Annotated in this window: 98 protein-coding genes, 2 tRNA genes, 3 rRNA genes, 1 other RNA gene and 7 pseudogenes (1 of these 111 only partly in view); 38 read left to right on the forward strand and 73 right to left on the reverse strand. The window is 31.2% G+C overall.

The window, feature by feature from the left end:
• A partial coding sequence (locus tag AJN60_RS01940; RefSeq protein WP_192843919.1) for a cache domain-containing protein occupies positions 1-964 on the reverse strand: 964 nt, incomplete at its 3' end.
• 236 nt (positions 965-1200) lie between these two features.
• On the opposite strand from AJN60_RS01940, the gene AJN60_RS01945 reads away from it, so the two are divergent.
• Genes AJN60_RS01945 through AJN60_RS01955 form a run of 3 tightly spaced genes read left to right on the forward strand, consistent with a single transcriptional unit; the run spans position 1201 to position 3739 of the window.
• Positions 1201-2076: a metal ABC transporter solute-binding protein, Zn/Mn family gene (locus tag AJN60_RS01945; protein ID WP_070285776.1), complete on the forward strand. Its 876-nt coding sequence runs from the start codon at positions 1201-1203 to the stop codon at positions 2074-2076.
• A gap of 12 nt (positions 2077-2088) precedes the next feature.
• Positions 2089-2943 carry an ABC transporter ATP-binding protein gene (locus AJN60_RS01950; protein WP_052858952.1) on the forward strand — a complete coding sequence of 285 codons (855 nt, stop codon included), beginning with the start codon at positions 2089-2091 and terminating at the stop codon, positions 2941-2943.
• Positions 2936-3739 carry a metal ABC transporter permease gene (locus AJN60_RS01955; protein ID WP_052858950.1) on the forward strand — a complete coding sequence of 268 codons (804 nt, stop codon included), beginning with the start codon at positions 2936-2938 and terminating at the stop codon, positions 3737-3739. Before AJN60_RS01950 ends, AJN60_RS01955 begins: the two co-directional genes overlap by 8 nt.
• Here AJN60_RS01955 and AJN60_RS01960 read toward each other — a convergent pair.
• From AJN60_RS01960 to AJN60_RS02010, 12 genes and pseudogenes are all read right to left on the reverse strand, one after another.
• Positions 3728-5061: pseudogene (locus tag AJN60_RS01960) on the reverse strand (McrC family protein). The gene AJN60_RS01955 and the pseudogene AJN60_RS01960 overlap by 12 nt on opposite strands.
• Positions 5061-6348 (reverse strand): annotated as a pseudogene (locus tag AJN60_RS01965) (McrB family protein); the annotation flags it as partial. The pseudogenes AJN60_RS01965 and AJN60_RS01960, both read right to left, overlap by 1 nt.
• Positions 6349-6440: 92 nt before the next feature.
• On the reverse strand, positions 6441-6695 hold the full coding sequence (locus AJN60_RS09920) for a hypothetical protein (RefSeq protein WP_237766510.1): 255 nt from the start codon (positions 6693-6695) through the stop codon (positions 6441-6443).
• A gap of 320 nt (positions 6696-7015) precedes the next feature.
• Positions 7016-7438 carry a ribosome maturation factor RimP gene (gene rimP / locus AJN60_RS01970; RefSeq protein WP_070285777.1) on the reverse strand — a complete coding sequence of 141 codons (423 nt, stop codon included), beginning with the start codon at positions 7436-7438 and terminating at the stop codon, positions 7016-7018.
• Positions 7428-7790, reverse strand: coding sequence for a 30S ribosome-binding factor RbfA (gene rbfA / locus AJN60_RS01975; RefSeq protein ID WP_002778650.1), 363 nt, complete (start codon positions 7788-7790; stop codon positions 7428-7430). Before rbfA ends, rimP begins: the two co-directional genes overlap by 11 nt.
• On the reverse strand, positions 7787-10402 hold the full coding sequence (gene infB / locus AJN60_RS01980; RefSeq protein ID WP_070285778.1) for a translation initiation factor IF-2: 2616 nt from the start codon (positions 10400-10402) through the stop codon (positions 7787-7789). Before infB ends, rbfA begins: the two co-directional genes overlap by 4 nt.
• Positions 10389-10646 (reverse strand): DUF448 domain-containing protein, encoded by a 258-nt coding sequence (locus tag AJN60_RS01985; protein WP_002870410.1) that lies wholly within the window; start codon positions 10644-10646, stop codon positions 10389-10391. The genes infB and AJN60_RS01985 overlap by 14 nt, the downstream gene beginning before the upstream one ends.
• Before the next feature lie 24 nt (positions 10647-10670).
• Positions 10671-11549, reverse strand: a complete 879-nt coding sequence (gene thrB, locus AJN60_RS01990) for a homoserine kinase (RefSeq protein ID WP_002857455.1) — start codon at positions 11547-11549, stop codon at positions 10671-10673.
• Positions 11550-11557: 8 nt separating this feature from the next.
• Positions 11558-11959 (reverse strand): tRNA threonylcarbamoyladenosine biosynthesis protein TsaB, encoded by a 402-nt coding sequence (locus AJN60_RS01995; protein ID WP_002851789.1) that lies wholly within the window; start codon positions 11957-11959, stop codon positions 11558-11560.
• A 38-nt stretch (positions 11960-11997) separates the two neighbouring features.
• Positions 11998-12882 carry a UDP-3-O-acyl-N-acetylglucosamine deacetylase gene (gene lpxC, locus AJN60_RS02000; RefSeq protein WP_070210199.1) on the reverse strand — a complete coding sequence of 295 codons (885 nt, stop codon included), beginning with the start codon at positions 12880-12882 and terminating at the stop codon, positions 11998-12000.
• Positions 12882-14255 (reverse strand): M23 family metallopeptidase, encoded by a 1374-nt coding sequence (locus tag AJN60_RS02005; RefSeq protein WP_070285779.1) that lies wholly within the window; start codon positions 14253-14255, stop codon positions 12882-12884. Before AJN60_RS02005 ends, lpxC begins: the two co-directional genes overlap by 1 nt.
• A gap of 79 nt (positions 14256-14334) precedes the next feature.
• Complete coding sequence (locus AJN60_RS02010; RefSeq protein ID WP_002864662.1) at positions 14335-15162, reverse strand: prephenate dehydrogenase; 828 nt, start codon at positions 15160-15162, stop codon at positions 14335-14337.
• 76 nt (positions 15163-15238) lie between these two features.
• Here AJN60_RS02010 and bamA point away from each other — a divergent pair, with 76 nt between their 5' ends.
• The 7 genes from bamA to AJN60_RS02045 are packed head-to-tail and all read left to right on the forward strand — an operon-like array spanning position 15239 to position 21746.
• Positions 15239-17458 (forward strand): outer membrane protein assembly factor BamA, encoded by a 2220-nt coding sequence (bamA, locus tag AJN60_RS02015; protein WP_070285780.1) that lies wholly within the window; start codon positions 15239-15241, stop codon positions 17456-17458.
• Complete coding sequence (locus AJN60_RS02020; RefSeq protein ID WP_070285781.1) at positions 17458-18180, forward strand: inositol monophosphatase family protein; 723 nt, start codon at positions 17458-17460, stop codon at positions 18178-18180. Before bamA ends, AJN60_RS02020 begins: the two co-directional genes overlap by 1 nt.
• An 8-nt stretch (positions 18181-18188) precedes the next feature.
• The gene (gene accD / locus AJN60_RS02025) at positions 18189-19031 is read left to right on the forward strand and encodes an acetyl-CoA carboxylase, carboxyltransferase subunit beta (protein WP_070285782.1); all 843 of its coding nucleotides are present in this window, start codon (positions 18189-18191) and stop codon (positions 19029-19031) included.
• 1 nt (position 19032) lies between these two features.
• On the forward strand, positions 19033-19482 hold the full coding sequence (locus AJN60_RS02030; RefSeq protein WP_002870404.1) for a 23S rRNA (pseudouridine(1915)-N(3))-methyltransferase RlmH: 450 nt from the start codon (positions 19033-19035) through the stop codon (positions 19480-19482).
• An 11-nt stretch (positions 19483-19493) separates the two neighbouring features.
• Entirely contained in the window at positions 19494-19856 is a 363-nt protein-coding gene (dksA, locus tag AJN60_RS02035; RefSeq protein WP_002870403.1) for a molecular chaperone DnaK suppressor DksA, read from the forward strand.
• Complete coding sequence (locus AJN60_RS02040; RefSeq protein WP_002877207.1) at positions 19846-20832, forward strand: hypothetical protein; 987 nt, start codon at positions 19846-19848, stop codon at positions 20830-20832. The genes dksA and AJN60_RS02040 overlap by 11 nt, the downstream gene beginning before the upstream one ends.
• Entirely contained in the window at positions 20829-21746 is a 918-nt protein-coding gene (locus tag AJN60_RS02045; protein WP_070285783.1) for a tRNA dihydrouridine synthase, read from the forward strand. The genes AJN60_RS02040 and AJN60_RS02045 overlap by 4 nt, the downstream gene beginning before the upstream one ends.
• Here AJN60_RS02045 and AJN60_RS02050 read toward each other — a convergent pair.
• The 36 genes from AJN60_RS02050 to aspA form a co-directional block, all read right to left on the reverse strand.
• Entirely contained in the window at positions 21743-23104 is a 1362-nt protein-coding gene (locus AJN60_RS02050) for a Cj0814 family flagellar-dependent secreted protein (protein WP_070285784.1), read from the reverse strand. The two genes, AJN60_RS02045 and AJN60_RS02050, sit on opposite strands and share 4 nt — an antisense overlap.
• Positions 23105-23190: 86 nt before the next feature.
• Positions 23191-23595, reverse strand: a complete 405-nt coding sequence (gene ybeY, locus AJN60_RS02055; protein WP_002857275.1) for an rRNA maturation RNase YbeY — start codon at positions 23593-23595, stop codon at positions 23191-23193.
• Entirely contained in the window at positions 23592-24206 is a 615-nt protein-coding gene (gene recO / locus AJN60_RS02060) for a recombination protein RecO (protein WP_070285785.1), read from the reverse strand. Before recO ends, ybeY begins: the two co-directional genes overlap by 4 nt.
• Positions 24206-24727 (reverse strand): isochorismatase family cysteine hydrolase, encoded by a 522-nt coding sequence (locus AJN60_RS02065; protein WP_070285786.1) that lies wholly within the window; start codon positions 24725-24727, stop codon positions 24206-24208. Before AJN60_RS02065 ends, recO begins: the two co-directional genes overlap by 1 nt.
• A gap of 4 nt (positions 24728-24731) precedes the next feature.
• Positions 24732-25487, reverse strand: a complete 756-nt coding sequence (locus AJN60_RS02070) for an ATP-binding protein (RefSeq protein WP_070285787.1) — start codon at positions 25485-25487, stop codon at positions 24732-24734.
• On the reverse strand, positions 25484-26173 hold the full coding sequence (gene pfs / locus AJN60_RS02075; protein WP_079861546.1) for an aminodeoxyfutalosine nucleosidase: 690 nt from the start codon (positions 26171-26173) through the stop codon (positions 25484-25486). Before pfs ends, AJN60_RS02070 begins: the two co-directional genes overlap by 4 nt.
• Positions 26170-27042, reverse strand: a complete 873-nt coding sequence (locus tag AJN60_RS02080; protein ID WP_234740478.1) for an ACP S-malonyltransferase — start codon at positions 27040-27042, stop codon at positions 26170-26172. The genes pfs and AJN60_RS02080 overlap by 4 nt, the downstream gene beginning before the upstream one ends.
• Before the next feature lie 47 nt (positions 27043-27089).
• A complete protein-coding gene (locus AJN60_RS02085) occupies positions 27090-27659 on the reverse strand; it encodes an FKBP-type peptidyl-prolyl cis-trans isomerase (RefSeq protein ID WP_002851661.1) in 570 nt (189 codons plus the stop codon).
• A 14-nt stretch (positions 27660-27673) separates the two neighbouring features.
• Positions 27674-28621, reverse strand: a complete 948-nt coding sequence (locus tag AJN60_RS02090; RefSeq protein ID WP_002851738.1) for a tetratricopeptide repeat protein — start codon at positions 28619-28621, stop codon at positions 27674-27676.
• A 3-nt stretch (positions 28622-28624) separates the two neighbouring features.
• The gene (gene pal, locus AJN60_RS02095; protein WP_002851617.1) at positions 28625-29122 is read right to left on the reverse strand and encodes a peptidoglycan-associated lipoprotein Pal; all 498 of its coding nucleotides are present in this window, start codon (positions 29120-29122) and stop codon (positions 28625-28627) included.
• A gap of 76 nt (positions 29123-29198) precedes the next feature.
• Positions 29199-30407 (reverse strand): Tol-Pal system protein TolB, encoded by a 1209-nt coding sequence (tolB, locus tag AJN60_RS02100; protein WP_002860943.1) that lies wholly within the window; start codon positions 30405-30407, stop codon positions 29199-29201.
• 9 nt (positions 30408-30416) lie between these two features.
• Positions 30417-31196 (reverse strand): TonB C-terminal domain-containing protein, encoded by a 780-nt coding sequence (locus tag AJN60_RS02105; protein ID WP_070285789.1) that lies wholly within the window; start codon positions 31194-31196, stop codon positions 30417-30419.
• A gap of 2 nt (positions 31197-31198) precedes the next feature.
• The gene (locus tag AJN60_RS02110; RefSeq protein ID WP_002866730.1) at positions 31199-31588 is read right to left on the reverse strand and encodes an ExbD/TolR family protein; all 390 of its coding nucleotides are present in this window, start codon (positions 31586-31588) and stop codon (positions 31199-31201) included.
• A gap of 8 nt (positions 31589-31596) precedes the next feature.
• A complete protein-coding gene (locus AJN60_RS02115) occupies positions 31597-32151 on the reverse strand; it encodes a MotA/TolQ/ExbB proton channel family protein (protein WP_002854361.1) in 555 nt (184 codons plus the stop codon).
• Positions 32151-32540 (reverse strand): ATP synthase F1 subunit epsilon, encoded by a 390-nt coding sequence (gene atpC, locus AJN60_RS02120; RefSeq protein WP_002851752.1) that lies wholly within the window; start codon positions 32538-32540, stop codon positions 32151-32153. Before atpC ends, AJN60_RS02115 begins: the two co-directional genes overlap by 1 nt.
• Before the next feature lie 3 nt (positions 32541-32543).
• A complete protein-coding gene (gene atpD, locus AJN60_RS02125; RefSeq protein ID WP_002852005.1) occupies positions 32544-33941 on the reverse strand; it encodes a F0F1 ATP synthase subunit beta in 1398 nt (465 codons plus the stop codon).
• A 24-nt stretch (positions 33942-33965) separates the two neighbouring features.
• Positions 33966-34850 carry an ATP synthase F1 subunit gamma gene (gene atpG / locus AJN60_RS02130; RefSeq protein ID WP_002860587.1) on the reverse strand — a complete coding sequence of 295 codons (885 nt, stop codon included), beginning with the start codon at positions 34848-34850 and terminating at the stop codon, positions 33966-33968.
• Positions 34851-34858: 8 nt separating this feature from the next.
• Positions 34859-36364: a F0F1 ATP synthase subunit alpha gene (atpA, locus tag AJN60_RS02135; protein ID WP_002860939.1), complete on the reverse strand. Its 1506-nt coding sequence runs from the start codon at positions 36362-36364 to the stop codon at positions 34859-34861.
• A 13-nt stretch (positions 36365-36377) separates the two neighbouring features.
• Entirely contained in the window at positions 36378-36899 is a 522-nt protein-coding gene (locus tag AJN60_RS02140) for a F0F1 ATP synthase subunit delta (protein WP_070285790.1), read from the reverse strand.
• Positions 36900-36901: 2 nt separating this feature from the next.
• Positions 36902-37414 carry a F0F1 ATP synthase subunit B gene (locus AJN60_RS02145; protein ID WP_002860937.1) on the reverse strand — a complete coding sequence of 171 codons (513 nt, stop codon included), beginning with the start codon at positions 37412-37414 and terminating at the stop codon, positions 36902-36904.
• A gap of 10 nt (positions 37415-37424) precedes the next feature.
• Complete coding sequence (locus AJN60_RS02150) at positions 37425-37850, reverse strand: FoF1 ATP synthase subunit B' (protein WP_070285791.1); 426 nt, start codon at positions 37848-37850, stop codon at positions 37425-37427.
• Between the two features lie 60 nt (positions 37851-37910).
• Positions 37911-38747 carry a ParB/RepB/Spo0J family partition protein gene (locus AJN60_RS02155; protein WP_002871098.1) on the reverse strand — a complete coding sequence of 279 codons (837 nt, stop codon included), beginning with the start codon at positions 38745-38747 and terminating at the stop codon, positions 37911-37913.
• 5 nt (positions 38748-38752) lie between these two features.
• Complete coding sequence (locus AJN60_RS02160; protein WP_002851697.1) at positions 38753-39538, reverse strand: ParA family protein; 786 nt, start codon at positions 39536-39538, stop codon at positions 38753-38755.
• On the reverse strand, positions 39535-40188 hold the full coding sequence (locus AJN60_RS02165; RefSeq protein WP_070285792.1) for a biotin--[acetyl-CoA-carboxylase] ligase: 654 nt from the start codon (positions 40186-40188) through the stop codon (positions 39535-39537). Before AJN60_RS02165 ends, AJN60_RS02160 begins: the two co-directional genes overlap by 4 nt.
• Positions 40151-41068, reverse strand: coding sequence for a methionyl-tRNA formyltransferase (fmt, locus tag AJN60_RS02170; RefSeq protein WP_002860586.1), 918 nt, complete (start codon positions 41066-41068; stop codon positions 40151-40153). The genes AJN60_RS02165 and fmt overlap by 38 nt, the downstream gene beginning before the upstream one ends.
• Before the next feature lie 74 nt (positions 41069-41142).
• Complete coding sequence (proB, locus tag AJN60_RS02175) at positions 41143-41898, reverse strand: glutamate 5-kinase (RefSeq protein WP_002871097.1); 756 nt, start codon at positions 41896-41898, stop codon at positions 41143-41145.
• Between the two features lie 121 nt (positions 41899-42019).
• A complete protein-coding gene (obgE, locus tag AJN60_RS02180; RefSeq protein ID WP_002860931.1) occupies positions 42020-43057 on the reverse strand; it encodes a GTPase ObgE in 1038 nt (345 codons plus the stop codon).
• A 106-nt stretch (positions 43058-43163) separates the two neighbouring features.
• A complete protein-coding gene (rpmA, locus tag AJN60_RS02185) occupies positions 43164-43418 on the reverse strand; it encodes a 50S ribosomal protein L27 (protein ID WP_002800974.1) in 255 nt (84 codons plus the stop codon).
• A gap of 10 nt (positions 43419-43428) precedes the next feature.
• Positions 43429-43737 (reverse strand): 50S ribosomal protein L21, encoded by a 309-nt coding sequence (gene rplU, locus AJN60_RS02190; RefSeq protein ID WP_002778820.1) that lies wholly within the window; start codon positions 43735-43737, stop codon positions 43429-43431.
• A gap of 158 nt (positions 43738-43895) precedes the next feature.
• Positions 43896-45098, reverse strand: coding sequence for a CsgG/HfaB family protein (locus AJN60_RS02195; RefSeq protein ID WP_002860930.1), 1203 nt, complete (start codon positions 45096-45098; stop codon positions 43896-43898).
• Between the two features lie 9 nt (positions 45099-45107).
• Positions 45108-46445: a DUF6844 domain-containing protein gene (locus AJN60_RS02200; protein WP_070285793.1), complete on the reverse strand. Its 1338-nt coding sequence runs from the start codon at positions 46443-46445 to the stop codon at positions 45108-45110.
• An 81-nt stretch (positions 46446-46526) separates the two neighbouring features.
• Positions 46527-47150 (reverse strand): penicillin-binding protein activator LpoB, encoded by a 624-nt coding sequence (lpoB, locus tag AJN60_RS02205; RefSeq protein WP_002851945.1) that lies wholly within the window; start codon positions 47148-47150, stop codon positions 46527-46529.
• A gap of 23 nt (positions 47151-47173) precedes the next feature.
• Positions 47174-47542 carry a DUF1425 domain-containing protein gene (locus AJN60_RS02210; RefSeq protein ID WP_070285794.1) on the reverse strand — a complete coding sequence of 123 codons (369 nt, stop codon included), beginning with the start codon at positions 47540-47542 and terminating at the stop codon, positions 47174-47176.
• 9 nt (positions 47543-47551) lie between these two features.
• Entirely contained in the window at positions 47552-48913 is a 1362-nt protein-coding gene (locus tag AJN60_RS02215; RefSeq protein ID WP_070285795.1) for a COG3014 family protein, read from the reverse strand.
• A gap of 107 nt (positions 48914-49020) precedes the next feature.
• A complete protein-coding gene (locus tag AJN60_RS02220; protein ID WP_044794035.1) occupies positions 49021-50358 on the reverse strand; it encodes an anaerobic C4-dicarboxylate transporter in 1338 nt (445 codons plus the stop codon).
• 16 nt (positions 50359-50374) lie between these two features.
• Positions 50375-51781 (reverse strand): aspartate ammonia-lyase, encoded by a 1407-nt coding sequence (gene aspA, locus AJN60_RS02225; RefSeq protein ID WP_002854440.1) that lies wholly within the window; start codon positions 51779-51781, stop codon positions 50375-50377.
• Positions 51782-52056: 275 nt separating this feature from the next.
• Between aspA and ung the strand changes: the two genes are divergently transcribed.
• Both ung and AJN60_RS02235 read left to right on the forward strand, forming a co-directional pair.
• Positions 52057-52752: a uracil-DNA glycosylase gene (gene ung / locus AJN60_RS02230; RefSeq protein ID WP_070285796.1), complete on the forward strand. Its 696-nt coding sequence runs from the start codon at positions 52057-52059 to the stop codon at positions 52750-52752.
• Between the two features lie 119 nt (positions 52753-52871).
• Positions 52872-53567, forward strand: a complete 696-nt coding sequence (locus AJN60_RS02235) for an aspartate/glutamate racemase family protein (protein ID WP_070285797.1) — start codon at positions 52872-52874, stop codon at positions 53565-53567.
• Positions 53568-53760: 193 nt separating this feature from the next.
• Here the strand turns inward: AJN60_RS02235 and cydB are convergent, their stop codons facing one another.
• Genes cydB through AJN60_RS02255 form a run of 3 tightly spaced genes read right to left on the reverse strand, consistent with a single transcriptional unit; the run spans position 53761 to position 56681 of the window.
• Complete coding sequence (gene cydB, locus AJN60_RS02245) at positions 53761-54885, reverse strand: cytochrome d ubiquinol oxidase subunit II (protein ID WP_002860923.1); 1125 nt, start codon at positions 54883-54885, stop codon at positions 53761-53763.
• Positions 54885-56447, reverse strand: coding sequence for a cytochrome ubiquinol oxidase subunit I (locus AJN60_RS02250; RefSeq protein WP_070210683.1), 1563 nt, complete (start codon positions 56445-56447; stop codon positions 54885-54887). Before AJN60_RS02250 ends, cydB begins: the two co-directional genes overlap by 1 nt.
• On the reverse strand, positions 56448-56681 hold the full coding sequence (locus tag AJN60_RS02255; RefSeq protein WP_002851632.1) for a DUF4492 domain-containing protein: 234 nt from the start codon (positions 56679-56681) through the stop codon (positions 56448-56450). It abuts the gene before it with no gap.
• 159 nt (positions 56682-56840) lie between these two features.
• On the opposite strand from AJN60_RS02255, the gene AJN60_RS02260 reads away from it, so the two are divergent.
• From AJN60_RS02260 to AJN60_RS09925, 8 genes and pseudogenes are all read left to right on the forward strand, one after another.
• A complete protein-coding gene (locus AJN60_RS02260; protein WP_070285061.1) occupies positions 56841-57023 on the forward strand; it encodes a toxin in 183 nt (60 codons plus the stop codon).
• 16 nt (positions 57024-57039) lie between these two features.
• Positions 57040-57646, forward strand: a pseudogene (locus AJN60_RS09845) (cytolethal distending toxin subunit B family protein); the annotation flags it as partial.
• Between the two features lie 36 nt (positions 57647-57682).
• A pseudogene (locus tag AJN60_RS02270) lies at positions 57683-58223 on the forward strand (cytolethal distending toxin subunit A/C).
• Positions 58224-58394: 171 nt separating this feature from the next.
• Complete coding sequence (locus AJN60_RS02275) at positions 58395-60077, forward strand: L-lactate permease (protein ID WP_070285798.1); 1683 nt, start codon at positions 58395-58397, stop codon at positions 60075-60077.
• A 120-nt stretch (positions 60078-60197) separates the two neighbouring features.
• The gene (locus AJN60_RS02280; RefSeq protein ID WP_079396804.1) at positions 60198-60938 is read left to right on the forward strand and encodes a (Fe-S)-binding protein; all 741 of its coding nucleotides are present in this window, start codon (positions 60198-60200) and stop codon (positions 60936-60938) included.
• Positions 60935-62374 carry a LutB/LldF family L-lactate oxidation iron-sulfur protein gene (locus tag AJN60_RS02285; protein ID WP_070285799.1) on the forward strand — a complete coding sequence of 480 codons (1440 nt, stop codon included), beginning with the start codon at positions 60935-60937 and terminating at the stop codon, positions 62372-62374. The genes AJN60_RS02280 and AJN60_RS02285 overlap by 4 nt, the downstream gene beginning before the upstream one ends.
• Positions 62367-63023 (forward strand): LutC/YkgG family protein, encoded by a 657-nt coding sequence (locus AJN60_RS02290; RefSeq protein WP_002932947.1) that lies wholly within the window; start codon positions 62367-62369, stop codon positions 63021-63023. Before AJN60_RS02285 ends, AJN60_RS02290 begins: the two co-directional genes overlap by 8 nt.
• A 175-nt stretch (positions 63024-63198) precedes the next feature.
• Positions 63199-63816 (forward strand): annotated as a pseudogene (locus AJN60_RS09925) (bacteriohemerythrin).
• A gap of 241 nt (positions 63817-64057) precedes the next feature.
• On the opposite strand, the gene AJN60_RS02305 reads toward AJN60_RS09925, so the two are convergent.
• From AJN60_RS02305 to mqnF, 3 genes are all read right to left on the reverse strand, one after another.
• Positions 64058-65089: a Cj0069 family protein gene (locus AJN60_RS02305; RefSeq protein ID WP_002933934.1), complete on the reverse strand. Its 1032-nt coding sequence runs from the start codon at positions 65087-65089 to the stop codon at positions 64058-64060.
• Between the two features lie 78 nt (positions 65090-65167).
• Positions 65168-66064 carry a signal peptide peptidase SppA gene (gene sppA, locus AJN60_RS02310; RefSeq protein ID WP_044779857.1) on the reverse strand — a complete coding sequence of 299 codons (897 nt, stop codon included), beginning with the start codon at positions 66062-66064 and terminating at the stop codon, positions 65168-65170.
• Positions 66052-67281, reverse strand: coding sequence for an aminofutalosine deaminase family hydrolase (gene mqnF / locus AJN60_RS02315; RefSeq protein ID WP_044779858.1), 1230 nt, complete (start codon positions 67279-67281; stop codon positions 66052-66054). Before mqnF ends, sppA begins: the two co-directional genes overlap by 13 nt.
• A gap of 90 nt (positions 67282-67371) precedes the next feature.
• Here mqnF and aroQ point away from each other — a divergent pair, with 90 nt between their 5' ends.
• From aroQ to mnmA, 10 genes are all read left to right on the forward strand, one after another.
• Positions 67372-67851 (forward strand): type II 3-dehydroquinate dehydratase, encoded by a 480-nt coding sequence (gene aroQ, locus AJN60_RS02320; RefSeq protein WP_002860905.1) that lies wholly within the window; start codon positions 67372-67374, stop codon positions 67849-67851.
• A gap of 6 nt (positions 67852-67857) precedes the next feature.
• Positions 67858-68331 carry a 2-amino-4-hydroxy-6-hydroxymethyldihydropteridine diphosphokinase gene (gene folK / locus AJN60_RS02325; RefSeq protein ID WP_002859755.1) on the forward strand — a complete coding sequence of 158 codons (474 nt, stop codon included), beginning with the start codon at positions 67858-67860 and terminating at the stop codon, positions 68329-68331.
• 10 nt (positions 68332-68341) lie between these two features.
• A complete protein-coding gene (gene flhF / locus AJN60_RS02330) occupies positions 68342-69796 on the forward strand; it encodes a flagellar biosynthesis protein FlhF (RefSeq protein ID WP_070285801.1) in 1455 nt (484 codons plus the stop codon).
• Positions 69789-70655, forward strand: a complete 867-nt coding sequence (gene flhG, locus AJN60_RS02335; RefSeq protein WP_002854691.1) for a flagella biosynthesis ATPase FlhG — start codon at positions 69789-69791, stop codon at positions 70653-70655. Before flhF ends, flhG begins: the two co-directional genes overlap by 8 nt.
• An 18-nt stretch (positions 70656-70673) precedes the next feature.
• Positions 70674-71030 carry a hypothetical protein gene (locus AJN60_RS02340; protein ID WP_002854547.1) on the forward strand — a complete coding sequence of 119 codons (357 nt, stop codon included), beginning with the start codon at positions 70674-70676 and terminating at the stop codon, positions 71028-71030.
• Positions 71011-71703, forward strand: coding sequence for an RNA polymerase sigma factor FliA (locus tag AJN60_RS02345; RefSeq protein ID WP_070210402.1), 693 nt, complete (start codon positions 71011-71013; stop codon positions 71701-71703). Before AJN60_RS02340 ends, AJN60_RS02345 begins: the two co-directional genes overlap by 20 nt.
• Positions 71703-72782 carry a flagellar motor switch protein FliM gene (fliM, locus tag AJN60_RS02350; RefSeq protein WP_002851710.1) on the forward strand — a complete coding sequence of 360 codons (1080 nt, stop codon included), beginning with the start codon at positions 71703-71705 and terminating at the stop codon, positions 72780-72782. The genes AJN60_RS02345 and fliM overlap by 1 nt, the downstream gene beginning before the upstream one ends.
• Positions 72779-73621 carry a flagellar motor switch protein FliY gene (fliY, locus tag AJN60_RS02355; protein ID WP_070285802.1) on the forward strand — a complete coding sequence of 281 codons (843 nt, stop codon included), beginning with the start codon at positions 72779-72781 and terminating at the stop codon, positions 73619-73621. The genes fliM and fliY overlap by 4 nt, the downstream gene beginning before the upstream one ends.
• A 69-nt stretch (positions 73622-73690) precedes the next feature.
• Complete coding sequence (locus AJN60_RS02360) at positions 73691-74296, forward strand: TIGR00730 family Rossman fold protein (protein WP_070210675.1); 606 nt, start codon at positions 73691-73693, stop codon at positions 74294-74296.
• The gene (mnmA, locus tag AJN60_RS02365; protein WP_002870919.1) at positions 74296-75312 is read left to right on the forward strand and encodes a tRNA 2-thiouridine(34) synthase MnmA; all 1017 of its coding nucleotides are present in this window, start codon (positions 74296-74298) and stop codon (positions 75310-75312) included. Before AJN60_RS02360 ends, mnmA begins: the two co-directional genes overlap by 1 nt.
• A gap of 27 nt (positions 75313-75339) precedes the next feature.
• On the opposite strand, the gene AJN60_RS02370 is transcribed toward mnmA, so the two are convergent.
• Together AJN60_RS02370 and ffs are read right to left on the reverse strand one after the other, a co-directional pair.
• Positions 75340-77148 carry a DASS family sodium-coupled anion symporter gene (locus tag AJN60_RS02370; protein ID WP_002881186.1) on the reverse strand — a complete coding sequence of 603 codons (1809 nt, stop codon included), beginning with the start codon at positions 77146-77148 and terminating at the stop codon, positions 75340-75342.
• 190 nt (positions 77149-77338) lie between these two features.
• Positions 77339-77436, reverse strand: an RNA gene (gene ffs, locus AJN60_RS02375) — signal recognition particle sRNA small type.
• Positions 77437-77627: 191 nt separating this feature from the next.
• Here ffs and AJN60_RS02380 point away from each other — a divergent pair.
• Both AJN60_RS02380 and AJN60_RS02385 read left to right on the forward strand, forming a co-directional pair.
• On the forward strand, positions 77628-78305 hold the full coding sequence (locus AJN60_RS02380; protein WP_070285803.1) for a hemerythrin family protein: 678 nt from the start codon (positions 77628-77630) through the stop codon (positions 78303-78305).
• A gap of 2 nt (positions 78306-78307) precedes the next feature.
• The gene (locus AJN60_RS02385) at positions 78308-80179 is read left to right on the forward strand and encodes a flagellar assembly protein A (RefSeq protein ID WP_070285804.1); all 1872 of its coding nucleotides are present in this window, start codon (positions 78308-78310) and stop codon (positions 80177-80179) included.
• Between the two features lie 3 nt (positions 80180-80182).
• Here AJN60_RS02385 and AJN60_RS02390 read toward each other — a convergent pair whose 3' ends face one another.
• The 4 genes from AJN60_RS02390 to AJN60_RS02405 are packed head-to-tail and all read right to left on the reverse strand — an operon-like array spanning position 80183 to position 84996.
• Positions 80183-81820, reverse strand: coding sequence for a flagellar hook-basal body complex protein (locus AJN60_RS02390; protein WP_070285805.1), 1638 nt, complete (start codon positions 81818-81820; stop codon positions 80183-80185).
• Positions 81821-81823: 3 nt separating this feature from the next.
• Entirely contained in the window at positions 81824-82702 is an 879-nt protein-coding gene (locus tag AJN60_RS02395; protein WP_096738025.1) for a flagellar basal body rod modification protein, read from the reverse strand.
• A 58-nt stretch (positions 82703-82760) separates the two neighbouring features.
• Entirely contained in the window at positions 82761-84656 is a 1896-nt protein-coding gene (gene fliK, locus AJN60_RS02400) for a flagellar hook-length control protein FliK (protein ID WP_079861545.1), read from the reverse strand.
• Between the two features lie 16 nt (positions 84657-84672).
• Positions 84673-84996 (reverse strand): hypothetical protein, encoded by a 324-nt coding sequence (locus tag AJN60_RS02405; RefSeq protein WP_002782892.1) that lies wholly within the window; start codon positions 84994-84996, stop codon positions 84673-84675.
• Between the two features lie 134 nt (positions 84997-85130).
• Between AJN60_RS02405 and typA the strand changes: the two genes are divergently transcribed.
• The 3 genes from typA (at position 85131) to AJN60_RS02420 (ending at position 88809) form a co-directional block, all read left to right on the forward strand.
• Positions 85131-86939, forward strand: coding sequence for a translational GTPase TypA (gene typA / locus AJN60_RS02410; protein ID WP_002799607.1), 1809 nt, complete (start codon positions 85131-85133; stop codon positions 86937-86939).
• Positions 86939-87586 (forward strand): poly(A) polymerase, encoded by a 648-nt coding sequence (locus AJN60_RS02415; RefSeq protein WP_070285806.1) that lies wholly within the window; start codon positions 86939-86941, stop codon positions 87584-87586. The genes typA and AJN60_RS02415 overlap by 1 nt, the downstream gene beginning before the upstream one ends.
• Before the next feature lie 179 nt (positions 87587-87765).
• Positions 87766-88809 carry a c-type cytochrome gene (locus tag AJN60_RS02420; protein WP_070285807.1) on the forward strand — a complete coding sequence of 348 codons (1044 nt, stop codon included), beginning with the start codon at positions 87766-87768 and terminating at the stop codon, positions 88807-88809.
• Between the two features lie 23 nt (positions 88810-88832).
• On the opposite strand, the gene AJN60_RS02425 is transcribed toward AJN60_RS02420, so the two are convergent.
• On the reverse strand, positions 88833-90182 hold the full coding sequence (locus AJN60_RS02425; RefSeq protein ID WP_070285808.1) for a DUF2130 domain-containing protein: 1350 nt from the start codon (positions 90180-90182) through the stop codon (positions 88833-88835).
• A 103-nt stretch (positions 90183-90285) separates the two neighbouring features.
• Here AJN60_RS02425 and AJN60_RS02430 point away from each other — a divergent pair, with 103 nt between their 5' ends.
• Together AJN60_RS02430 and AJN60_RS02435 are read left to right on the forward strand one after the other, a co-directional pair.
• Complete coding sequence (locus AJN60_RS02430) at positions 90286-91488, forward strand: multidrug effflux MFS transporter (protein WP_070285809.1); 1203 nt, start codon at positions 90286-90288, stop codon at positions 91486-91488.
• Positions 91485-92186 carry an SIMPL domain-containing protein gene (locus AJN60_RS02435; RefSeq protein WP_002879193.1) on the forward strand — a complete coding sequence of 234 codons (702 nt, stop codon included), beginning with the start codon at positions 91485-91487 and terminating at the stop codon, positions 92184-92186. The genes AJN60_RS02430 and AJN60_RS02435 overlap by 4 nt, the downstream gene beginning before the upstream one ends.
• A 126-nt stretch (positions 92187-92312) precedes the next feature.
• Here AJN60_RS02435 and AJN60_RS02440 read toward each other — a convergent pair whose 3' ends face one another.
• Positions 92313-94073: an ATP-dependent nuclease gene (locus AJN60_RS02440; protein ID WP_070285810.1), complete on the reverse strand. Its 1761-nt coding sequence runs from the start codon at positions 94071-94073 to the stop codon at positions 92313-92315.
• A pseudogene (locus AJN60_RS02445) lies at positions 94073-97828 on the reverse strand (type IIG restriction enzyme/methyltransferase). Before AJN60_RS02445 ends, AJN60_RS02440 begins: the two are co-directional and overlap by 1 nt.
• Before the next feature lie 229 nt (positions 97829-98057).
• Between AJN60_RS02445 and ggt the strand changes: the two are divergent.
• Positions 98058-99730, forward strand: a pseudogene (ggt, locus tag AJN60_RS02450) (gamma-glutamyltransferase).
• A 34-nt stretch (positions 99731-99764) separates the two neighbouring features.
• On the opposite strand, the gene ccsA reads toward ggt, so the two are convergent.
• The 9 genes from ccsA to AJN60_RS02495 form a co-directional block, all read right to left on the reverse strand.
• On the reverse strand, positions 99765-102470 hold the full coding sequence (gene ccsA, locus AJN60_RS02455) for a cytochrome c biogenesis protein CcsA (protein ID WP_070285811.1): 2706 nt from the start codon (positions 102468-102470) through the stop codon (positions 99765-99767).
• On the reverse strand, positions 102463-103047 hold the full coding sequence (locus AJN60_RS02460) for a SoxW family protein (RefSeq protein WP_070240505.1): 585 nt from the start codon (positions 103045-103047) through the stop codon (positions 102463-102465). Before AJN60_RS02460 ends, ccsA begins: the two co-directional genes overlap by 8 nt.
• Positions 103048-103090: 43 nt before the next feature.
• The gene (locus AJN60_RS02465; protein ID WP_079861544.1) at positions 103091-105160 is read right to left on the reverse strand and encodes a rhodanese-like domain-containing protein; all 2070 of its coding nucleotides are present in this window, start codon (positions 105158-105160) and stop codon (positions 103091-103093) included.
• 41 nt (positions 105161-105201) lie between these two features.
• A complete protein-coding gene (locus tag AJN60_RS02470; RefSeq protein ID WP_070285813.1) occupies positions 105202-107172 on the reverse strand; it encodes a cytochrome c3 family protein in 1971 nt (656 codons plus the stop codon).
• Between the two features lie 422 nt (positions 107173-107594).
• Positions 107595-107711: ribosomal RNA gene (rrf, locus tag AJN60_RS02475) — 5S ribosomal RNA — on the reverse strand.
• 256 nt (positions 107712-107967) lie between these two features.
• Positions 107968-111026 (reverse strand): 23S ribosomal RNA (locus tag AJN60_RS02480).
• A 726-nt stretch (positions 111027-111752) separates the two neighbouring features.
• Positions 111753-111829, reverse strand: a tRNA-Ile gene (locus AJN60_RS02485).
• A gap of 8 nt (positions 111830-111837) precedes the next feature.
• Positions 111838-111913 (reverse strand) — tRNA-Ala (locus tag AJN60_RS02490).
• A 102-nt stretch (positions 111914-112015) separates the two neighbouring features.
• Positions 112016-112500: ribosomal RNA gene (locus AJN60_RS02495) — 16S ribosomal RNA — on the reverse strand (it continues 1027 nt past the right edge of the window).
• The 16S, 23S and 5S rRNA genes sit together here with 2 tRNA genes alongside, the layout of an rRNA operon.

Raw genomic sequence — 112500 nt, forward strand, 5'->3', positions numbered from 1 at the left:
TTTGGATAGCTGCAAGCGGAGAGAGATATTTTGATACGATGAAATAAAGGAGAATGACGCTAATAATACTTGTAAAAATAACAATCGCGGTTTGTATAAATGCAATTTTATATATTGGAGATTCTATTTGTTCTATTGACTCCCCAATACAAGCAGTATAAACTCCAGAAACTTTTGCACATACAGCAAATCTTTCACTACCATCTTTTGGTCTAGTATACTCAAAAGGTTCAAAATCTTTCTTGGTTTTTGCAAGATTTGTAATTGCACTAATATCATAACCTTGTTGTAAAAGAGCTTTGTCTGTAGAAACAAATACTTTATTTTCTTCATCAAATACAAAAGTTCTACCTGGTAAATTTTCAAATTCAGCTTGCAAATCTGCTGCAAGAACATCTACGGCCAAAACTCCTATAAATTTACCATCTTTATAAAGTGGAATAGAATATGTAAAGCAAGGTAAATTTGTAGTTACATCAATATAAGATGGGGTAATATAAAGTTTATTTGTTTTAACTGCTTCTATATAATATTCTCTTGTTCTAGCATCATAATTATCAGCTTTTCCATAAGTTCCAAAATCTAAATTTTTAGCATCAGAGTCTGGATCGCTTACAACAAGTTCGCCATTTGGTTGAGCAATATAAACTGCTAAGAATCTTCCAGCATCTCTAAAATTCTTTAATTCTTTTCCAACATAATGCATTAAAGCATCTTGACTATCTAACTGTTCTACAGGATGCTTTAAAATACTTTTAGCCAAACTTTCAAGAGTTAAAGAATTTCTTGCCTTAAAAGACTCCATAGAATTTTTAGCCGTTTTAACATAATTTATTTCAGCATTCACAACTTCATGAAAAATTGCTTGCTTTACAAATATAAATGTTACAACACCTAAAATTATCAAACACACTACTGCGATTAAATTTGCAATCAGTGAAACCTTCAATTTTACGCTTTTCATAATTTAAGCGCTCCTTTCTAATATTATTTTATAGGGATATCTACATAAAGTTTTATAATTATAAATTAAAAAATTTAAATTTTTACTTAAATTTAAAAGTTATAAAAAATTAATTTAATATTTATTAAATTAATTTATATTTATTATTTTTATTTAAAGTAATATCGCTTCGAAAATTCTATGTATTAAGCTTAATATCGTTATAATTTAGAAAAATTTATATCGAAGGAAATATTTTGAAAAAAATTATATTATTTATCTTATCTTTAGGGATATTTTATACTTTCACACAAGCTAAAAACTTCGAACAAGATCAAAATAATAACAGCAATTTAGTTAGTGTCAGTATAGCACCTCAAGCATTTTTTGTTAAAAAAATAGCTGCAAATACTCTAGATGTCAATGTTATCTTACCTCCAAATAGCAATGAGCATAATTTTGAATTTAAACCAAGTGCTATGAAAAAACTTGAAAAAAGTGATATTTATTTCACCATGGGCTTAGAATTTGAAAAAGTTTTTACGGATAAATTTAAACAAAATTTTCCAAAACTTCAAGTTGTAAATATGCAAAAAAACATAGCTTTAATTCAAACTCGTGACACTCACGAACACTCTCATGAACATGAGCATTTTGATCCTCATACTTGGTTAGATCCTATTTTAGTCCAAACTATGGCTTTAAATATTTATGACACCTTAATTCAAAAATATCCACAAAATAAAAATTTATATAAACAAAATTTAGATAAATTTTTAGCAGAATTAGATAGTTTAAATTTACAAATTGCCCCAAAATTAGAAAAATTAAAAAATAGAGAATTTGTAGTTTATCATCCTTCTTGGACATACTTTGCAAAACGCTACAATCTTACGCAAATTCCTGTAGAAATTTTAGGCAAAGAACCAAAAAGCAAAGATTTGCAAAAACTTATCACTCTAATGAAAGATAAAAATTTAAAAGTCATTTTTGTTCAAAATGGTTTCCCTGAAAATGCAGCAAAAACACTTGCTAAAGAATGTGATGCAAAAATTTACAAAATGGATCATTTATCTTATGATTGGGAAAATGAACTTTTAAAAACTGCTGATGCCTTTTCTCATAATTTATAATCAGGCTTTTTGATGCTTTTTTTTGAAATTTCTAATCTAAACTACGCTTATGATAATGAAATCATCTTAAAAAACATCAATCTTAGCTACGACAATAAAGATTTTCTCTCTATCATAGGTCCAAATGGTGCAGGAAAATCAACACTCGTAAAACTTATCTTAGGACTTTTAAAATCCAAAAATAAAATCCATTTCAAAGCTCTTCAAAGAAAAGAAATAGGCTATGTTCCTCAACACACTCTAGCCAATCCTAATTTTTGTCCAAGAGTACTTGAAATCGTTCTTATGGGACTTGTAAGTAAAAAAATTTTTGGTTTTTATGGGAAAAAAGATAAAGAAAAAGCTATGCAAGCTTTAAAAAGTGTAGGAATGGAAAAATTTTGGAACAAAACAATTGATTCTCTAAGCGGGGGACAAAGACAACGTGTTTTTATCGCAAGAGCCTTAGCTAGTGAATGCAAAATGCTTATTTTAGATGAACCTACCGCAAGCGTTGATAACAAGTCTGCTATACAAATTTTTGAACTTCTAAGCTCTTTACACCAAAAAGGTATGGGAATTTTACTCATTTGTCACGATATCAATCTTGTATTAGCTTATAGCGATAAAATTGCACATTTAAACAAAGAACTTTTCTTGCATACCAACACTAAAGAAAAAGAAAAAAGTTCATTTTTAAAACATTTATACGAAAACCACTCTCATTTTTGTGATGTAGAAATGAGTTTAAATACTTGTTTTTGCGATGAAGAAAATTGCGATAGTAAAAAACTATGCGAACAAGAATTTACAAGAAGAAATTTGAAAAAAACAGAATTTAAAAAAGAAAATTTTTGTTTAAAATTTTTAAAGGAAAATAATGCTTGAAATTTTAAATTTCACCTTTTTTCAAAACGCTTTACTAGGAGCGATTTTAGTCAGTATAGCCTGTGGAATCATAGGTACTTTGGTGATGATAAATCGCCTTTTTTCTATGGCTGGAGGTATAACACATGGAGCTTTTGGTGGTATAGGCATAGCTTTTTATTTTTCTTTACCTATTTTATTAAGCACGGGAATATTTACTTTATTTTTGGCTTTTTTAGTAGCTTTTTTAGCTAAACGCTATGAACACAGAAGTGATAGTATTATCGCTGTAATCTGGGCTTTTGGAATGGCTGTTGGGATTATTTTAATCGATTTAAGCCCTAGTTATAACACAGATTTAATGGCTTATCTTTTTGGAAGTATTTTAGCTGTAGGAACACAAGATTTATGGCTTATGGCTTTGGTTGATAGCGTGGTGGTTCTTTTGATCTTTTTATTTTATAGACAATTTGAAGCATTAAGCTTTGATGCGGAATTTGCAAAAGTTCGTGGTATCAATACAAGTTTTTTTCATTATCTTTTAATCGCCCTTATGGCTTTTTGTATAGTTATTTCTATACGCCTTGTAGGGCTTATTTTGGTTATGGCTTTGCTTAGTATCCCAAGCTTTATTGCTGAAAATTTCACTAAAAGACTTGGCTTTATCATGATTTTGGCAAGTTTTTTAAGTATGATTTTTTGTGTTTTAGGACTTATACTTAGCTATTATCTTAATCTCTCAAGCGGTGCTTGCATCATAGCTGTAGCTTGTTTTAGTTTTTTAGTGCATTTGATAGGCAAATTTTTAAAAAGGTAAAGGTGCAAAACACACTTGCACTTTTATATCTTTTTGCCCTTGTTCTTTAAAATACAAATGTTCGCTTGCTTTAAAAACAAAAAATTTTTCTGCGATTTTTCTTTGTAAATCTTGAGTTTTTTCACATAAAGGATACACAAGTTTAATATCATAAATTTTAAATTTGCAAGCATAAGCAAACATTTGATATAAATCGCTTTGTTCTATGCCCTGCTTTTTATCTTCATCACTATCTGGAATTTTCCACTTGGTATCTAAAATCATTTTATTTTCTATATATAAATCAGGCTTTAACATGAAACATTTTTCAACATTTTTTGAAATTAGGTATTTTCCACTGCTTTGAGTTTTAATATTTTTAGTTGGATTTGCTTTTTTTAGCATATACGCCACATAATCTTCAAAAAGCTTTTCCATAGGAAAAAGCAAAGCAAAAGCTTCATTTTTACCATGATAAGGCATAAAACTTTCATTTTTTAAGAAAATTTTACACCACAAAAGCAAGTTTTCATAATAATCAAAATGTCTTGAAATTTTATAACTAAAATCTTTTTCATAATTTTTAGAAAATTCTACCTCATCGAGCATTTGCATAGATTTTATAAGTCTAAATTTATTCAAACTTGTTTTGGATTTTAAAAAATTTAGCGTTGATTTTATCAAACGATTGGGTGCTATATCTAAAACAAACTCATCATTGCTTGTAAAAAATCTTTCTTTGTGTATCAAATTTGCTTGATATGCTTGTTAAATAGTAATTTTCCCTTTAAAAAAGCCCTATTTTCTTCGCAACTTAGATAAGATCTCATCAAGCCTTTTTTATACACGCTATCAAATTCATCTAAAAACATCGTGATAAAAATTTCAAACAATGGCATTTTAGAACTTTGCAAAGATGAAATTTGTGACTTTTTAAAAGGAGAATTTTTTAAAGTTTTTAGCATATTTATCAAAAGATTTTTAGGATTAAATTTAAAATCTTTTTCATAAAAATCATTATTTTTAGAAATATTGTCTAATTCATAGTATCTTTTTAATTTTTCTTTATCGTGATTTGAAGAACTATCTTCTTTTTTATAACTATCTAAATTCGTGCATTTTGGAAAGATCTCCAAAACCCCGCTTTTAGTCTGTATAATGCCGACATAGTTTTTAGCTTTTAAGGTATTTTTGTTTTTAAAGCCTAAAAGATTTTCATTATTTTTTGCAAAGTCTTCTAGCTCTTTATAAAACCCTTCGGCCTTTTCTTTGAAAATTTCTTTTAAATCTTCTTTAGAAAAAGCTTGGTGTTCAATGATAGAAAAAGTGTTATTTGTTTTCATTATTCATATATTTTTATAAAAGTATCTTTACTCCAATTATTACTATCACTAAATTTATAAACAATCTTATCGCTTTCTATAAATTCTGTCATATTTTTTAAATAATCTTTATTTTCAACACTAATTTCCAACATACCATTTTTATTTAAAACTGCGTCAATCAAAGCATAGTCATTGTAAAAATACTCTTGCAAAAGTGGGATGATTTTATTTTGAAAAACTTTTTTTAAATCTTCTAAATTTTCAACACTTACAAAAAATGCATGACCTATGGTTTTTTCTCTATCTAGTAAATATTCTATACGAGTGTTTATAGCTTTTAATAATTCTTGTAAATTAATACCTTCGCAATCCATAGATAATTTGCTCACATCAGGCATCATCTCTACAAATTCAAAGCGTCTTCGCAAAGCTGTATCAAGAGAAGTTATGCCTCTATCGGCTGTATTCATAGTGCCTATGATATAAACATTTTTAGGCACTCCAAATTTTTCACCGCTATAAGGCAAAGTCACTTTTAACTCTTCTTTTTCACCTATCCTTTTGCTAGGTTCTATCAAGGTTATAAGCTCACCAAAAATCTTACTTACATTACCACGATTGATTTCATCGATGATGATTATGTAAGGTGAATTTGTTTTTTCATCTTTTTCTTTATAATCTTCTAAACCTTGTGATTTTAAATAATTTAATATAGCTTTAACATACGCTGAATTATATATTTCATCTGCAATAGAAGTTTTATATAATTTTTCTATATTATCTATACTTACTGGATAATCTTTATGATTTTTACTCATGTCGTCAAATTTAATTCTAAATGTTCTTCCATTTCTATATTGAATAAAATATTTAGTATTTGGTAATTCAAAATATTTTTCTGGACTATTATCATCTATTTTTACTTTTTCTTTTAATTTATCTATATAAAAATTAAAATTTTTTATACTATCCCTATTTTCTAAAGCTTTTTAGCAAAGTTCTTTAAAAATTCCATCTTTTATTTCATATTTTATTTCATATTTTATTTCATATTTTATTTCTTTAGAATTTTCTTCACTATCTATGCGAGGCTTTATACCTTCTACAAATTCTTCATATCCATAGCTTTGATGAAAAGTAGTAAAAACTATTTGTCCATTTTTTACATACTCATCAAATTTGGCTTTTTTATCATCTCTACTTTCTAAATTTTCGCCCAAAATTTCCAAAGCCTTATCTATAAGTATGATAAGTTTTTCCTGTCCCTGGAGTCCCATAAAGAATTTGATTTAAAGGCATATTTTTATTTTCCATTTTACTTGATATTTGTTGCACATTATTTTCCACTTCTAAGCTTTTACTTTCAAGCGTATTAATATTTATATCTTGAATCTCATTTAGAGGTAATTCTTTAAACCATTGCATTTTAAAATAATTTTATCTACAATTAAATTAATATCATTACTTAAATTTGAATAATTATAAACTTGATGATTAAATTGTGTATTATACTCATCGACTTTATTTCTTGCTAAATAATTGACTGTCTTATCTTCACTTTCTCCAATACAAACAACAATTTTTCTATTTTCTCTTTTTATACCACAATACACATAAACACCATAAGAAGCTTTATATTCTTGAGTATCCATTCTTATAAATATAATCCATGGGATTTTAACTACATTTCCTTTTTCATAACTTAAATCAACGTAAAATCATATTTTTTAAAAAAATTAAAATTAACCACCTCATCTTTAGATGACAATTTGTTCCCATTGTAAGCATTGTGAAAAAAATCTACTAAATACTTTTTAAACCTCTTTTTATCATCAGATGACAATACAATCATAATATATCCTTTATTTTTGATAATTTAAAATTATTATCCAAATATTATAAAATAAACCTGACTATTATATATATTACTTTATATTAGACTTTAATTCAAAAAGATAAGTAAAACTAAATTTTACCATATAATGAAAGTTCTAGCTTTTTTTATATCATTAAAATTTATAGTAGTTTTTTCTTGAGTTTCTAAATTTTCTAAAGTGATACTTTCATCATCTACAGCGATGATTTTTGCCTCGATTTTTTCTTTTTCATTGGTTGTGATTTTTACAAGCTCGTTAATGCTTTTTGCAAAATGCTCGATTTTGCTAAGTTTTCTCTCAAGCCCACAGCTTGATACTTCTAAAAAATACTCCCCACTCACAGGTGGCTCTACATCAAAAATAGGCGATAAAATTTCACTAAGTCTTGCACAATCATCAAGATTTACCCCGCCTTCTTTTTGCACATAAATTCTATAAATTTTTCTGCCATTTTCACTTACTAGCTCATCATCATAAAAACTAAGTCCTGCTTCTTTGCAAAGGGCTTCAAGATTCATTTTTATCCTTTTTTATTTTTTCAAAAAGTGCGTCCATGTGGTTTTGATACTCAAGTCTATCATCAAATTTAAAGTGAAAATTCGGACACCTATACCAGCCCTGCTCACTCATACAGTAATTTTGCAAAGCTCTACTTGCCTTTTTTAAAGAAGATAAAATTTTTTCTTGCTCATGAACATTAAAAAACATCTTATCAAGATACACAAAAGCATCATATCTGCCTTTTTTACACTCTACATCCACTACACACAAATTTTTCAAATTTTCATCATCTAAATTTGCTAAAGCTTCAGGGATCAGCTCTTTTAAGATACTTTCGGTGCGTAGTTTTTTAATCTCACTTGGGTTCATAGACTTGCTTGTTCCTCTACTTCTTTATAGCTTTCTATATAATCACCCACTCTCATATCATCACACCCTTCTATACCTACGCCACACTCATAGCCTTTTGCCACTTCTTTAGCATCATCTTTAAAGCGTTTAAGCGAGCTTACATTTCCTTCATAAACCACAACTCCATCACGGATAAGGCGAATTTTGGCTCCACGGTTAATCACCCCTTCAGTTACCATACAACCTGCGATTTGTCCGATTTTTGGCACATTGATCACTTGTCTAATCTCTGCTTGTCCTAATTGCTCTTCAGAAATAATCGGACTCATCATACCACCAAGTAAGGCTTTTACATCATCTAAAAGATTATAAATTACATTATAAGTTTTAATTTCTACGCCTTTATCCTTAGCACGCTCTTTAACTTCCCCTGTTGGGCGTATGTTAAAACCTAGTACTATAGAGTTTTCACTCGCACTTGCAAGCTCTATATCACTTTGCGTGATTCCTCCTACCCCACTATGAATGATATTCACTTTAATCTCATCATTTCTAAGTTTTTCTAAACTTGCTTTTAAGGCTTCTAAAGATCCTTGTACATCAGCTTTTAAAATAACAGGCAAGGCTTTTAGATTGCCTTCTTTAATCTTAGCTCCAAGCTCATCAATGCTAACTTTAGTAGATTTGCTAAGTTCTTTTTGGCGATTGTATTCGTGGCGTTTATTAGCGTATTCTCTTGCTTCTTTATCGGTTTTTACTGCAATTAAAATTTCACCTGCATCTGCTACTTCACTAAGTCCTACGATAACCCCACATTCACCTGGTTTGATTTCTTTTAAAGCTTTACCTTGATCATCGCTCATCGCACGCACTTTTCCATAAGCCTCGCCTGCAACCACAGTACTTCCTACAGTAAGTGTTCCATTTTGCACGATGATAGTAGCCACAGCACCACGCCCTTTTTGCACAGAACTTTCTATAATGCTTGCTTTAGCAAAACTTTTTGGATTGGCTTTAAGTTCTAAAATATCAGCTTGTAAAAGCACAATTTCAAGTAAATCTTCAATCCCCATTCCTGTCTTAGCCGAAACCCCTACAAATTCATAAGATCCGCCCCATTCTACTGGCATGATTTCCATTTCTGCGAGTTGAGTTTTTACCATATCAGGATTTGCTGCTTCTTTATCCATTTTGTTAATAGCAATAATAATAGGCACACCTGCTGCCTTAGCATGATTTATCGCTTCTTTAGTTTGTGGTTTTACCCCATCATCTGCAGCTACAACGATGATTACAATATCAGTGATACTTGCACCCCTTGCACGCATAGCAGTAAAAGCTTCGTGACCTGGAGTATCGATAAAAGTAATTTTACGCCCATTTTTTTCTACCATATAAGCACCCACGTGCTGAGTAATACCCCCTGCTTCACCACTTGCAACGCGTGATTTTCTAATATAATCTAACAAAGAAGTTTTACCATGATCAACATGCCCCATGATGGTAATCACAGGTGCTCTAGTCACTAAATCTTTTTCATCAATCTCTTCTTCATAGTCTTTTACATAATCAAACTCATCAGCCTCGTTAATGATATTGATCTCTATACCAAATTCAGCAGCCAAAATTTCAATCGCATCTTCATCTAAGAAATCATTTTTTGTTGTCATCATTCCAAGCATGAAAAGTTTTGAAATCACTTCACTAGTGCTTTTTCCTATCTTATCAGCGAATTCATACACACGAATTTCTTTAGAAATAGCAACGCTACTTACTTCTTCTACTTCCTTTTTTTCAATCTTTTTAGGTGGTTTTTTACGACTTCTTCTTTGAATTCCACCTTCAAGTCCAAAACCCGCAGAATTTCCAACAGCTTGTCTTATAAAATTAGGTTGTTTTTTATTGATATTTTGTGGTTTTTCTTGTTCTTTTACACTAAAATCAGGTAACACTACCTCATCTTCATCATCTAAAGAAATATCACCAAAATCATGTTCATCTAAAAAATTCATTTTTTCAGTACTTTCTTTTTTACTCGCAGCAATAGATTTTTTTTCTTTTTTCTTTTTCTTTAAACTCTCATCAGCATTTGAAAACATAGTTTTTAAACTTAAGCGCTCTTCATTATTGATAGATATATCATTTGAATTTTTTACTTCTTCTTTTTTAACTTGAATTTCTTCTTCGTCTTTTTTCTTTTTAACAATAACAAGTCCGCGTCTTTTGGCTAAAGTTGCACTAGCAAGGCTTTGTGGCTTATGAGCATCAATAATTTCTTGTTTTTCTTCCTCTTTTGCATTTTCTTTTTCAACTTTTAATTCTTCTTTTTTAACTTCTTGTTTAAGCTTTTCTTCTTTTTTAGGTTCTTTTTTTTCAGATTCATTTAGCTTTTCTTGTTCTTTTATATTTTCTTTTTTAGGCTTTTTTGCCGTAGGAGTTTTGATATTTTTCCTAAAAGCTTCTGGAATTTCTCTTGTTTGTATATACTCATAAATAGCTGCCGCAATCTCAGGTTCTACAGCATTTGATGCTGTTTTAATTCCAAGTCCTAATTCATTTGCCTTTTCAATAATTTCCTTACTATCATAACCTAATTCTTTTGCGATTTCATGAATTCTAATCTTTGCCATTTAAAAATATCTCCTTAAGTCCTTGCTGAGTAATTTTAGTATTTAAATTTTTACATATTTTAGAAAATGCTTTTTGTAAGATTTTATCTTCTTTCTCAATACAATTTTGACATAAATATCCACTTCTTCCATGTTCTGCTTTAGGCACAATATCTCCTAAAACAACTTTAAATCTGAATAACATATTTTGCTCAAAGCGGTTTTTACACACTATGCACATTCTAATTGGTATATGTTTTTTCAAAATTATATCTTTTTTTTATATTTTTTAGCAAATTTCAAAGCCATTATCATCAAATTCTAAATATTGCACACGAAAATCTTTAAATTTTGTTTGCATTTTCTTTGCCAAAGCTAAAGCATCATCTTTGAAAGCTAAAGAAAAAAAGCTCGATCCCGAACCTGAAAGTGTGCTCATTAAAGCTTTATTTTCCAAAGCAAATTTTTGTACTTCAAAAAGCTCAGGTAAGTTTTTCATACGATTGATTTCATGAAGCTTATCTTGACTTGCAAATTTTAAAAATTCATATTTTTTCTCCAAAAAACAAGCGGTTAAAAATGAAGCATGAGAAAGGTTGAAAACCGCATCATTAAAACTTAAATTTTTAGCCAAAGCTTGGCGTGATTGTTCCGTGCTCATTGCCAAATTTGGGATCACAACCACAGCAGCTAAATCTTTATCAATCTCTTTTTTGATACTATAAACTTTATTTTTTTCAACCAAAGAACACACAAAACCACCAAGAGTAGCTGGAGCGATATTATCTGGATGGTTTTCATAAATTAAAGCTTCATCTAAAATACGTTCTTTTTCTACCTTAAATCCACTCATATAATAAGCACTGGCAATAGCTCCAACAATCACAGCTGAAGAGCTTCCTAACCCTCTTGAAAGAGGAATGTTATTTTGAAAAATAAAACGAAAATTATCTTTTTTTCCGCTTAGTTTTTCATAAATTTCATAAAAAATATTTACAAATATATTGTTTTTTTTAAGAAAAATATTATCACTGCCCTCACCTCCAATACTAATGCTAAAAACACCTGATTTTTGGATTTGAGTTTCATTAAAAAGCTTTAAACTAAGTCCTAAACAATCAAAACCTGGCCCTAAATTCGCACTCGTAGCGGGAACTAAAATTTTCAAATTTCATCCTAAATTGCATCTAAAAAATAAAAGGGAAGATTATCATTATTTAGTTTAAGCTCTTGTAAATTTTTTGGTAAAAAAAACTCTGCTGGGATATTTTGCTCTAAACAAATTTCACCTTCCTTATATACAAAACAAAAATTTTTATTTGCACTTATGGGTTTATAGCCATTTAATTCAAAAGCACTCACCGCAAATAAAGGAATATTTTTTACTATACTTAAAGTACTCAAACTTACATAAGAAATTTTAATCCCCATATAAGAACCTGGACCATTAGCATAGATTAAACTTGTAAAATCATATTCTTTAAGCAATTCATCTAAAATTTTTGGTAAAAATTCGCTTGCTTTTTCTTCACTTTTATAAGTTTTTATAAGTTTATCATCTTGATAAATTCCAATCATTAAAGGCTTAGATAAAGCATTAAGCAAAAGAGAAGTTTTTATGCAAATACCTTTTCATAAGCTTTTTGGGTTGTTTTTTCAAGGCTTACAATTTCATAAGCATCTTTATCTTTTAAAACTTCTTTAGTGAGCAAATGATTTAAATGATGACTCCCAGCATATGAAGTATAATCCCCAAAAACACGATATCCAAGTAAGGTTAAATCTCCAATTGCATCTAAAATTTTATGTCTTACAAACTCATCTTTGAAACGCAAACCCTCAGGATTTAAAATACGATTTTCATCTACCACTATAGTATTTTCTAAACTTCCACCTAGTGCTAAATTCATACTCCTAAGGGCTTGAACATCTTTTAAAAAACCAAAAGTTCTAGCTCTTGCTATGTTTTCTATATAATTTTTTTTGCTGAATTCAAAATTGTAACTTTGTTCACCTATAACAGCATTGTCAAATTTAATCGTATAGTTAATACGGGGTTCTTTAGTAGGAGTTAAACGCACAAATTTATTACCATCTCTTACTTCTATAGGCTTTTTAATTACCATAATTTTTTTAGGCGCATCAAGTTCTTTTACCCCTGCTTCATCAAGCATCATACAAAAACTAATACTTGATCCATCCATAACAGGAGCTTCATTTGCATTTAAAACTATGCGTACATTATCGATTCCATAAGCATTAATCGCACTCATTAAATGCTCTATTGTAGAAATAAACCCCCTTTCATCTCCTAAAACAGTTGCCATTTGAGTATTGATCACATTTTCAGGACTTGCCTTATAGCTTGCATTAAGATCGCTTCTAAAAAATACTATACCACTATTTGCTTCTAAAGGCTCTAAAATAATTTCTATGGGTTCACCCTTATGAAGTCCTATACCTACGCCTTTGACAGTTTTTGCTAAAGTTAATTGTTTCATTAATTTTTTCCTAAAATTATCTTTTTACCATCATTTAAAACATTGTAAATATTATTTTCTATCCATTTTTTATCTTGCCATTGTTCAGGACGCGTTTCAACTCCTTGAACCAAAACTCCAAAATGCAAATGATCACCTAAGGCTAAACCACTTGTTCCTGTTTTACCTATAATGCTTTGTTTATTAATCATTTCATCTAAATCAACATTTTTAGAAGAACAGTGCCCATAAAGACTATATACTCCAAAACCATGATAAACAATTAAATTTAAACCATAAATTCCATTTTCAGCAGCAAAAACAACCTTGCCTGCGTTATTACTTATGATAGGAGCTTGTGCTACGCTTGCTAGATCAAGCCCCATATGATAAGAATCACTCACAAATTGCCCATTATAAGAATAATACCTATGATCAGCAAAATCCGCTACTTTCATACCATTTTTAAGAGGTAAAAATAAACTCAAATCAAAATTATCAATTTTTTCCTCAGGTACTTTTGAAGCGATTTCATGGATAAGTTCTTCATTGCTATTTCTTAAAATTTCATTGACAAACTTAAATTTTTCATAACGATTGAGATTATTATCTTTTGGAGCGTATTGATTTGCTAAATTCTCAATCTTTCCTTCTAAAAATTTATCCGTTAGATTGATATTTGAAACACGATATTTACGATTAACAAAATAATACCTTATACGTTCTTTTGAAATATTGCCCGCTTTATCCGTAGCGATAACAAATGCGCGAAATTCCTCATCTCTTGCATCCCAAGCAATCAAAGCCGCATAATATCCTTCTTTTACATAAGGTGTGGCTTTAAAGATTTTACCTTTATTTGTTTCTATATACACCTTATCTAAATTAGCATCATCGGCCTTAAAAACAACTGCCCCTGCACCGCCTTGCTCGATTTGGTAAGAATTGCTTATGATATTGATTTTTGGAGCCGTATTATCTACTAATACCGCAATTTGTTTTCTTGCTTCATTACCACTAAAAAAATTCCAAAAACTAGAATCTTTAGCTATCACCTCCAAAACAAAAGATTTTACATTTTCTTTGTAACCAAATTTTGGCAAAGCAACTTGTAAGGTAATATCTTTTAAATTAGAAATCTTTTCATCTGCTATAACCATTGCACTAGTATTGTCGTCTTTATGCAATATAATTTGCACGTTTTTGATAGAACTTTCATCATCTTTAACATGCACTAAAATAGGTTTTTTAAGATCAGTATATACAACATCTGACATTAAAATTTGAGGAGAATTTTTTTCAAAAATACTTAATCTTGAAATAAAAAAAATCAAAATTGCTATTAAAACTAAAATTAAAACAGATAAATAAGTTTTGCCTTTTCTTTTTGCCATAACCTTCCTTAAAAATTTTCAATGTTTTTGTTGTTTTTAGTATAAATTCTATTATATCTTCAGTAAATATCTAGCAAATTTATAAAATTTCTCTTAGAGTATTAGCCTGTTTCATCCATTCTCTTAATTCATCGTTTTTATCTAATTGTATCATTTGTTTACATCTCTCTAATTCTTGTTGAAAAAAATCAATAGAACTTAATAAGTTATCTTTATTTTGTAAAAAAATACTTTCCCACATTTGTGGTGATGATTTGGCAATTCTGCTCATACCTTTAAAAGATCCTCCAGCTAAATGAACAATATTTCTTTTATCCTCTTCTTTCATTACAAAATTAGCCAAAGAAAAACTTATAACATGAGGCAAATGAGAAATAATAGCAGCATGATGATCATGGGCTTTACTATCCATAAAAACAATTTTCATCCCTAAATGAGAAAAAATTTCTACCGCTCTTTTTTGATGCAAGTCATCAGCTATTTCACTATCACAAAGAACACAAACTGCATCTTTATAAAGCTCTTTAAAAGCCGCTTTTGGACCTGAATTTTCAGTTCCTGTCATAGGATGAGCAAAAAGAGTTTGTTTGATTAAATTCTTAGGCAAACTTTCTATAATTTTTCTTTTTGTACTTCCAAGCTCTATAATTGTTACATTAGAAGGCAAATCAACTAACTTTTGCAAAATTTCTATAATAGCATTAACAGGAGTTGCGACAAAAATCATATCACATAAAGCTAAATCTTTAAATTCTATAAGCTCATGAATAAGACCTAATTGCAGGGCATCTTTTTCATTTTCTTTGCTTAAATCCATACCATAAACACAAGAAATAAGCTTATTTTCTTTCAAACAAAGCCCTAAAGATCCACCCATAAGCCCAAGCCCTATAATTGCTATTTTCATACTTTCTACCTTAGTTTTTTTGTTAAATTTTTTTTGCTATTATACAGCTTTTAATAAAGCTTTAGGTAAAAAATCAATGAAAAAACATCTTATTAGTATTTGTGCTTTAGTTGCTATAGCCAATGCAGCAACCATTAAGGATATTAAATTTATCGGATTAAACCACTTATCAAATACAAGTGCCATAAATATTACAGGGCTTAAAATAGGAGAAGAAATAGATCCTGCAAAAATCAACACTGCTATTCTTAATCTTTATAAACAAAATTATTTCGAAAATATTTCAGTTGAAAACAACAATGGAATTTTGGAAATTATAGTTACTGAAAAGCCAACTATAGCAAAGGTTAGTATAACAGGTATAGCTTCAAATGATAGAAAACAAGTTGAAAGTATTTTAGGGATTAAAAGAGGTACGCTACTTGATGAAGGAAGTATAAAAGAAGCTATTGAACGCATTAAAGCTTATTATGAAGCAAAAAGTTATTTTGATACTATTGTAGAATACAAAAAAAAGACTTTAGAAAATACCGATGGATTAGAGCTTGAATTTATAGTAAATCGTGGTGAAAATATCATTATTGATAATGTTCATTTAAGTGGAGCCAAGAAATTTTCATATTCTGATATAGAACCTTCAATTGTCAATAAAGAAAAAGAATTTATGGGTTGGATGTGGGGACGCAATGATGGAAAATTAAAAGTTTTTGAGCTTAGTAATGATAGTTCAAGAATTACTGATGAGTACATGAAAAAAGGATATTTAGATGTTCAAGTATCTCCTCCTTATCTTAAGACCTACACAGATACTTATCAAGCAAATTTGACTTATTTTATCAAAGAAGGAAAGCCTTATAAAATTAAAAGTATAAACATTGAAAATCCTTTATTTGATGATAAACAAAATGCACAAACCGTAAAAGATTTAAGATCAAGCGCTGGCAAAACTATCAATATTGAAGACATTAGAAAAGATGTTAAAACCATAGAAACACAAAGTGCTGATTTAGGTTATGCGTTTGTAGAAGTCTATCCTGATATTCAAAAAAATGATCAAACTCAAGAAGCCACCGTTGTATTTAAAGTAATCCCTCATGATAAAGTTTATATAAGAAATGTTATTATTTCAGGAAATTCACGCACTGTAGATCGCGTCATACGCCGAGAATTATATATAACAGAAGGTAATTTATACAATAGAACAGACTTAAGCGAGTCAAAAAATGCTTTAAAAAGAACTTCTTATTTTGATGATGTAAATATCAAAGAAGAAAAAGTTGATGATACACATATTGATTTGATTGTTGATGTTAAAGAAGCTTCTACAGGAGCTATTTCTGGAGGCATTGGCTATGGATCAAGCGATGGTATTTTACTTAATGCTTCTTTATCAGATACAAATATCTTTGGTTCAGGGATAAAAAGCTCTGTAAGCGTAGATAAAAGCGATGATACCTTATCAGGAAGGATTAGTCTCATAAATCCACGCGTTCTTGATAGTCAATATAGCCTAGGTGGAACACTTTATTCAAATGACTATGAATGGGATAATTATTCAGAAAAAAATTACGGCTTTGATATAACAGTTGGACGCCAATTTGCAAGATACTATAATGTAAGCTTAACTTATAATCTTGAACAAAGCGATATTTATCACTTAAGTCCAACTCTTTTAAGAACAGGATATGAACTTGGCAAAAGTATTAAAAGCTCTATAACTCCAGCAATCACCTTTAACAATACAGATGATTATTATCTGCCACGATCTGGTATCATTGCTTCAACTAGTTTAGAATACGCTGGACTTGGTGGAGATCAAGAATTTATTTCCTCAAGCTCTAAATTTAACTTTTATCAAGGTTTACAAGACTATATAGGATATGATCTTATTTATCGCTATAAAGCAAACTTTTATAAAGTATGGAATGAAGGTTATTTACCGATTAACCAAAGAATTTATTTAGGTGGTATAAGTTCAATACGCGGTTTTGAAAGCAGAACAGTAAGCCCTAAAAACCAATGGGGAGATGAAGTAGGTGGAACCATAGCTTTTACCAATTCCGTAGAACTTAGCTTCCCTTTGATTGATAGAATCAAACTTCGTGGTAGTGTATTTTTTGATTATGGTATGATAGGGCGTAAAAATTTAGACGAAATAAAAAGAATGAGTACAGGTATAGGCATTGAATGGATTACACCAATTGGACCTTTACAACTTGTATTTGCTAAACCTCTTAATGATAAAAAAGGCGATGATACTAACAGTTTTGAATTTAATCTTGGAACACGCTTTTAATGAAAGAATTTTTAGATGCTTGCTTGAATGCAAATTTGCAAATACGCAAGTATCTAAACAATATCCCACAAAACGATCTTAAACTTTGCTCTAAATTAGGCTATGATGAAAATCAAGGCTATGAGCTTGACTTAAAATGTGAACAAATTTTCATAAAATATCTTAGTTGTTTTGGACAAATTTTTTCTGAAGAAAGTGGCTTGATCGGAAAAGCTAACCCAAAACAAATGATTCTTGATCCTTTGGATGGAAGTTCAAATTTTGTTTCTAAAATACCATTTTATGGAACTTCTGTAGCTCTCATGGAAAAAGATCAGACAAAAAGCGCTTTTGTTTGCAATCTTGTTAGTCAAGAAATTTTTGCTTTTAGTAACAATCAAGCTTTTAAATCTAATCTTTCCGATCCAAAATACTCACCTTTAACACCTAATCTATTTCCTAAAATAGGTATAGTTGAAAAAATTTCACTTCATCCAGAACTTCTCGATTTTTTAACAAAAAATCAATTAAAATTTCGCTCTTTGGGTGCAACAGCCTTAAGCCTTGCTTATGCTTCGTATTTTAGTTTTGTATTAATTCTTGGAAAAACACGAATTTTTGATACAGCAGCTGCTTTAGCAATTCATCAAAATTTATATATAGAAAAAAATGAAAATTTCCTTCTCCTAAGCCAAGACAAGAAAATTTTTGATATAATCTTGGAATTTTTAAAAAATAATTAGGTGAATATATGAATTTTGCAGATATTTTTTCAAAGATCAGAAGACAACAACCTAGTATTAAAGAAGCTCCAAATCACTGGGTAAAATGCCAAAGTTGTCATGCTTTGATGTATTATAAAGAAATAGAATCTTGTTTTAATGTTTGTCCTAAATGCAATTATCACATGAGAATTTCAGCTGATGAACGTATTAAACTTTTAAGCGATGAAGGCAGTTTTATTGAGTATGATGCAAATTTAGAAGCTATAGATCCTTTAAAATTTGTTGATAGCAAATCCTATAAAAAACGCCTTAGCGAAGGTGAAAGTAAAACAGGTAGAAAAAGTTCTGTCATCAGCGGAGAATGTGAAATCAACGGTTTAAAAACCCAACTTGTTATATTTGATTTTTCTTTTATGGGTGGATCTTTAGGTTCTGTTGAAGGAGAAAAAATCGTTAGAGCTATACAAAGAGCTATCACAAGCAAAACCCCTCTTGTCATCGTAAGTGCAAGCGGTGGAGCTAGAATGCAAGAAAGCACTTATTCTTTAATGCAAATGAGCAAAACTAGCGCCGCACTTAAACTTCTTAGCAAAGAAAAACTTCCTTATATTAGCATTTTAACTGATCCTACTATGGGTGGGGTAAGTGCTTCTTTTGCTTGGCTTGGAGATTTAATCATCGCTGAACCTGAAGCTTTAGTAGGTTTTGCTGGTGCAAGAGTTATTAAACAAACTATAGGAACAGATTTACCTGAAGGTTTTCAAAAAGCAGAGTTCTTGTTAGAACATGGACTTATAGATGCCATAGTTGAAAGAGGAGAACAAAAACAATATCTTAGCGATGTACTAAAATTTTTTAGTGGAAAATAATTTGCAAGTTAATATCTTTTGTATTCAAAAAAGTGATGAATTTAAAACTTGGAGTGAGAAATACTCTAAACTTATTTCTAAATACGCTACTTTAAAAGAAATAAATGTTTTTAATAAAAAAATAGCCTTAGCTCAAAATTTAAATGCCATAGAAGCAAAAAAAAGCTATGAAGAAGCTTTTATGCCTTATAAAAAAGGCTATTGTATCGCTCTTGATGAAAAAGGGAAAGAACTTACAAGTATAGAATTTGCAAAACTCATCCAAGATAAAAATGAATTAAGTTTTTTTATAGGTGGTGCTTATGGTTTAAGAGAAGAATTTAATCAAAGTTTGGATTTTAGACTATCATTAAGCAAACTTACTTTAGCACATCAATTTGTTAAAACCTTACTTTTAGAACAAATTTATCGTGCATTTTGCATCAACAACAATCACCCTTATCACAAATAGAAAGTTTTAAAATGAAAAAAAATGAAATACAAAATTTCAAAAATATTTTAGAAGAAAGAAAAAAAACCATCTTAGAAAATTTGCAAAGCAATTCAAATGAAATCGAAGCTCTTCACAATAGCGTCCCAAGCGATAGTGTAGATTTTTCTATCATAGAAACAGGCTCTCAAATTGACTTTACTATCAGCACCAATCTCAAAGAAGAACTTATAGAAATCGAAAATTCTTTAGATAAAATCAAAAACGGTACTTATGGAATTTGCGAATCTTGCGATGATGAAATCGACTCTCAAAGACTAAAAGTCAAACCTCACGCAAGATATTGTATCACTTGCCGTCAAATTGCAGAACAAGGAAAAAAACATGAAAATTAAACTCTTTTTACTTGCAAGTTTTATTTATATAGCACTTATTTTTGCCTTTGCTTGGCATCTAGAACTAGGAAGCTATACTCTAAATATCAGCACTTATACCTTTGAGCTACCTATTATGATATGGCTTGTTATTCCTTTATTTGTTTATATGATTTTAGCCGTTTTGCACATAGCATTTTATGGATTTTTGCGTTATTTAAAATTTAAGCATTTTTTTAAAGATGCAGCTAAATTTGAAGCTTATACTCAAGATTTACTCCTTGAAAAAGATCTTAAAACCACTTTTCAAACAAAAGAATTTAGAGCTGTGGCACAGCTTTTTAAAACCCTAAAAACACATGAAAAAATTCCACACTCAAATAAAATCAATGAAATTTTAGATCTTATTGATGGTTTAAATAAAAACGAATTTTTTAACCTTAGTAAATTTAAACTCGAAAATAACAATGTTTTATATTTGCAAAATGAAAAAAATCATCTCAAAAACGATGCAAATTATGCCTATAGCAAACTTAAAAACCTTAATGAAATCAAAGATGAATTTGAAGAAATTGCTTTTAATACTCTTATAGAAAAAGCTAGTTATGAACAAATTAAAAATGTAAAAATCCCTAAAAAGCCTTCTGAAGTTCTCACACTTATCAAGCGTTTTAAAGAAGGAAATTTAGAACTTAGTGCAGCAGAATACGAAGTTTTACTTTCACACAATATACTAAGCGAAAAAGACTATCTTAACGCAGCAAAACTAAGTACTAAACTTTTAAATCCTGATGCTATTTTAGGAATTTTTAACAAAATTAAAAATGAAAAAAGCGAAGCTTTAAGAGCACATTTATATCTTTTAGCTGAATTTGGACTTTTAGATGAGTTAAGAGAGCAAATTCACAATGATGATAAGAAATTTAATGATTTTAAGGCCTTTTTAGCCTTGCGTGAAAAAAATATCAAAATCAATCTAAACCAACTCATACAATGATAGATTTTAGCAAAAAACCTTTATTTTTAGCTCCTATGGCAGGTTTTTCAGATCTGCCTTTTCGTAATGTAGTAAAAAAATTTGGTGCTGATATTACCATAAGCGAAATGATAAGTTCTAATGCTTTAGTTTATGAAAGTTCTAAAACTCTACATATGCTAGAAAGAGCTGAATTAGAAAATCCTTATATAGTCCAAATTGCAGGTGGAGATAAAGAAGTGCTAAAAAAAGCAGTGCAAATGCTAAATGAAATGGATTTTGTAGATGGGATTGATTTTAATTGCGGTTGCCCTGTAAATAAAGTTGTTAAACAATGTGCTGGCAGTGCTTTGCTAGAAAATTTAGAGCTTTTTAAAAATCTTGTAGGAGTAATTAAAGAAAACAATAAAAAAAACCTTACAAGTGTAAAATTTCGACTAGGATTTAATGAAAAATATCCTGAAAAAATGGCTAAAATTTGTGAAAGCATGGGTGTGGATTTTGTAAGTATTCATGGACGCACAAGAAAACAGCTTTATAGCGGAAAAGCCGATTATGAATCCATTGCCAATGCTAAAGCGAGCGTGAAAATTCCTGTGATTGCAAATGGCGATATTAACGCACAAAACGCTAAAGAAGTTTATAAAATCACAAAATGTGATGGACTCATGATAGGGCGTGCAAGCGTAGGAAATCCTTGGATATTTTATGAAATCAAAAGCGGTAAAAGTGTAGATGAAAAACTCAAAAAAGAAATCATACTCACTCATTTTGATGAAATGATAAAACACTACAAAGATCAAGGTGTAAGTATATTTCGCAAGCATTTACACGAGTATTCTAAAGGGCATAAAGACGCTTCAGCCTTTAGAGATGAAGTCAATCGTATCAATGATGCTAAGATAATGCAAGAAAAAATCGAAAATTTTTTCTAAACCCTAGTTTGTCCTATAAGATTATTGAGTCTATCCATTATAGAATCAGCGTAGGAGTTAATGGTGCTAGGTTTTGCTTTCCAGCCATTGGCAATGGCTTGTTTAATTTCAGCATCTAAAGCCCAATTACCCATAGCAGATTCTTTAGGAATGTTATTTTCATACATATATAAATCACCTTCTGCTATGCCACGCTCTGCCCAGTATCTAAAAAAGCTTTTAAAGTCACTTTTACCTGTCATAATACTATCTAAGTGTATGGCTGGACCACTAAAACTCTCTTTAGCCATAGCCCTATTATAAGCTTCTATTGTGGGATTAAGTGTGGTTTTTGGACTCTCAATAGGTTGACCACCTTGAGATTTTAAAAAACTCATAAACAAAGCTTCTTTAGAATAGCTTCCATCTTCATTTTGTGGATAAACTGACATATCAGGATTAAATTGCCAATCTTCACCTTTAGAAACATTTTTGATTTCTTCTAAGGATAGACCTAAAGTCTCAGATGATAATCCCTTGATCATACATCCTGAATCAAACCAAATTTCATTAGCTTCTTTTGCTTGTTCAGGGGTTTGATAAACATTTGAAATTAAAGAATTTGAGAAATCTCTTAAGTGGGTGATATTCATTCTATTGCTTGGATCATTAAAGTTCATTGATTGCGTTCCACTTACACCATAACCACTAGGCATAGAATTTATATCTGCTTCACTAAAACTTGTTTTATCATTTGGAAAACTTTGACCTAAAGCATTGGAAAAAAGATTATAATATTGTTTTATGGTTTCAGCCATATCGATATTAGTATAATACTCACTTACACCAAAATATTGTTTCATATCTGCAATATAAGGTTCATTTTCAGCAGCTTTTTTAATCTCATCCAAAGTAGATTTATGTATCTTAAAATCTTCAGGTAATCCTGCGGCTTTGTTAAAATCACTTCCCATATAACCATTAGCATCTACTCCATAACCATAAGCTAAAGATACAATATTGCTTGTATCTGCTTGTTTATATTTTAGAGTATAAATAGAGTTTTTAAATTCACTTGATATATCATAATTAGGAGAACTTGTTTTAGTAGTATTATTAATACTAAGGTTAGTATTACTACTATTTGATATATTAGTAGAATTTGAATTATTGCTTAATGCATTGTTATTGCTTAATATTTCACTTCTTGCTAGAGTTTGTGAATTTTTACTTTCTATATCACTTAACTTGCTGGCATTTTGTTTTAAAAAAGCATTAGCAAAACTTATTTTAGAATTTTCTTTACTTTCTTTATTAGCTTTTGCTTGTGAAAGTATAGAATTATAGTTTGAGTTATCATTGATGCTAAAGATACTCATATTAATTCCTTAATTTAGATTTTTTTGCCTTCAACCTAAATATATTAAAATAACATAAGCAAGATCTGTTCCGTTTTGGGGTGGAGTTATCCCAAAGTCCTTACAATCAAACTTTTAGGCAAATTGAAATACTCTATAAGTTCTTTCTCTTTTTCTCTCATTTCTCCATTATCATTTTCATGATCAAAACCTAACAAATGAAGCATAGCGTGGATAAAAAGCAAGCTTATTTCTTCTTCATAGCTATGCCCTAACTCTTTAGCCTTTTCTTTTGCCAAATCCACATTAATCACAACAGAACCCAAAGGCAAACTTTCATCGATATTTTCAAGCGGAAAAGAAAGTACATCAGTGGTTTTATCTTGTTTTCTTTGCTCTAAGTTAATTTCTTGCATTTCTTTACTATCCACAAAGACAAGCTCCACATCTTTAGGGCTTAAAAAACTTGCTATAGATTCTAAAAAATCACATTTTTCATCACTTAATATCATAAACCTTCCTTAACCAAATGGTATAAATTTTCTATTTCTTCATCATCAAAAATCGCACAATTTTTACTGCTATAAAATTGTTTTAGTTTTTTCTCTTCAAACTCAAATCCTAAAGCACATTGAGAATGCGAAGGTAAAAAAGCCCTTAGCAGTGTAATGGAAATTTGAATTTTCTCATCACAGGCAAAACAAAAAAAATCTTTATGCAATCTTCCTTCAAATTCCAAAATTTTTAAATAAGCATCAATAATAACACGCTTTGGATTTTGTTTTTCAAACCTTTTCACACACTCATCAAGTAAATCAAAATAAAAACTATCAAGCTCTTCCACATCTTTTAAGTGTCTATATAAAAGACGGATAAATTCTTGCCAAATAAGCATTTTATCCCTTTGTATAATCCATAAAAATCCCAAATGCAATACATCTTTAAGTCTTGGTAAAAAACTAGGATTTTCTTCTAAAGCAAAGTCGATTTTATAGCCGCTTAAAATACTAGAATGTCTAAGTCCATAAAAACGATAAGCCTTAATAAGCATTTTAGGACTTAAAATATAAACGATCAAATCCTCATCTTTAACTTTTTGAGTATGAAGTATAAAGCCTTGCATTAAACAATTTCAATACCATAAGCCCTAAGTATATCAAAAGCGGATTTTTCTAAATTTTCATCAAAACTTGCACTTAAATTTTGGTGTAAAATTATCCTTGCATTAGGCTTAGCACCAAAAGCTAAAATGATATTACAAAACACACAAATATGAGAAACAAGCCCTGCAAAATGAAGTTCTTCATAATCGCTTTTTTGTATGAAATTAGCTAGTTCTAAGCTACCAAAAGTATTTTTATAAAAAATTTTATGAGCTTTTTGTAAAAAAAGTTCAAATTCCTTTGGCATTTGCCAACCCAAACTCTCTTTAATACAATGTTTTATAGGTAAATTTAAACCTTCTTTACTTTGTAGATAATGCTCATCATGCGTATCATAGGTTAAAAGTAAATGCGTGTTATTAAAATCGATTTGATTTAAGGCTTTAAGAATATTTTCTTTGATTTTTAAAGCCTTATCAAAACCTAAACTTCCATCAATAAAATCATTTTGATAATCCACTAAAACAAAAGCTTTTTTCATGCTTTTATGCCTTTTGAAGCCAAAAACTCTCCGTGTGTAAATTGGCAAAAGCGGTTTTTAAACTTGTAAAAAGCTTAGGATGATCTTTTTCTAAATTTGCTAAAAGCTGTTTAGCTTCTTCTCTAGCGTGGGGGAATTTTACATTTTTTTCGCTGAGTTTCATACCAGGACAAAATTCATTTCCTATCACGCTAAGTTCATTTTGTATAGCATTATCCCTAAGCTGTCTTTCTCGCACAAAAATCAAAGGGCGTATCACAATTACACCGCGTTTGCTTTGATAAATAGGCGCTAAGGTTCTTAAAGCTCCATTATGAATAAAATTCATAAAAAAGCTTTCTGCTGCATCATCTAAATGATGGGCTATAGCAAGCTTGTTAAAACCTTTTTCAAGAGCGTAAGTATATAAAGCTCCACGACGCATTCTCGAAAAATAACTACAAAAACTTGAATTTTCTCTTATGGTATCACCTGAAACTTCATAAATATTTGAATCAAGCACGCTATGTTTAATGCCGTATTCTTCACAATGTGCATGAAGATGAGAATAATCCTCGCCCATGCCATAACTCAAAGTTACCGCTTCAAGTTCAAATTTAAAAGGAGCATGAGCTTGCATACGATTTAAAAGATGGGCTAAAGCCAAAGAATCTTTCCCGCCACTAAGCCCTAAAAGAACCCTATCTCCATCTTTAATAAGTCCAAATTTAGCATTAGCTTGTGCAACTTGGCGTATAAGTTTTTTGCTAAGATTTATCATAATTTCTCGCACATTTTAAGCACAAAATTGGCTGAAATTTTAGCTGAATTGATCACAAATTCATCAAAATCAAATTCAGCCTTTTCCCCTGCTTTATCACTCATAGCTCTTAAGATAAAACAAGGCACCTTTAAGGCATCACAAACCAAAGCCACACTTGCGCCTTCCATTTCACAAGCATCAGCATTGAAAATTTCTCTGATTTTTGCTTTTTTTGCTTCATCGCAAATAAACTCATCACCCGTTGCAATAATACCTGCACGAAGTTTGATATTTAATTCCTTAGCAACTTCTAAAGCAAGATTGTTTAATTTCTCATCGGTTTTGATAAAAATTTCATTACCTGGAACAAAACCCAAAGGATGCCCAAAAGCGGTAATATCAAGATCGTATTGAGCTAATTTTGTTGCATAAAGCAAATCACCAATTTCAAGATCTGGATTAAAAGCACCTGCAACACCCGTAAAAAGCAACACTTGTGCGCCAAATTTTTCTATCATCACACTAGCACTAAGAGTAGAATTTACCTTGCCGATTTTAGAATACGCTAAAACAAGTTCATGATTTTTATACTTTGCAAAATAATAAGTATTATTAGCGTGTTCTATTTTTGTATAATCTTTAAGTGTTTCAAGCAAAGGAGTGATTTCTTCACTCATGGCTCCTAAAATTGCTATTTTCATCATATAACCTTTAAAAATTCATCAATATCATTCATATTTGTTAAAGCATAAGTTTCTTTTGAAGTGATTTTTTTATTCAAACCCTTAAGCACGCTTGCACCAAATTCTATGAAATAATCTACTTCATTTTCACATGCCTTAATGCTTTGTTTATAAAGCACAGGTGAGATAAGTTGTGCTTTTAAAAGTTCAAGGGCTTCTTCTTTACATGTATAAATTTTAGCATTTGCATTAGAAAGCACGGCTTTAAAATTTGGTTTTAATACCTTTTCAAGCTCCACACAAAGCTTAGCTGAAGCATTTTCCAAAAGAGGACAATGACTTGCCACGCTCATATTTAAAAGCATAGCTCTTTTAGCTCCTGCTTCTTTAAATACACTTTCATAACTTGCTAAATCAGGTTTTAAACCTGCTACAACGATTTGTCCATCGCAGTTATAATTTGCAGCGAAAATTTGCTTGTTTTCTTTTTGTGCTTTTTGACAAAGCTCTTCAACCTTTTCATCATCAAGCCCTAAAACAACCATCATACCTGCTTCAACTTTTGCACAATCTTCTTGCATAAAAAGTCCTCTTTTATTGACCAAAGAAAGAGCCTCTAAAAAATCAAAAGCACTATTAACAGCTAAGGCTGAAAATTCTCCCAAAGAATGCCCTAAAGCAAATTTCGAACTTAAATCAGGTTTTTTTTCAAGTAAAACACTATAAGCCATTAAGGAATTTAAAACGATGGCGGGTTGAGTAAATTCACTTTGATTGAGTTTTTCGTTTTCTTCAAAAAGCAAATGTTTAAAATCAATCTTACAAAAATCACTTGCGTTTTGAAGGAGTTCTTTGGCTTTTATAGAGTTTTCATAAAAATCTTTTCCCATGCCAAGACTTTGTGAGCCTTGACCTGGAAATATAAACGCAGTCTTCATTAATGACAACCGCAACCACCGCCGCCACAGCAACCGCCGCCACCGTGTCCGTGTCCGTGATGATGATCGTGCCCATGTCCGCTTCCACAACCACAACTATGACTTCCTGCGATAATACCTGTAAGAATTTCATCTTCACTTGCAGCTCTAGCATCTACGATATTTAAAGAAAAAAGCAAATCACGACCTGCATAAGGGTGATTATAATCAATTGTCACATCATTTTCACCAATTTCTTTTACAGTTACACGAACGGTTTCGCCATTTTCACCTTCGCCAAAAAGTTCCATACCTACTTTTAAATCAATACCTGCAAATTGCTCTTTTGGTAAAGTTTGAACCGCATTTTCATCGTATTCGCCTAAACCTTTTTCTTTTTTAATTACCACATCAGCATTGCTAGGGCAATCAAGCTTCATCACTTCTTCTTCTAAGCTTTCTAAAATCTGACCTTTGCCTAAAATAAAAGAAATAGGTTGAGAATATAAATTTGATTCTAAAACTTCATTTGTATTTGCATCTTTTAACTCATAAAACATTGAAACTACACTATTTTTTTCTATAGCCATTTTATCTCCTTAATTTATTTTCTATTAGGCGAAGCTTTTGCTTCGGGTGAATTTGGATAATTAGTTTTTAAAGCTTTATAAAAACCATTTGCTGTTTTTGTATCACCTGTTTTATCCAATGAAATGGCAGTATGATATAAAAGTTTTGGGAAATAATCTCCTTTTGTACTCAAAGAAGAACTTTTTTTATAATAAACAATAGCATTGTTATAATTTTTTTGTTTATACTCGATCTCCCCTAACCAAAAATTTGCTCTTGCAGGTTTATACTGCTTTGTTATGAGAAAATTTAATTTTGCTTTGGAATCTTCAAAAGCATTTTTATCAACATCTTTTATCGCTAATTCTAAAATTTCATTATTTTTTTTCTTTTTCCAAGATTCATCAATTTGTTTTGCTTTATCATCTTGGGTATTTTGAGTATTATTGTTTTCAATGGTACTATTTGAATCTGTAGTTGAAACAACAACACTAGGTGTAATAGTTTTAACGCTTAAATTTGCATCATTTAATTCGTTTTTAGAAACATAATTTGCATTAATAGCATCTACTAAAGAACTAAGTTCGGCTAAAACTTTTTTTACTTGCTTATTATTAGCTTCTTGAATTTTTCTACTTTCTTCAACATAAGCCTTTAATTTTTGAATTTCACTAGTAAAATTATTTTCAATATTTTGATTATTCTCTTCAACTTGACTTAATCTAGAATTTGATTTAGCATATTGAGAATTTATACCTTCTAAAGTGCTTTGTAAACCCTCGATTCTTTCGTTAATTTCATTAATTCTAGCATTTGTTTGTATATTTTCATTATTTAAATTATCTAACTTTTCTTTAAATAATTTTTCATTTGAAGTTAAACCATAAGAAGAATTGCTTGTTATATCTCCTGCACCAAAAGCTGAGCTTTCTGCATAAAGTAAAGTAGCTCCAAGAAGAGCTACTGTGAATATTTTTTTCATTAATTATCTTGATAATTTAAATTCAGCACGTCTGTTTTGCGCATCGCAAGCTTTAGTTTTTTCAGTGCACACAGGATTTGTTTCTCCATAGCTCTTAACAGCAATTCTATCAGCATTTACACCTTTAGCGATTAAAGCTTCTTTTACAGCTTTTGCTCTTTTTAAACCTAGAGCTTGGTTATATTCATCAGTTCCCCACTCATCGCAGTTTCCTTCAACAGTAATACTTACACCGCTTACTTCAGTGTTAAAGATATTAGCATTCGTGCTTACAACATTTTGCATATCAGGACGAATGTTGAATTTATCAAAATCAAAATATACTTTATTTAAAGTATCATTAAGTTGAGAAATTTTTGAATCAATATCCCAACCATCACTTCCACCTGAACCACGATTTGAATCAACACTACTATCACCGCTTACGCTAGTGCTTTTTGTGCTACAACCACTAATAACAACTGCAAGAGCTGCAATTGAAGTAAAAAGAATTTTTTTCATTTATGACCTTTCAAAGTTAATAAATTCTTACTATTATATCTAATTTTTAATTAATTTTAACCTAAAATTGAAATTTTTACCAATCAATTGATTGAATTTTTCCAACCCTAAGAGGAAAATAAAAAGTCTTATTTGCATTTACACGAATAACACCTAAAGCACTTTGCGCACCTAAATATTTAATAAATACTATACTTCCACCGTCACTAGAAAATCTTGGAAATAAATTTTTTCCATTTGCTGTAAGTTGACGAATATAATCACTATTAATTGACATCAAATAAATATTAAAAACACCTGCTTGATTTGGTTCACGACTTGAATAAACCAAAAAATCTTTATAAGTCGAAACAGCCGAATTGTTTCTACCATGAAAAACAACTTGTTCAGCACTATTGCTATTTAAATCTTGCATAAAAATATTAGGATATCCTAAACGATCGCTTACAAATACCACTTTACTATCATCTGAGCCAATAAAATTTCCATTAACATCAATACCAGAATAATTAGTTAATTGTGTTAGATTTTTGGTATTTAAGTCATATAAATAAACATCAGGCTGATCTTTTGGAGCCATGGTAACAAGTAGTTTACTTCCATCTACACTCACATCACTTGCTACAACCATACCGCCGCTTGATAAAATTTTACTAGCTTTATTGGTATTTAAATCATAACGGTATAAAGTTGGCTTATCATGATCATAAGCTGTATAATAAAATAGAGTTTGTTCTTTATTTCCCCATTTTGGAAATAAATTAAGCCCACCATCAACAATAACTTTTTGATAAGTTAAAGTATAATCAGCCATAATAATTTGACTTTTCTTAGAGCTAGAATTTCTCGCGATCAAAATTTTATGATCCATCCAATCAACAGGTGCAAGTCCTAACGCATTTACAGAAGCTTTGACGCTTTTATGTGCCAAAAATGGATATTGCTCTAAACCATTTAAAGTATAAGTTTGCTCTGACTTATCAGAACCGCCAGCTTTTATTTTTACATTTAAACTCAAAGTGTTACCATTTTTATTTAAAGCGTATTCAAAAGTATAATTACTTGTCTCAGTTGCATTAGCAACAACTTCAAAGTTTGAACTTACTTTCAAATCGTTCACAATGATATTATAAAAGCTTTTCTTTAAATTCTCATCACTTAAATTTGAATTGTCTTTAACAATAATCTTTGGTAAAACTACACCAGAATTAACAACATCAATCACTGGATCTTCTGCCCAAAGACTTCCTAAAAAGACTAAAAAAATTGCTACAATTTTTTTCATTTTTTTCTCCTAATCATTTTTAACTTTTGCTTCATCTCTTAAATTCATGGTAATGCTTATATTTTTATTTTGCGGAGGATAAGTAATAAATTTACCTTTTTGACTTTCTAAAAATTCAGCCACTTTAGCATCATATAAAGGATTCCCACTTTTTTCAACTGAAGTATAGCCAAATTTTCCATTTTCATCAATAAAAATTTTTACCTTAACAGAAATTTTTTCACTATTTGGATAATACTGAGTCCATCTTTGAGTGATAATACGCACAACTTTCCCTAAAAATTCATCATAAATTCCAATCTTTTGCGCCTTTGTGCTTTCGCCTTGCGTTGAACTTTCTTCTTGAAGTAAACTATCATTAAGTTGCTTTACAAGTTCGGAAGCTTGAGGTTTTGGGGCACTAGAAGCTCCTGATTTAGCACTTGATTGAATTTTTGTAGTCTTTTCTTCTTGTATTTCTTTGATATTTCCAAAAAGCTCATTAAAATTACTTGCCTTTTGGTCAATATCTTCAGTTTTAACTGTTTTATTTGTAGTCTGAGCAAAAAGCTTTTCTATATCAATTTGCTCTGTTGGTTTTTGTATTTCTTTAGGAGTGTTGCTTTGAGTAATAACTTGTTTTGATGGTTCAGCAAGTTCAATATCTACAAAACTATCTCTTATATCAGTATATTGTATAGCAGGTTCAACCTCGCTTACAAGTCTAAAAAAAACAAGAATTACTATACTAATATATATTACTAAAGCAAGTAAAAACGAATTTAAATTACTCAAACCATAATTTTTCATGATTATTCAGTCTGTAAAGCAACTTTATTAAATCCTAAATTTTTTACACTTCTTAAGACTGAAATAACATCGTCATATTTTAAGCTTTTATCAGCGCGTATAAAAACCGGATCTTCGGTATTAAATTGTGCTTTTCTTTGAGCAAGATTGTCAGCAAAACTTATAAAATCGTATTTTTCTTGATTTAAAAAAATTTCTTTTTTTGCATTAATACTAATAATTAAACTCTTAACAGTTGGAGCGCTAGTATTTTTCTGACTACCTTGTGGAAGATTAATTTTTTCTTCATAAGTAATACTTGGAGCTGTTACCATTAAAATCGCAAGCAATACAAGCATAATATCTACTAAAGGCGTGATATTAAGTTCAGGTTTTTCATCATCAAATGGCATTTTTAACCTTATTTACTCGAACTTATAACTTTAATCTCGCTATCAATAATGCTTAAAAGTTCGAAAGCTTTTCTTTTAATGATAAGATGAAATGTATAAGCAGGAATTGCCACTAAAATACCACAACCTGTAGCAACTAAAGCCTCGCTGATTTTAGGAGCTATGATACTTAAAGAATTTTGAGTTCCAAGCCCACCAAAAGTTTCAAGTATAGAAATAACTGTCCCAAAAAGACCTATAAAAGGTGAAGTTGAAGCAATAATACTAAGCCAAGTAAGTCCAGCAGAAGCGCGACGACTTGCTAAATTTTTATAGATTTCTAAATGATTTGAAGTTGTATCATTGCATTTTCTTAAAATCGAATCAGTACGACTTAAATCCTTCTCACCCAAGAGCAAAGTTTCTAAACTTTCTTTTTCCTTATTTCTCCATGTAGCCAAATAAGTCAATCTAGCAAACAAAATACTAAACGCTAAAATAAAATATAAAGAAAGCCATAATAAAACTATATAAGTAATAATACTTGAACTATTGAAAAAATGAAATATAGCTTCAAAATTCATTAATGCATCCTTGCATTATCAAGTTTTGAAAAAGTTGCTGCTAAAGCTGCATTATCAGAACTCATAGATTTGATCAAATCTTTTGCTTGAGCAAGATTTTTTTCAATCTCACTTTCATCACTTCCGCAAACCCAAACCGCACCCTTTGCTAGCACGCAAATCTTATCTTCATCTACCTTTGCATGCCCAGCATCAATAGCAATTAATTCATGATTTAAATCAGCTTTTTCAATATCAATTACTCCAGATTTTAAAGAAGAAACCAAAGCAGCATGTCCTTTAAGCACACCAAATTCTCCTTCACTACCCGGTAAAGTAACAGATTTTACTTCTCCTTGATAGATTACACCCAAAGGCGTAACTATCTCGAAATTAATCAAATCGTTCATAAATTAACCTTTTAATTTATCCGCTTTTGCAATAGCTTCATCTATATTTCCAACCATATAGAAAGCATTTTCTGGTAAATGATCATATTTACCTTCTAAAATTCCCTTAAATCCTGCTATTGTATCTTCAAGGCTTATATATTTTCCTGGGCTACCTGTGAAAACTTCTGCAACGAAAAATGGTTGTGATAAGAATTTTTCAATCTTTCTTGCTCTTTCAACTACAAGTTTATCCTCTTCGCTAAGCTCATCCATACCTAAAATGGCGATGATATCTTGTAAATCTTTGTATTTTTGAAGCACTGATTGAACACCACGAGCAACTTTATAATGTTCTTCTCCAATGATATTTGGGTCAAGCATTCTTGAAGTTGAGTCAAGTGGGTCAACTGCAGGATAAATACCCTTTTCAGCAATAGCTCTATTTAAAACCGTTGTAGCATCTAAGTGAGCAAAAACAGTTGCTGGAGCTGGGTCGGTTAAGTCATCAGCTGGAACGTAAACAGCTTGAACTGAAGTGATTGAGCCTTTTTTAGTTGAAGTAATTCTTTCTTGGAATTTACCCATTTCACTTGCTAAGGTTGGTTGATAACCCACAGCTGATGGAATTCTTCCTAAAAGTGCTGACATTTCAGAACCTGATTGTGAAAATCTAAAGATATTATCAATAAACATAAGCACATCAAGACCCATTTCATCTCTAAAATACTCAGCCATTGTTAAACCTGTTAAAGCAATACGATTTCTTGCCCCTGGTGGTTCATTCATTTGTCCATAACATAGAGCAACTTTGTCTAAAACATTACTTTCTTTCATTTCATTATAAAGGTCATTTCCTTCACGAGTTCTCTCACCCACACCTGCAAATACAGAATAGCCACTATGCTTAAATGCAACATTGTGAATAAGCTCCATAATAATAACAGTCTTACCAACACCTGCACCGCCAAAAAGACCTACTTTACCACCTTTTGCATAAGGAGCAAGTAAATCCACAACTTTAATCCCTGTTTCAAAAATCTCACTTTTTGTGCTTTGATCTTCAAAAGCTGGTGGATCTCTATGAATTGCCCATTTTTTATCAAAAGAAATTTCTTCACCTTCATCGATCAAATCTCCAGTAACATTGAAAATTCTTCCTAAAACTTTCTCACCAACAGGAACACTAATAGGAGCACCTAAAGCCTCAGCTTTTAAGCCCCTTACCAAACCATCTGTCATATCCATAGCAATAGTTCTAACTCTATTATCTCCTAAATGAGCTGCTACTTCTAAAACAAGTTTATGTTTTTTTCCTTCGCTTTCAAAATTTACAACAATTGCTTCATTAATTTGAGGTAAATAGTCGTTAAAATCTACATCAACAACCGGACCTAATACCTGTGAAATAAATCCTTGCATTATTTATCTTCTCCTTAAAATTTACTATTTCATTGATTCAACACCACTGATAATTTCTATAAGCTCAGTAGTAATAGATTCTTGTCTTGCTTTGTTATAAGCTAAATTTAGTTGTTTCACTCTTGCCTTTGCGTTATTAGTTGCATTATCCATAGCTTGCATTCTTGCGCTATGCTCTGCTGCCAAAGAATCGATTAACGCATAATACATATTATACTCAAAATACGTTTTCATTAAATCTTCTAAAAGCTCAGTTCCTTCCGGTTCAAGCTCTAAAAGAGAATTATGAGTCTGTTCAATACTCTTTGGTTCAACTGGAATAAGATGATTGATTTTAAGTTCTTGGGTAATCATATTTTTATAACCATTATGAACTAAAATCACTTCATCTGTATTTCCATTTAAAAAATCATCTACAGCAGCATGAATTACTTCACATGCTTTCTCATAATCAGGACTAGAACTAAGATGGAAATATTTCTCTAACAATTCTATTTTTTGAAAATTAAAATATTCAATCCCAGTTTTACCTATAGCTCTAAGACGAATATTAATATTTTTTGCTTCATATTCTTTTAGCATTTCACTTACTGTTTTTAAAGTCTTAATATTAAAACCACCACATAAACCTTTATCTGCAGTGATAAATATTAAATCTACGGTTTTAATTTGTTCTTTTTTATGGAACAAAGATAAACGCACATCATCTTCATTGTGAACAATTTTATTGATCTGAAATGAAATTTCACTCAAAATTTCATCGATTTTTTGTGCATAAATTTTTGATCTTTTAGCTGCTTCTTCTGCTTTTTTTAACTTAGCAGTAGAAACTAGCTTCATAGCATTTGTAGTCTTTTGAGTGTTATGAACACTTTTAATTTTTCTTTTAATTTCTTTTAAATTAGACATAAAAGACCTTATAAATGATTTGCTTTAAACTCATTAATTGCTTTAGCTAGTTTTTCTTCCAAGTCAGAATCTAAAGCTTTTTTAGAGCGAATTTGCTCAAAAATATCTGGATGTTTTGCCTCAATAAAAGGATAAATTCCATCTTCAAATTCTTTAATTCTAGAAACAGCAATATCATCTAAGAAACCTTTGGTTCCTGCAAAAATTAAAACTACTTGTTTTTCAACGCTAAGCGGAGAATAAGGTGGTTGTTTTAAGAGTTCAACCATTCTTTGTCCACGTTCAAGTTGTTTTCTACTTGCCTCATCTAAATCACTAGCAAATTGTGCAAAAGCTTGGAGCTCTCTATATTGAGCAAGGTCAAGTCTTAATGTACCTGAAACTTGTTTTGTAGCTTTAATTTGAGCAGCCCCACCTACACGAGATACCGATAAACCAACGTTGATTGCAGGACGAATTCCTGAGTTAAATAAATCAGTTTCTAAGAAAATTTGTCCATCTGTAATTGAAATAACATTAGTTGGAATATAAGCAGAAACATCTCCTGCTTGTGTTTCAATTATCGGCAATGCCGTCAAAGAACCAGCACCTAATTCATCATTTAGCTTGCTTGCTCTTTCAAGCAATCTTGAATGAAGATAAAAAACATCGCCTGGATAAGCTTCACGACCTGGGGGACGACGCAAAATCAAAGACATTTCGCGATAAGCTACAGCGTGCTTACTCAAATCATCATAAACAATTAAAGCATGTTTTGCATTGTCTCTAAAAAATTCGCCCATGGTTACACCAGTATATGGAGCTAAGTACTGTAAAGCTGCAGGATCTGAAGCACCAGCATTTACAACAATAGTATATCCCATAGCACCATGTTCTTCTAGTCTTTTAACCACTTGTGCTACTGTACTTTGCTTTTGACCAATTGCAACATATATACAGATAACCCCTTGACCTCTTTGAGATATAATAGTATCAACAGCAACAGTAGTTTTACCTGTTTGTCTATCACCTATGATAAGCTCTCTTTGACCACGACCAATTGGCACAAGCGCATCAATAGCTTTAATTCCTGTATGCAAAGGCTCATGAACACTTTTTCTCGCCATAATACCTTTTGCTTTTTCTTCAACAAAACGATATTCATTAGCATTGATTACACCTTTAGCATCAATTGGTTCACCTAAAGCATTTACAACACGACCGATCAAAGCCTCACCTACTGGAACTTTAAGTAATTTCTTAAGTCTTTTTACAGAAGCACCTTCTTTTAAACCTTCTCCTTTTCCAAGTATAACAATACCTACACTCGACTCTTCAAGGTTTAAGGCCATTCCTTTATCACCATTTTCAAATTCTACCATTTCTCCAGCCATAATATTCTTAAGTCCATATACCTTAGCAACACCATCAGCTACAGAAATAATCTTTCCTGTTTCTTCAATTTCAAGATTTAAATCAAAATTTTCAATTCTTTCTTTGATTATTGAACTGATCTCATCAGCTTTAAATTTCATTTACTTTTTCTCCTTAGATAATTTTCAATATATATTCATTTAGCTTATTTTGAAGAGCTTTCATAGAAAAAGAAAGTTCATAACCTAATTCTTTCAATTCTATTTTAATGCTATCATCTTGACTGATTTTATTATTTAATTTAATATTTGCATTAAATTTTTTATTAAGTTTTACTTCAAGATCTTTAAGATTTTCTTGATTTAATTTTTCTTTAGAATATACAATACCAACAAAAATATTTTCTTTAAAAGCTTTTTGTCTTTCAAGTTCTTTAACTATTTGAGGAATGCATTCTAATCTTGAATTTTCAATCAAAAGTCTTAAAAAATTTTGAAAACTAGAATTTTTAATATCAAAAAAAGAATCAAGAAATTCCATTTTTCTTTCTTTTTTAATCTCATTAGATTCTATAATATTTTTAAATTTTGGCAAAACAAAAGCAGAATTTAAAATACACAAATTCTGATAAAAATCATTTATATCAGCTCTTGAAGCTATCGCTTTTGCATATCTTCTTGCAATTATATTTTCCATATTTAAGATACCTTCTTCATCATAAGTTCTATTATTTCACTCTGTTTTAATGTCATATTTGGATCAGAAAAAATTTCATTTAAAGTATTTGATACTAATTCTTTTTCCATTTTTCTAAATTCATAATCTTTCTGTTCCTCGAAATGTTTTTGAAGCAAATCCAACTCATCTTGAGTTTCTTTCTTAATATTTTGAACTAAGATTTCAGCTTCTTTTCTTGCTGTAACTAAAGCAGCAGCAGCATTTGCTTTAGCTTCTTCAAGTTTTTTCATCGTATCTAATTTCTTAGCTTTACTTTCTAAAAGTTTTTTTTGAATTTCATCAAGCTTAGAAGAAATTTTTACAATACGGTTTTTGTAAAAATTTTTAAATGGAGTTGCAACAAAATAATACAATATAGCCACAAAAATTAGAAAATTAATAGTCCTTGGAATAATATCATATTCTCCACTAACATTTGATGCACCAAAAGCATACAAAGGTAGCAAAAATATAATAAAGAATAACTTACTCATTTCTCTCCTCTTAAATTCTCTTTATGTTATTTTGCAAAGCTTGCTTAAGCTCAGGTAAATGTATGTTTAAATGTTCTTGTAATTCTTGTTTTTGAATAGCTAAATCTGCATAAAAGCTGGCCATTTTTCTTTCTAATTCTTCTTTCTTGCTTCTAAGAATTTGCTCCGCTTCTTCTTTAGCAGTAGCTATAGCACCTTGTTTAATTTTTTGAATTTCTTCTCTAGTGTTAATATGAATAGCTTCTAATTCATTATTCACACCTAAAACTTCTTGAGAATTTTCTTTTACTTTGTTCTCGTCATTTTCTATAGAATCATTTCTTTCATCCATAAATTTTAAAAGTGGCTTATACAGCATACTATTTAAAATAACTATCATAGCTAAAAAAATAGCCATAGTAGCAAGCATTATGGAAGGATGCATATCTTCAAACATAATTCTCCTTGGTTAGAATTTTTGAAGGACTATTCTACCATAAAAAAGCTAAGATTTTGGTTAAAACTTTTCAAGCATTTTGATTAATTTTTTAATTTTATCAATATTTTCTAAATGAATTACAAAATCATTATTTTTATTTTTGCAGTCAAATCCAAAGCGATTTAGTATGTGTTTTAATTTCTTTATTTCATCTTCAAATTCTTGATTAGGTAAGCTTTCATTATTTTTTATTTTTTTAACTATTTTTTCGGTATCTCTAACATTAAGTTTTTGACCTATTATACTATCAACCAACATTTTTTCATCTTTTTGATCTAAACCAACCAAAACTTTAGCATGACCCTGAGAAATTTTTCCAGAAGCAATCAACTCTTGAGTTCTAATATCTAAATTCAGAAGTCTTAAAGTATTTGTTATTTGAGTACGAGACTTATGAATAAGTTCTGCTAAATTCTCTTGTGTAATTTTATGAACTTGCATTAAATCCTTATAAGAATTAGCAAGCTCAATAGGGTTTAAATTCTCTCTTTGTATATTTTCAATAAGAGCCAATTCTCTAAGCTTATTCTCATCAATATCAGCAATAAAAGCTAGAATTTCTTTTTTTCCTAATGCTTTCACTGCTCTTAAGCGACGTTCTCCAGCAATTAAAATAAATTTACTATTTTTTTTAAATACAATAATAGGCTGAATAAGTCCAAATTCTTTGATAGAATTAGCAAGCTCATCTAAAGCTTCTTGATCAAATTTCTTTCTTGGCTGAAATGGATTGGGTGAAATTTGATCAATTTCTATCATAGTGCTTTGATTTTTATCAAAACCCAATTCTTTACTATAAACAGTATCCATATCACTGATTAAACTGCTTAAACCCCTATCTTTATTTAACCCCATTATAATTATCCTAATATAGAATACGCCAAATTTTGATAAGCAACAGAACCTGGCGATTTAATATCATAAAGAATTATAGGCTTTCCAAAACTTGGACTTTCTGCAAGTTTTACATTGCGAGGGATCACAATAAAGTCATCTTCGTTTCCATTAATAGTAAAAAGTTGTTTTTTAAAATTTTGTTTCAAATCATCTACAACATCTTTAGAAAGATTATTTTGAGAGCTATACATTGTCGGTAAAAATCCACGAACCCTGAGTTTAGAATTAATAGTTTTTTTGATAATTTTAATTGTATTTAAAACCATAGCTACACCCTCAAGCGCATAAAATTCACACTGTATAGGGATAATTACACTATCGCTTGCTGCAAAAGCATTTATAGTAATACTTCCAAGAGCAGGCGGAGAATCAATAATAATAAAATCATACTCATCAATCACTTCTTGAATTTGATTTTTAAGCAGCATTTTTTTCTCATTATTTTCACCTTTAGCAAGCTCTTGTTCTATACCTACAAGACCTATATTTGAAGGAGCTAAATGAAGTTGTGGCAATTCTGTTTTTAAAATAATATCTGAAAGCTTTTTTCTTCCTATAAAAACATGGTAAATATTATACTCATAATTATTACGATTAAAACCAAGTCCTGTAGTCGCATTAGCTTGCGGATCAACATCAATCAAAAGTACTTTTTTCTCAGCCACAGCTAAAGAAGCGGCTAAATTTACTGCTGTTGTAGTCTTTCCTACTCCACCTTTTTGGTTTGCTATTGTAATAATTTCGCTCATCTTAAACTATACACCCTTTTATCACCTAGTAAAATTGAACCATCTTCATACAAAAAAGAATTTTCAAGTGAAAAAACTTTACCTTCATGATGGACGCTAAATTTTCTTGATTTTTCGAATTCTAACATATACTTGCTAAAAATATTCTTCCATAAAAATTTTTTTTCTACTTTTTGCAAAAACTCACTCACTAAATCTTTAAGCGAAATTTCTATATCGCATAAAACTGTATTTTGAGGTGAAAATTTCAGATTTAAACCCATACCGCCTATGATAAAATTTGAAATTTTAGCACTTATAACCCCTCCAGCTTTTTTATCATCTAAATATAGATCGTTAGGCCATTTAAGCCAAATTTTAGAACCTTTTTCTTGTAAAACTTCTTTAAGTAAATAAGCAAAATAAATGCTCACAGAGGCCAAAGGTAAATCTTTTGGTAAATCTTCTTCTTTAATACAAAAAGAAAGATGTAAATTTCCTTTAGAGCTTTGCCAAGAATTTTCCCTGCTTCCAACTCCATTTGTTTGTTCTAAAGCATAAATAGCAAAATTTCCATCAATCTTTCCATTGCGTATTTGCTTGCATAAAAAAAGATGAGTTGAGTCTATACTTTCAACACAAACTATCTTCACTTTTAAGCCTTTTTCCATTTAAATAAGTCCTACCATCAAGAGCTTTTTTTCCACTTTCTTGAAGTTTTTTAATACGCAAAACTCCTTGTTTGCAAGCAAGCAAAAAACTTTCTTTTTCTAATTCTAAAATTTCACCCATCTTAGCATTTTGTTTTAATTCATCCACAAGTTCAAGTTCTAAGAATTTAAGTCCATTTTCCAAGAAAACTCCAGGCCAAGGGGTAAAAGCTAGATATTTTTGATAAAGTTCTCTTGCATTTTGCAAATTTATAAGCCCGTCTTCTTTTTTGATTTTTCTACAAAGCGTTGCTAGACTTTCCTCTTGTTTTTTAGGGGTGATTTTATCGAAATTTAAAAGAGTAGAGAGGATGAGCTTAGCAGCCAAATTTGCTAAAAGTTCAAAAACTTCACTTGAATTTTTATCTTTTATATCACATTCTAAGCTTTCAAGTATAGCACCTGTATCAAGCCCTTCTTCCATGAGCATGGTGCAAACTCCACTTTTTTCATCTTTGTTTAAAATCGCACTTTGGATCGGACTAGCACCACGGTATTTTGGAAGTAAAGAAGCGTGCAAATTCACACAAGGCGCTAAATCCAAAATGGCTTTAGGTAAAATTTTTCCATAGGCAGCAACCACGATAAAATCAGGATTTAAATCCTTAATCTCTCTTATAATATTTTCATCTTTTAAAGAACTTGGAGTAAAAATAGGAATACTAGGATAATTTTGACTTAAAAAAGCCTTAGTATCACTTGGAGTTAAAATTTGCTTTCTACCTACAGCTTTATCAGGCTGGGTAAAAAGTGCTACGAGTTTAAAATTTTCATTTTCTACTAGTGCTTTTAAAATACAAGTTGCGTAAGATGGAGTACCCATAAAAATAATTTTTTTCATTTTTTCGCTTTGTGTGAAATTAAAAAGTGTTAATTATAGCTTATTTGATTTTAAAAGAGAATTTAATAAATTAATCACTCAAACAAAGTTCCACCTATTTGTTTATCTTCTAATAAAAATGTCTTTGCCGCACTTAAATCAAATCCACTTGCTAAAAACATTTTTTTATTGTGTTCAAGTAAAAATTTAGCTGCTTTAAGTTTGGTTACTATACCGCCTGTTCCGTGTTCACTGCCTGTTTTTATGGTTGCTTGTAGCCATTCTTCTTTAATATGAGTGATTTTTTCTAAACGCTTTGCATCACTAAATTCACTAGGATTTTTATCATAAAATCCATCAATATCGCTTAAAATCACAAGCAAATCCGCATCAAAAAAATGCGTAGCATAAGCACTTAAGCTATCATTATCACCGAAGACAATTTCTTCTATAGCTGTAGCGTCATTTTCATTGATAATAGGCAAAATTCCTAAATTTATCATCATATCGATAGCATTTTTTGCGTGTTTGGTAGCTTTTCTAGAGTCAAAATCCTTACCTGTAAGTAAAATTTGTCCACCTAGTTTATTAAATTTGGCCAAAAGCTCGTTATAAACACTGATTAAAAAAGGTTGTCCAATAGCGGCTAAAACTTGTTTATTAATGAGGTTTTTTCTATCGATATCTAGTTTGGTGTGTCCTGCTGAAATAGCCGCTGAAGTTACTAAAATCACTTCATATTTTTCCATGAGTTTAGCTAAAAATGCGACTAAATTTTTAAGACGCTCAAAACTTAAAGTGTTTTCTTCGCTAATCACATGAGAACCCACTTTAACAACTATTCTTTTCATGCTTATTCCTTGAAAAATTTTTATAATTTTAGCCAAAATTTCATATAAACTAGTTATTGTTTGAAAAAATAGGGAGTGTTTGAAATTTTTAATATAAAACACTCCTAGATTGTTAAAATTTTTATTTATTATTTCTTAAAGTTTTAATTTCTTCTAAAAGCATGAATTTAAGTTCTTTAAGTCCTGTTTTTTCAAGGCTTGAGACTTTGATTAAAAAGCTTTGCGGATTATTTATTTCTTTGAGATAATTTTCTAACTCATTAATGTTTAAAGCAATTTGCTCGGCAAATTCTTCTCCTAAATTAACACTATCACTTTTTGAAATCATGATGCCAAATTTACGCCCAAAAAGTTCATTGGAAAATTTTTCAAGTTCTTTTCTTAGTACTATAAATTGTTCTTTTAAAGGCATTTCTCTCATAGGATCAAGCACGAAAAGTAAAAAGCTCGTTCTTTCTATGTGCTTTAAAAAAGCAAGTCCTAAGCCTTTACCCCCACTTGCTCCTTCGATAATCCCTGGAATATCAGCCATAACAAAGGAATTATACTCATCTACATCTACGAGTCCAAGTTTTGGAGTAAGGGTGGTAAATTCATAATTTGCAATTTCAGGTTTTGCATTTGAAACAACGCTTATAAGAGTAGATTTTCCCACATTTGGAAAGCCCACAAGCCCTACATCGGCAATAAGTTTAAGTTCAAGTCTAACTAAGCGACTTTCTCCTTTTATACCAGGTTGTGCGTAATCGGGGCGTTGATTAGTGGCGTGTTTAAAATGAGTGTTGCCAAGTCCGCCTTTTCCACCTTTTAAAAAAAGCTCTTTTTGTCCTTCTTTGGTAAGATCGAGTAAAATTTCATTAGTTTGTGCATCGATAACTTGCGTTCCTTCGGGCACTATAAGTTCTAAATTTTCACCCTTTTTGCCATTTTTATTGCGTCCCATTCCACCAGCACCATTTTGTGCGCGTAATTCTCTTTTGCCTTTGAAATTTACAAGAGTGTGGGTATTATTATCACATACGAAAATAATATCGCCACCATTTCCACCATCTCCTCCATCAGGGCCACCAAGTGGAACATGTTTTTCACGGCGAAAACTTACAGCACCTTTACCACCATCGCCTGAAGCTAAAGTAATTTTAACACTATCAATAAACATTTAAATTGCCTTTGACTTTAAATTTATAAAGCTAAATTTGAGTAAATAAAAGAAGTTAAATTCATAAATTTAAAGTTTTCAAGACGCTAAAAAGCGTCCTAAAAACTTATGCAGGATATACAGAAACTTTTTTTCTATCTTTATCTTTTCTTTCGAATTTTACAAAACCATCAATCAAAGCAAAGATAGTATGATCTTTTCCCATACCTACATTGTTACCTGCATGAGTTGCAGTTCCTCTTTGGCGGATGATGATATTTCCAGCTCTAACAAACTCGCCACCAAATTTTTTAACACCTAAACGACGACCTATAGAATCGCGGTTATTTTGAGTTGAACCTTGACCTTTCTTGTGTGCCATTCTTTACTCCTTAAGCTTTGATATCTTTTACTACAACGCGAGTAAATTGTCTTCTAAAACCGCGTTTGAGTTTAGAATCTTTTCTGCGTCTTTTTTTGTAAATCACAACTTTTTTATCTTTTCCGTGATTGATCACTTCCAAAACAACTTTTGCACCTGCTACGAAAGGCGCACCTACCTTTAATTCTTTATCATTGATAGCAAGAACTTCGCTTACTTCAATACTTGCTTTGCTTTCAGCTTCAAAGTGATCTAGTTTTAGCTCATCGCCAACACTTACTTTGTATTGCTTTCCACTGTGTTTGATAATAGCATACATTGCTTTTCCTTATAAATTGGTAGTACCATAAAGCACCGCAATAACGGATTTAAAAGCTTTAGTGGTTTAATAAAATTTTGATTTTACAAAATTTTTCTTTAATTTTTGATGAATTTAAGAAAGGATTTAGAGTTTGAGAAAAATCAAACTCTAAAAATTTAAAAGCCTAGATTTACTCCGCCACCTTCTTGGGTTTCATAATTTGCATCACGACCTATAGTATAACCATTTCCACTATTGCTACCAATTAAAGGTCTACAAATATCGCCTACTTTTACACTACCTTCTGTGATTTTTGCATAAGAAAGTTTAGGGCTTGTGCGAGTGATTTCAATACTTCCTGTTTTGCTTTCTACTCTTCCTGTATTTTCTTTTGTATAAGCATCTTTTATAACCTTCCCAAGAGCAAAACATTCATAAATATCACCTTGATTTAAGCTTTGAGAAAATACTACTTCATTGTTTTCAACGCTTGCAACTTTCAAAGGATAAATTGCATTTAAAATATCTCCTGCAATACGATTTGCAATTTGTTTGAGTGCGGTTTCATTGGCACTAAGACTATTGTCTTTAAGATTGACTTTCATACTTAAAGTATTAGAAAATTTAATTTGTCTTGTAGCAAATAAAAGCACACGATAATCTACGATAACTTCAATTTCAGTTTTGCTTTTTCCTGTTAAATTGCTTGTTTTTTGTTTACCTTCAAGTCCTGAAATAGAAAACAATAAAATATAATCTGTTGCTAACACATTTTTAAGTTTATAAACTTCATCGCTAGCTGCGTCGCCACTTTTGATTAAAGCTTTTTCCATTTCATAATAGCCACTAGAATCACGGTCTAAAACATTAAATTTACGACTTTGCAATAAATCGGAAATGATTTTTTGTTGCAAAGCTGAGCCTATACCTCTTTTTGCAGCATCTGGAGTAGAATCAAAAACAGTAATACTTCTTCTATTATCTGCACTTAAACCTGGAGCTTGATACTTTTTTGTTGTTGTGGTTTTAAAAATCGTTACATTGGCTGTATATTTACCATTTGCATCTTGTTCAACACTATTGATTTCATAAGTATCAGCTCTACCTTTGGTGGCTTTTGAAATTTGCTCGCTGTAATTATCTTGTATATTTGAACCTGAATTATCAGTTGAAACGCTAGTGTTAGATTTCTTAAGAGAATTGATGCTTACTCCACTCATTTTTCCTATAGCTTCTATAATGGCATTGTTTATCGCATCTTCTCTAGTTAAGCCTGTGCCTTCGCCTGTGCTTGATTTTGTTGAAGTTGTAGTCACAACTTTAGCATTAAGACTTAGGCTTAAAAATAAGCCTAAAAAAAGAATTTTAATTATTTTCATCTTTTACCTTTAAAAATCATCCATGCTATTTACAACATTAGAGCTTCTTTGTATGCTAGAAGATTTTTTAGCTTCATTTTTTGTTGTATTTGACTTTGAATTTAAAGCCTCATTTGTGTTAGCTAAATTTTCATAAGAATAAAATCTCACAGCTCCTACATGTTCAATACCATTTTCACTTGTATAGCTCCATTTTTTAAGAGTGCGAATACCACGAATTTTACCGCTTGCACTTGCTTTTATTTTACTACTTACTTTGTCAATAATATTTGTTATGTTTTGAGTTTGTTCTTGAGTGGAACTATCATTAACATTAATACTTTGTTTGATAATTTCCTCGTAAGTATCACCAGTTGTTCTTTCATCTTTAAGACTTAAATTTGTATTAATAAACTCTATAATAGCAGCATCAGCCATAGTAAGTGCTGTTTCTTTGGCTCTATCTTCTAAAATATTTGTTTTTTTAGCATTGCTAGAATCTGCTACATAACCCCAGTTTCCATAACTTAAAATAATAGGCGCACCATTTTCATCATAAACTAAGCGAATTCCATATTCATTTAAAAAACCTTTTGTATCTTTTGGCAGATACTCACTTATTGCCTTGCCTTTACCCTTAATAGCACTCTGTCTTGCTAGTGCCATATCTTTTGCTAATTGGCGAGTTTTATTGGAAATAACAGCAATAACACCTACATCATACTCACCTCTTCTTTGTGTAACTATAGTTTGCACAGGAACAAGTCCACTCATAGAACCTATGGCATTTGTCATAGTTTTATTAAGAAATTCTTGCTTTAATAAAGTCTTTTTTCTGTCTTCGCTTAAAGAATTTGTATCTATACCTAAATCTTTTAATGCCTTATCAAGCTGAGCACCAGCTAATTGTGTAAGTTTATTTAAAATTTGATCAATCTTATCACCTTTTGGCAATTCATCAAATTCCTTAGCATTAGTAGAATTGTCTGCTTCATAATTTTGAATCCTGCTTGTAGCAATTCTTCCAAAAGCATCTCTTATAAATTCGCTTTGCAAATTTAACATTGCTTTTTGATAAGCATTTTGTAAAGCTTGTGCAAATTGTGGATCAGTATCATTTACAGCAACAGTACTTTTTCCCGTATAAAAAGTTTTTCCATCTTTGGTTATACCATATTCTATACCGAAATTATCCGCAAATTCTTCAAAAAAATCTTCAATTGATTTTGGGGTAATATCCTTAGTACTTGCGTCAGACATTTCATTTTGAGTATTTATATCTTGTTGTGTAATTTCTACAGGCTGGGAACCTTGTGCATAAAGTAAACTTGCCATAACCAAAAAGCCGATAAATAATATTTTTTTCATTTTGTATCCTTTTAAAAATCATAAAAAAAGCCCAAGCTAAACACTTGAGCTAAAAATTTTATTCATAAATTAATTTTTATTTTACCAAGTAACTGATTTACTAGAACCGGTTTTATCAATAGTTTGTTCATCTTCCCAATAAACTAAACCTGATGTTAAATCAGTAAGTCTTAGTAAGAAAAAGTATTCTACTTGAGTTTTACCATTGCTAAGTTTTACATTATCTTGTCTAATTTTACCCGCAAGAGAAAAATCAGGCGATACCAATGTACCTTTTTTTGCTATGGTTTTTTGATTAAACTCATCATTATCTCTTAACTCTCTTACATCTTCACTCATGCTATCAAGCGCTCCGCCTGCAGCAACTGCCGAAGTTAGAACAAATTTACCTGATTTTCTTAATGCAGAAGTGATTTTTGCGGTGAGTTTTTCAGTATCGATTCTTTGCGGGGTATCATTTACAACCCTACCAATAGCAATAACCTTTCTTGTACCTGGTTTAATATTTGCAAAAGCAGGATCGCTTAACATACTATTTATCATAGTTTCAGCTGCACTTTCAAAATCTTGTCTATCAAGACCCAAGGTTAAAGCATCGCCTTTTTTTACCTGACTTGCCTTTCCATCTGTATAAGCTGTTTGCGCACAACCACTAAAAAGCAAAGCTCCAATAAGAGCTGTTCCTAAAATTTTTGTTTTTTTCATGATTTATCCTTCCTAAAATGAGATTAATTTTTTGCTTTAATTTCTAATCTAAAATCCTTCGCTCTTATATCAGATGCAAGTTTACGAAGAATCACCTCTTGTCCTGCTGGAATTCTAAGGGCTTGATAGTCCTCATTTAAAACATCTCTTAGCACAAAACCATCTTTATCTAACCAATCCACTTTATAAATTACATTTTTAGCAAAAGTACTGCGTAAAATCACTTCAAATTCTAAATAACCATTGCTATTTATACGTTTTTGAAATTGTTTTACTAAACTTTTTGGTAAATTTGAACCTAAAATTACAGCATTTTGATTTGAATTTATTTGATAACTTGGCACACAAGCACTAAGTAAAAACATTAAAATAAATAAAATAATTTTTTTCATCTTTTAGCCTTATTTTTCCATGATAGCAACACTTGCAGGTAAATACGGAGCAAAAGAACGCACTATCACAAGAGCATTTTTATTTTTATCCAATGATTTTTGAAACAAAATATTGCCTTGTGGATCTTTGATTTCTAAATTTCCGTCGTTTTCTATTGTTGCTATGGCAATACTTTTTGGCAAACCTCTCCAAGAACGCACATCAGCTTTGTTGGTTGCAGCAGTTGCTACTGCTGTTGCAAGACTTAGCCATCCACCTGTAGAGTCATTATTTGCAACAGCTACATTTAAAGTGGTTTTAACTATAGTTTGAGCTAAGGCTTTAGCAATCATTGCAGGCATATTTATTTTAAATTCAGTAGCGACAATATTGTCTAAATCTACAAAATCATTTGTATTTTGACCATTTATATTTAAATTTGCAAAAGAAGCTTCCCTTTTTTTCAAGGTTTGTAAAGCAATATTTGTGCTAATAATTTTTTTATCCACTATAAAAGGTAAGGTTAAAGCAAATTCATCCTTAACTACACCGAATCCATTTTCATAAACTACAAAAACATATTTTTTAGCTTTTTTGACTTTTATTTTTGTGGCATATTCTTTAAAAATTTTAGCCTCTTTTTTGATAGTTTTGTTTTTTGGATAAATAATAGCTACTTCTCTAAATAAATCTGTAGCTTTTCTATAATCTTTATCCATAAAGAAAAATATTGAAGCAAGATAAGTCGCATAAGGATTTATGAAATTTTTTGTTGTATCAAACTCTTTAAATAAGTTATCGTATTGTGCTTCTATAACTTTTGAGTTTTCATTCATATTTTTATCATAATTTTTATCTTCTTTTGCCTTATCTAAATCAGCACGATTTTTCTCAATTTCTTTAGCAAAATATTCTTTTGCCTTATCTTGACGCATTAAAGCACGATTAAACTCAACTCTTGCATTTTCATAATCATCTTCTTCCATATAGTTTAGAGCTTTATATATATTAACCATAATTCTTTCATATAAAGAACCATCATAATCAACTATAGTATCATTAAGCAAGGTTGTACCAACAAATTTAGTTGCTTTAGAGCCTACATTTTCTAAATCCACATCATATTTATAAGATTCTTCCGCAGCATCAAAAAATATATTACTTTTGTTAAAATCACCACAATTTCTAGCAATCAAACCTGCATTTAATCCTGTATAAATGACATCATCATTTTTTTTAATTTTTTCTAAATTTTGATTGAAAAAATCATCACCACAATATTTTTGTGTTAAAGCATTTTCAAATGTTGTATTTTGTTTAACCTGATTAACACAAGCTGTTAAAAAAAGGCAAACAATACCTGAAAAAATCAACCCAACTTTTATCTTCATTAAATTCCTTTCTTAAAGAAAATTAAAAATGAATATTATAGCGTAGTATATACTTAAAAACTAATGAAAAAATTTTAACCCTAGGAGAGAAAAACCTAGGGTTTGATTTAAATAAGCATAGGAGCTAATACAAAGCCTAATGCTACAGCAATTGCAATAGCTAAAACTCCTGGTATAAAGAAAGAGTGATTAAATATAAATTTACCAATTCTAGTCGTTCCTGTATCATCCATTTGCACAGCACCAAGCAAGGTTGGATAAGTTGGAAGCACAAAAAGTGCCGAAACTGCTGCAAAACAAGCTACAAGCATATAAGAATCATGCGGATTTGCTGCTGAAATTCCTAAAGCGGTGATAATTACAGGTACAATGGCCTTTGCGGTTGCTGCTTGAGAATATAAAAGCATACTTGCAAAGAAAAATGCAACTGCTAACATAGCAGGGGTTTGTTTAACCCAGTCGCCTGCTACTTCTTTAATAGAAGCTTCGTGTCCTGCAACAAAAGTATTTCCAAGCCATGCTACACCAAAAACACAAACACAAGCAGTCATACCACTTTTAAATACACTGGTATCAAGAATTTTACCTGGTTCAACTTTACAAAGCCAAGTGATCAAAGTTGCTGCAGTAAGTAAAAAGCTCATAATAGCTGCATCTCTTGGAACCACAACAGGATCGATCCATTTAATATTGCTCGAAATTGCGGTTGCATAAAGTACAACTGCCAAAACAGTGATCAAGAAAATTCCTACTGAAAGTTTAGCACCTGGTTTATCTTCACCATGTAAAATAGCTCCTGCATCTTTAACAAGTCCTGCTTTTAAGCGTTCTTGATAAACGCTATCTTTGCTTAAATCCATAGGAGTGATTAAACTCACTATAAAAGCTGTAAGCATACAAGCTATAAAAGTTGTACTGATCCAAATTCCAATTAAAGTTGGATAATTCCATCCAAGTGGCTCTAAAACGCCGCTCATATAAACCACAGCTGCACTCACAGGAGAAGCAGTGATTCCAATTTGTGAAGAAACAACCATTAATGAAAGTGGAGCACTAGGTTTTATGTTTTGAGATTTTGCAACATCAACTACAACAGGCATTAAAGAAAATACTGCATTTCCTGTTCCTGCTAAGATTGTAAGCAACCATCCACAAGCTGGAGCTAAATAATTTATAAATTTAGGGCTTGATCTTAAAATTTTTTCTGTCACCCTTACCATATAATCAAGTCCACCTGCTTGTTGCATAGCAGAAATTGCTGCAATAGCTGCAGCAATAATTAAAATAACATCCCAAGGAATATTACCAGGTTTCATACCTAAAACAAGTCCTAGTATAACTACACCTAATCCTCCAGCATAACCTATAGCAATACCGCCTAGGCGAATACCGATAAAAATTGCCCCAAGAAGGACGATTACTTGCAAAATTATCATTATATCCATATTAAATCCTAAAATGCTATTTTTTAGCTTCCATGTGAGGATTTAGCATATTTGATGGTGTTAAAATTTCATCAATTTGTTCTTTACTTAAAAGCCCTCTTTCAAGCGCAATATCAGCCACTCTTTTTCCAGTGTTCATTGCCTCTTTAGCTATAGAAGCTGAATTTTCATAACCAATATAAGGATTTAAAGCTGTTACTATACCTACTGAATTATAGACAAAGTCTGAACAAATTTTTTCATTTGCAGTAATACCATCTATACATTTATCAGCTAAAGTATACATTGCTTTTTCTAGCATTACAATAGAATTAAATAAGCTATATGCTGCAACTGGTTCAAAAACATTAAGTTGTAATTGTCCACCCTCGCAAGCAAAAGTTACAGTTACATCTGCTCCAATAACAAAATAACAAACTTGATTAACTACTTCAGGAATAACAGGATTTACCTTACCTGGCATGATAGAACTACCTGGTTGCATTTTTGGAAGATTAATCTCATTAAGACCACATTTTGGACCACTACTTAAAAGTCTTAAGTCATTACATACTTTAGAAAGTTTTGTTGCAACACGTTTTAAAACACCTGAAATTTGTACATAAGCTCCCGTATCTTGAGTCGCCTCGATCAAATCCTCAGCCACAGTATATTCAAAACCTGTCACTTCTCTTATTTTTCTTTCTACAACCTTCGGATAATCAGGATGAGAATTAATTCCCGTTCCAATAGCAGTTCCGCCCAAATTGATCTCTAAAATCAATTTTCTAGCTTCTAATACTCTTTGTATATCTTCACCTATCATTACGGCAAAAGTTTTAAATTCACGACCTAAAGTCATAGGTACAGCATCTTGCAGTTGGGTTCTACCCATTTTAAGAACATCTTTAAATTCTTCAGCTTTTCTCTCATAAGCTTTTTTTAGATGTTCCATAGCTTTTGCCAAATCACTTAAATAATCATGCAAAGCAAGGTGTAAAGCTGTAGGATAAGCATCGTTAGTACTTTGGCTTAAATTAACATGATCATTTGGATGAAGATATTGGTATTCACCTTTTTTATGACCCATAAGTTCAAGTCCTATGTTTGCTATAACTTCATTAGCATTCATATTTGTACTTGTTCCAGCACCTCCTTGGATCATATCTACTACAAATTGATCATAATACCCGCCTTCTAAAATTTTATCACACGCTTTAATAATCGCATCTTGGATATTTTTATCCAAAAGACCTAATTCATGATTTGCCATAGCTGCAGCTTTTTTTACTCTAGCCAAAGCTCTAACAAAGCGAGGAAAATCTTTTAATCTATCATGAGAAATATCAAAATTTTCAACAGCTCTAAAAGTTTGCACTCCATAATAAACCTCATCAGAGATTTCCAATTCCCCAATAAAATCATGTTCTTTTCTTGTTCCCATTTTGAACCTTTCATAAAAAGTATTTTAATTTAAAATCAAAAATTTTTGATTTAAATCATAAAATAATGATATTGCATTTTTAGTTAATAATTGGTTAATAATTAAAATACTTTCAAAATATAATAAATTAAGTATTTTTATATCCTAAATTATGTCTTTATATTTAATTTTTATTAATATAAAAAATTTTATTTACTTCAAAAAAAATTAATATATTTTTGCAAGCTTTTTTTGCTAGAATAAAATTTTTAATAATTTAAATAATTAGGGATAACATGGAAGAAATTACAATAAACATAGATAAGATTAAAATAAATGATGACTGGAAAGAATTTTTAAGAGACGAATTTCAAAAAAAATATTTTCTAGAAATCAAAAAACAATACCTAAATGCGATTGATCAAAATATAATTATTTATCCGCCTGCAAATTTAATCTTTAATGCTTTTAATTTATGTCCCTTAAAAGAAATTAAAATTATTATCCTAGGACAAGATCCCTATCATCAACCAAACCAAGCAATGGGGCTTAGTTTTTCGGTTCCAAAAAATGTAAAAATCCCACCAAGTCTTAATAATATTTTTAAAGAAGTGCAAAATGATTTAAACATCACTCCAGTAAAAAGCGGAGATTTAAGCTCTTGGGCAAAACAAGGAGTTTTGCTCTTAAATTCTATTCTTAGCGTTGAAGCAAGTAAAGCAGCTAGTCATAGTTCGTGGGGTTGGCAAGAATTTAGTGATGCTATAATACATAAATTAAGCAATGAAAAATCAGGGCTTGTTTTTATGCTTTGGGGAAATTACGCAAAAAGCAAGGAGGTTTTGATTGATAATACTAAGCATTTGATTTTAAAAGCGGCCCACCCAAGCCCTTTAGCTAGAACAGGATTTTTAGGTTGTAAGCATTTTTCAAAAGCTAATGAATTTTTAAAAAAAGTTGGTAAAATTCCTGTAGATTGGAAAATAGTTTAAAAAATTATTTTAAATTTTAATAAAAATATTAAAATATATTTATTTGTTTAAAAATAAATCGTATTTCTATGAAATATATTGTAATAAAACAACTCAAAAATTAATTCTTAAGGAGAAAAATGAAAACCATTGGTATTATAGGCGGAATGAGTTTTGAAAGCACTATTACTTATTATAAAACAATAAATCAAGCTATAAATGATAAATTAAAATCTTTAAATTCTGCAAAAATTTTACTTTACAGTGTTAATTTTGAAGAAATAGAAAATTTACAAAGCCAAGATAAATGGCAAGAAGCTGCACAAATTTTGACTCAATGTGCTAAAAAATTAGAACTTGCAGGGGCTAATTTTATAATAATTGCAACTATTACTATGCATAAGGTTTTTGATGAAATTCAACAAAACATAAATATCCCTATTTTGCATATTGCAAAAAGCTCTGCTAAGGCTTTAAAACAAGAAAACATACAAAAAATTGGTTTATTGGGTACTAAATACACAATGACTCAGGATTTTTATAAAAAAATACTGATTGAAGAAAATATTAGCGTTATTACTCCTAGTGATGAAGATATAAAAATCGTTAATGATATTATTTTTAATGAGCTTTGCAAAGGTAAAATCAAGCAAGATTCTAAAGAAAAATATTTAAATATTATAAAAAAACTACAAGAAAAAGGGGCAAAGGGAGTGCTTTTAGCTTGCACTGAAATTGGTTTATTAATATCCAAAAATGATACAAATATTAAAATTTTTGACACAAGCCTTATTCACGCCCTTGATGCTGCTAATGAAGCTTTAAAAGATTTATGATTAAAAGATGCCCAAAAATGGGCAAATTGCAATATTTTGAAAAGATTTATACTTATATCGGTTTAAATCTTATCTTGCTTTATAGTTTGCTATCTTTTTCTAATTGATTGATATTTAGCATTATAAATTTATAGCTTAGATAAATTACTAAAGGCCAAGCCAATAAAAACAAAGCATGTAACATTTTTTCTCCTTAATATGCGTGATCATCGTTTGCGATTTCTTCACGTGTAATTTTTACTTTATCCATTGCATTCCAAACATAGATAATATAAGCTAAAACAAAGGGTACAAGTAAAGACACATAAGCCATGACGCTTAGAGTATAATAGCTTGAACTTGCATTTTTTAAAGTTAAAGAACTTTGCAAATCACTTAAAGATGGGTAAAAAGCACTTTGACCTAAACCAATGCTTGATAATAAAGCAAAAACTGTTAAAACCGTTCCAAGTCCTAGGGTAAAAATAGCTTTAGAGCAACCTTTTGCTCCTTGAATCATACCTAAAAGCACTAAAATCACACCGATAGCAAGCAAGATAGCAAAAATCATTTGATTTAAGAAATTATATAAATACAAATTCGCACTCATGCTTACAGTTCCATTGGCATCTACGCTAAAACCATCTTTTAAAAAAATCCACGCTAAAAAACCTAAGAAAAAAGGTAAAAACAAAATGCTATTGATCATAAGTTTTTTCATAGCTCTTATTTTGATATTCTCATCATTGATATTGTTCATAAAATACGCTGCGCCTAAAAGCCTTGCTAAAAATACCAAAGCTAAGCCTAAGAGATAATTAAAAGGATTGAGTAAAAGTTCTAAGCCGTGCAAAGGGTTTTGCCAAGAAACAAAATTATGCTCATTTAAGATAAATTCAGAACCGCTAAAAAAGCTACTTACTGCAACTCCGATTAAAAATACCCCTAAATATCCATTGATTTTAAGAAAAATTTCATAGGTTTTAGAGCCATAAACATTATTTTCTTTTTTACGATACTCATAAGCCACAGCTTGTAAAATAAAACAAAATAAAATACAAAGCCAAGCCCAATAAGCTCCGCCAAAACTGGTACTATAAAAAAGTGGAAAAGCTGCAAAAGCTGCTCCGCCAAAAAGTACGAGAGTTGTAAAACCAAGCTCCCATTTACGCCCTAAAGAATTGACTAGCATGGTTTTTTCAAGCTCATCCTTGCTAAGCTCATCGATTAAAGTCTGTCCACCTTGGACAAAAAACATAAAAACTAAAAGTCCACCGAGCAAACTTAAAATCAACCACCAATAAATTTGCAAACCTTCAAGTTCTAAACCAAAAAACATTATTTTTCTCCTTTGCCCATAAGTGGAGTATGTCCTGCATGTGCGTCAAAACCTTTTTTAATCTGAGTAAGTATTATTTTAACTTCTGCAATCAATAAGGCTGTAAAAAGTACTGCAAAAATCCAAAATGAAATTTGAACATTGACTTTTCCAAGTTGTGTTGCTGCGATATGTACGGGAAGTAAGTCTTGAATTGCCCAAGGTTGTCTGCCTACTTCAGCAACAATCCAGCCTGCTTCAGCGGCGATATAACCCAATGGAATGGATAACAAACACACCCAAAGTACTTTTCTAAATTTCTCAATATCATTTGCCATAGTAAGATAAAGTGTAACAATGAAAAGTAAAAAGAAAAAACTTCCTAAAGCAACCATAATATGAAAGCTATAAAAAGTTAAAGCCACAGGCGGAATAGTATCACTTGGTTTTTCTAAATATCCATAACCAAAATCTTTAAAATGAGTTTCTAAAATAGATTTGTGATTTGCCATAGCTATTGTATCATTGTTTTCTTTAGCAAGTTTATAGTCTTTTAGAGCTTGTATAGCGATTTTTCCTCTATCGATACGATTTTGCATAGGTTCTATACCTTTGCTTTCATTTCCATAGATTAAATCTTCAATTCCTGGAACAAAAGAATTTGGATCACGGTTTCCTAATATAGAAAGAGCGTAAGGTATAGTAATGTCAAATAAAAACACACTTTCGTTATTGTCTATGGTTTTTTTAGGGTTTAAAATTCCAAAAGGCACAAGTCCTGCACGATGTTCACCTTGATAAACCCCTTCCATAGCTGCAAGTTTCATAGGTTGAGTTTGAGTTACACGGTAAGCACTTTCATCTCCGCTGAAAAACAAAAAGATTGAACAAACCAAACCAAAACTAGCTCCTACAACTAAGCTTTTTTTAGCCTCGATAATATGGCGTCCCTTTAACATAAACCAAGCTGAAATTCCTATTACAAATAAAGCTGAAATCACATAACCGCTGCCTATGGTATGTAAAAATTTTGAAATAGCCACAGGAGAAAGTGCTACTTCAAAAAAGCTTTGCATTTCATTTCTTGCTGTATCAGGGTTAAAGCTCATTCCTACAGGATATTGCATCCAACCATTTGCCACTAAAATCCAAAAAGCAGAAAGATTGCTTCCTATAGCCACACACCAAGTTGAAAGTAAGTGAAAACCCTTACTTACTTTATCCCAGCCAAAAAACATAACTGCAAAAAAAGTAGCCTCTAAAAAAAATGCCATAATACCTTCAATCGCCAAAGGTGCACCAAAAATATCTCCCACAAACCAGCTATAATTTGCCCAGTTTGTTCCAAATTCAAATTCCATTATAATACCTGTAGCTACACCGATAGCAAAATTTATAGCAAATAATGAAAGCCAAAATTTGGTGATTTTTTTCCATCTTTCATTTTTAGTTTTTACATAGATAGTCTCCATGATAGCAATGATAAAAGATAAGCCTAAGGTTAAAGGCACAAACAAAAAATGATAAAGTGCAGTTAAAGCAAACTGCGCTCTTGACCAATCAACGCTACTAAATTCGTTCATTTATTTTCCTTCGAGTGTAAGATTTTTGAGTACAAAAGTGCTTTTTTCTTTGTCGCTTTTAAAAATAGAATTAAAATTTACATCAAAAACAAAAAGTTTTAAAATCACAAACATAACAAAAAGTTTGATAAAGATAATTTTCCAAAGGGTCTTTCCAAGAGTTAAATTTTTAAAACCTTCTTTGTAAAAATTAAAAATTTGAGAAATACTAAAATATAAGTGTTTAAGATACATGTAAATTCTACCTTTAAAAACAACAAAATAAAACATTTTAAGGAGCGGAAAATTATAATGAAAATTATGTTATTATTTTCTTAAAAAATTTAAATACATAATCAAGGTTTTTAATGCAAAAAATTAAAGTTTTTATGTTTTTTATGATTTTTTTCTTTAATGCATGTTCTTCTAAATTTTGAAAATGTAAATCCTTTGAGGTGTTCATTTGGAGAATTTGAAGATACTCACTCTTTAAAACTGGATTTTGAACCTATTTTTCCTACCAATCAAGAAATTCCAAGTTTAATTAGCAATGCTGATTTAGTACTTATTACTCCTATTTACCCCACCTTTAACTAGTAGCATCAACAATAATGCAGTAAGACAACTTGCAAGTGGAGCAAACCCCTTAGATGTCTTGATGATACAAGAAATAGGAACTTTACTAAGAATAGCCACTCCAATAGGACGCCATGTGCAACAAAGTGGAACGCCTATTGACGAATATGAGTAGAATTTGAGGACTCTTTCAAGACCTGATAGGGTTTTTATTTATTATTCTCACATTGATGTAGAAGCTAATCGTGTAAATTTAGCTATAGTTTCAAGACCCATTATAGGAATTCGCGATGGAAGTGATGCTTTTTTCAATATCTATGCTTTAGCCAATGAAGGAACAGATGTAGGAGCAATTATCACAGCCCATAAATACACATTTTGCAAATATACCTCAAGTTAACTGGATGATAGCAGGGGATTTTAACCGTGATCCTTCTACTATAACAAATACAGTGGATAGAGAATTAGCAAATAAAATTAGAGTGGTTTTTCCAACTAGTGCAACTCAAGCAAACGGAGGGACTATTGATTATGCAATTACAGGCAATTAAACAGACAACAAGCCTATACTCCACCACTTTTAACTGTGATTTTGATGCTTGCAAGTTTAAGATCATTTTCCAGTTAATTTTAGAAAATTTTAGGACATTTAATATAAAAAAATTGTTGCTTTATTTTTTATGTTTATAACTTTAGCCTTTGCAACTCCTACTGGAGATTTGAAAGATTTTACCAAAATGGTTTCTATAAGAAGTTTAGAAACGGGAATTTTTTTAAGTGCCTTTAGAGATATCTCAAAAGATCCTATTGATCAAAATTGGAATATTAAAGAAATTGTTTTAAGTGATGAGTTAAAACAAAAAGATAAATTAGCTAATGAACTTCCTTTTGGTTATGTGCAATTTACAAATCCAAAGGAAAGCGATCTTTGTTTGGTTATCTTAGAAGATGGAACCTTTGGAGCAAAATCTTGTCAAGATAATCTAAAAGATGGTAAACTAGAAACTGTATTTTCTATGAATGCCAACAACAACTTCAGCTGTGCAAATTCGTTCTTTGGTTTTGGAATCTGATGAATGTATGGTAACTTTTTAATCCAAATATTCCTACACAAAAACGCTTTAGAATAGCCCATTGCACCTTAGATCCTAATTTTTTATGAAGCAAACGAACTAATGATTATAAACTCCACCTTTAACAGCTTCTACCCCTTTAGAATAAGATTTTTTCTTGTTCTATTTTTATATTTATTTAATATTTATGATATTACAAAAATACACAAAATAATCAATAACAACACAATGTAATTTACTTTACTCTATAATTTTTTTATTTTAATTTAATTTTTTGTTACAATAAATTTATACATAAATAATTATCAAGGAGGAAAAATTGGAGCAAATTTTAACATGGCAACAAGTTTACGACCCTTTTTCAAACATTTGGCTAAGTGCTTTAGTGGCATTTTTACCTATACTATGTTTTTTAGTTTGTTTGGTTGTTTTAAAACTTAAAGGTTATCAAGCAGGTTTTTTAACTGTTATACTTGCTACTTTGGTAGCTTTATTTGCCTATAAAATGCCTTGGAATTTAGTGGGTGCAAGTTTTATTCAAGGCTTTACAAATGGTATGTGGCCTATAGCTTGGATTATCATCGCGGCAATCTTTCTTTACAAACTTTCCATCAAGTCGGGTTCTTTTGAAATCATTAAAAAAAGCGTGATGAGCATTACTCCGGATCATAGAATTCAAGTGATTTTAATAGGTTTTTGTTTTGGTTCATTTTTAGAGGGTGCTATAGGTTTTGGTGGCCCCGTGGCTATAACCGCTGCACTTTTAGTAGGACTTGGTTTGCGTCCTTTGCAAGCTGCAGGGCTTTGTCTTATCGCAAATACCGCTCCTGTTGCTTTTGGTGCAGTGGGAATTCCTATTATTGCTATGGCAAATCTTGTTGGTATAGAACAGCATTCAGTTTCTGCCATGGTAGGTAGAATGCTAGTTCCTTTAAGCCTTACTATACCTTTTTTCATAGTTTTTTTAATGGATGGATTTAAAGGCGTCAAAGAAACTTTTCCAGCTATTTTAGTTGCGGCACTAAGTTTTACAACTACTCAATTTTTAAGCTCAAATCATTTAGGAGCGGAATTGCCTGATATTATTTCAGCTGTAGTTTCTTTAGCGGTTACAACTATATTTTTAAAATTTTGGAAACCAAAAAATATTTTTAGATTTGATAATGAAAGCAATTTCACTCAAGATAACACCTTAAGTTTTAATCAAATTTTAAAAGCTTGGTCGCCTTTTATTTTACTTATTGTTTGTATTATCATTTGGACACAACCTTGGTTTAAAGCTCTCTTTGATAAGGACGGAATTTTAAGCTATACAAGCATTACTTTACAATTTAGCAATATCACAACTGGAATTTTAAGCCCTTCTATCACAGGCATAGGAGAAGCTAAGCCTTTATCTTTGGCCTTGGGCGTAGATTTAATCAATGGAAAAACCGTAGCTCAAGCAGGAACAGCGATTTTACTTGCCGCTTTTCTAACTATAGCTATTTTAAAAATCAAAGCCGAAGATGCTGCAGAATGCTTTTGGGTTACCTTAAAAGAAATGGCTATACCTTGTATTACCATAGGTTTGGTTGTGGCTTTTGCTTTTATTTCTAAAAATAGCGGTATGAGCACTACCTTAGGGCTTGCTTTTGCACACACAGGTAATGCTTTTTCTTTCTTTTCACCAATCATTGGTTGGATAGGGGTATTTTTAACAGGCTCTGATACAAGTGCTAATTTACTTTTTGGAACCTTGCAACAAGTAAGTGCTCAAAAACTAGGTGTTAGTGAAGCTTTATTTTTAGCAGCTAATTCAGTAGGTGGGGTCGTTGGAAAGATGATCAGTCCACAAAGCATTGCTATAGCTTGCGCAGCAGTTGGGCTTGTAGGAAAAGAATCTGATCTTTTCAAATTCACATTAAAATATTCTGTAGCTTTTATTATTTTAATAGGAATTTGGACTTGCATTATAGCTTTTTTCTTACAAGAAATCATCCCTGAAGTTATAGTGAAATAATTAAAAAATTTAAGTTTTGCTTCAACAAATATTCGTTTTTAGAATATTTGTTGGAAAATTTACTTTGCTTTTATTTTTATAGGATTAGAATATTTATCCTAAATTATCCCAAAAGGAGAGATCATGAAAAAGGTGTATTTTTACGCCACATGCTTAGGAAGTGCTGCTATGCAACAAAGCGTTTTAAATGCAATAAAACTTTTAAGGCGTGAAGGTATTGAAGTGATTTTTAAAAAAAATCAAACCTGTTGCGCTCAACCTTCTTTTAACTCAGGTTATTTCGATGAAAGTCGTGAGATTGCTTTATATAATGTGGATTTATTTGATAAAGATTACCCCATCGTTGTGCCAAGCGGATCTTGTGCGGGTATGATGAGTCATGACTATAAAGAACTTTTTAAAAACAAACCTGAATTTTCTAAAGTCAAAGATTTTAGCTCTAGAGTCATAGAACTTTCACAATACCTTGATGAAGTTTTAAAAGTAGATTATGAAGATAAAGGTGCACCTATAAAAGTAACTTGGCATTCTAATTGCCATGCTTTAAGAGTGCAAAAAAGCATACAAACGAGTAAAAATCTTATCAAAAAACTAAAAAATGTAGAATTAGTAGAACTTCAATACGAGGAAGAATGTTGTGGTTTTGGCGGAACTTTTTCAGTAAAAGAGCCTGAAATTTCAAATGCTATGGTAAGAAGTAAAATTAAAGATATACAAAATAGCGGTGCAAAATATCTCATCAGTGGCGATGGAGGTTGTCTTTTAAACATAGATGGCACAATGAAAAGAATGGGTTTAGATATAAAAGGCATACATTTATATGACTTTTTACTTAAACGCTTGGAAGGAGAAAGACTATGAGTCAAAAAATTCCTCACGAACAAATCGTTCAAATTAAACTCAATGACAAGCAAATGCAAGAAAATTTAATGACTGCCATGCATACTTTACAAAAAAATAGACTCAATGTTATTGATGCTAGATTTAAAGACTGGCAGGGTTTAAGAGCTAAAGCTAAACAAGCTAAAAACAATGCCTTAATGAGTTTAGAAGAAAGGCTTTTAGAATTTGAAAAAAATGCTACAAAAAATGGCATTAAAGTGCATTGGGCAAGTAGTGATGAAGATGCCTGTGAAATCGTCTATGAAATCATGAAAGAAAAAAATATTACCAAGCTTTTAAAAGGTAAATCTATGGCAAGCGAAGAAATAGGCCTAAATCACTACCTAGAAAAAAAAGGTTTAAAAGCTATAGAAACCGATCTTGGAGAGCTTATTTTACAGCTTAATGAAGAGCCTCCTTTACACATAGTTGTACCTGCCATACATAGAAACCGCCATGAAATCGGAGAAATTTTCAAAGAAAAATTAGGAGCAAATTTAGAAAACGATGAACCTGAAAGTTTAAATGCGGTAGCTAGAGAGCATTTAAGAAAAGATTTTGAAGGCTTAAAGCTTGGACTTAGTGGGGTCAATTTTGCCATGTCAAGAGAAGGAGCTTTTTGGCTTATAGAAAATGAAGGAAACGGTAGAATGTGCACTACAGCACCTGATATTCATATCGCACTTTGCGGCATAGAAAAAGTCATGGAAAGCTTTGAAGATGCGGCTACTATGGTTTCTTTACTCACTCCTTCAGCCACAGGACAATTTATACCAACTTATAACAATATCATCACAGGTCCTAGAAAAAATGGGGATTTAGATGGTCCTAAAGAAGTGCATGTGATTTTATTTGATCACAATCGCTCTAAAATGTTAGCTCATGAGGATTATTATGAGGCTTTGCGTTGTATTCGATGTGGGGCTTGTATGAATTTTTGCCCTGTTTATGATCAAATCGGCGGACATGCCTATCAAACCACTTATCCAGGACCTATAGGAGAAGTAATCAGTCCTAATATTTTTGGTATAGATCATACAGGAGATATTTTAAATTTCTGTTCACTTTGTGGGCGTTGTTCTGAAGTTTGTCCAGTGCAAATTCCTTTGGCTGATCTTATTCGCAAATTAAGATGTGATAAAATAGGACAAGGTAAAAATCCACCTTTAGGAGCAAATAATGTTCATCGCAATGCCTTAGAAGCCTTTGCTTTTAAACAATTTAAAAATATCGCAACCAATGGCAATAAATGGCGTTTTTCACTTTCAAAAGCACATTATTTCAACTGGACGGTACAAAATTTCGCAAGCGTTTTACCTGTGATTAAAAAATGGCACGCTTTTAAAGAATTACCTCAAATTAAAATGGATCTTTATAAAGAAGTGCAAAAACTAGAAGGAGTAAGCTATGAGTAAAATCGATGAAATTTCAAGCAAAAGTAAAGCAAGTATTTTAGAACATCTTAAAAAAGCTTACAAAGAAACAACGTTCACACGCATTGAAAGTATAGATCCTGTAGAACATATCCAAACCACCCAAGATATGCTTGCAGAAATGAAACAAAAAATGAATGATAACAAATACATCGTTGAAAATGCCACTAAAGATACCTTAGAAGAAAAAATCAATGAAATTATCGCAAAATATGACTTTAAAAGTATGATTTATGGGCTAGATTTAAATTTAAATTTAGAACAAATCAAAGCAGAAAAAAAGATTTGCTTTGATAAAGAAATCGAAAATTTAAGATCTGAGGTTTTTCATAGTGATTTTTCCATCATTCATGCAAGAGCAGGGGTAAGCTCTCACGGAGTTGCACTTGTACCTTCAAGCAAAACTCAACCTAGAATGCTAAGCCTTGCACCTAAACTTTGTATAGTGCTACTTAAAAAAGAAAATGTTGTTAAAAGTCTTAGCGAGGCTTTAAATTTAGTAAAAAAAGAAAATGAAATCTTACCTACTAATATCTTATTTATAGCAGGGCCTTCAAGAACAGCAGATATAGAACTTATCACTATTTTTGGTGTTCATGGGCCACAAATTGCACATATTATTATTTACTGATTCTATACTAGAATCAGTAAGTCTTAATTTTTAATATTAATTATATATATATTTTTTATATTATACAAATATAAATAAAATAAATAATTTTCAATTAATAATATTTTAATAAAATATAATATTTCACTCAAATATATGAAATTAATTTTAAATACAAAAATTAAAGAAGGTGCTTTTGGATAAACTAATTCCAACTTGGAATGAAAAATACAGTATTCATGACACAATGATTGACATTCAACACCAAAAACTTTTTGAACTTGCAGCAAAAATAGAAAATATGGTTTATAAATTTGTTCAAAGAGATGAGTTAAAAGAAATTTTAATAGAACTTTTTAACTATAATAAAAGAACATTTTAGCAACGAAGAAGATTATATGCAATAAATTCATTATCCTTGTTTAAATGAACACAAAATCATGTATAAAATATCATTCATGATATGTCTTATCTTATACAAAACATAAAAACCACTAATGATTTAAAAGAGAAGCTTTACACAGTTTCTAAAAAATTGCTTTTAGAACATATACTCTATGAAGATATGAAAGTTGAACAATACAGAAGATCTTCTTTAGCTTCTGAAGATGATGGAGGAGGTAAGCTTTGAAGAAGTCAAAGAAGAAAAAGATGATGGAAATGCAGTTTATCTTTATACATGTGAATGCGTAGGACAAATGCATGATGTACCTTTTGGAATTCATCAAAAATTCAACTTAAGGGTGTAAAATTTAAATGTAAAAAATGTAAAGAAGTCATACAGTTTTATAAAAAATATTCAGAAAATTTCTAATTAACTATTTATGCGTTAAAATAATAAATAAAGTATAAGTTAGAAAAAGAAGGAAATTTAATGGATAAAAAATAAAATATTTTATTTTGGATAAATTTGACTATTCCTATCCTATACTAACCAAAGATACAAAATGCTCATTTTGTGAAAATTTTTTCCCAATAGAATATAGCTCAAACTTAAAAACAATAGAAAAAGAATGTCCATTTTTCAATAATAAGATGGACATTAAACTTAAAGACTAAGCCTTAGTTTTACTTACAATATTAATAATATTTGAAGCCACTTCATCAGCAAGCTCTAAATGAGAAGTAAAGCCTACACAAGAACAATTAATCTCGCCTAAAACATATTTATCATTGCCCTTTTCATCAGTATCTAAAATAAAATCAGCCGTCCAAATCAATGGTAAGTCGTAATTGCCTAATCTTTCCCTTACCTTAGGAAGCTCGCCTAAAAACATATCCACCAAAGTTTTCCAATCTTCTGGCTTATCATAACGATATTTTGCCCCACTAAAAAGCGTAGCAGAAAAAGCATCGGCATCTTCGGCTGGTTTTTTATGTACTACATTTACAGGAGTGTTATAAAGCATTAAAAGTCTGATTTCACCTTCTTTAATGCGCGGTAAAAAAGTCATATCCACAAGCATACCATTATCACCTATGATATATTGCTCACAAAAATCCATAAATTCCCCAAGCTCTCTATGTTCTACATGATTATCCTTAGCTTCCGTACACTTGATTTTTGTGTTTAAAGGCAAACTATCTCCACTAACGCTACCCTCTACACTCACACGCCAAATTCCCTCTCCTGTAGAGCCACGATTTTGCTTTAAAACCCTTTCACCTTTAGCCAAACTTTTTGGAAAATTTTCTTTAAAAGTCTTAATATCATAGTAAGCATAAGTATCGCTTGGAACAAGATCAGTATCTGCTAATTTTGTAAGTGCATCTTTAGCACCATAACCTATCATAGCATCAGGATGAGGCATACCTACAAGCTTATCAGCACAAAGTTTTCTTAACATATCAAAATACTCATTTTCTTCTTTAAGATTACCAGGATTGATGCGAGAAACATAACCATCAAAATTTTCTTTCACATATTTGTAAATTTCATCTTTTTTACTCACTTCAAAAAAAATCACCTCAGCATTCCAACCCTTAGCTTTTAAGGCATTTACCATAGGTATAGTATCTTTTCTATAACCATCTTCACCTTTATCACTCCCACCTTTAACTTCAAAAAAAACAATATTTTTTTTCATTATTTTACTCCTTATCTAAAATATAAATAATTATTGCATAAAAATATTACAAAAATTAAATAAAAATATTTATATATTTTATCTAGCGTTTATAAAACTGCTATTAGTCTTATAAGCGATTTCGATTAAGCTTTTACTTATCAAGCTTGATACTTGTCCTTCTAGGCGGTTAAGAAATTTATCAATCTTATTTTCTTCTTTCCAAACGGGATTTGAAACATTAGCAAGTTTTTCAAGCTCCTTTTTAGCATTTTCATAATTACTAAGTTCATCTATAAGACCAAGCTCCTTAGCCTTGGCAGCTAAAAACACTCTTGCATTTGCCCATTGGTCTTTTTTGTTAAGATCTAATGCTCTTTCCTTAGCAACAAAACCTGTAAAAAGATCATAACTTTGATCAATTAAACCCTGTAAAAAATTTCTTTCATTCTCATTCCAAGCTCTTGCAAAAGTTCCAGCACTTTTAAATTCACCTGCTTGAATAGTTTGTTCTTTAATACCGAGTTTATTAGCCAATCCACTTAAATCAGCTCCTTGCATAATCACACCGATAGAGCCTATAAAACTTGCCGGATTGGCTAAAATTTTATTGGCTCCAACTCCTGCTAAATAACTTCCACTTGCCATAGTTCCGCTTGCATAGACAAGCACGGGCTTTTTAATTTTTAAATCCTTTATAGCTAGAGCTAGTTCCATACTAGGAGCAAAAGCTCCACCAGGAGAGTCTATAACAAAAAGCACTCCTTTGATATTGCTATCATTTTTAGTATTGATAATTTTTTCTAAAACCGCAGAGCTATCAAAAATTTCACCCTTTAAATCAATGCGTTCTAAATTTGCAAGATTGGAGCTTGAATTTGCACTAGGCATTAAAATCCATATAACAATCAACAATAAAACAAAGGTTTTAAAATAAGTATTGATAAATTTTATTCCACACCCTAAAGCCTTAAAAAATGATTTTAAAATTTGCATTCTTTTCCTTTTATAAATAATTTATCCACTTCCTTAGCATTTAAAATAAACTGCAAAGGAGCTTGCTTTTTATCACATTCTCCTAGCTCAAATACGCTAAAATCAGCAATTTTACCTTTTTTAAGCTCTCCTAAATTTAAATTTAAAGCCCTTGCAGGATAAAGTGTTACCATTTGCAAAAGCTTAGATGCTAACTCTAATAAATCAAAATTCTTATGTATAAGCAAATTCGCGCGCATTTCATCAAGTAAGGACAATGAAATATTTGAGCTAAGTCCATCGGTTCCTAAATGGATATTTAATCCACTTTTTAAAGCCGTTTTTAAATCTAAGCTTTTTTGACTTAAAAGACGATTTGAAAATGCACAATGTGTAATAGAATGTAAATTTTTATCTAACCATTCATATTCTTTTAGATAAACACAATGCGTAAAAAGAGTCCTTACTCCTTTAAAGAGTTTAGCAAAATCCTTTGGTGTATAAAGAGGCTTAGGATGAAGTGTGAAATTTTCAAGCCATTTTTTAAACCTCCCTTTAGACTCTCTAAGCCAGATATTTTCAGCCTTACTTTCTAAAAAATGCGTACTAACTAGTAAATTTTGCTTTTTAGCTAAATCAAGAGCAAAATGAGCCAAACTAGGATGAGTTGAATAAGGAGAATGAATCGAAATTGCTGGGATAAAAAAATCATTTTTAAATTTCGAAGAATTTTCAAATCTTTTTAAAAATTCTTGTTTTTTATCTTCAACTTGATTTTCATTTGTGCCTAGAATTTCATTAAAAAATACTACACGTATACCCTTTTGACTAGCCTTTAAACAAGGATCTAAATCACTCCCAAAACTTGAAATTTCACCTATGGTGCCTATGCCGCTTTTTTGCATTTTTTTAATGCTTTGAAGTATTAATTCTTCTTTGGCCTGCGCATTTAACATGGAACGAGAATTTATAACACTTTTAAGCCAAGTTAAAAATTCTCCAAAATGCAAAGTTGTTGAATTTGCACTAAATTCTAAGTGTGTGTGAGGATTTATAAAAGTAGGTAAAATAACCGAATTTTTAGGTGTTTTGATGATTTTAGCCTTAGGATATTTTTTTCTTAAATTATCCAATTTACCTAATTCTAAAATTTTATCTTCAAAAACAAAGGCTTGATTTTCTAGTATCGTAAAATCTTCATCACATAAAAAAAGATATCTTGCAGCAGCTATAAACACGATTTTCCTTTCAAAAATTACATTGTAGCAAAAATTTATTTTTAAAATGTTATAATATAAGGTTAAAAATAAATTTTTAAGGTTAAATCCATGAAAATAATGATTATCCAAGGCCCAAATGTTAATATGCTTGGCGTAAGAGAAGTGGGAATTTATGGTGCTATGAAAATGGAGCAAATTCATGAGCAAATGAAAATAGCTGCCACTCAAAGCAATGTAGAACTTGACTTTTTCCAAAGTAATTTTGAAGGTGAAATCGTAGACAAAATTCAAGAATGCCTTGGAACAGTTGATGGAATTATTATCAATGCAGCAGGCTATACTCATACTTCAATAGCTATTCGAGATGCTATTGCAGCGGTAGCTTTGCCTACAATTGAAGTGCATATTAGCAATGTTTATCGCAGAGAAGAATTTCGCCAAAAAAGTCTTATAGCGCCTGTATGCTCTGGAACTATTGTTGGTTTTGGTCCTTTTGGCTATCACTTGGCTTTAATGGGTGTAATTCAAATTTGCGAACAAATAAAAAATTTGCACGCAATGCAACAAGCACAACAAACAAATAAATAAATAATAATGCTAAAAATTCAAGGAGTAAAACACTTTGAAAAAAGTCGTTTTTTTCCTTTTTTTAGTCAAAATATACGATCTTTTAAATATTTAGCCCTTATAGGCTTAGGAAGCAATATAGAGCCCGAAAAAAAAAGATTTGATATGCTTTTTCGAGTAATGATGGATGATAAAAGATTTAAAATTTTATCCACATCTCCTATGTTGATAAATGAAGCCTTTGGTTTTAAAGAGCAAAAAGATTTTACCAATGCTGTTATGTTGATACAAACTAATTTGCATGCACGAGCACTTTTGAAAGTTTTACTTTATTATGAAGTAAAATTTAAACGCAAGAGAACTTTCAAAAACGCTCCTAGAACGCTTGATTTAGATCTTTTATACTTTTCACAAAAAGTCAAGCGTGATAAGTGGTGTGAGGTGCCTCATAAAGGGGTTAAAGAAAGAGTGAGTGTAATTTTGCCTTTAGGCATGATATAAGGAATATAATATGGGACAACTTATACATACTTTTACTGTTGAAGATACAGAACAAATTATACCCAAAGTAAAAGAAGATTACGGAGATAAAGCTTTAATTATAACAAATAAACAAATTCGTCCTAAAACCTTAAATCGCAATGCACTTTATGAGGTTATGGTAGCCATAGAAGAAAGCGACTATGAAGAACACTTAAAAAAACAAGGGAAATCTTTACCTGCAAAAAAAAGCTCGCCAAAACCATCTTCTACCTCTCTTGCAGAAGAAAAAATTAGATCTCAAATCCCTCAAGAAGATGAAGATGTAGTCTTGGATTTCTCAAATACTCGCTTAAATAGAAATTTAAACACTGTAAAAAACAATGACTTAACTAAAAAAACCTATCAAGATTTTCCACAAAACAAAATCAACCCTCATCAAAATAAGACTCTAGACTTTGATGATTTTAAAGAAAAGCTAAGTGAAGTTAGTAATGAAATTTCTAAAGTCACAAACACACCTTTAGAAAATTACACCCCTAATCCAAATTATAATAAAAAAATAGAAAATTTTGAAAAGCAATTTGAAAAACAAATCAACAAGCTTAACGATAAAATAGATCTTCTTGCAGATATGATGTGGGACGATAAAGCCGAAGCTAGAAAAAATCTTATGATACCTCCTGAATTTGCAAGTATTTACAAACAAGCTAAAGAAAGTGGAATGCTTGAAAATCATCTAGAAGCGATTATGAAAGCAACTATAGAAAATATGCCAGCTGCTATGAAAACCAACAAAGATGCGGTTCAAAGATATTTTCACTCACTTTTAAGAAATATCTTGCCTTGTCGTGTTGAAAGCGATATAAAAAAACAAAAAATCATGATGCTAGTAGGCCCAACAGGAGTCGGAAAAACAACAACCTTAGCTAAGTTAGCTTTTCGCTATGCTTATGGAGATAAGCGTTATAAAACAGGTATTATTACGCTTGATACTTATAGAATCGGTGCGGTTGAGCAACTTTTTCAGTATGCAAAAATGATGAAACTTCCTATTATTGATAGCATAGAACCAAAGGATTTAGATGAAGCGATAAAAAGCTTAAATAATTGCGAAGTAATTTTGGTTGATACTATAGGAAATTCACAATACGATCAAAGTAAACTTGCTAAAACTAAAGAATTTTTAATGCACTCAAATGCAGAAATTGATGTAAATTTAGTGGTTTCTGCAAACACCAAACATGAAGATTTAATGGAAATTTATAAAAATTTTTCATTCTTAAATATTGATACTTTGATTATTACTAAATTTGATGAAACAAAGGTTTTTGGAAATATCTTCTCTCTTATTTATGAAACAAATATTCCTCTAAGCTTTTTCTCTACAGGACAAGAAGTGCCAGATGATTTAGAAGTAGCCAATAGTGATTTTCTAGTTCATTGTATTTTAGAAGGGTTTAATAAAGGAAAAAATAATGAATAACCAAGCAAATAAACTTCGCAATCTCATGAGTCAAAATGGAACCAAAAAATCCCAAAATACTCATTTTATAGCTATTACAAGTGGAAAAGGTGGTGTTGGAAAAAGTACTATTAGCGCAAATCTAGCCAATGTTTTAGCAAATAATGGCTATAAAGTTGGGCTTTTTGATGCTGATATTGGCTTGGCAAATTTGGATGTCATTTTAAATGTGCGCATACAAAAAAATCTCTTGCATGTTTTACGCGGAGAATGTTCCTTGGAAGATATTTTAATAGAAGTTAAGCCAAATTTATGGCTCATCCCAGGCGAAAGTGGAGATGAGATTTTAAAATATAATGATAAAAATATTTACGAGAGATTTTTAAATCAAGCAAGTATTTTAGACGAGCTTGATTTTCTTATTATCGACACAGGTGCAGGTATTGGTGGAAATATTTTAAATTTTTTAGAAATGGCTGATGAAGTTATAGTAGTAACTGTTCCTGATCCTGCAGCAATCACTGATGCGTATGCAACCATAAAAACAACTTCTAAGACAAAAGAAAATTTACTAATGCTCTTTAATGTTGTAAAAAATGAAAATGAAGCTTTAAAAGTTTTTGAAAATATTAAAAAAGTTGCAGATGCAAACATTAAAAATCCTTTAAATTTAGAATTCTTAGGTCATTTAAGCGCTTCTAAAGATGTAAGTGGTAGTATTAAAAAAAGAACTTTATTTAGCGATGAAAACACAGCCTCAAGTGATGAGCTTAAAGCCCTAGCTTCCAAGCTTTTATATAGATTGGAACGGAAAGTGCTTGATAATGTTTCAAATCGTAGTTTTTCAAGTTTTTTTAGAAAAATTATTGAAAGATTTTAGCAATAAAGAGAAGAGATTATGAGGCCAGAAAATTACGTAGCATTTTTCACTGTTTGTGGATTTTTTATAGGACTTGCATTTAGCATTATTAGTATAGATGAAGCCTTTGATATACTGATTTTTACTTGTTTTATTACTTTTATGTTTTATGTTTTTGTTCATATTGCTATTATGAATTTTATAGATGTAAAGAAAATTAGTGGCAGAATCTTTAATAAACACGATTATGAAAAAACTAGCAATAATATTATCAATGATTTAGTTATTCGTGAAAAGAAAATGGATATAATTTTAGAAAAGCTCAATGAAGAAAGAGAAGAGCTAAAGAAAAATGAATCCAAAGAAAGACGAAGAAATGCTAAAAGAGCCGCCTAAAGCTTATGCACAAATGCTAAAGAAAGAGCAAGATGAGCTTGTGCTTTCTTACATGCCAGCTCTGCGTGCTATGGCTTTTAGACTAAAAGAACGCTTGCCTTCAAGCATAGATGTTAATGATCTTATTAGCATAGGCGTTGAAGAAATGATAAAGCTTTCACGCCGTTACGATAAAGAACAAAATGATAACTTCTGGGGTTTTGCAAGAAAAAGAGTTAATGGCTCTATGCTTGATTATCTTAGAAGTCTTGATGTAATGAGTCGCAATAATCGCAAAATTATTAAAGATATTGATGTAATCATGGATGAATATTTCCTTGAGCATGAATGCGAACCTGATGATGAATATCTAGCCAAAAAACTTGATTTAGATGTAGAAAAAATCAAAGAAGTAAGAACAGCTCATGCTATTAGCTATACCCTGCCCATCGATGAACAAATCGAACTTTACAACGAAGACAATACTTTAGAAAAAATTGAAAAAGAAGAACTTTTAGAAAAAATTCACGAAGTGCTAGATGATCTTAAAGAGCGCGATCAGTTAATCATTCAGCTTTATTATTATGAAGAATTAAGCCTAAAAGAAATCAGTGAAATTTTACAAATCAGTGAAAGCAGAATTTCACAAATTCACAAAAAACTCCTTAAAAAACTTAGAGAAAGGCTAGTGTAATGGCTGAGATACTTTCCCAAGAAGAAATTGATGCCCTACTTGAAGTTGTCGATGATAACACCGACACACCCATAGCCTCAAATTCAAAAGATGAAAAAGATGAAAGAAATATCGTTGTATACGATTTTAAGCGTCCAAACAGAGTTTCAAAAGAACAACTTAGGACGATTAAAGGCATACATGATAAATTGGCAAGAAATTTAGCCTCTCAAATTTCATCGATGATGAGAAGTATTGTTGAAACTAAACTTCATTCAGTCGATCAGATGACTTATGGAGAGTTTTTAATGTCTTTGCCAAGCCCAACAAGTTTTAACGTTTTTTCTATCAAACCTTTAGATGGAAACTGTGTTTTAGAAATCAATCCAAGCATAGCTTTTCCTATGATAGACAGGCTTTTAGGTGGTCAAGGCGATAGCTATGAAGCTTCGCGTGAGCTTACGGATATTGAGCTTAATTTGCTTGATTCTATTTTGCGTATCATTATGCAAAGACTTAAAGAAAGCTGGGCTACGGTAACTGAAATTTATCCTAGTATAGAAGCTAAAGAATCAAGTCCAAATGTTGTGCAAATCGTATCTCAAAATGAGATTGTTATCATGGTAGTAATGGAAATCATCATAGGAAATTCAAGCGGTATGGTAAATATCTGCTATCCTGTAGTGCATTTAGAAAGTATATTAAGCCGTTTGGCAAACCGCGATATTATGATGGGTGAAACCTCAGCTAAAAAATCACGTAACAAAGAACTTAAAACTTTAATCGGTCGTGCTGAAGTAGTATATGAGGCAATTTTAGGAAAAACCTTAATTAATGTTCATGAATTTTTAGAACTTAAACAAGGCGATATCTTAAGACTTGATAGAGAAGCAGATGATAAAGCCATAGTAAGCATCGATAAAAAAGATGTTTTCTTAGCACAAATTGGATTGCATCGTTTTAGAAAATCTATTAAAATTTTAGAACTCATACGCACAGATAAAGATGAAATCAAAGAAATTTTAGAAAAATACGAAGAAGAACGTAAAGCTAAAGCTAGTGTTTATGATGAGCCTGAAGAGGAGGATGAAGAAATATGATCAATGATTTTTTAAAAATGTTTACAAATGAATGCATCAGCACCATTGAAGGTTTAACAGGAAAAAGTGCTGAATTTAGCGAATATAAAGAATTTGATGTCAATGCAAGCGATACTTTAAAAGCACCTTTAGTGTATGCTATATTTGATATAGCAAATGGTGGAAAAATAGGAATTTTAGCTGGTGCTGTTTTAATGAGCGCTATTGGTGAGTGGATGATGGGTGAAGAAGAGATCACCAAAAACGATAAACTAGGTCCTGATGAAATGGATGCAGCCAAAGAAGCCATCCAAAACATTATTTCAGCATTTTCTACAACCTTAGGAGCTCAAAAAGACATTCCAAAAATGGATTTTAGTATAGAATCTTGTGAATTTGTGCCTGAAAGCGTAGATTTTAAAGATTTTAAAAAATTATTTTTATATGATGTAAAAATAGGCGATTTAGAAGAACAAGTTTCTTTAGCCATGGATCAAACACTCCATAACATCCTAAGCGGGAAACCTGCTGAAACAGGAAATGTAAGCACTGATTCTAATCACAATACTGAAGAAAAAACAATCATGCTTAGCGAAGAACTTAAAAATATCAATCTTATCATGGATGTACGCTTACCTGTGCGTGTGCGTATAGGCAATAAAAAAATGCTTTTAAAAGATGTTCTAACTATGGATATAGGTTCAGTTGTAGAGCTTAATCAACTTGCAAATGATCCGCTTGAAATTTTAATCGGAGATAAAAGAATTGCTTATGGTGAAGTAGTAATTGTCGATGGAAATTTTGGAGTGCAAATTACAGAAATTGGCACTAAAAAAGAAAGATTAGAGCAATTAAGATAAAATTACTCTATAAATTTAAAAAAATTAGCTATAATCATTTTTTATAGTTTTGCTAAAAAAAGGTATTTGATGGATACAAAAATCATAAAAGATGTTGAAAAATTTGAAAATATACCCGAACTAGAAAAGGCTGTTACTTTTTTTGGTTCAGCAAGACTTAAAGAAGATAATTTTTATTATCAGCAGGCTAAAATTTTGGCACAAAAATGTGCTCAAAATGGTTTTTGTGTAATAAGCGGTGGAGGAGGAGGCATTATGCGTGCAGCCAACGAAGGTGCTTTTTCACAAAAAAATAATACAAATTCAATGAGTTCTGTAGGGTTTAATATATTTTTACCTCACGAGCAAAAACTTAATGATTTTGTAGAATATAATATTACTTTTGAGAGCTTAGCCATACGCAAAATGGCTCTTATTGAAAAGAGTCTAGCTTTTGTAATCTTCCCGGGCGGCTTTGGAACACTTGATGAATTGTGTGAAATTCTTACATTAAAACAACTAGAATTTAAAAAAGATGTTCCTATTATTTTGTTTGGGAGTGAATTTTGGCGAGGTTTTGATGAGTTCGTCAGAAATTCTTTGCTCAAACTTGAAGTGATTTCTAAAGGAGATGAGTTAAAGTATAAAATCACTGACGACTTGAATTTTATAATTAATACTTTAAAGGAAATTTAATGAAAATTCTAGTCGCTATGAGCGGTGGAGTTGATAGTACAGTCACTGCTTATAAACTTAAAAATTTAGGTCATGAAGTTATAGGTTGTTATATGAAGCTTCATGGCAAACCAAATTACCACGAAGAAAATATCAAAAAAGTAGAAAAAGTTGCAAACTTTTTGCAAATTCCTTATCATATTTTAGACTTACAAGAAGATTTTAAAAACAAAGTTTATATGCCTTTTGTGGATACTTATAAAGAGGGTAAAACACCAAATCCTTGTGCTTTATGCAACCGTTTTATCAAACTTGGAAAACTTTTAGAATTTGCTAAAAGTTTAGGTTGTGAAAAACTTGCCACAGGGCATTATGCAAGACTTGAAAACAACTTAATAAAAACCGCAGTAGATGAAAGCAAGGATCAAAGCTATTTTTTGGCTAGTGCAGATAAAGAAGCTTTAAAATATCTTATTTTTCCGCTAGGTGAAATGAAAAAAGAAGATGTGAAAAAATTTGCTTCCACTATAGAGGTTTTAAAATCTTTTGCCACTCAAAAGGAAAGTTCTGAAATTTGCTTTGTTGAAGATACTTATGTGCAAGTTTTAGATCAGTTTATGGATACAAAAATTCCTGGAGAAGTATTAGATAGTAGCGGAAAAGTGGTAGGCAAACATGAGGGCTATATGCACTATACCATAGGCAAAAGAAGAGGCTTTGAAGTGCGTGGGGCACATGAGCCACATTTTGTTTTAAAAATCAATCCTAAGCAAAATCAAATCATCGTAGGAACCAAAGAAGAACTTAAAATCAGTGAATTTAAGCTAAAAAATATCAATCTTTTTATAGACACTAAAGAGCTTGATTGCGAAGTAAAAATCCGCTATCGTTCAAAATCTACACCTTGTAAGGTAGAAATTTATGAAGATAAAAGCGCAAAAATCACTCTAAAAGATCCTGTTTATGGACTTGCTAGCGGACAAATGGCAGTCTTTTATGATCATGATAAAGTCATAGCAAGCGGTTTTATAGAATAATTTCTAGGAATTAATTCCTAGAAATTATTAATAAAATCCTAAAATTTTCCACCAAATAAGTCCAACAGCTATCATCACTACTATATCAACTATGGAAATCACAAAACCTATACTCCACCATTTTTTAAGAGTTACATAGCCTGTTCCAAAAATAACAGGAGCTGTTCCTGTTGCATAGTGAGTTAATGCCATCATAACATTACCTGAAGCTATCATAATAAAAGCATAAAGAAGTGGTGGTGTTCCTAAGGCAAGCCCTGCGCTATAAAAAACAAAAAACATTGCTGATATATGAGCTGTAGTAGAAGCAAAGAAATAGTGCGTATATAAAAAAGCAAGGCTTAAAAATATCATAATAGAAATTTCCCCAAGTCCCATAGCAGAAGCAAATTCACCTAAAGCTTCAGCTAAAAACTGAGTAACACCAAGTTTGCCAAGCAAAGTTGCCATCATTACAAGAGCTGAAAACCATACTAAAGTATTCCAAGCAGCTTTTTCAGCCAAAACTTCCCCAAAAGTTAAAACTCCACTAATCAACACCAAAGACAACCCAAGCAAAGCCACGCTAGTCGCATCAAGAGAAATTCCAAAAAGCAAACCAAAAGTCCCAGCCCATAAAAGCAAAAGCAAGACAAAAACACTGAGCATGATTTTTTCACTATTTTTCATTTTTCCAAGCTCTTTTAATTTGTCTTTAGCAAAAGTGGAAGCATTAGGCGTGGATTTAATTTCTGGCGGAGAGAGAAAATAAAGCACCAAAGGCATCAAAAGCATAGCAGCTATACCAGGTAAAAACATCCCTAAAGCCCATTGCCCCCAAGTTAAATGCACTTCTAAATTTGTAGCTTGTGCTATAAGATCAACCACCAAAGGATTTGGAGCTGTAGCTGTAATAAACATAGCTGATGAAATAGGGTTGGCTTGATAATTTACCAAAGAAAGATAAGTACCTATTTTATTTTGCGTTCCATCTTCAGGAGTGGATTTAAAACTTCTTGCAATAGCTTGAACTATAGGATTTATGATAGCCCCTGCTCTTGCAGTATTTGAAGGAGTAACTGGAGCTAAAATGGTTTCACAAAAAGCTATAGAATAAGCAATACCTAAGGTTTTTTTACCAAAAATACTGATAAAATGATAAGCTAAACGCTCTCCAAGTCCTGTTTTAATAACTCCACGAGCCACAATAATAGAAATCACTATAAGCCAAATAAGAGAATTTGAAAAACCACTTAAAGCATCTTTTATACCTGTTTTAGATTTTAAATTTGATATAGCAGTATTTACTTTTTCATCTATACTCTTTTGAGATAAAAAATCAAGTGCTAAAGTATTTAAAGCTGAAATTTTAGTCTCATCAATAAGTTGTTGCGTAGAAGTTTTTGAAGTAGCCTTGGTGTAAATTTTACTTAGATTTTCAATCTGGTAATTTACATCTGTGCTTGATTTTAAAATTTCATCAACTTTTGCTTTTAAATTTCTACTTATATTAGCATTGATTAAAGCCTGCAAAATAGAGGCTTCAACTGCCTCATCCATAGTTGTTTTATAGATATTAGAATTATCTCTTAAAACAATTCCCTCAAGAGTTTTTATATGTGTAGCACGCACAGAACTTTGGGTAGTGGTAATGCCACTAAGAGCTATTATGGCAATAGCTATCATACAAACAGCCCCCAAAGGCATTACTTGCAAAATCACTGCCATAATCACAGCAATAAAAAGCCCAAGAAAATGCCAAGAATTATCTTCCAAACCTACAGGAGTAGGCATAAGCCAAAACACAGCTGCAATTAAAATACACAGCACCAACAAGGGAATTTTACTTCTGTTCATTATTTATCCTTTGATATTGGTAATGTAATTTACAATGCTTAAATTTTAATTAACTAATATTTTAATAAATCTTAAAATTACAATTTTTAAATAAATTTTTAATTTATTGTTACAAACATACATAATTTTTTACGTTATAAAGAAGCTAGTCTAATTGAAAAATAAATAGGGAATTTTAAATGAAGAAAACCCTTCCCCAGATAACTGCGGCACACACTAAAATCAAGTGCTCTGCTGTGTTCCCACCCTGAAGCTGTGCCTAAAAATAGCATTGCACAGGTCTAAGAAAAGGCAAAAAGATTATATCATAACATACTTAAAAAGCGTTGAGTTATAAAAATTAAATATAAAAATGTATACATATGTAACAAATTTATTATATTTTGTATAAATTTTTAAATTTAATTTGCAAAATTATTCCTTTTTCAAGGAAATACGATTATATAGTAGATAATTATATAAATTTTTAAGGAAAAATCATGAAAGTCAAATGGAATAAAGATTTTAGCATTAAAAACATACAATTAGACAAACAACACGAACTAATTTTTGAGATTGCTGAAATTGCAAACGATTTAGCTTTAAAAATTCAAGATAATGATGTGCAACACAAAAATGATTTAAAACAAATTCTTACAAAGTTATTCCAATATGTAAAAATTCATTTCAAAGATGAAGAAAAATTTATGGAAAGCATTGATTTTCCTTTGATTGAAGAACATAGAAAATCTCATCAAATATTATTAAAAAAGACTAAAGAACTTTTAGAACATTCAAGTGATATTGTTAAAATGTCGCAAGAACTTTCAACATTAACCAAAGATTGGATTTTAGATCATTTTGCTATCGAAGATTTATGGATATCTAATTTCACACAAAAAGCTCTACATCTTCAGGAGATTCATTATAATCTAGAGCAATACATAAAATTAAAATCAATTAGGCAAGATTTAAAGACTGAAAAAACCTATGATTATATTTGCAACTGTTATTTACGTACTCATGCAGTTCCACAAACCATACACGAAGAACTTGTTAACAAAGAAAATACTTTAAAATGTGAAAAATGTGGGCAAATTTTAGTGCATTTAGATCATATTGATTTAAATCAAAATTATGAAATATTAAATCACATCCTCGAAAATATGGGAGTGTAACGATGGGCTATAAAATAAAAACTTTAGAAACTTTCAATCCTTTTGAAAGTTTAAAATATGAACAAGCCAGTACAGATCAAATTCTTGATTTTAGAATTATAGATTTCAAACTTCTGTGTTCTAATATAAAACCAACAAAAACAAAAACTTATGAAAGAAAAGATTTTGACTTGTTTTATGCAGATGATTTTTTTGTAAAAAACTACGATACCATAGTGCAAAAATTTCTTATAGAAATTTATCCAAAAACACAAAAAAACTGTTTCGTAGTTAAGCTTAAATCTAATCCTAGTTTAACTTATCTTAAGGCCAATATTAATTTTTTGGATAATTTTAAATACTATCCAAATTTAAAATTTGATATTTTACAAAATATTTATAAAGTAATGATCAAACAAAAATTTTTAATCTTAAGACTTAATAAAAATTTATTTGACAAGATTGATGATTTTATCTTATCGATACAAAAAAATCCATCTATTAAAGAAATAGAGCTTGAAATTGCCAAAGGTGTAGATAAGATTGAACACAAAAGCGATGAAGTTATCTATCATCGAGATATTGAAGAAACATGTTTTGATGAAAATACTAACTATGACGAAGGAGGCTACTGTAAACCTGTTCAAAAAGATGAACTGCTTTTTGAATACATTTATAGAATTCTTGGCAAAGAAGGTAGAAATTTAAGAGGAGAAATCCTTCATTTAAATCCAATAGCTTTTTTTGATAATCCTTTTATCATAAAAGATGAAAGTATTTACACAGAAGAATTAGAAGATAGGATTAAATACTTTAGTGCAAATTATGGGTTTTTAAATAAAGGTTGTTCAGGATATAGCGTTACAAATGATTTAAAATTATCACAAGTAGGGCTTAAAACAACCGGTTCAATCAAAACAAATATCGATGAAAATATAAACTTAGAAATCACTTATTTTGATATAAGCGATGATGCTGTTAAATCAGGCATTGTAAATGTTCAAGCTTCAGATATAAAAGTAAATGGAAGCATTGGGGCGACAAAACTTTACGGAAAAAATATTAGCATCAAAGGCCTAACTCACGCAAAAAGCGAAATTTTTGCACAAGATATTTTTATTACAACACACAAAGGAACTTTGCAAGCTGATACTGTGTATATAAAAAATTTAGAAAACGGGATAGTTATAGCCAAAAATGTATTTGTTGAAAATTGCATGGGTGGAAAAATAGAAGCAGAAAATATCTATATTTGCAATTTATTAGCAGATAATATCTTATATCCTAAAAAAAATCTAATCATAACAAATGATATAAAATTTAAAAATAATATTGTAATTTCTCCACTAGATTTTATTAACAATAAATCAAACTCAGAAACTGAAAATCTTACAAATTTAAGACTTAAAACAAAGAGTAAACTTGATAATATCATAAGTCAAATGCAAAATTACTATGATTATCTAATCAAAAATCAAATCAAGATTATCAAAATTCAAAAAGCTGAAAAACTTAATACTATAGACATGAAATTTTCAAATCTTTATCATGATATCATAAAAAAATACAATCATCTTAGCATATCGTATAAAAAACTTATAAAATTAAAATATCATATTGACGCAAAGCTAAATTTTTTAGATGAAATGGTTTATAATGTAAAAATATACATAAAATCTGAAAATATCGGAGAGGATAATTTTTTAAAATTTTACCCTAAAACAAATACCGACCTTGAACTAAAACATCATATAAATTTAAAAGATTATGAAAAGGTTTTATATCTTGAAAAAGGACAACAAGCAAGCTATATTAAATCAAGTCATGATTATAGTGAAAGCGATATAGAAGAAATTAAAATTATTTTTGAAAAACTAGAAAAAGATAATTCCTAAAAATTATCTTTTCATATTAATAGCTTTTTGTATCATTTGATCGCTTGTGGTAATGCTTTTTGAGCTTGCATCAAAGGCTTTTTGAGTTACTATAAGATTTGAAAGCTCTATGCTTAAATCAACATTTGATTGTTCTAAGAATCCGCCTTTAAATTTGGCTGTATTAACAATTTGACCATCTTTCATAATAAAACTTGCATCACCACTATTAGCTGTTGCAGCAAAGATATTATCACCCATAGCAGCCAATCCTTGCTCATTGATAAAATTATATAAAGCAAGCTTTCCAACTATAGCATTTTTACCATTGCTAAATTGCGCTACAATACTTCCATCATCAGATATATCATATTGTTTAAAAAATCCTTCGGCTACACCATCTTGCTGTGTAACTACATTTTTTTCAACGCCTTCTTTAATATAAATCCCACTATAACCCGAACCAGGTTTATTAGCATCATAAGGAGAGCCTAAATCAATATTAATTGTTCCGCCATTTGGGTTTGCAATGCTTGTAATATTGTTTTGAAGCAAAGCACCATTTTTATCAAAAACCATATTTCCTTCAGTTGGATTGCTTACGGCATTGCCATTAGAATCATAAATTTGGGCAATGGCTTTATATTGTATATTATCGCCTTCTTGCGGCAAAACCCTTTCAAGCGTAACCCTTAAAGTACTTTTACTTCCATCTGCATTATAAATAGGGGATTCTAAAATATCTTTATTGGCTTTTTGTTGTTCTGTTGAAATTTGAGCTGTATCAAGCTTAATACTATTTTCATCCAAACCCTTTAAATCAAGCTCATTGCTTTTAAAATTAAGATTTTCATCTAAAGTTGCTTCAAAGCTTTTTTTTACGCCATTATCGTCAGTGAAATTTAAAATGATCCTATCACCCACTTTAGCACTAAACACATCTTCTTTGCTAACACTACCGCTAACTACATATTTTCCATCTTCGGTTTTTGTAATATTAAATTTACCAGGATCAAGATCTACTTTGACCACTTCTGTTGTTGTGTTAGTATTTAAACTTCCACTCCATTTTACATTGTGAGTTACTTGAGGAGGTAAATACATATTCACAGGTACTTTAATAGCCCCTTGAGAAGCGGTTGTGCCTATACCGAAAGAATTATTTGAATTTACGGTAAAACCATTATTTACCGGAGCTCCTGTGTTAAGATAATCCCCCATAAGCCCCGCAACCCTATCGCTATAGTTGATACCGGTAAAAGCAGGGTTCATTGTTCCTAAAACAAAATTTCCATAAGAATCTACCAAATATCCATTTGCATCTCTTTTAAACGATCCATTTCTAGTATAGTAAGCATTACCATCCGCTCCCAAAACCCCAAAAAATCCTTTTCCTTGTAAAGCCACATCAAATTCGCTATCGCTTGCTACAAGAGAACCTTGTTCAAAAACCACATTAGAAGAAGCTGATCCTGAGCCATATCCACCTTGAGCAGGATTAGTTGATTGAGTAGTTATGGTGCTATAAAAAATATCTTTAAATTGAGCATCAGAATACTTAAAACCTGTAGTATTAACATTAGCTATATTATTTGCATAAATATCAATACCAAAACTATTTGTTTTAACTCCAGAAATTCCATTATAAAATGAATTCATCATGGCTTATGCCTTTTCCTCTTTGTCGCCTTCTTCTGTAGATCCAGAATTAGAAGAATCTCCATCACTTGAGTCTCCACCTGAACTATCTCCAACGGAAGTTGAAGATGAACCAAGTTTATAATCACTAATTTCACCAATATCATCAAAACTTACATATTGACCACCCATTTTTGCATAAGCAACCCCATCAACAAATTTAATACCCTCTATAGGATAAGTTCCATAATTTGCAGTGATCTTTTCCCCGTTTTTATTATTATAAACCACTTTAACACTATACTCTCCATCCCCAGCATAAACACCATCATTATTTCTACCAGGCCACTCTAATGTAAATAAACCTTTTGATACTTCTTTTCCCTCATTACTTTTTTCACTAAATACCAACTTATTATTTTTATCATAAACCTCTAAGGTGATTCCTTTATCATCCGAATCTTCAGGCAAATACATTTTTAGTGCAATAACCTCATCTGCGCCTGTTAATTTGACTTTGTTTTCATTTACCGTAGCCATTTTTCCTATAGCTCCCACTGCTGCAGTACTCATGCTCGTGCTAAAAGAATTGGAAAGTTTTTCCATAGTTTCAACCATTTTTTGCATAGTTGTATTGGTATTTTGTTGCATTTCAAGTGCACTAAGCTGTGAGGTTTGTGTAAGCATTTTATCACTATCCATAGGATCTGTTGGATCTTGATGTTGAAGCTCTATCAAAAGAAGTTTTAAAAACGCATCTTTGTCTAAAGTAGCATTTGGATTACTAACCACACCAGAGCTATTGCTACTAGATGAATTATCCACTTTCGTATCCTTGTTGCTTGTTTGGTTAGTATTAGCAGTATTTGTCCAGTTAAGATTGCTATTCCAATTTGTTGTCGCCATGATAAAATCCTTTTTTTACATTCAGTCTTTTTTAATTAAAAGCAATAAGTGTTCCAACTTAGAAATACTTCGCTAAAACAAGCTCTAGATTGACTTTTTCACTTTCATTTTTTCCATCTAAAGCATCTTTAAAACCATATCCACTACGATTTTTTCCTTGATTTTGATTTTGCTCTCTTTTACCTTGATCACTAAAATTCATTTCAAGTCCAGTAAATCCCATATTTACAAGAGAATTTTTAAACTCGACTTGATTTTGGATAAACAAATTCATTGCATTGGTATTGGAGTTGAAATTGATATGAAGGTTATTACCTCTTTGTATCAAAGTTACTTCCACTTCTCCAAGATTATTAGGATTTAGAGTGATACTAAGTTTAGTGATAGGCGCTTTATATTGATCTACAGCCTCTTTTAAATCTTGTGAAAAATACTGCAAAGTCTCTTTAGGCGTGATATTGCGAGCATTGTTTTGTGTTACTTTACTTAAATCTTTGACTAAAGAATTTAAGTCATCTAAATTATTTTTATCTACATTTTCACTGTGCGTTTTTGTTTGCTCTTGAGTAAAAGTTTCTTTATTGGTATTGTTGTTAAAATTAGCATTATTCTCTTTGTTTTGAACTACTTGAGTTTTATTTAAATTTTCAAAATTTAATTTTTGATCAAAGAAATTCTGTTTTATATCTTTATTTTCTTTGTTGTTGTTTTTAGGCTCTTTATTTAAACTAAAATCTTTTTGTGTTAAATTTGAAACTAAATTCTGAGTATCTTTGACAATTTCTTTATTTGAATTTTTATCAAGATTTAAATTTTGATTATTGTTCTTTAAATTTTTATTCTGATCTTGTATATTCTCTTGATTTAAATTGTTTTTTTCTTGATTTTTATTTAACTCTTTATTAAAATCTTTGTTTTCTTTATTTAAATCTTTAAGATTTGTAAGCTCCTGAGTGCTTGCATTGTCTTTTAACTCTTTGTTTAAATTTTTATCTTGTTTTGTACTATCTTTAATCAAATCTTTAAGATTGTTATCTTTATTTAAATTATCTTGGTTTTTTTTATCTTTTATATTTAACTCTTCTGTTAAATTTTTTGCAAACTCATCATTTTTGATATTTTTTAAAGTATTTTTAGCATCTGTAGTATCTTCTTCTATTTTTGATTTAACTTTATCATTTTTTTCGTGTTTGCTTTCTTTGGATGAAAGCATGGAATCTAAATTTTTTAAAGTTTGAGAAAGCAAAGAACCGCTATCTTTAGAATTTGTTTTTTGCGTAGAATGAGTGCTTGTAGTATGAGTTGTATTTTGTAAATTGTGATTTAAATTTTTACTCATATTGGAAATTTTATTATTGATGATTTCTTTAAAAACATTATCCACAGCACCTTTAAAAAAATCAGCCTTATCTAAATTTGGAAAAGTTGCTTTAAGATCAAGAAGACGATCTACTTTAATATTTTTTACATTTAAGCCCAGATCTTTAGCTATGTCCAAAAGCTCACTAAGATTTGATGCGCCTTTTAAAGCATTAAAATTGGCCTCTGTTTTGATAAGACTCGAAAGTTGAGTAGAAAGATTTGCCAGTTTAACATCTGCTGTATCTGTTTTTAGCTTATCCAACAAAGAAAGAATTTGCATAAAAGAAGCAGATTCGAAAATGCTTATCTTATCACTCTCATCAAAAGCTCCTTTTTGAAGTCTGTTCATCGCTTCATTAACAACTTCTTTTTGACTGATCTTCATATGATCAGGTAAAAATTCATTGGTTTCATCGATAGAATTAAGCAAAGAATTTAAAAAACTCTCCGTATCATCTTTAGTTGAATTTTTGCTATCGCTACTTTCATGTTCCTTATTTTTACTGGTTTTGCTAAAAGAACTGCTAGTAGTAGAAGTTTTACTCGGCGTAAGATTTAAAACATCATTTTGCGGAGCTAAATTTGACATCACTTTTCCTTCAAAAAAATTATTTTAAAAATTTATCTACCATTACATTAGGAAATTTTTCTTTCAAATAAGAATCTTCATATACTTTAATCATCTTATCTTCATTTAAAGCAGTTAAGATATTTAAAAGCTCTTCTAAATTTTTAGCATTTAAAATTTTCTCTAAATTTTCTTCATTTTCTAAAATTTCTGTAAGCTCGCTTGAAATTCTTGCCATTTTTTCGTTTTCATCTGATCTAAAAGTTTCTAAAAGTTCTAAAACTTGAAGCAAAACTTCATTTTTTCTCTCAGCTAAATCGCTTTTAAATTCAACAAAAATCTCTTCATTTAATGGTTTTGACATTTTAACTTCCTTTTTAAAATTTTAATTTCATAAGTTTTTGAAGCAAGAAGTGTTCCAAGTTTTGATACTTTGTAGTTTAAGTTAAATTTTTGTATAATCTAAGCTTTTAAAAATTTAGCTTTGGAGAAGAAAATTTGGAAAACATTAGAAATATAGCAGTTATAGCTCACGTTGACCATGGTAAAACCACTATGGTAGATGAATTGTTAAAACAATCAGGCACCTTTAGCGAAAGAGAACAAATTTCAGAACGCGTTATGGATAGCAACGATATAGAAAAAGAACGCGGTATTACCATACTTTCAAAAAACACAGCGATCAATTACAAAGGCACAAAAATCAACATCATAGATACTCCAGGGCATGCTGATTTTGGCGGAGAAGTAGAACGCGTTTTAAAAATGATTGATGGAGTTTTGCTTTTAGTAGATGCTCAAGAAGGTGTTATGCCACAAACTAAATTCGTGGTTAAAAAAGCTTTATCTTTAGGGCTTAAACCTATAGTTGTAATCAACAAAATCGACAAACCAGCTGCTGATCCTGAAAGAGTGATCAATGAAATTTTTGATCTTTTTGTAGCCCTAGATGCAAACGATGAGCAACTTGACTTTGCTATAGTTTATGCTGCAGCAAAAAATGGTTATGCTAAGCTTGATCTAAACGATGAAAGTGATAATATGGAGCCACTTTTTAAAACCATACTTGAACGCGTTCCAGCACCAAGTGGCACAAATGACAATCCTTTACAACTTCAAGTTTTCACTTTAGGGTATGATAATTTCGTAGGTAAAATAGGCATTGCTAGAATTTTCAATGGGGTTGTAAAGAAAAACCAAAGCGTAATGCTTGCAAAAGCTGATGGCACCAAGGTAAATGGTAGAATTTCAAAACTCATTGGCTTTATGGGTTTAGAAAAAATGGATATTGAAGAAGCAGGAAGTGGAGATATCGTAGCTATAGCAGGTTTTGAAGCTTTAGATGTGGGTGATAGCGTTGTAGATCCAAACAATCCTATGCCACTTGATCCTTTACACATTGAAGAACCAACTTTAAGTATAGTATTTTCTGTAAATGATGGCCCACTAGCAGGAACTGAAGGAAAACATGTAACTTCAAATAAAATTGCTGAACGTTTAGAAGCTGAAATGAAAACTAATATTGCTATGAAATACGAAAGCACAGGCGAAGGTAAATTTAAAGTAAGCGGTAGGGGTGAACTTCAAATCACTATTTTAGCTGAAAATATGCGTCGTGAAGGTTTTGAGTTTTGCATGGGAAGACCTGAAGTTATCGTAAAGGTTGAAGATGGGGTTAAAACAGAACCTTTTGAACATTTAGTTATCGATGTACCTGAGGAATTTAGTGGTGCGGTAATAGAAAAACTTGGCAAAAGAAAAGCTGAAATGAAAACTATGGCACCAACAGGCGATGGACAAACAAGACTTGAGTTTGAAATTCCAGCACGCGGACTTATAGGTTTTAGAAGCCAGTTTTTAACCGATACTAAAGGCGAAGGCGTGATGAATCATAGTTTTTTAGAATTCCGTCCTTTTAGTGGTGCGGTTGAAAAGCGTAACAATGGAGCGTTAATTTCTATGGAAAATGGCGTAGCTTTAGGGTATTCTTTATTTAACCTTCAAGAGCGTGGAGTGCTTTTCATAGAGCCTCAAACTAAAGTTTATACCGGTATGATTATAGGTGAGCACTCTCGTCCAAATGATTTAGATGTTAATCCTATCAAAGGAAAGAATCTTACCAATGTAAGAGCAAGCGGAAGCGATGATGCAATCAAGCTTGTACCACCTAGAAAATTAAGCCTTGAAAGAGCTTTAGAGTGGATAGAAGAAGATGAACTTGTAGAAGTTACGCCTGTAAATGTGCGTGTTCGCAAACGCTATCTTGATCCAACTCAAAGAAAAAGAATGGAAAAAGCAAAATCTTAATGGATTTAAAAAGCTTAGAAAATAATAGACTTTATATACTTAAACGCTTAGGGATCTTAAAATTCCTAAGCATTATCGAAGCCTTGCTTGTAGGCTTTTTAGCCTTTGTTTTTATAAGAGATGCCTTAATTGCAGTAATTTTAGCTGTTTTTGTAGGTATTTTTTTCTTTCGTTTTACAGCCAAAAAACTAAAACTCGCACAAAAAGAATTACAAATTGACGCTTTAAATTTATTTTTGCGTCGTTTTGGGGCGAAATTTAAAAAGCAAAGTTTAAGCCAAAAAGACTTTTTAAAACTAGAACTTACAAAGGATTTGAAAGAATTTAAAAGTCAAAACTGCTTTGAATTTAAGGATTTTAAAATTTACGATATTCAGTTTTTGGACGAAAACAAACGCTTTTTTTGCGGAATTTTACTCAAAATTTTAAGTGCAAACAAAAATCCTAGCTTTAAAAATGAAGAACAAATTTATATCAAACTTAAAGATAAAAACTTCACTTTAAATCATATCTTTTCTAAAGAAAATCATTATCTTATCGCTACTTTAAGCAATCCTTTCTTTATAGATATAAAAAAAGATTTAGAAAACAATTTCAAAAATCTAGAAGAAAATCTAAACTCTATAAAAAATAAACTATTTAAATAACTAACATAAAGTTAATATCATAAAATTTTAATAAATATTAATTATATACTTTAAAAATATATTACTTTTAGTAACACTTTAAAAATTTAATTTTATTTAAATTATTCTTAATTATGCTTAATATTTAAGAAAAAATATACTAAAATCAATTTGAACTGCAAATAAAAAGGAGGAAAATCATGAAAAAACACATTTTATTGCTTGGTTTATGTCTTAGTTTGAGTCTTAGTGCTAAAAGCGTGAGTGACTACAAAGTAGGAGAAGAATTAAGCGACAAGGAAGGAGTAGAGTATTTTAAGGAACTTTCCAAAAGACCTGTGCAAGAATGGCCAAATAAAAATTTAAGCATCAATGATGTTCCAAAAGGCAAACAAGGGGATTTAATCCGTTATGGTATAAAGCTTTTAAGTAAGACAGAAAGCACTCTAGGACCCTATAGCAAGCTAAAAAAGACAAGCAACGAAGTAAACTGTATTTCCTGTCACATGGACAATGACGGCAATGGTTTACCAGGGACAAAAAAATATGTTATTCCATTTTTAAATGTCCTAAACAATTATCCAAGACTTGATATAGAAACGATGAAAATCATCTCTATTGAAGATAGAATTCGCGGAATGGGTGGAACTGACTCTCATAGATTTCCTAATGATTCTAAAGAAATGAAAGCAATTTTAGCTTATTTTAAATGGCTAAAAGAAGCCTATGGTATCAAAGACGGCGTAAAGCTTGAAGGAGATTTTTTTGCTAAGATGAATTTTCCAAATCGCCCAGCTGACCCTGTGCGTGGAAAAAAACTCTTTGAAGAAAATTGCGTTTCTTGTCATGGCGAAAGAGGACTTGGAGTAAAAAATGATAATTACGAACAAGGTAGCGGACATTTATATCCATCTTTACTTATCTATCCTGATGGTGGACACATGGCTATGATACCATTTTTAGCAAGATTTTTAAAATCAGCCATGCCTTTTGGTGCGAGTGCAGATAATCCTATATTAAGTGATGAAGATGCGCTAGATATAGCAGCTTATGTCAATACAGGTTTTGTAAGAATGCCTATAACCACTACAGAAAATCGTGCAGGACTTGATACAGCTTATAGCAAATCCCCATCATTAAAACCTGAGTATTTTGCCTCACCACAACAAAATTTAGACCCTAAAGAATACATAAAAGTAAAATACGGACCTTGGAAAAATCCAAATCACTTCCCAGGAGAATGATTAATTTTGGGCTAAGCCCAAAATTAATCCTCATCTTTGGCTAAATTTTCAAGACTTTTAATCCCTTCTTCGCCTATCAAATTTCCACCTTTTAAGTCGCTAAATATCGCGTTTAAAGAACTCACTATGGCAGTGGAATTAAAACTTAGATTTTCTATAGCTCTTTCTCTTTTTTTCCATATATTTTGCAAAGCCCTTTTTTCAGCTTCTAACTCTTCTTTCATATTTTGATAAGTTTTGAGTATAAAAGTGATTTGCGTATTAAATTCCTTAGAATTTAAGTATTCGTATAAAATGTGATTTTTTTCATCTTTGTTTTGTAAAGCATTTTTGAGTTTATAAGCGTTTATAATGCTTTCTCTAAGCACCGCTAAAACACCTTTGAATTCATTAAAAGTACAAATCAAAATTCCTTCTTTAAAATGCGCTTTTTCTTTATCTTTTGGCATAGTTTTTGTGATCAAAACCGCTATATCGCTTTTTGCAGCTATACTATCTAGCTTAAGCTTATCAAGCCATTCTTTATTAAATTCTTTAGTGCGTTTGCTCTCATACAAAATACTTCCACAAATATTTCCAAAATTATCCTTTACTATATGCAGACAATCAGCTCCATTTACGCCCTTTGGCACTTCTTTTACTTCATCACTTAAATACTCACTTTGTATGTATTCTTCTATGAGTAGTTCAGCTGCTTCGCCTTGGAGTTGCTGTGAGCCTTGTTCTATCCTGCGTTGTGCGTCTTCTAACTTTTGGGCTACACTTTTAAAATTCGTTTCTAGTTCTTTGTATTTAAGATCTTGCTCTTGAGTGCTTTTTTGAAATTCAAGACGCATTTTTTCTCTTTCAAATTCCAAATTTTTGTTTTCTTGTTCTTTAAATTCTTTAAAAGCCTCTTCTTTAGCTTGAAATTTCAATCTTTCTTCATTTTCTTTTTGCTCTCTTTTAAGTCTTTCATTTTCAGCCTTTATACTTAAAAACTCGCTAAGTTCTTTGCTTTTTTTCTCGAGTTCTTCTTGCATGATTTTCATTTCATTTTCATGCTCTTTGTTGAATTTCTCGCTGAATTCTTTTTGGAAATTTTGCTTTTGAGTGAGAAGTTCTTGTTCAAATTTTTGCTTTTCTAAAAGAAGCTTTTGGCTTACTTGCTCGCTTATGAGTTTTTCTTGTTCTATCTTTTGAGTTTTTAAATCATTTAAAGCTTTTGTATATTCAGCTCTTTTGGCATTTACCTCATCATCAAATTCTTTTTTTTGTTTTAGCATTTCTTGCTTAGCTTTATCTAAAATTTGAGTATATAAAGCAGCGCTGATATCGATAAAACTTCCACAACTTGGGCATTTGATTTGTTCATTTTGGTTTAAATTTAGCATAAAAATTTCCTTAGAATTTTTCCCTAAATTTAACATAGAAAAACAAAGATTATTCTAAGATTGACTTGTTAAAATCATTCTTTTAGAATAATTAGGATTACAAATGCAAAAACACACCAAAATTCACGGCTTTGCTAAATTTAAACTCATCGTTATTCTTGCTTTGATGTCAAGCATAGCACCGCTTTCTACAGATATGTATTTGCCTGCACTTTCTCATGTGGAGCAAAGTTTTCAAACTAATTCTTTTTTAACCCAACTTAGTATCGCAAGTTTTTTTATCGCTTTTGCTTTAGGACAGCTTATATATGGGCCTTTAAGTGATATTTTTGGGCGTAAAATTCCAGCTTTGGCAGGGATATTTTTCTTCATCGTTTCGAGTTTGTTTTGTGTGATTATCGATGATATTTATGCTTTTATCGCTTTGAGATTTTTTGAAGCACTTGGGGGTTGTGCAGGTGTGGTTATCGCAAGGGCTATTGTCAATGACTTGTTTGAGATCAAAGAAGCTGCAGGGATTTTTGCTTTGATGATGGTTTTTAGTTCTCTTGCTCCTATGCTTTCACCAACTTTTGGGGGAATTTTGCTAGAGTATTTTTCATGGCATAGTATTTTTGCGACTTTGTTTGCTTTGGGAATTTTACTTTTTTTGATGATACTTTTTGGTTTAAAAGAGTCCGCACCTCATCTTAAAAACAAAAAATTTTCCCATCATGAAGCGATGAAAAGCTACAAATTTGTTTTAAGCGATAAACGCTTTTTAGTTTATATACTATGCGCTTCTTTTGCTTTGGCGGCGATGTTTGCTTATATCACAGGATCAAGCTTTGTTTTTACGCAGTTTTTTGGCTTAAGTGAGCAAAAATTTGCTTTGCTTTTTGGAGCAAATGCTTTAGGTTTTGTCATCTGTGCAAATATCAATGCGAGATTGGTTTTAAAATACGAAAGCGAAAAAATTTTGGCAAAAGCTTTGATGATAATGTTTATATCGACCGTGATTTTACTTGCAAATGCTTTTTTTCACCCAAATTTCTTGCTTTTTGAACTTAGTATTTTTACAAGTATCGCTATGCTTGGTTTCATCGCACCTAATACCACGACTTTGGCTATGGCAAGGTTTAAAGAGCATAGCGGAACTGCTTCTGCGGTGCTTGGAACGGTGCAATTTGGTTTTGCAGGCTTTATCTCCTTCGTGGTTGGGGCTATTAACGCAAATACGCCGATAATCCTTGCTTTTGTAATGTGTGCTTGCGTATTGGTTGCAAATATGATATATTTTCTAATCAAAATAAAGGAGAAAAAATGAAAACAAATAATATCTTTATGGCTTTAGCCATAGTTTTGGCAAGTTTGATTCTAGCTTTTGGATTTAACAAGGCTTTAAGTGATTTTAAAACACTTGAAAGAAGTGTAAGCGTAAAGGGTTTAAGCCAAAAAGAAGTCGAAGCAGACACTTTGATACTTCCTATAAAATTCACAAGATCAAACAACAATCTTACAAATTTATACGAAGAACTAGAACAAGATAAAGAAAATATCATCAAATTTTTAGAAAAACAAGGCGTAAAAGAAGATGAGATCAGCTACAACTCGCCAAATATCATAGATCGTTTAAGCGATCCTTATGGCAACGACACTCAAGCTACATACCGATACATAGGCACTGCGAATTTACTCATCTATACTCAAAATGTAAAGCTTGGAAAAAGCATACTAGAAAACATTTCAAGTCTTGCAAAATTTGGTATAGTAACAAAAATCGATGATTATGATATAGAATACCTTTACACGAAGCTAAATGAGATAAAACCACAAATGATAGAAGAAGCAACGCTCAATGCTAGAAATGCAGCGATAAAATTCGCACAAGATTCAAACAGCCATCTAGGCAAGATAAAAAAGGCTTCTCAAGGACAATTTAGCATCAGCAACAGAGATAAAAACACCCCTTATATCAAAACCATAAGAGTGGTTTCTACTATAGAATACTACTTAAAAGACTGATGATGAAATTTCAAGCTAAGCTTTAAGGCCTAGCTTGGAACTATAGAATTTTTTCGTGCGGTTTAAGAATTAATTTTGCTATTCGCAACATAATATATTTTTGTCTTCTAAAATATAAATCATGTTTTAACCACTTATTATCTTATTAATAAAGTTATGTATTTTTTCGCTATGCAAAACTAAATTAATCTCATCTTTATTTAAATTTTCAAAATATTGTGCTAAACTTTTTTTAACATTTATCCCATCTATTTTTATATTATTTCCATTGTTTGGATTTATGTTATTTTTCTCATTTTCTAATAAACATAGAATACCCTTATCTGCAAAAGCATTGCACTTGATTTTACTCTCTATTTCCAATATTTGTTTGTTTGAAAATGTTTTATATAACTTATTTTTAGACAGTATTGTATTTATACCATTACATATAATTCTTATTGGTATCAAATCTTCTATTTCAATATTTTTATTGTCTTTTCCATTAGACATATCAACAAATATACATTCTACCTTTATTAATTTAAATTTTTTATTAGAAATTTTATTATATTGTTCTCTGCCTTTTTCGTCGTTATCTAATATAACCCTAAATAAAGCATTTTTTGGCGCAAAAGAATCGCAAAACTCTAAATACGATTTTATATTATCAGCCCCATCACAAGAATGAATATAAGGTTTATCAATATTATGTATTTCCAATATTTTTTCTATATATACCTTATCGCATTGTCCTTCTACAATGATGTTAAAATTATCAAATATCATAAAATCGTTACATTCTATACCCAAATAATCACGAATTTTTTTCATACCAATGCTATCAGAGATATTAACTAACTGTGTTGAGATACAATTATATACATTCCCGTTTTTTCTTTTAAAACTTTTTTCTTCAACTTTTTGCTCTAAAAGATTAACATTTGTAAAGGTTGAAGAATCTATAAAAATTGGAGAATGTGTTGTAATAAAAAATTGTCCGTCTTTAGCGTTTTCTTTTATGTCAGATAGCAATTTCTTCTGTAATCCAAAATGAAGATAAACATCTGGTTCATCAATGGCTATTATCCAAGAGTCATTATTTTTTCTCAATTTATCTAAAATACGAAAATGCATCAATATATGCGATAATCTTTGCAATCCAGAACCTTTCGAATGCAATGTTTTATGTTGCGAATTATCTTTAATAAAAAAATCTGTTTTAGCAATTAACAAATCTTTAAAACTTTCTATTTCTTTTGGCACATCAAAACCGAAACTCCATCCTTCTTTATATTTTTCTAGCAAAGGTGAAATATTATTTGATAATTCATTTAGCACACCTTGTAATTCATTTAAAACTGTTTCAATTTTTTCTTTTAAAATTTTTTTACTACCAGATATTCTTCTTCCAGCTGTTTCCATTTCAAGTACTTCATCTATTAGTATCTTTATAGTAGGTGGAAACGAAATGTTTATAGCCTCTAAAAAGAAAAAATTTATTTCCTCTAAAAAGCTATTAATATCTTTCTCATTTAGCTTGGAATTATTTTTCATTCCGCTAAGTTTATATTTTTTTTCACTTTCTTTAAAATTATCTTTATCTTTTGTTGATAAATTCCAATCTTTTTCTATATGATACTCATCTGAATTTTTTACAAAAGTAATTTTTATTTTTGGCCTATAGCTACCTCCCCTAGTAGCTTCGTATTTATAATGAGGACAATCTATTTCTTTTAAAAAAGCGAATTTATCAAAAAATAATGCTAATGCTCTTAATATATTTGTTTTTCCAACATTATTCGCGCCACAAAAAACAACCATTCCATTTTCTTGTGATACATTAATTTCCATATCTATAATCGAACGAAAATTTTTTATAGAAATTTTTTTAATTTTTATTGGCATTATTTATCTCCTATTATTTTTATCTCATCTTCGGTGAGATTGTAAAGTTTATAAACGATAGAATTGATTTTATTTTCTAGTTCTTGGGTGTTTGTGTTTTTGTCTTGTTCTTTAGCTTTTAAAATTTCATCGACTAAATTTATAAGTTCATCGGCTATTTTTTTATTTTTGGAATTTATAGTTACTATAGGGATATTTAGTAAAGGCTCTTTGTCAATTTGATAATTATTGCCTTGCATTTTTCCTTTATGTTTCAACCAAAATGCTATAAGCTTTGAATTTAAAATAGCAGTTAAATATTTAACATTAATTCTTTGAGTTTTAATCACATAAAAAGTTGCTGACACATAACAATCAAAATCAACATAGCTAAATTTAGGCTCACCTACGCATTTTCTAAGTGCTACTATTCTAGGACTTCCTGTAAAAAATTTTTCATCTCTTGCTCGGTGCAAACCATAAGGTTTATTATCAGAAGTGATAACCTTTTTAAATTTATCTAAATGTTTTTTCGAATTTGGATAATTATCCATAGAATTTGGATTTTTAAAAGATGAATTTGTATAAATAACCCAAAAATAATTATATCTTTTTACAAAATATTTTTGAATATTATCGCTTTCAAAAATTGGTTTTAAAAGTATTTTTTCATTTTTTAAAAGATTTAAATTTTCTACTTCTTCATTTGTTAATTTTTGAATTCCCTGTCCTAAATAAAAATTATTTCCTAAAATTTCTAAAGATTTTTTATTTATATTTTCTTGAGGATAAACTATTCCTTGTGCCACTTCCCTTTCTTCAAGATAAAATTTCCCATATTTTTGAATTTTATTGAAAAATTCTTCATAATCACTTTTTGTAAAATTTAAAGTTTTATCTATGAATTTTTTTGGAGTTAAATTTATCTTTAGAATTTCATTGTTTTGGGTTTTTTCATTTTTTAAAAGACTTAGAGCATCTTCATAAATTGGAGTTTGGGTTGTGATTTTAGCAAAATGAAATTCGTAATTTTTAGGCGGTTTTATTTTTTGAAAACTCATAATCATCGTTTGTATACTTGCAGAATCAAACACCATAAAAGAACTAAAATCAACAAGGCTTAAAATTTGGGATTCTTCTAAAACTATATTGCGTAGTTTTTTAGCTCCTGAATTTGTAATCCAATTATTAGTAGCTATAAATGCTAAATATCCATTATTTTTTAACATATCAAATCCACGCCCTACAAAATGATACCAAATATCCATTTTTCCTTGATAAGTTCTTAGCTTTTTTGTATTAGCAAAAAGTTCTTTATTTTCGGCTTCTTTTATATAAGGTGGATTGCCGATGATGAGATCAAAGCCTTTGAAATTTCCATCATCGTCCAAAATTTCAGGGAATTCAAAACGCCATTCAAAAGGATGATTGCTTTCTAGGTTGAAGATATTGTCGTATTCTTTTTTAAGATTTGCAAATTCTTTTGTGGCTTCTTTTTCATCAAAGTCAAAAAGAGTCATATTCGCACTAATAAAGAATTTCAAATTTTCATCATCTACGGCTAAGAAATTTCCGTATTTTTTAGAGTATTTTTCACATTTATCGTTAAAGCCTTTCATTTCTTTTTTAAATTTATCTGCAAAGCAGAAATTTTTAAAAGAAATTTTGAGATTTTTTATCTCTTGGTTGATGTGGCTTTTATCTGTGTAAAAGCCTTCTTTATAGTCTTTTACTGTGCGTTTGTATTTGCTGATGCGTTCTTTGATGTTAGGATAGTGGTTTAGGCTTTTGCCTGTTTCAAAGTAAGATACCAAAGAATTTCCGCATTTTATGTTTATATCGATGTTTGGCAATGTTTTAAGATCGTGATAATTCTCATCATCAAAGCTTTGATAAAAACTATGTTTTAAAAGCTCTATCCAAAGCCTTAGCTTGGCGATCTCGCATGAGTTAGGGTTGATATCGACTCCAAAAAGGTTGTTTTCTATGATGTCTTTTTTGGTATGAAAAAGTTCTTGCTGGATAAGATGGGCTTTATCTTTAGGTGTTTTTGGGCGTTTATACTCTATAAACTCGCCTTTTCTACCCGTGATGAGAATTTCATCGTTTTGTACTTCTAGGTAAAACTCTTCATCAAAAAGATTTAGCTCATCATAGATACTCAGCATAACATTTAAAGCAGAAACCAAAAAATGCCCGCTTCCCACCGCAGGATCGCAAATTTTTATAGAGTTTAAAAGCTCTTTTTGTATCTTTTTATCTTCTTTTCTTAAAGATCTTCTTAACTCGCTTATATCTTTAGCATCAAGATCAAATTGAGCGTTGAATTTATCAAGCACAACTTTTGTGATGCTTTCTTTACACATATAAGAAGTGATAAAGCTTGGCGTGTAAAAGCTCCCTTCTTTGTAGCCATTAAGTTTTTCAAACACATTTCCTAAAACGCTTGAGCTTATGAGTTCTTTTTGGTTTAAAATTTCGCTTTGCTCATCATCGCTACCAAAATCAAAGCTATCCAAAAATTCAAACAAGTATTCCAAAAGCCTCACTTGTCCTTTTTTAGCCTTGCATTTATCATCTTTTAGCACAGTGTTTTTATAGTAAAAAAGCTTTAAATCATTGCTTAAGCTTGAAATTTCAAGTGTGTTTTCTATGCTTTGTTTTTCAAACAAAGAAGAATTTAGATAAGGTAGATAAGCAAATTCGCTTTTCTTTCTCGCGCTTTTTTCTTTGGCTAAAACTTCAAAGAAAAGTTCGCTAAGCTTGTCAAAATCAGGGATTTTTTTGAAATTTAAAAATTTCAAATTTTTATCATCATTAAAACGCACCAAATTTGACTCTATAAGCTTTAAAAACAAAATGCGATTAAGCCATAAGATCAAAAGTTTTAAGATGGTTTCAAAATTTTCTTTTTCAAGCTTAGAATTTATAGCGGTGTAGAAAGTGCCTTGCTCTTCTTTACTTTCTTCACTTTTTGCGATGATGAGTTTTGAATTTTGTTTGCTCTCACAAAGCCCTAAGATGTATAAAAGCTCTTTGTAAAAAGCGTTGTTGAGTGAATTTGCATCGTTGGGGTTAAACTCACTTAGCAAACAATCTTTGCTAAAAATTTTAAACAAAGGCTTAAGCTTACCAAAGCTTAATTTATCTTGCTCTAAGATAGGTTTTAAATCCACAAAAAGCCCTTTTAAAGTGCTATCGCCATTTAAAATCTTTTCAAATTCTTTATAAATTTCGTCGGTATTGCCTTTAAAAAGCGAGTTTTTGCTTTCAAAATTTTCAAAAGCTTCTTTAAAATACTTGCTTTTGTTAAAAAGCTCTTCAAACAAATCCGCCTTAAAGATAAAAAAGCTATAAAAATCCGTGATGATGATGTGCTTAAGCGATGAATTTAACGCTTTTCTTTCGCGAAGATAGTATAAAATTCACTCATGCAAAGCCTTGCAATTAGGTTTGCTTGGGCTAAAAAATTCTCTAGAATTAGGCAATTTTGCTTCGATGATGACTTGAGTAAGGCCATCTTTTTTTAAGGCTAAGTCTATACCACTGTTACCTTTGTGTATGCTTTTGACTTCGCATTGAAAAGATAAATTTTCAAAAAATTTGCTAAGAGCGTTTGCCACAAGGGAATCTTCGTTGTTTTTGAGATTGTTTTCTAAATTTATTTTATAGTCTTTTAAAGTTTTGATAAATTCGTTTAGTTCTATTTCTAAGATAGGCTTTTTGCGGTGGTAGGGATTTAAAAATTCTTTTTCATTTATAGCTTCAAATTTCATATTGCACTTTCAATAAATTTTAAATATTTTAGCAAAAAAATCTCAAGTTTGGTATAAAATTTAAAAGTTACTTTTTGTAATTTTATAAAAAAATAATTATATAAAATGAGAATATTTGATACAAAATTTTAAAATTTTAAATATTTTTATAAAAATATATCATTTTTTAAATTTATCAATACCCCTAGTTTTATTACAATAATTCTATATATCATTAAAAAGGAGTAAAATGCGTTATTTAGCTATATTTGCGATTTCAATCACGCTAAGTTTTGGTGCAGCTAATCCACCTATACAAGATAGAACGGGCACAGGACTTGTTTTATCAAGTCACGAGCTAGCCAATAAAATAGGCAAAGAAGTTCTTGACAAAGGCGGAAATGCCATAGATGCAGCTGTATCTGTAGGTTATGCTTTGGCTGTAGTGCATCCTGCAGCAGGAAACATAGGTGGTGGTGGCTTTGCAGTCATTCATCTAGCCAATGGAGAAAATACCACGCTTGATTTTAGAGAAATGGCACCTTTAAAAGCAAGCAGAGATATGTATCTTGATAGCAAAGGAGAAGTTATAAAAGATGCTTCAACTATAGGTTATCTAGCTGCTGGAGTACCAGGAACGGTTAAAGGTATGAGTGCTATACTTGATCGCTACGGCACTATGAAACTAAAAGACTTGATGGCTCCTGCTATAAAACTAGCTGAAAAAGGTTATCTCATCAATGATAGACAAGAACAAACCATGCTAGAAACTAAAGATATGTTTAAAGAATTTCCTAGTTCAAGCAAATATTTCCTTAAAAAAGATGGCAGCACTTATAAAAGCGGGGATTTATTTGTCCAAAAAGATCTAGCAAAAACTTTAAAACTTATCGCAAAGGAAGGTCCTGATGCTTTTTATAAGGGAAAAATCGCTGATTTAATAGCAACGGATATGGCTAAAAACAAAGGCATTATCACTAAAGAAGATCTAGCACAATACCAAGCTATTTGGAGAAAACCTGTAGAAGGCACTTATAGGGGTTATGATATCATTTCCATGTCGCCACCTAGCAGTGGGGGTGCTCATATTATCGAAATTTTAAATATCATGGAAAATGCCAATATAGAAAATTTAGGCTTTGCAAGCTCTAAAACTTTACACATAATGACTGAAGCTATGCGTCAAGCTTATGCGGATAGATCAGAATACATGGGCGATCCTGATTTTGTAAAAATCCCACTTGATAAACTTACAAGCAAAGAATACGCCAAAGAAATTTATGCAAAAATTCCAAAAGATAAGGCTTTACCAAGCTCAAAAGTAAAACCTGGTTTAGGACAAATTCGCGAAGGACATAATACCACTCATTATTCTGTGCTAGATAGCAAAGGCAATGCTGTAAGCATTACCTATACTATCAATGCGAGTTATGGTTCGGGCGCTGCGATTGAAGGTGCGGGGTTTTTACTCAATGATGAAATGGATGATTTTTCAATCAAACCAGGGGTACCAAATTTATACGGACTTGTAGGCGGAGAAGCTAATGCTATAGAACCTAAAAAAAGACCTTTAAGCTCTATGAGTCCAACTATCATACTAAAAGATGGAAAAGTATTTATGGTAGTAGGTAGTCCAGGTGGTTCTAGGATCATCACGACAGTTTTACAAGTGATTTCAAATGTGATCGATCATAAAATGGATATATCAACAGCAGTAGAATCTCCAAGATTTCACATGCAGTGGCTACCTGATGAAATCAGAACAGAGCCTTTTGGAATCATCAAAGATGTGCAAAACAATCTTGAAAAAATGGGCTATAAAATTACCAAAGAACCTTATATGGGCGATGTAAATGCGCTATCATGGTCGATCCAAAAACTGGAAAAATCGTAGGCTCTATGGATACAAGAAAAGAATTCTAACTTCTTATTTACCCTTGAAATTTCAAGGGTAAATTTATACAGGATTTTTAAGTCTTCTTTTAAAAAATGCTCCTAAAATTAAAATCACTGTAAAAGCAATGAAAAAATATAAAAATTTAGGCACAGGCACAGGATCTCCTGCTGCATAAGAATGCAATCCTGAAAGATAGAAATTTACCCCAAAATAAGTCATCAAAATAGAATAAAATCCTATAACACTCGCACTTGCAAAGGCGTAAGGATTGTTAAATTTTGAGATAAATCTAAGATGTAAAATCATAGTATAAACAATAATAGAAATTAAAGCCCAAGTTTCTTTAGAATCCCAGCCCCAGTATCTTCCCCAGCTTTCGTTTGCCCAAACTCCACCTAAGAAATTTCCTATAGTGAGTAAAGCAAGTCCTATTATCATCGCCATTTCGTTGATACAATGTAAGTTTAAAATACTTTGATCTATTTGAGCTTTTTTTGGATTTCTTAACATAAATAAAATCAAGCTAAATACTCCAAGCAAAAAGCAAAGTCCTAAAAATCCATAGCTTGCAGTGATGATAGAAACATGGATATTAAGCCAATAGGATTTTAAAACGGGCACAAGATTTGTAATTTGTGGATCCATAAAACCAAGATGTGCTACAAAAAGAGAAATTCCAGCCATAATACTTGCAGTACAAAGCGCTAAAGAAGATCTTTTATAAAAAACAAGTCCCGCAAAAGCACAAGCAAAAGCTATATAAACCATACTTTCATAAGCATTACTCCAAGGAGCGTGATCTCCTACATACCAACGAAAGATTAAAGCTAAAGCATGAGCTAAAACACTTAAAGTAATGAGAATAAAAATGGCATTTTTAAGCATTTTTGGAGCTTTTTTAAGGCTTAAAATTTCATAGACTAATAAGATAAAAAGCATACTACCTAGTAAAAGATAAATAGGGGTGAGATTGTCAAAAATATTATAATGATTTAAAAAAAGCTCTAAAGAAATTTGAGTAGGTGTAGGGATAAGATTTGCTCCGTAGAAATTTTGAAAATTTTTAAGTCTTTCTAAACTTTCATCGGCTTTAGAAAAATCTTTGGTACTAAAAGCTTGTTCAAAATCAAAAAAATATTTTGCCAATAAGCTTTGCATATTTTCTATATCCTTTAAATCAAAAGGCATAGGTGTAGCAGGAGAATACCAAGTATAGGTTTTTTGGCTTGGATCAGGAAATATTCTAAAAATTTCTCCGCTATAGATATAAAAAGCGGTGTTGATTTTTTCATCAAGAGCTAAAATATCTTTATCAAACTGATCTCTTAGAGCAGGTTTTTTGCGGTTTGCTTCTTCTATATAGTTTGAAAGTTTGTAAAAATCTCCATCAAAAACATCATCATAAGCAAGATATTTTTCATTTTTATCCACGCCTAAAATTTCTTTTAGCTTTGCAGTTTTTACGCTAATCATTTTTATTTGTCTAAAATGTTGTGGATACATCATCATACCAAGAAAAATTTGATTATAGTTTAAACCTAAAAAATCATTTTTTTTGGTAATCTTATGGATGTAATTCATCGCTAAAGTATCGATAGGTTTTATCCTGCCATCAAAGTCTTGCACAAGTAAGCTTCCAAAAAGCATAGAATGTTTTGCAGAATTTTCTTTGATATTTTGTATAAGCTTTAAGGTATTTTCATCGGCAAAACTTTTTATATTAAAAGCAAAAAGACAAAAAAGAATTAATAAAAGATTTTTTTGATTTTTAAGATAGTTTGATAATTTTTGAAATCTTGAGTTTTTAGCAAATAAAATCCATAAAAAACCTAAAGTCAGCAAAGTATAGCCTATATAGGTCGGAATTTTTCCAGGATCTTTATTGACTGAAAGTATGGTGCCTCGTTCGTCTTGATCATAAGAACTTTGAAAAAATCTATATCCGCCATAATCTAAAACATTATTCATAAAAATTTTATACTCAAAACTTTTATCTTGATCGATCACTTCGATATCTGAAGCATAAGAAGAAGGACTCATAGAACCTGCATAGCGATCTAGAATAAAATCTTTTAAAGTCAAAGAAAAAGGCAGTTTGATCTCTTCACGACCCCAGTTGAGTGCAAAAATTTCACCTCCTAGTCTAAAAGGCAAAACATTTTCATTGTTGTAATTTGGAGTGAGTAAAATTTCTTTGCTTTCATTATTAAAAGAAATTTGCATTTTGATGATAGGATTGCTCATTGCATTAGAGGCTTTTTCATAATCAAGTAGTTTTAAATTTATAGTTTTATTTTGCTGCATGGAAACTTTTTTTTCAAAACTATTATGGAGTAAAGGATTAAAAGCTACTTCAAAGGATTGATATTCTACAACCTTACCTTCATCATTATAAAGCATTAAGGCTATAAATTCATCTCTTGTCACAATGATATCAGAACTTTGTCCTTCTCTAATGTGCATACCTCCTTCTACGCCAAAATAACGCGTGATTGCAGCGCCAAATAAAATTACTATAAAAGCACTATGCAAGAGCAAGGAAGCATATTTTTTTCTTTGTAAAAGTTTGTGTATAAAAATAATACCTATAAGATTGATTAAAAGCAAAAGGTGTAAGATATCAAACCATAAAGCATTATAAACTAAGGCTTTAGCAGCATTTGTGCCAAAATCATTTTCGACAAAAGTCGCTACTGCACAAGAAAGAGCATAGATAAAAAGTAAAATAAGACTCATCCAAAAGGAAAAAAAGCTTTTCTTAAACATTTTTCTCCTTGTATGCTAGAAAAAGTGTTTTAAAAAGCTTATCTTCATTAAGCTTTTGATTTTTTTCATCTTTTAAAATTTCCATAGTCAAAGCAAGGCGTTTAGCACTCATAAAACCAGGATAAATCAGTAAAGTTTTATGTTTAGGAGTAAAAAATACCAAAGTAGGCGTAGCGTCTATATTGAATTCTCTTGAAAGTTCTTCTGTGCTTGTTTTTTTATTGTCGTAATTATGAATTTTATGATAACTTGTATTGATATAATAAGAATTATATGTGTTTTTTAAGATATTTTGAACTTCTTTGTTGTTTTGAATTTCGTGTTTTAATTTATCGCAATAAACACAATTATTTGCACTAAAAATAATTAGCACAGGTTTGTCAGAAAAAACAATATTTTGATTGTCTTTAAAAAATTCTGCGATTTCTTTGTAAGAGTTGAGATCAAGATTGTTTGCATCTTGTTTGTATTGTTCTGTAGTTTTTGTTCCTTTAGAAAGAATATTTTCATCTATTTTTTCATCATTACAAGCACAAAATAACAATATTATAAATCCTAAAATCAGTTTTTTTAACATCAAATCCTTTCATTTAAAATTGCCTAGAAAATCTAGGCAATTATTATTTTAACAAATCCACTATAAAAGCATAAATCATCAAGAATAAAAAGATCATTCCTGTAATCAGCATCAAATAACCTGCTAATTTAGCAATGCCTTTATAAGAATCAAATTTAGAGTTTTTCTCATATAAACTTTCAAGCTTTCCGCTTTCTTTTAGGCGTTGATAATACGCATTTCTTTCTTGTTTAATCTCGGCTTCACTTTGGGTTCCTGAGAAAATTACCATATCCATAGGGAAGCGATCTGCTCTAAAATGAGTATTGAAGAAGTGGATTGCAAAGATAAATCCTGTTGCAAGTAAAGCTTCATCAGAGTGCACTAAAGAACAAAGATTGATCATCCAACCTGGTAAAAAGGTACTAAAGAAAGTAGGAAACCATAAAACCAATCCTGAAAGTCCTATAACAAACATACCCCAAAATACTGCTAGATAATCAAATTTTTCCCAATAAGTCCAGCGGTCAAATTGTGGTCTTTCGCCCATGCCAAAGAACCATTTAAAATGTGCTTTCATATCTTTAAAGTCTTGCCAATTTGGCATTAAAGAATCAGGTCCAAAAAGGGCTTTTAAAATTTTCATTTTATCAAGTTTTCCTGTTTGTGGATCACGCACTAAATCTCTTCTTTTCCAGTTTACAAGTATGATTTCTCCAATATGAGAGAAAAAGACTATAAACATAACAATAGCACTAATATGATGCACTATGGTTGCACCGATTGGTCCGCCTATAAGATCTATCATGGTTTGTGCCCAAGGAGCGGTATAAAATTTTTGCGGCAAACCCGAGAAAGCAAGTCCTAAGAAACTTGCCGCCATAAAGAAATGCTGAATTTTATGGAAGGTTGAAAAACGTTTGATTAAAACCTTGTCATTGTGTGCATTTTCTTTTGCTTTTTTCCATTCTGCAGGATGTGAAAATCTTGCTAAAATCAGTCTTATACTCCAAAGTAAAGTATGCAAACCAAAGAATACAAAAACTCCTATCACTAAAGCGGTCATAAAGATATAAGCACCGTGAAGTAAAGGATAGTTTTCTCCATCACTATGATCAGCATGTGCAATAAAATTGGCAAAATTTTCATTAGAATTTGGATGACACTGTGCACAAGTTTGAACACGATTTAAAGACGATAGGGTTGAGTTTAAATCTTCAACTTTTAAAATATTGTGTTTGCCGTGACAATCATAACAGGCTGCGATTTTTGGAGCACTACCAGGACTATTTAATACCATAGCCTTACCATGAAAAGTATCATGATAGCGATCTTGTTTATCTTGATGACATTCACCGCACTTAAAATCACTTCTTTGTTTTAAGGTCATTGCATTCATTAATGGATCGTTGTTGTGGATATCATGACAAGTGGTACAAGTTGGAATTTTTTTCTTTTTTCCATCTTTATCAAGTTGTATTTGGCTGATATTTTGATGAATGCTGTGTTTAAATTCTTTATCTATATCTTTATGACAACTTGCGCAGTTTTTATTGATAAGATCTAAATTTGTAGCATTATTGTAGCGAATAGATTTTTTATCTTCGCCTTTTCCGTGGCAATCCCTGCAACTTGGAACATCTCCAAAATACATTCTTGAATGAATGCTATCTTTAAAATCATCTAAATTTTTAGCGTTTTGCCATTTTTCTATTTGTTCTTTTTGAACTTTTCTTCCAGAAAGCACCCAAGATTCTATACCATCTAACATAACATAAACATGGGTATAGCCTAATTTTTGGCTTAAATTTGCAATATTAGAAGCATCAAAAGTAAAACGATTCGACCCATAAAAAATTAAGGTTGCATTAAAATCATCAGGTAATAAATTTTGCCAATTTTGCGCATCAACTAAAACAGCATTAGGTATATTACCTGCAACCTCTCTTTCTTCCTTGGAATTAACATCCACAAAATATACATTTTTTTGCCCTAAAAGTTTTTCAGCATCTTTCATACTGATAGGAGTTACACCTTCAACTATACCTATTTGAATTTTTCCGTCGGCAAGTAAAAAAGGGGTTGAAAAACAAAAAACAGCAAGCAATATAAATTTTATTAAACTTTGTTTCAAAATTTACTCCTTAAACTCGCCCAAAAAAATGGACGAAAATTTTATTTTAAAATATTTTTAGCTTCTTGTATATAAACCAAAGCCTCATCTACTATTTTTTTGGAGTAAACAGGACCATGCACACCCCAAGAACCATCTTTTTGCAATTTTTCTGCAATAGCCCTTGCTTGATTTGCCAAAGTAATAACACGAGATTTTTTCTCTACAGAAAGCTTAGGATTTTCAGCCATAGCTTTATCAATTTCTTTCACGCCTTTAAGAATATTTTCATATCCATCTTTTACAGGTTTTTGCCAACCTACGACAATGTCGTAGATAGTCTCTTGATCTGTAAAATGAAGTTTTTTAGGTAAATTTGATTGAACCGCACTGTGACATCCACTTGCACCTGGCCCCATTAAATTTGGATCACTAAAACTTGTACGTCCACAAGCCCACATTAAATCAAGGAAAAATCTTCCATCATCATCTCTAGCGATGGTCCATCCTGGAGTTTTTGGAGATCTTTCTTTACCTTCTGGCGGATTAAGAGTTTTAGCAGTTTTATCAACTTTTATTTTCCAAATGTGAGAAGCTCTAACATTATCAAATCCACCTTTATCAGGATTTTGAACTGCTCCAAAGTTTTCACAACTCATCATATTTGGCATGTGACAAGCTGTACAATTATCTTTTGAATGAATTCCTCCTTGTTTAAAGAAGCTAGCTTGTGTGTCATGACAATCTGTACAAGTTTTTTTAAGCCCTACTTTAGTATATCCATCTTTCCAATCATTGAAAGTAACCTCATGAGGATCGTGGCAAGTAGAACATCTCATACCCTTATCATAGTGAGCTGAACTATACATTTGCGCACCTTCAGTTCCACAAGCTGGACAGCTAGATTTAAAGAAGGCATTAAATGGTTTTCTAGGATTTTTCTTAGCATCTTCTTCATTATAAGAAAATCTTTGATGACATCTTTCGCAGTTTGATGGCATACCTGCACCTCTAGCACCATAAAGATGAGCACCTGCACCATGACATTCTTCACAAGAAATACCTTTTGAAATTGTATGTTTTCTAAGCTCTTGAGTATTTCCTAAAGCTTTATAAAATTCTTCTTTGCTTTTAAAATCAAATTTAAAACTATGACAGGTTTCACAATAAGAACTTGCAGGCTGAAAAAGCATATTTTTACGATATTGTGCTGCATAAGAATTTGTTCCCCAAACTTGAGAGCCATTACCTCCAAATTGTTCCATAGTAGTAGGGAAACCTGGAGAAAATTCTGCTATTTTTTTGGTCATTTCAGGTGTTAAAAACTCACTCCAAAGTCTTGAAAATTGATTACCTCCGGCTACTATTTTTCCTGTCATATTGCTAAGATTTCCATCTTCAACATGATAAGTTCCACGAACCAACCATCTATCAATAAAACCATATTTTGTTCTAGGTGTTCCAATTACAGCATAGACATCATCAGGATAAATTCCATCTGGTAAAATAGTAGATTGTGAGTTATACATAGGTTTTTTTAAATCATTTCCTACTTCTTCAAACTCATCAGGAAAACGAACGGTTTTTGCATGACGTGATCTTTCCCAAGCTTTATATTGAGCAGGATGACATTCACCACATTTTTTTGGACCTACAAATTTGTTTGGAAAATCTAAAAAAGATTCCATTCCTAAACGATAAGTCACTGAAGTATGAGCTAGATTGTTTTGCTGTGCAAAAGTAGGACCATTAGAAAATTCTACATATTCTTCTTCCCTATCACTAATAGCATATTTACCTACTATACGACCTTCTTTTTCATATTTAAACATAGGATGATGTTCTTTAAGATATTTAAAAAACGCATCTTCTTGGTGCACATAACCCTCAAGTGTTCTTGGTTTAGTATCGCCATCTTGTGCAACTTCTCCTTGAATAAGAACATTTGAATTTTCTGCACTACTCACATTTAAAGCAAATCCCACCCCAAGCAATAGGGTTAAAACCTTTCCCTTAGAAATAAGCTTTTTCATAAGATACACCTTATAAATAAAATTTTTAAGATAATATAATTATGAAATAAATAGTTTAAGATATAAATTATCTTATTTAAATTATATTAACTTTTATATATAAAGTTTATGTTAATTAAACTTAATAATTAATAAAATTAACAATTTCATCGTGAATTTATATATTAATTTCTATTTTTTATTTAAAATTATATCAATAAACCAAGTAGCCGATCACCCAAACAACTTTTTTAAAAGAACTAAATTTATACAATCCATATAAATATACTAAACCTTCCAAACCCCTAAAAACACCCTATTCTCTCTAAAAACCCTAACCAGCAACAAACTCTTTTTTAAACACAATTCTAAGCATCATCTAAAACAACAATAAAAATAAACATAGGATTTATATATAAAGTAAGTAATGAAGATATTTAACAAGTCCGCAATGAGCTACTTTCCCCCTGCCAGTAAGGCGTAGTATCATCACCCACGATGTGCTTAGCTTCTTGGTTCGGGATGGAGCAAGGCGTTTCCACATCTGTATAATCACGGACATTGTTATTTAAATATTCTTTGAAAGATTGAATTTAAAAAATAAAGCTTAATCTTTCATTTCTTTACTTTTTTCTTTATTCTCTTTCTTCTTTACTTATCTTTTATCTTTAATAAGTTTTTATATAGAATACTTAAAAAACAATGTTAAGAGCAAGTTCTAATATAAACTTTACTTGAAAGATTTCTATTAAACTCTAAATATTATCTATATTCAAAGTCTTCTTAAAAACCTTAACAAGGAAGTGATGCTTTATTAAAGATAAGCCAAACGCTCTATTAGTACTGGTCAGCTAAAGGACTTTCATCCATTACACACCCAGCCTATCAAACTAGTAGTCTTCTAGAGAGCTTAGAGAAGATTCATCTTAGAGTTGGCTTCACGCTTAGATGCTTTCAGCGTTTATCCTTTCCAAACTTAGCTACGCTGCGATGCTCTTGGCAGAACAACAGCTACACCAGTGGTTTGTTCAACCCGGTCCTCTCGTACTAGGGTCAAATCTCTTCAATCTTCTTACGCCCACGGCAGATAGGGACCGAACTGTCTCACGACGTTCTGAACCCAGCTCGCGTACCGCTTTAAATGGCGAACAGCCATACCCTTGGGACCTGCTCCAGCCCCAGGATGCGATGAGCCGACATCGAGGTGCCAAACCTCCCCGTCGATGTGAGCTCTTGGGGGAGATCAGCCTGTTATCCCCGGGGTACCTTTTATCCTTTGAGCGATGGCCCTTCCACACAGAACCACCGGATCACTAAGACCGACTTTCGTCTCTGCTTGACTTGTATGTCTTGCAGTTAAGCTGGCTTATACCTTTATACTCTACGAACGATTTCCAACCGTTCTGAGCCAACCTTTGTAAGCCTCCGTTATTATTTGGGAGGCGACCGCCCCAGTCAAACTACCCACCAGACATTGTCCCACTTGAGGATAACTCAAGCTGGTTAGCTACCCAAATAAGAAAGAGTGGTATCTCAACAACGGCTCATATACAACTGGCGTCATATACTCAAAGCCTCCCACCTATCCTGCACATTCTTATCCAAGTAGCAGTGTCAAGCTGTAGTAAAGGTCCACGGGGTCTTTCCGTCTTGCCGCGGGTAGGAGGAATTTTCACCTCCACTACAATTTCACTGGATCCCTCTTTGAGACAGCTCCCATCTCGTTACGCCATTCATGCAGGTCGGTATTTAACCGACAAGGAATTTCGCTACCTTAGGACCGTTATAGTTACGGCCGCCGTTTACTCGGGCTTCGATCAAGAGCTTCGCTAATGCTAACCCCATCAATTAACCTTCGAGCACCGGGCAGGCGTCACACCCTATACATCCTCTTACGAGTTAGCAGAGTGCTGTGTTTTTGGTAAACAGTCGGGAGGGACTCTTTGTTGTAAGTTTCTTCGCTTTCGGAGTAAATCCTAGTACGAAGCTAACCACACCTTATACCGAAGATACGGTGCTATTTTGCAGAGTTCCTTAAAGAGAGTTCTTCCACGCGCCTTAGAATACTCATCCCACCCACCTGTGTCGGTTTACGGTACGGGCAACATTAGCTAAACTTAGAAACTTTTCTTGGCTCGACGGCATCAGGGGTTCTTCTATCCATCCGAAGACTTCAAAAAGCCTTTCAGTTCTCGGAGTATTGTTATACGGATTTGCCTGTATAACCTCCTACGACCTTAGACTAGCACTTCCATCCGCTAGCCCCCTTAGCCCTAAGCGTCCTTCCATCGCACACTAATGTTGGTATTGGAATATTAACCAATTTGCCATCGTCTACCCCTTTCGGACTCGACTTAGGACCCGACTAACCCTACGATGACGAGCATCGCGTAGGAAACCTTGGGTTTACGGCGTTAATGATTCTCACATTAATTATCGCTACTCATGCCTGCATGCTCACTTCTATTCGCTCCAGCACTCCTTGCCGGTATACCTTCGACGCAAATAGAACGCTCTCCTACCACTTGCACACAACTTAAACTACTTAAACTTTAAACCAAGAATATTTTTACTGATTTTACTAAGTTTTATTTCTATCTTTACTCTATAAAAATCAGTAAAAATATAACTTAAAACATATAACTTAGTTTTTTATATTCTAAACTTAAATAATCTAAGTTGTGTGCAAGTCTACAGCTTCGGTACTTACTTTAGCCCCGTTATATTTTCCGCGCAAAATCACTAGACCAGTGAGCTATTACGCTTTCTTTAAAGGATGGCTGCTTCTAAGCCAACCTCCTGGTTGTTTAAGTAACTTCACATCGTTTTCCACTTAAGTAAGATTTAGGGACCTTAGCTGGTAGTCTGGGTTGTTTCCCTCTTGACGACGGATTTTATCACTCGCCGCCTGACTGCTGTGATTACATATAAGGTATTCGGAGTTTGATAGGGTTTGGTACATTGGTGTATGCCCTAGCCCATTCAGTGCTCTACCCCCTTATATTACGACACAACGCTATACCTAAATATATTTCGGAGAGAACCAGCTATCACGAAGTTTGATTGGCCTTTCACCCCTATCCACAAGTCATCCCGGGGCTTTTCAACGCCTATGGGTTCAGTCCTCCACTAGTTCTTACACTAGCTTCAACTTGCTCATGGATAGATCACTTCGTTTCGGGTCTGCAGCATCTGACTAAGCGCCCTATTCAGACTCGCTTTCGCTACGGCTTCGCGTTTGCTTAACCTTGCCAGACACCACAACTCGCAGGCTCATTATGCAAAAGGCAGTCCATCACACTGTATTGCTACATAGTGCTCTGAATGATTGTAAGCAAATGGTTTCAGGTTCTATTTCACTCTGATCACCTCAGTTCTTTTCACCTTTCCCTCACGGTACTTGTGCACTATCGATCTGGTATTAGTATTTAGGGTTGGATCGTGGTCGACCCGGATTCAGACAGGATTCCTCGTGTCCCGCCCTACTCAGGATACTGCTAGCTAAGCTTTGTTTTTCGCATACGGGACTATCACCCTCTATGGCTATACTTTCCAGAATGTTCTGCTAAACTCAGCTCTTGCACATTGCAGTCCTACAACCCCCAGTGCAAGCACTGGGTTTGCCCTCTTGCGCTTTCGCTCGCCGCTACTGACGCAATCTCTATTGATTTCTTTTCCTGAGGGTACTAAGATGTTTCAATTCCCCTCGTTCGCTCCTATATAGGTAATGTATATCTCTATACATTGGGTTGCCCCATTCGGAAATCTACGGATCAAAGCTTCTTGACAGCTCCCCGTAGCTTATCGCAGTCTAGTACGTCCTTCATCGCCTTTACCAGTCAAGGCATCCACCATTCGCTCTTAGTAGCTTACCTTTTGATGTTCTTTTAGCAAATGAGCAAGGCTCATCTTAAAGAACCAAAGCTAAAGGCCTACCCCGCCAACCTAAAAGATATTAGACTTAAAACGAAATAAACTAAACATTCATTAAAAAATTAATGTAGATAAAGCTTCAATTCTTAATCACTAAAAAAACAATTTGCATAAAAGTTAGATATAATCTAACTTCTACCTTTTATTATTGATTCTAAAACGCATCACTTCCTTGTTAAAGTTTTTATGATAAGACTTCTTTATCTTAAGACGGAAAGCATTCAAACACTTAATATAAAACTAAATGATTTAGTCTCAACTAAGCTGTGAGTTTGAAACTTGTCTTTAATTTATAAATCTTAAATCTAATATTCTCTTTATTATAGAAATAAAGATAATTAAAAGATATAAGTTAAACCAAAGAAAAGATAAATAGGTTTTATCCTTTAACAAGTCCTGTAAAATTGTTTTTATTAAAACTTGCTTGTGACTCTTAACAATGATAATTAAAAAGAACATTTAGGTTTAAAACCTAAAGGAAGTATATATATTAATATAATCATTATAAATATAAATACATAATGTATATGCTACTTATATCTATTTAAAGTATATTCTTTTATAGTTAAAGATAAAAGTAAATCTGAATATAGAGTTTATATTTTATATTTAATCTACTTTATATACTTGCTTTAGATTTTAAAGCTTTTTTATTCAAATCTTTTTTATGGTGGGCCTAACAAGACTTGAACTTGTGACCTCACCCTTATCAGGGGTGCACTCTAACCAGCTGAGCTATAGGCCCTTAATAAATGGTGGAGAATAGCGGGATCGAACCGCTGACCTCCTGCGTGCAAAGCAGGCGCTCTCCCAGCTGAGCTAATTCCCCATAAACAATTAGCTTTATCATCAATCTTTGAAATCTAAACAAGAATCAATTGAGTTTATATATTGAAGTAATAGTGGTGAGACTTATTACTTTGTACTCTAGAAAGGAGGTGATCCAACCGCAGGTTCTCCTACGGTTACCTTGTTACGACTTCACCCCAGTCGCTGATTCCACTGTGGACGGTAACTAGTTTAGTATTCCGGCTTCGAGTGAAATCAACTCCCATGGTGTGACGGGCGGTGAGTACAAGACCCGGGAACGTATTCACCGTAGCATGGCTGATCTACGATTACTAGCGATTCCGGCTTCATGCTCTCGAGTTGCAGAGAACAATCCGAACTGGGACATATTTTATAGATTTGCTCCACCTCGCGGTATTGCGTCTCATTGTATATGCCATTGTAGCACGTGTGTCGCCCTGGGCATAAGGGCCATGATGACTTGACGTCGTCCACACCTTCCTCCTCCTTACGAAGGCAGTCTATTTAGAGTGCTCGGCCGAACCGTTAGCAACTAAATACGTGGGTTGCGCTCGTTGCGGGACTTAACCCAACATCTCACGACACGAGCTGACGACAGCCGTGCAG

The sequence above is a fragment of the Campylobacter sp. BCW_4323 genome (assembly GCF_001763115.1).
In the GTDB taxonomy this organism is placed as follows: Bacteria; Campylobacterota; Campylobacteria; order Campylobacterales; family Campylobacteraceae; genus Campylobacter_D; species Campylobacter_D jejuni.

Excerpts from the sequence above, each read along its gene's own strand:
- AJN60_RS01950 (WP_052858952.1), top strand. The coding sequence starts at position 2,089 with ATGCTTTTTTTTGAAATTTCTAATCTAAACTACGCTTATGATAATGAA.
- AJN60_RS01955 (WP_052858950.1), top strand. The coding sequence starts at position 2,936 with ATGCTTGAAATTTTAAATTTCACCTTTTTTCAAAACGCTTTACTAGGA.
- AJN60_RS09920 (WP_237766510.1), bottom strand. The coding sequence starts at position 6,695 with ATGGATACTCAAGAATATAAAGCTTCTTATGGTGTTTATGTGTATTGT.
- rimP (WP_070285777.1), bottom strand. The coding sequence starts at position 7,438 with ATGAATCTTGAAGCCCTTTGCAAAGAAGCAGGACTTAGTTTTTATGAT.
- rbfA (WP_002778650.1), bottom strand. The coding sequence starts at position 7,790 with ATGAACCCAAGTGAGATTAAAAAACTACGCACCGAAAGTATCTTAAAA.
- infB (WP_070285778.1), bottom strand. The coding sequence starts at position 10,402 with ATGGCAAAGATTAGAATTCATGAAATCGCAAAAGAATTAGGTTATGAT.
- AJN60_RS01995 (WP_002851789.1), bottom strand. The coding sequence starts at position 11,959 with ATGATTGGAATTTATCAAGATGATAAACTTATAAAAACTTATAAAAGT.
- lpxC (WP_070210199.1), bottom strand. The coding sequence starts at position 12,882 with ATGAAACAATTAACTTTAGCAAAAACTGTCAAAGGCGTAGGTATAGGA.
- AJN60_RS02005 (WP_070285779.1), bottom strand. The coding sequence starts at position 14,255 with ATGGCAAAAAGAAAAGGCAAAACTTATTTATCTGTTTTAATTTTAGTT.
- AJN60_RS02010 (WP_002864662.1), bottom strand. The coding sequence starts at position 15,162 with ATGAAAATAGCAATTATAGGGCTTGGGCTTATGGGTGGATCTTTAGGG.
- bamA (WP_070285780.1), top strand. The coding sequence starts at position 15,239 with ATGAAAAAACATCTTATTAGTATTTGTGCTTTAGTTGCTATAGCCAAT.
- AJN60_RS02020 (WP_070285781.1), top strand. The coding sequence starts at position 17,458 with ATGAAAGAATTTTTAGATGCTTGCTTGAATGCAAATTTGCAAATACGC.
- accD (WP_070285782.1), top strand. The coding sequence starts at position 18,189 with ATGAATTTTGCAGATATTTTTTCAAAGATCAGAAGACAACAACCTAGT.
- dksA (WP_002870403.1), top strand. The coding sequence starts at position 19,494 with ATGAAAAAAAATGAAATACAAAATTTCAAAAATATTTTAGAAGAAAGA.
- AJN60_RS02040 (WP_002877207.1), top strand. The coding sequence starts at position 19,846 with ATGAAAATTAAACTCTTTTTACTTGCAAGTTTTATTTATATAGCACTT.
- AJN60_RS02045 (WP_070285783.1), top strand. The coding sequence starts at position 20,829 with ATGATAGATTTTAGCAAAAAACCTTTATTTTTAGCTCCTATGGCAGGT.
- AJN60_RS02050 (WP_070285784.1), bottom strand. The coding sequence starts at position 23,104 with ATGAGTATCTTTAGCATCAATGATAACTCAAACTATAATTCTATACTT.
- ybeY (WP_002857275.1), bottom strand. The coding sequence starts at position 23,595 with ATGATATTAAGTGATGAAAAATGTGATTTTTTAGAATCTATAGCAAGT.
- recO (WP_070285785.1), bottom strand. The coding sequence starts at position 24,206 with ATGCAAGGCTTTATACTTCATACTCAAAAAGTTAAAGATGAGGATTTG.
- AJN60_RS02065 (WP_070285786.1), bottom strand. The coding sequence starts at position 24,727 with ATGAAAAAAGCTTTTGTTTTAGTGGATTATCAAAATGATTTTATTGAT.
- AJN60_RS02070 (WP_070285787.1), bottom strand. The coding sequence starts at position 25,487 with ATGATAAATCTTAGCAAAAAACTTATACGCCAAGTTGCACAAGCTAAT.
- pfs (WP_079861546.1), bottom strand. The coding sequence starts at position 26,173 with ATGATGAAAATAGCAATTTTAGGAGCCATGAGTGAAGAAATCACTCCT.
- AJN60_RS02080 (WP_234740478.1), bottom strand. The coding sequence starts at position 27,042 with ATGGGAAAAGATTTTTATGAAAACTCTATAAAAGCCAAAGAACTCCTT.
- AJN60_RS02085 (WP_002851661.1), bottom strand. The coding sequence starts at position 27,659 with ATGGCTATAGAAAAAAATAGTGTAGTTTCAATGTTTTATGAGTTAAAA.
- AJN60_RS02090 (WP_002851738.1), bottom strand. The coding sequence starts at position 28,621 with ATGAAAAAAATATTCACAGTAGCTCTTCTTGGAGCTACTTTACTTTAT.
- pal (WP_002851617.1), bottom strand. The coding sequence starts at position 29,122 with ATGAAAAAAATTCTTTTTACTTCAATTGCAGCTCTTGCAGTTGTTATT.
- tolB (WP_002860943.1), bottom strand. The coding sequence starts at position 30,407 with ATGAAAAAAATTGTAGCAATTTTTTTAGTCTTTTTAGGAAGTCTTTGG.
- AJN60_RS02105 (WP_070285789.1), bottom strand. The coding sequence starts at position 31,196 with ATGAAAAATTATGGTTTGAGTAATTTAAATTCGTTTTTACTTGCTTTA.
- AJN60_RS02110 (WP_002866730.1), bottom strand. The coding sequence starts at position 31,588 with ATGCCATTTGATGATGAAAAACCTGAACTTAATATCACGCCTTTAGTA.
- AJN60_RS02115 (WP_002854361.1), bottom strand. The coding sequence starts at position 32,151 with ATGAATTTTGAAGCTATATTTCATTTTTTCAATAGTTCAAGTATTATT.
- atpC (WP_002851752.1), bottom strand. The coding sequence starts at position 32,540 with ATGAACGATTTGATTAATTTCGAGATAGTTACGCCTTTGGGTGTAATC.
- atpD (WP_002852005.1), bottom strand. The coding sequence starts at position 33,941 with ATGCAAGGATTTATTTCACAGGTATTAGGTCCGGTTGTTGATGTAGAT.
- atpG (WP_002860587.1), bottom strand. The coding sequence starts at position 34,850 with ATGTCTAATTTAAAAGAAATTAAAAGAAAAATTAAAAGTGTTCATAAC.
- atpA (WP_002860939.1), bottom strand. The coding sequence starts at position 36,364 with ATGAAATTTAAAGCTGATGAGATCAGTTCAATAATCAAAGAAAGAATT.
- AJN60_RS02140 (WP_070285790.1), bottom strand. The coding sequence starts at position 36,899 with ATGGAAAATATAATTGCAAGAAGATATGCAAAAGCGATAGCTTCAAGA.
- AJN60_RS02145 (WP_002860937.1), bottom strand. The coding sequence starts at position 37,414 with ATGAGTAAGTTATTCTTTATTATATTTTTGCTACCTTTGTATGCTTTT.
- AJN60_RS02150 (WP_070285791.1), bottom strand. The coding sequence starts at position 37,850 with ATGTTTGAAGATATGCATCCTTCCATAATGCTTGCTACTATGGCTATT.
- AJN60_RS02155 (WP_002871098.1), bottom strand. The coding sequence starts at position 38,747 with ATGGGGTTAAATAAAGATAGGGGTTTAAGCAGTTTAATCAGTGATATG.
- AJN60_RS02160 (WP_002851697.1), bottom strand. The coding sequence starts at position 39,538 with ATGAGCGAAATTATTACAATAGCAAACCAAAAAGGTGGAGTAGGAAAG.
- AJN60_RS02165 (WP_070285792.1), bottom strand. The coding sequence starts at position 40,188 with ATGGAAAAAGGCTTAAAAGTGAAGATAGTTTGTGTTGAAAGTATAGAC.
- fmt (WP_002860586.1), bottom strand. The coding sequence starts at position 41,068 with ATGAAAAAAATTATTTTTATGGGTACTCCATCTTACGCAACTTGTATT.
- proB (WP_002871097.1), bottom strand. The coding sequence starts at position 41,898 with ATGAAAAGAATAGTTGTTAAAGTGGGTTCTCATGTGATTAGCGAAGAA.
- obgE (WP_002860931.1), bottom strand. The coding sequence starts at position 43,057 with ATGTTTATTGATAGTGTTAAAATTACTTTAGCTTCAGGCGATGGTGGT.
- rpmA (WP_002800974.1), bottom strand. The coding sequence starts at position 43,418 with ATGGCACACAAGAAAGGTCAAGGTTCAACTCAAAATAACCGCGATTCT.
- rplU (WP_002778820.1), bottom strand. The coding sequence starts at position 43,737 with ATGTATGCTATTATCAAACACAGTGGAAAGCAATACAAAGTAAGTGTT.
- AJN60_RS02195 (WP_002860930.1), bottom strand. The coding sequence starts at position 45,098 with ATGAAAATAATTAAAATTCTTTTTTTAGGCTTATTTTTAAGCCTAAGT.
- AJN60_RS02200 (WP_070285793.1), bottom strand. The coding sequence starts at position 46,445 with ATGAAAAAAATATTATTTATCGGCTTTTTGGTTATGGCAAGTTTACTT.
- lpoB (WP_002851945.1), bottom strand. The coding sequence starts at position 47,150 with ATGAAAAAAACAAAAATTTTAGGAACAGCTCTTATTGGAGCTTTGCTT.
- AJN60_RS02210 (WP_070285794.1), bottom strand. The coding sequence starts at position 47,542 with ATGAAAAAAATTATTTTATTTATTTTAATGTTTTTACTTAGTGCTTGT.
- AJN60_RS02215 (WP_070285795.1), bottom strand. The coding sequence starts at position 48,913 with ATGAAGATAAAAGTTGGGTTGATTTTTTCAGGTATTGTTTGCCTTTTT.
- AJN60_RS02220 (WP_044794035.1), bottom strand. The coding sequence starts at position 50,358 with ATGGATATAATGATAATTTTGCAAGTAATCGTCCTTCTTGGGGCAATT.
- aspA (WP_002854440.1), bottom strand. The coding sequence starts at position 51,781 with ATGGGAACAAGAAAAGAACATGATTTTATTGGGGAATTGGAAATCTCT.
- ung (WP_070285796.1), top strand. The coding sequence starts at position 52,057 with ATGGAAGAAATTACAATAAACATAGATAAGATTAAAATAAATGATGAC.
- AJN60_RS02235 (WP_070285797.1), top strand. The coding sequence starts at position 52,872 with ATGAAAACCATTGGTATTATAGGCGGAATGAGTTTTGAAAGCACTATT.
- cydB (WP_002860923.1), bottom strand. The coding sequence starts at position 54,885 with ATGTTTTTTGGTTTAGAACTTGAAGGTTTGCAAATTTATTGGTGGTTG.
- AJN60_RS02250 (WP_070210683.1), bottom strand. The coding sequence starts at position 56,447 with ATGAACGAATTTAGTAGCGTTGATTGGTCAAGAGCGCAGTTTGCTTTA.
- AJN60_RS02255 (WP_002851632.1), bottom strand. The coding sequence starts at position 56,681 with ATGTATCTTAAACACTTATATTTTAGTATTTCTCAAATTTTTAATTTT.
- AJN60_RS02260 (WP_070285061.1), top strand. The coding sequence starts at position 56,841 with ATGCATGTTCTTCTAAATTTTGAAAATGTAAATCCTTTGAGGTGTTCA.
- AJN60_RS02285 (WP_070285799.1), top strand. The coding sequence starts at position 60,935 with ATGAGTCAAAAAATTCCTCACGAACAAATCGTTCAAATTAAACTCAAT.
- AJN60_RS02290 (WP_002932947.1), top strand. The coding sequence starts at position 62,367 with ATGAGTAAAATCGATGAAATTTCAAGCAAAAGTAAAGCAAGTATTTTA.
- AJN60_RS02305 (WP_002933934.1), bottom strand. The coding sequence starts at position 65,089 with ATGAAAAAAAATATTGTTTTTTTTGAAGTTAAAGGTGGGAGTGATAAA.
- sppA (WP_044779857.1), bottom strand. The coding sequence starts at position 66,064 with ATGCAAATTTTAAAATCATTTTTTAAGGCTTTAGGGTGTGGAATAAAA.
- aroQ (WP_002860905.1), top strand. The coding sequence starts at position 67,372 with ATGAAAATAATGATTATCCAAGGCCCAAATGTTAATATGCTTGGCGTA.
- folK (WP_002859755.1), top strand. The coding sequence starts at position 67,858 with ATGCTAAAAATTCAAGGAGTAAAACACTTTGAAAAAAGTCGTTTTTTT.
- flhF (WP_070285801.1), top strand. The coding sequence starts at position 68,342 with ATGGGACAACTTATACATACTTTTACTGTTGAAGATACAGAACAAATT.
- flhG (WP_002854691.1), top strand. The coding sequence starts at position 69,789 with ATGAATAACCAAGCAAATAAACTTCGCAATCTCATGAGTCAAAATGGA.
- AJN60_RS02340 (WP_002854547.1), top strand. The coding sequence starts at position 70,674 with ATGAGGCCAGAAAATTACGTAGCATTTTTCACTGTTTGTGGATTTTTT.
- AJN60_RS02345 (WP_070210402.1), top strand. The coding sequence starts at position 71,011 with ATGCTAAAAGAGCCGCCTAAAGCTTATGCACAAATGCTAAAGAAAGAG.
- fliM (WP_002851710.1), top strand. The coding sequence starts at position 71,703 with ATGGCTGAGATACTTTCCCAAGAAGAAATTGATGCCCTACTTGAAGTT.
- fliY (WP_070285802.1), top strand. The coding sequence starts at position 72,779 with ATGATCAATGATTTTTTAAAAATGTTTACAAATGAATGCATCAGCACC.
- AJN60_RS02360 (WP_070210675.1), top strand. The coding sequence starts at position 73,691 with ATGGATACAAAAATCATAAAAGATGTTGAAAAATTTGAAAATATACCC.
- mnmA (WP_002870919.1), top strand. The coding sequence starts at position 74,296 with ATGAAAATTCTAGTCGCTATGAGCGGTGGAGTTGATAGTACAGTCACT.
- AJN60_RS02370 (WP_002881186.1), bottom strand. The coding sequence starts at position 77,148 with ATGAACAGAAGTAAAATTCCCTTGTTGGTGCTGTGTATTTTAATTGCA.
- AJN60_RS02380 (WP_070285803.1), top strand. The coding sequence starts at position 77,628 with ATGAAAGTCAAATGGAATAAAGATTTTAGCATTAAAAACATACAATTA.
- AJN60_RS02385 (WP_070285804.1), top strand. The coding sequence starts at position 78,308 with ATGGGCTATAAAATAAAAACTTTAGAAACTTTCAATCCTTTTGAAAGT.
- AJN60_RS02390 (WP_070285805.1), bottom strand. The coding sequence starts at position 81,820 with ATGATGAATTCATTTTATAATGGAATTTCTGGAGTTAAAACAAATAGT.
- AJN60_RS02395 (WP_096738025.1), bottom strand. The coding sequence starts at position 82,702 with ATGGCGACAACAAATTGGAATAGCAATCTTAACTGGACAAATACTGCT.
- AJN60_RS02405 (WP_002782892.1), bottom strand. The coding sequence starts at position 84,996 with ATGTCAAAACCATTAAATGAAGAGATTTTTGTTGAATTTAAAAGCGAT.
- AJN60_RS02415 (WP_070285806.1), top strand. The coding sequence starts at position 86,939 with ATGGATTTAAAAAGCTTAGAAAATAATAGACTTTATATACTTAAACGC.
- AJN60_RS02420 (WP_070285807.1), top strand. The coding sequence starts at position 87,766 with ATGAAAAAACACATTTTATTGCTTGGTTTATGTCTTAGTTTGAGTCTT.
- AJN60_RS02425 (WP_070285808.1), bottom strand. The coding sequence starts at position 90,182 with ATGCTAAATTTAAACCAAAATGAACAAATCAAATGCCCAAGTTGTGGA.
- AJN60_RS02430 (WP_070285809.1), top strand. The coding sequence starts at position 90,286 with ATGCAAAAACACACCAAAATTCACGGCTTTGCTAAATTTAAACTCATC.
- AJN60_RS02435 (WP_002879193.1), top strand. The coding sequence starts at position 91,485 with ATGAAAACAAATAATATCTTTATGGCTTTAGCCATAGTTTTGGCAAGT.
- AJN60_RS02440 (WP_070285810.1), bottom strand. The coding sequence starts at position 94,073 with ATGCCAATAAAAATTAAAAAAATTTCTATAAAAAATTTTCGTTCGATT.
- ccsA (WP_070285811.1), bottom strand. The coding sequence starts at position 102,470 with ATGTTTAAGAAAAGCTTTTTTTCCTTTTGGATGAGTCTTATTTTACTT.
- AJN60_RS02460 (WP_070240505.1), bottom strand. The coding sequence starts at position 103,047 with ATGTTAAAAAAACTGATTTTAGGATTTATAATATTGTTATTTTGTGCT.
- AJN60_RS02470 (WP_070285813.1), bottom strand. The coding sequence starts at position 107,172 with ATGAAAAAGCTTATTTCTAAGGGAAAGGTTTTAACCCTATTGCTTGGG.